This is a genomic window from Streptomyces sp. NPDC026092 (genome assembly GCF_040638605.1).
Classification (GTDB): domain Bacteria; phylum Actinomycetota; class Actinomycetes; order Streptomycetales; family Streptomycetaceae; genus Streptomyces.
In genome coordinates, this window is the sequence record NZ_JBEZYN010000006.1 from 1 (window position 1) to 113,600 (window position 113,600).

102 protein-coding genes and 3 pseudogenes (1 of these 105 running past the window's edge) are annotated in these 113,600 nt (G+C 71.6%); 45 read left to right on the forward strand and 60 right to left on the reverse strand.

Annotated elements, in window-relative coordinates; all coding sequences use genetic code 11:
- Window positions 1–108 (forward strand): annotated as a pseudogene (locus AB0F56_RS11325) (2-oxoacid:ferredoxin oxidoreductase subunit beta); the annotation flags it as partial.
- Between the two features lie 90 nt (window positions 109–198).
- Here the strand turns inward: AB0F56_RS11325 and AB0F56_RS11330 are convergent.
- The 4 genes from AB0F56_RS11330 to AB0F56_RS11345 form a co-directional block, all read right to left on the reverse strand.
- Complete coding sequence (locus AB0F56_RS11330) at window positions 199–2,418, reverse strand: bifunctional serine/threonine-protein kinase/ABC transporter substrate-binding protein (protein WP_362006983.1); 2,220 nt, start codon at window positions 2,416–2,418, stop codon at window positions 199–201.
- Window positions 2,419–2,421: 3 nt separating this feature from the next.
- Entirely contained in the window at window positions 2,422–4,662 is a 2,241-nt protein-coding gene (locus AB0F56_RS11335; RefSeq protein ID WP_362006986.1) for a bifunctional serine/threonine-protein kinase/ABC transporter substrate-binding protein, read from the reverse strand.
- Window positions 4,659–5,489 carry a hypothetical protein gene (locus tag AB0F56_RS11340; RefSeq protein WP_362006989.1) on the reverse strand — a complete coding sequence of 277 codons (831 nt, stop codon included), beginning with the start codon at window positions 5,487–5,489 and terminating at the stop codon, window positions 4,659–4,661. The genes AB0F56_RS11335 and AB0F56_RS11340 overlap by 4 nt, the downstream gene beginning before the upstream one ends.
- An 83-nt stretch (window positions 5,490–5,572) precedes the next feature.
- Window positions 5,573–5,935, reverse strand: a complete 363-nt coding sequence (locus AB0F56_RS11345; RefSeq protein ID WP_362007849.1) for a helix-turn-helix domain-containing protein — start codon at window positions 5,933–5,935, stop codon at window positions 5,573–5,575.
- Between the two features lie 180 nt (window positions 5,936–6,115).
- Here AB0F56_RS11345 and AB0F56_RS11350 point away from each other — a divergent pair, with 180 nt between their 5' ends.
- A complete protein-coding gene (locus AB0F56_RS11350) occupies window positions 6,116–6,976 on the forward strand; it encodes an SDR family oxidoreductase (protein ID WP_362006991.1) in 861 nt (286 codons plus the stop codon).
- Between the two features lie 101 nt (window positions 6,977–7,077).
- Entirely contained in the window at window positions 7,078–8,088 is a 1,011-nt protein-coding gene (rarD, locus tag AB0F56_RS11355) for an EamA family transporter RarD (RefSeq protein WP_362006994.1), read from the forward strand.
- Here the strand turns inward: rarD and AB0F56_RS11360 are convergent.
- Window positions 8,085–9,506, reverse strand: coding sequence for an MFS transporter (locus tag AB0F56_RS11360; RefSeq protein WP_362006996.1), 1,422 nt, complete (start codon window positions 9,504–9,506; stop codon window positions 8,085–8,087). The genes rarD and AB0F56_RS11360 overlap by 4 nt on opposite strands.
- A gap of 97 nt (window positions 9,507–9,603) precedes the next feature.
- On the opposite strand from AB0F56_RS11360, the gene AB0F56_RS11365 reads away from it, so the two are divergent.
- Both AB0F56_RS11365 and AB0F56_RS11370 read left to right on the forward strand, forming a co-directional pair.
- Entirely contained in the window at window positions 9,604–10,089 is a 486-nt protein-coding gene (locus AB0F56_RS11365; protein WP_362006999.1) for a helix-turn-helix domain-containing protein, read from the forward strand.
- Between the two features lie 116 nt (window positions 10,090–10,205).
- On the forward strand, window positions 10,206–10,661 hold the full coding sequence (locus AB0F56_RS11370) for a VOC family protein (protein ID WP_362007002.1): 456 nt from the start codon (window positions 10,206–10,208) through the stop codon (window positions 10,659–10,661).
- Window positions 10,662–10,664: 3 nt separating this feature from the next.
- Here AB0F56_RS11370 and AB0F56_RS11375 read toward each other — a convergent pair whose 3' ends face one another.
- Window positions 10,665–11,171, reverse strand: coding sequence for a DUF1203 domain-containing protein (locus AB0F56_RS11375; protein ID WP_362007003.1), 507 nt, complete (start codon window positions 11,169–11,171; stop codon window positions 10,665–10,667).
- 73 nt (window positions 11,172–11,244) lie between these two features.
- Window positions 11,245–11,733 (reverse strand): carboxymuconolactone decarboxylase family protein, encoded by a 489-nt coding sequence (locus tag AB0F56_RS11380; RefSeq protein WP_362007006.1) that lies wholly within the window; start codon window positions 11,731–11,733, stop codon window positions 11,245–11,247.
- A gap of 181 nt (window positions 11,734–11,914) precedes the next feature.
- On the opposite strand from AB0F56_RS11380, the gene AB0F56_RS11385 reads away from it, so the two are divergent.
- From AB0F56_RS11385 to AB0F56_RS11395, 3 genes are all read left to right on the forward strand, one after another.
- On the forward strand, window positions 11,915–12,526 hold the full coding sequence (locus AB0F56_RS11385; protein ID WP_362007008.1) for a HEAT repeat domain-containing protein: 612 nt from the start codon (window positions 11,915–11,917) through the stop codon (window positions 12,524–12,526).
- A gap of 42 nt (window positions 12,527–12,568) precedes the next feature.
- Window positions 12,569–12,724 carry a HEAT repeat domain-containing protein gene (locus AB0F56_RS11390; RefSeq protein WP_362007851.1) on the forward strand — a complete coding sequence of 52 codons (156 nt, stop codon included), beginning with the start codon at window positions 12,569–12,571 and terminating at the stop codon, window positions 12,722–12,724.
- Window positions 12,725–12,872: 148 nt separating this feature from the next.
- A complete protein-coding gene (locus tag AB0F56_RS11395; protein ID WP_362007010.1) occupies window positions 12,873–14,186 on the forward strand; it encodes a M28 family metallopeptidase in 1,314 nt (437 codons plus the stop codon).
- Between the two features lie 112 nt (window positions 14,187–14,298).
- Here the strand turns inward: AB0F56_RS11395 and AB0F56_RS11400 are convergent, their stop codons facing one another.
- The gene (locus AB0F56_RS11400) at window positions 14,299–15,540 is read right to left on the reverse strand and encodes a DUF2092 domain-containing protein (protein WP_362007013.1); all 1,242 of its coding nucleotides are present in this window, start codon (window positions 15,538–15,540) and stop codon (window positions 14,299–14,301) included.
- Window positions 15,541–15,715: 175 nt separating this feature from the next.
- Entirely contained in the window at window positions 15,716–16,726 is a 1,011-nt protein-coding gene (locus AB0F56_RS11405; protein ID WP_362007015.1) for a polyprenyl synthetase family protein, read from the reverse strand.
- A 73-nt stretch (window positions 16,727–16,799) separates the two neighbouring features.
- On the opposite strand from AB0F56_RS11405, the pseudogene AB0F56_RS11410 reads away from it, so the two are divergent.
- Window positions 16,800–17,066: pseudogene (locus AB0F56_RS11410) on the forward strand (MFS transporter); the annotation flags it as partial.
- Window positions 17,067–17,153: 87 nt separating this feature from the next.
- On the opposite strand, the gene AB0F56_RS11415 reads toward AB0F56_RS11410, so the two are convergent.
- Window positions 17,154–18,362, reverse strand: a complete 1,209-nt coding sequence (locus AB0F56_RS11415; protein ID WP_362007018.1) for a transposase — start codon at window positions 18,360–18,362, stop codon at window positions 17,154–17,156.
- A gap of 167 nt (window positions 18,363–18,529) precedes the next feature.
- Here AB0F56_RS11415 and AB0F56_RS11420 point away from each other — a divergent pair, with 167 nt between their 5' ends.
- Window positions 18,530–20,527, forward strand: a complete 1,998-nt coding sequence (locus AB0F56_RS11420; protein ID WP_362007019.1) for a CocE/NonD family hydrolase — start codon at window positions 18,530–18,532, stop codon at window positions 20,525–20,527.
- A 20-nt stretch (window positions 20,528–20,547) separates the two neighbouring features.
- Here the strand turns inward: AB0F56_RS11420 and AB0F56_RS11425 are convergent, their stop codons facing one another.
- Window positions 20,548–21,837 (reverse strand): hypothetical protein, encoded by a 1,290-nt coding sequence (locus AB0F56_RS11425; RefSeq protein WP_362007022.1) that lies wholly within the window; start codon window positions 21,835–21,837, stop codon window positions 20,548–20,550.
- A gap of 149 nt (window positions 21,838–21,986) precedes the next feature.
- The gene (locus AB0F56_RS11430; RefSeq protein WP_362007024.1) at window positions 21,987–23,285 is read right to left on the reverse strand and encodes an LPXTG cell wall anchor domain-containing protein; all 1,299 of its coding nucleotides are present in this window, start codon (window positions 23,283–23,285) and stop codon (window positions 21,987–21,989) included.
- A 301-nt stretch (window positions 23,286–23,586) separates the two neighbouring features.
- Between AB0F56_RS11430 and fahA the strand changes: the two genes are divergently transcribed.
- A complete protein-coding gene (gene fahA, locus AB0F56_RS11435) occupies window positions 23,587–24,813 on the forward strand; it encodes a fumarylacetoacetase (protein ID WP_362007027.1) in 1,227 nt (408 codons plus the stop codon).
- An 81-nt stretch (window positions 24,814–24,894) separates the two neighbouring features.
- Here the strand turns inward: fahA and nuoN are convergent, their stop codons facing one another.
- The 14 genes from nuoN to AB0F56_RS11505 are packed head-to-tail and all read right to left on the reverse strand — an operon-like array spanning window position 24,895 to window position 40,690.
- A complete protein-coding gene (nuoN, locus tag AB0F56_RS11440; RefSeq protein WP_362007028.1) occupies window positions 24,895–26,568 on the reverse strand; it encodes an NADH-quinone oxidoreductase subunit NuoN in 1,674 nt (557 codons plus the stop codon).
- Window positions 26,565–28,139 carry an NADH-quinone oxidoreductase subunit M gene (locus AB0F56_RS11445; protein ID WP_362007031.1) on the reverse strand — a complete coding sequence of 525 codons (1,575 nt, stop codon included), beginning with the start codon at window positions 28,137–28,139 and terminating at the stop codon, window positions 26,565–26,567. The genes nuoN and AB0F56_RS11445 overlap by 4 nt, the downstream gene beginning before the upstream one ends.
- 5 nt (window positions 28,140–28,144) lie before the next feature.
- Entirely contained in the window at window positions 28,145–30,040 is a 1,896-nt protein-coding gene (gene nuoL, locus AB0F56_RS11450) for an NADH-quinone oxidoreductase subunit L (protein WP_362007033.1), read from the reverse strand.
- A gap of 11 nt (window positions 30,041–30,051) precedes the next feature.
- Complete coding sequence (gene nuoK, locus AB0F56_RS11455) at window positions 30,052–30,351, reverse strand: NADH-quinone oxidoreductase subunit NuoK (RefSeq protein WP_069927518.1); 300 nt, start codon at window positions 30,349–30,351, stop codon at window positions 30,052–30,054.
- A complete protein-coding gene (locus AB0F56_RS11460) occupies window positions 30,348–31,205 on the reverse strand; it encodes an NADH-quinone oxidoreductase subunit J (protein ID WP_362007035.1) in 858 nt (285 codons plus the stop codon). The genes nuoK and AB0F56_RS11460 overlap by 4 nt, the downstream gene beginning before the upstream one ends.
- A complete protein-coding gene (gene nuoI, locus AB0F56_RS11465) occupies window positions 31,202–31,780 on the reverse strand; it encodes an NADH-quinone oxidoreductase subunit NuoI (RefSeq protein WP_362007038.1) in 579 nt (192 codons plus the stop codon). The genes AB0F56_RS11460 and nuoI overlap by 4 nt, the downstream gene beginning before the upstream one ends.
- Window positions 31,773–33,134, reverse strand: coding sequence for an NADH-quinone oxidoreductase subunit NuoH (gene nuoH, locus AB0F56_RS11470; protein ID WP_362007041.1), 1,362 nt, complete (start codon window positions 33,132–33,134; stop codon window positions 31,773–31,775). Before nuoH ends, nuoI begins: the two co-directional genes overlap by 8 nt.
- Window positions 33,131–35,611 (reverse strand): NADH-quinone oxidoreductase subunit G, encoded by a 2,481-nt coding sequence (locus AB0F56_RS11475; protein ID WP_362007043.1) that lies wholly within the window; start codon window positions 35,609–35,611, stop codon window positions 33,131–33,133. The genes nuoH and AB0F56_RS11475 overlap by 4 nt, the downstream gene beginning before the upstream one ends.
- Window positions 35,608–36,957 (reverse strand): NADH-quinone oxidoreductase subunit NuoF, encoded by a 1,350-nt coding sequence (gene nuoF, locus AB0F56_RS11480; protein ID WP_362007046.1) that lies wholly within the window; start codon window positions 36,955–36,957, stop codon window positions 35,608–35,610. The genes AB0F56_RS11475 and nuoF overlap by 4 nt, the downstream gene beginning before the upstream one ends.
- A complete protein-coding gene (gene nuoE / locus AB0F56_RS11485; RefSeq protein ID WP_362007049.1) occupies window positions 36,957–37,700 on the reverse strand; it encodes an NADH-quinone oxidoreductase subunit NuoE in 744 nt (247 codons plus the stop codon). The genes nuoF and nuoE overlap by 1 nt, the downstream gene beginning before the upstream one ends.
- The gene (locus AB0F56_RS11490; RefSeq protein ID WP_362007052.1) at window positions 37,697–39,034 is read right to left on the reverse strand and encodes an NADH-quinone oxidoreductase subunit D; all 1,338 of its coding nucleotides are present in this window, start codon (window positions 39,032–39,034) and stop codon (window positions 37,697–37,699) included. Before AB0F56_RS11490 ends, nuoE begins: the two co-directional genes overlap by 4 nt.
- A complete protein-coding gene (locus AB0F56_RS11495; RefSeq protein ID WP_362007054.1) occupies window positions 39,031–39,762 on the reverse strand; it encodes an NADH-quinone oxidoreductase subunit C in 732 nt (243 codons plus the stop codon). The genes AB0F56_RS11490 and AB0F56_RS11495 overlap by 4 nt, the downstream gene beginning before the upstream one ends.
- Window positions 39,759–40,313, reverse strand: a complete 555-nt coding sequence (locus tag AB0F56_RS11500; RefSeq protein ID WP_010041554.1) for an NADH-quinone oxidoreductase subunit B — start codon at window positions 40,311–40,313, stop codon at window positions 39,759–39,761. Before AB0F56_RS11500 ends, AB0F56_RS11495 begins: the two co-directional genes overlap by 4 nt.
- Window positions 40,314–40,330: 17 nt before the next feature.
- Window positions 40,331–40,690 (reverse strand): NADH-quinone oxidoreductase subunit A, encoded by a 360-nt coding sequence (locus AB0F56_RS11505; RefSeq protein WP_030494815.1) that lies wholly within the window; start codon window positions 40,688–40,690, stop codon window positions 40,331–40,333.
- Window positions 40,691–41,369: 679 nt separating this feature from the next.
- Here AB0F56_RS11505 and AB0F56_RS11510 point away from each other — a divergent pair.
- A complete protein-coding gene (locus AB0F56_RS11510; protein ID WP_362007058.1) occupies window positions 41,370–42,197 on the forward strand; it encodes a C40 family peptidase in 828 nt (275 codons plus the stop codon).
- A gap of 81 nt (window positions 42,198–42,278) precedes the next feature.
- On the opposite strand, the gene AB0F56_RS11515 is transcribed toward AB0F56_RS11510, so the two are convergent.
- Window positions 42,279–43,145, reverse strand: a complete 867-nt coding sequence (locus AB0F56_RS11515; protein WP_362007061.1) for an NAD(P)-binding domain-containing protein — start codon at window positions 43,143–43,145, stop codon at window positions 42,279–42,281.
- 85 nt (window positions 43,146–43,230) lie between these two features.
- On the opposite strand from AB0F56_RS11515, the gene AB0F56_RS11520 reads away from it, so the two are divergent.
- A complete protein-coding gene (locus tag AB0F56_RS11520) occupies window positions 43,231–44,226 on the forward strand; it encodes a helix-turn-helix domain-containing protein (RefSeq protein WP_362007064.1) in 996 nt (331 codons plus the stop codon).
- Here the strand turns inward: AB0F56_RS11520 and AB0F56_RS11525 are convergent.
- The 5 genes from AB0F56_RS11525 to AB0F56_RS11545 form a co-directional block, all read right to left on the reverse strand.
- Window positions 44,192–45,478, reverse strand: coding sequence for a geranylgeranyl reductase family protein (locus AB0F56_RS11525; RefSeq protein WP_362007066.1), 1,287 nt, complete (start codon window positions 45,476–45,478; stop codon window positions 44,192–44,194). The genes AB0F56_RS11520 and AB0F56_RS11525 overlap by 35 nt on opposite strands.
- Window positions 45,479–45,561: 83 nt before the next feature.
- On the reverse strand, window positions 45,562–46,254 hold the full coding sequence (locus tag AB0F56_RS11530; protein WP_362007069.1) for a demethylmenaquinone methyltransferase: 693 nt from the start codon (window positions 46,252–46,254) through the stop codon (window positions 45,562–45,564).
- A gap of 111 nt (window positions 46,255–46,365) precedes the next feature.
- Window positions 46,366–46,965 carry a hypothetical protein gene (locus AB0F56_RS11535; protein WP_362007071.1) on the reverse strand — a complete coding sequence of 200 codons (600 nt, stop codon included), beginning with the start codon at window positions 46,963–46,965 and terminating at the stop codon, window positions 46,366–46,368.
- Window positions 46,966–46,972: 7 nt separating this feature from the next.
- Window positions 46,973–48,172, reverse strand: a complete 1,200-nt coding sequence (gene mqnC, locus AB0F56_RS11540; RefSeq protein WP_362007074.1) for a cyclic dehypoxanthinyl futalosine synthase — start codon at window positions 48,170–48,172, stop codon at window positions 46,973–46,975.
- 107 nt (window positions 48,173–48,279) lie between these two features.
- The gene (locus tag AB0F56_RS11545) at window positions 48,280–50,040 is read right to left on the reverse strand and encodes a serine/threonine-protein kinase (protein ID WP_362007076.1); all 1,761 of its coding nucleotides are present in this window, start codon (window positions 50,038–50,040) and stop codon (window positions 48,280–48,282) included.
- Window positions 50,041–50,303: 263 nt separating this feature from the next.
- Between AB0F56_RS11545 and AB0F56_RS11550 the strand changes: the two genes are divergently transcribed.
- Window positions 50,304–51,365, forward strand: a complete 1,062-nt coding sequence (locus AB0F56_RS11550) for an alpha/beta hydrolase-fold protein (RefSeq protein ID WP_362007079.1) — start codon at window positions 50,304–50,306, stop codon at window positions 51,363–51,365.
- 33 nt (window positions 51,366–51,398) lie between these two features.
- On the opposite strand, the gene AB0F56_RS11555 is transcribed toward AB0F56_RS11550, so the two are convergent.
- Window positions 51,399–52,271: a menaquinone biosynthesis protein gene (locus AB0F56_RS11555; RefSeq protein WP_362007082.1), complete on the reverse strand. Its 873-nt coding sequence runs from the start codon at window positions 52,269–52,271 to the stop codon at window positions 51,399–51,401.
- A 339-nt stretch (window positions 52,272–52,610) separates the two neighbouring features.
- Between AB0F56_RS11555 and AB0F56_RS11560 the strand changes: the two genes are divergently transcribed.
- The 6 genes from AB0F56_RS11560 to AB0F56_RS11585 all read left to right on the forward strand — a co-directional run bounded on the left by AB0F56_RS11560 (window position 52,611) and on the right by AB0F56_RS11585 (window position 61,424).
- The gene (locus tag AB0F56_RS11560; RefSeq protein WP_003967102.1) at window positions 52,611–52,814 is read left to right on the forward strand and encodes a cold-shock protein; all 204 of its coding nucleotides are present in this window, start codon (window positions 52,611–52,613) and stop codon (window positions 52,812–52,814) included.
- Between the two features lie 133 nt (window positions 52,815–52,947).
- Window positions 52,948–53,352 (forward strand): DUF1992 domain-containing protein, encoded by a 405-nt coding sequence (locus AB0F56_RS11565; protein WP_362007085.1) that lies wholly within the window; start codon window positions 52,948–52,950, stop codon window positions 53,350–53,352.
- A gap of 1 nt (window position 53,353) precedes the next feature.
- On the forward strand, window positions 53,354–53,869 hold the full coding sequence (locus AB0F56_RS11570) for a DUF664 domain-containing protein (protein ID WP_362007086.1): 516 nt from the start codon (window positions 53,354–53,356) through the stop codon (window positions 53,867–53,869).
- A 164-nt stretch (window positions 53,870–54,033) separates the two neighbouring features.
- A complete protein-coding gene (locus AB0F56_RS11575; RefSeq protein WP_362007089.1) occupies window positions 54,034–56,280 on the forward strand; it encodes a VCBS repeat-containing protein in 2,247 nt (748 codons plus the stop codon).
- A 288-nt stretch (window positions 56,281–56,568) separates the two neighbouring features.
- The gene (locus tag AB0F56_RS11580; protein ID WP_362007092.1) at window positions 56,569–58,905 is read left to right on the forward strand and encodes a VCBS repeat-containing protein; all 2,337 of its coding nucleotides are present in this window, start codon (window positions 56,569–56,571) and stop codon (window positions 58,903–58,905) included.
- A 272-nt stretch (window positions 58,906–59,177) separates the two neighbouring features.
- A complete protein-coding gene (locus AB0F56_RS11585) occupies window positions 59,178–61,424 on the forward strand; it encodes a VCBS repeat-containing protein (protein ID WP_362007094.1) in 2,247 nt (748 codons plus the stop codon).
- On the opposite strand, the gene AB0F56_RS11590 is transcribed toward AB0F56_RS11585, so the two are convergent.
- Window positions 61,382–61,723 (reverse strand): ATP-binding protein, encoded by a 342-nt coding sequence (locus tag AB0F56_RS11590; protein ID WP_362007097.1) that lies wholly within the window; start codon window positions 61,721–61,723, stop codon window positions 61,382–61,384. The genes AB0F56_RS11585 and AB0F56_RS11590 overlap by 43 nt on opposite strands.
- A 46-nt stretch (window positions 61,724–61,769) precedes the next feature.
- On the opposite strand from AB0F56_RS11590, the pseudogene AB0F56_RS11595 reads away from it, so the two are divergent.
- The 3 genes and pseudogenes from AB0F56_RS11595 to AB0F56_RS11605 all read left to right on the forward strand — a co-directional run.
- A pseudogene (locus AB0F56_RS11595) lies at window positions 61,770–61,862 on the forward strand (DUF397 domain-containing protein); the annotation flags it as partial.
- A 121-nt stretch (window positions 61,863–61,983) separates the two neighbouring features.
- Window positions 61,984–64,278: a VCBS repeat-containing protein gene (locus AB0F56_RS11600; protein WP_362007100.1), complete on the forward strand. Its 2,295-nt coding sequence runs from the start codon at window positions 61,984–61,986 to the stop codon at window positions 64,276–64,278.
- 176 nt (window positions 64,279–64,454) lie between these two features.
- Window positions 64,455–66,443 carry a protein kinase gene (locus AB0F56_RS11605; RefSeq protein WP_362007102.1) on the forward strand — a complete coding sequence of 663 codons (1,989 nt, stop codon included), beginning with the start codon at window positions 64,455–64,457 and terminating at the stop codon, window positions 66,441–66,443.
- On the opposite strand, the gene AB0F56_RS11610 is transcribed toward AB0F56_RS11605, so the two are convergent.
- Together AB0F56_RS11610 and AB0F56_RS11615 are read right to left on the reverse strand one after the other, a co-directional pair.
- Window positions 66,432–66,836 (reverse strand): Zn-ribbon domain-containing OB-fold protein, encoded by a 405-nt coding sequence (locus AB0F56_RS11610; RefSeq protein WP_362007103.1) that lies wholly within the window; start codon window positions 66,834–66,836, stop codon window positions 66,432–66,434. The two genes, AB0F56_RS11605 and AB0F56_RS11610, sit on opposite strands and share 12 nt — an antisense overlap.
- Complete coding sequence (locus AB0F56_RS11615) at window positions 66,836–67,285, reverse strand: DoxX family membrane protein (RefSeq protein ID WP_362007105.1); 450 nt, start codon at window positions 67,283–67,285, stop codon at window positions 66,836–66,838. Before AB0F56_RS11615 ends, AB0F56_RS11610 begins: the two co-directional genes overlap by 1 nt.
- A 206-nt stretch (window positions 67,286–67,491) precedes the next feature.
- Between AB0F56_RS11615 and AB0F56_RS11620 the strand changes: the two genes are divergently transcribed.
- From AB0F56_RS11620 to AB0F56_RS11635, 4 genes are all read left to right on the forward strand, one after another.
- A complete protein-coding gene (locus tag AB0F56_RS11620) occupies window positions 67,492–68,655 on the forward strand; it encodes an NAD(P)/FAD-dependent oxidoreductase (protein ID WP_362007106.1) in 1,164 nt (387 codons plus the stop codon).
- Window positions 68,656–68,914: 259 nt separating this feature from the next.
- Complete coding sequence (locus AB0F56_RS11625; protein ID WP_362007108.1) at window positions 68,915–71,146, forward strand: acetate--CoA ligase family protein; 2,232 nt, start codon at window positions 68,915–68,917, stop codon at window positions 71,144–71,146.
- Window positions 71,147–71,168: 22 nt separating this feature from the next.
- On the forward strand, window positions 71,169–71,954 hold the full coding sequence (locus AB0F56_RS11630) for an enoyl-CoA hydratase-related protein (RefSeq protein WP_362007109.1): 786 nt from the start codon (window positions 71,169–71,171) through the stop codon (window positions 71,952–71,954).
- A gap of 192 nt (window positions 71,955–72,146) precedes the next feature.
- On the forward strand, window positions 72,147–72,725 hold the full coding sequence (locus AB0F56_RS11635; protein ID WP_362007853.1) for a flavin reductase family protein: 579 nt from the start codon (window positions 72,147–72,149) through the stop codon (window positions 72,723–72,725).
- Window positions 72,726–72,729: 4 nt separating this feature from the next.
- On the opposite strand, the gene AB0F56_RS11640 is transcribed toward AB0F56_RS11635, so the two are convergent.
- Window positions 72,730–73,026 carry a hypothetical protein gene (locus AB0F56_RS11640; protein ID WP_362007112.1) on the reverse strand — a complete coding sequence of 99 codons (297 nt, stop codon included), beginning with the start codon at window positions 73,024–73,026 and terminating at the stop codon, window positions 72,730–72,732.
- Window positions 73,027–73,150: 124 nt separating this feature from the next.
- Here AB0F56_RS11640 and AB0F56_RS11645 point away from each other — a divergent pair, with 124 nt between their 5' ends.
- Complete coding sequence (locus tag AB0F56_RS11645) at window positions 73,151–73,702, forward strand: DinB family protein (RefSeq protein WP_362007855.1); 552 nt, start codon at window positions 73,151–73,153, stop codon at window positions 73,700–73,702.
- Here AB0F56_RS11645 and AB0F56_RS11650 read toward each other — a convergent pair.
- The 5 genes from AB0F56_RS11650 to AB0F56_RS11670 form a co-directional block, all read right to left on the reverse strand.
- On the reverse strand, window positions 73,677–74,924 hold the full coding sequence (locus tag AB0F56_RS11650; RefSeq protein WP_362007858.1) for an MFS transporter: 1,248 nt from the start codon (window positions 74,922–74,924) through the stop codon (window positions 73,677–73,679). The two genes, AB0F56_RS11645 and AB0F56_RS11650, sit on opposite strands and share 26 nt — an antisense overlap.
- 156 nt (window positions 74,925–75,080) lie before the next feature.
- Entirely contained in the window at window positions 75,081–75,938 is an 858-nt protein-coding gene (locus AB0F56_RS11655) for a hypothetical protein (RefSeq protein WP_362007114.1), read from the reverse strand.
- Complete coding sequence (locus AB0F56_RS11660; RefSeq protein ID WP_362007116.1) at window positions 75,935–77,155, reverse strand: DUF2306 domain-containing protein; 1,221 nt, start codon at window positions 77,153–77,155, stop codon at window positions 75,935–75,937. Before AB0F56_RS11660 ends, AB0F56_RS11655 begins: the two co-directional genes overlap by 4 nt.
- A 108-nt stretch (window positions 77,156–77,263) precedes the next feature.
- Window positions 77,264–77,779 (reverse strand): helix-turn-helix transcriptional regulator, encoded by a 516-nt coding sequence (locus tag AB0F56_RS11665; RefSeq protein ID WP_362007118.1) that lies wholly within the window; start codon window positions 77,777–77,779, stop codon window positions 77,264–77,266.
- A gap of 61 nt (window positions 77,780–77,840) precedes the next feature.
- A complete protein-coding gene (locus AB0F56_RS11670) occupies window positions 77,841–79,058 on the reverse strand; it encodes an MFS transporter (protein ID WP_362007861.1) in 1,218 nt (405 codons plus the stop codon).
- 90 nt (window positions 79,059–79,148) lie between these two features.
- Here AB0F56_RS11670 and AB0F56_RS11675 point away from each other — a divergent pair, with 90 nt between their 5' ends.
- Window positions 79,149–80,156: a helix-turn-helix domain-containing protein gene (locus AB0F56_RS11675; RefSeq protein WP_362007120.1), complete on the forward strand. Its 1,008-nt coding sequence runs from the start codon at window positions 79,149–79,151 to the stop codon at window positions 80,154–80,156.
- A 28-nt stretch (window positions 80,157–80,184) separates the two neighbouring features.
- On the opposite strand, the gene AB0F56_RS11680 is transcribed toward AB0F56_RS11675, so the two are convergent.
- From AB0F56_RS11680 to AB0F56_RS11690, 3 genes are all read right to left on the reverse strand, one after another.
- Window positions 80,185–81,441, reverse strand: a complete 1,257-nt coding sequence (locus tag AB0F56_RS11680) for an MFS transporter (protein ID WP_362007123.1) — start codon at window positions 81,439–81,441, stop codon at window positions 80,185–80,187.
- Between the two features lie 30 nt (window positions 81,442–81,471).
- Window positions 81,472–82,533 (reverse strand): Zn-dependent alcohol dehydrogenase, encoded by a 1,062-nt coding sequence (locus AB0F56_RS11685; RefSeq protein WP_362007124.1) that lies wholly within the window; start codon window positions 82,531–82,533, stop codon window positions 81,472–81,474.
- A 103-nt stretch (window positions 82,534–82,636) separates the two neighbouring features.
- On the reverse strand, window positions 82,637–83,551 hold the full coding sequence (locus tag AB0F56_RS11690; protein WP_362007126.1) for an SDR family oxidoreductase: 915 nt from the start codon (window positions 83,549–83,551) through the stop codon (window positions 82,637–82,639).
- Window positions 83,552–83,653: 102 nt separating this feature from the next.
- Between AB0F56_RS11690 and AB0F56_RS11695 the strand changes: the two genes are divergently transcribed.
- Complete coding sequence (locus AB0F56_RS11695; protein WP_362007128.1) at window positions 83,654–84,616, forward strand: cyclase family protein; 963 nt, start codon at window positions 83,654–83,656, stop codon at window positions 84,614–84,616.
- A gap of 186 nt (window positions 84,617–84,802) precedes the next feature.
- On the opposite strand, the gene AB0F56_RS11700 is transcribed toward AB0F56_RS11695, so the two are convergent.
- From AB0F56_RS11700 to AB0F56_RS11715, 4 genes are all read right to left on the reverse strand, one after another.
- On the reverse strand, window positions 84,803–85,315 hold the full coding sequence (locus tag AB0F56_RS11700) for an ATP-binding protein (protein ID WP_362007130.1): 513 nt from the start codon (window positions 85,313–85,315) through the stop codon (window positions 84,803–84,805).
- Between the two features lie 410 nt (window positions 85,316–85,725).
- On the reverse strand, window positions 85,726–86,592 hold the full coding sequence (locus AB0F56_RS11705; protein ID WP_362007133.1) for an acyl-CoA dehydrogenase family protein: 867 nt from the start codon (window positions 86,590–86,592) through the stop codon (window positions 85,726–85,728).
- Window positions 86,593–86,600: 8 nt separating this feature from the next.
- Window positions 86,601–87,734 carry an acyl-CoA dehydrogenase gene (locus AB0F56_RS11710; RefSeq protein WP_362007135.1) on the reverse strand — a complete coding sequence of 378 codons (1,134 nt, stop codon included), beginning with the start codon at window positions 87,732–87,734 and terminating at the stop codon, window positions 86,601–86,603.
- Complete coding sequence (locus AB0F56_RS11715) at window positions 87,734–88,936, reverse strand: amidohydrolase family protein (RefSeq protein WP_362007137.1); 1,203 nt, start codon at window positions 88,934–88,936, stop codon at window positions 87,734–87,736. The genes AB0F56_RS11710 and AB0F56_RS11715 overlap by 1 nt, the downstream gene beginning before the upstream one ends.
- A gap of 180 nt (window positions 88,937–89,116) precedes the next feature.
- On the opposite strand from AB0F56_RS11715, the gene AB0F56_RS11720 reads away from it, so the two are divergent.
- On the forward strand, window positions 89,117–90,664 hold the full coding sequence (locus AB0F56_RS11720) for an AMP-binding protein (protein ID WP_362007140.1): 1,548 nt from the start codon (window positions 89,117–89,119) through the stop codon (window positions 90,662–90,664).
- Here AB0F56_RS11720 and AB0F56_RS11725 read toward each other — a convergent pair.
- Window positions 90,651–91,163: an EF-hand domain-containing protein gene (locus tag AB0F56_RS11725; protein WP_362007143.1), complete on the reverse strand. Its 513-nt coding sequence runs from the start codon at window positions 91,161–91,163 to the stop codon at window positions 90,651–90,653. The genes AB0F56_RS11720 and AB0F56_RS11725 overlap by 14 nt on opposite strands.
- A 56-nt stretch (window positions 91,164–91,219) precedes the next feature.
- Window positions 91,220–91,594 (reverse strand): STAS domain-containing protein, encoded by a 375-nt coding sequence (locus AB0F56_RS11730; RefSeq protein ID WP_362007146.1) that lies wholly within the window; start codon window positions 91,592–91,594, stop codon window positions 91,220–91,222.
- A 218-nt stretch (window positions 91,595–91,812) separates the two neighbouring features.
- Here AB0F56_RS11730 and AB0F56_RS11735 point away from each other — a divergent pair, with 218 nt between their 5' ends.
- Both AB0F56_RS11735 and AB0F56_RS11740 read left to right on the forward strand, forming a co-directional pair.
- Entirely contained in the window at window positions 91,813–92,394 is a 582-nt protein-coding gene (locus tag AB0F56_RS11735) for a sigma-70 family RNA polymerase sigma factor (RefSeq protein ID WP_362007147.1), read from the forward strand.
- Entirely contained in the window at window positions 92,391–93,683 is a 1,293-nt protein-coding gene (locus AB0F56_RS11740; protein WP_362007149.1) for a maleylpyruvate isomerase N-terminal domain-containing protein, read from the forward strand. Before AB0F56_RS11735 ends, AB0F56_RS11740 begins: the two co-directional genes overlap by 4 nt.
- 14 nt (window positions 93,684–93,697) lie before the next feature.
- On the opposite strand, the gene purU is transcribed toward AB0F56_RS11740, so the two are convergent.
- Both purU and AB0F56_RS11750 read right to left on the reverse strand, forming a co-directional pair.
- Window positions 93,698–94,549: a formyltetrahydrofolate deformylase gene (gene purU / locus AB0F56_RS11745; RefSeq protein ID WP_362007151.1), complete on the reverse strand. Its 852-nt coding sequence runs from the start codon at window positions 94,547–94,549 to the stop codon at window positions 93,698–93,700.
- Window positions 94,550–94,633: 84 nt separating this feature from the next.
- Window positions 94,634–95,086, reverse strand: coding sequence for a hypothetical protein (locus AB0F56_RS11750; RefSeq protein ID WP_362007863.1), 453 nt, complete (start codon window positions 95,084–95,086; stop codon window positions 94,634–94,636).
- 282 nt (window positions 95,087–95,368) lie between these two features.
- Here AB0F56_RS11750 and AB0F56_RS11755 point away from each other — a divergent pair, with 282 nt between their 5' ends.
- Window positions 95,369–96,667 (forward strand): ABC transporter substrate-binding protein, encoded by a 1,299-nt coding sequence (locus tag AB0F56_RS11755; protein WP_362007153.1) that lies wholly within the window; start codon window positions 95,369–95,371, stop codon window positions 96,665–96,667.
- A gap of 31 nt (window positions 96,668–96,698) precedes the next feature.
- On the opposite strand, the gene AB0F56_RS11760 is transcribed toward AB0F56_RS11755, so the two are convergent.
- Together AB0F56_RS11760 and AB0F56_RS11765 are read right to left on the reverse strand one after the other, a co-directional pair.
- Window positions 96,699–98,198 carry a hypothetical protein gene (locus tag AB0F56_RS11760; protein WP_362007155.1) on the reverse strand — a complete coding sequence of 500 codons (1,500 nt, stop codon included), beginning with the start codon at window positions 98,196–98,198 and terminating at the stop codon, window positions 96,699–96,701.
- 165 nt (window positions 98,199–98,363) lie between these two features.
- Entirely contained in the window at window positions 98,364–99,035 is a 672-nt protein-coding gene (locus tag AB0F56_RS11765) for a DUF4097 family beta strand repeat-containing protein (RefSeq protein WP_362007158.1), read from the reverse strand.
- Between the two features lie 259 nt (window positions 99,036–99,294).
- Here AB0F56_RS11765 and AB0F56_RS11770 point away from each other — a divergent pair, with 259 nt between their 5' ends.
- Window positions 99,295–100,017 carry a helix-turn-helix domain-containing protein gene (locus AB0F56_RS11770; protein ID WP_362007161.1) on the forward strand — a complete coding sequence of 241 codons (723 nt, stop codon included), beginning with the start codon at window positions 99,295–99,297 and terminating at the stop codon, window positions 100,015–100,017.
- A 32-nt stretch (window positions 100,018–100,049) separates the two neighbouring features.
- On the opposite strand, the gene AB0F56_RS11775 is transcribed toward AB0F56_RS11770, so the two are convergent.
- The gene (locus AB0F56_RS11775) at window positions 100,050–101,432 is read right to left on the reverse strand and encodes a transcriptional regulator (protein ID WP_362007164.1); all 1,383 of its coding nucleotides are present in this window, start codon (window positions 101,430–101,432) and stop codon (window positions 100,050–100,052) included.
- A 279-nt stretch (window positions 101,433–101,711) separates the two neighbouring features.
- On the opposite strand from AB0F56_RS11775, the gene AB0F56_RS11780 reads away from it, so the two are divergent.
- From AB0F56_RS11780 to AB0F56_RS11795, 4 genes are all read left to right on the forward strand, one after another.
- Entirely contained in the window at window positions 101,712–102,389 is a 678-nt protein-coding gene (locus AB0F56_RS11780) for a bifunctional DNA primase/polymerase (protein WP_362007167.1), read from the forward strand.
- Between the two features lie 85 nt (window positions 102,390–102,474).
- Window positions 102,475–103,299, forward strand: a complete 825-nt coding sequence (locus tag AB0F56_RS11785; RefSeq protein ID WP_362007170.1) for an ABC transporter ATP-binding protein — start codon at window positions 102,475–102,477, stop codon at window positions 103,297–103,299.
- Window positions 103,296–104,909: a transporter gene (locus AB0F56_RS11790; RefSeq protein WP_362007172.1), complete on the forward strand. Its 1,614-nt coding sequence runs from the start codon at window positions 103,296–103,298 to the stop codon at window positions 104,907–104,909. Before AB0F56_RS11785 ends, AB0F56_RS11790 begins: the two co-directional genes overlap by 4 nt.
- 318 nt (window positions 104,910–105,227) lie before the next feature.
- Window positions 105,228–105,671 (forward strand): subtilase-type protease inhibitor, encoded by a 444-nt coding sequence (locus AB0F56_RS11795; RefSeq protein WP_362007173.1) that lies wholly within the window; start codon window positions 105,228–105,230, stop codon window positions 105,669–105,671.
- Window positions 105,672–105,788: 117 nt separating this feature from the next.
- On the opposite strand, the gene AB0F56_RS11800 is transcribed toward AB0F56_RS11795, so the two are convergent.
- Window positions 105,789–107,012: an FG-GAP-like repeat-containing protein gene (locus AB0F56_RS11800; RefSeq protein WP_362007175.1), complete on the reverse strand. Its 1,224-nt coding sequence runs from the start codon at window positions 107,010–107,012 to the stop codon at window positions 105,789–105,791.
- Window positions 107,013–107,182: 170 nt separating this feature from the next.
- On the opposite strand from AB0F56_RS11800, the gene AB0F56_RS11805 reads away from it, so the two are divergent.
- Window positions 107,183–107,968, forward strand: coding sequence for a hypothetical protein (locus AB0F56_RS11805; protein ID WP_362007178.1), 786 nt, complete (start codon window positions 107,183–107,185; stop codon window positions 107,966–107,968).
- On the opposite strand, the gene AB0F56_RS11810 is transcribed toward AB0F56_RS11805, so the two are convergent.
- Window positions 107,949–108,359, reverse strand: a complete 411-nt coding sequence (locus AB0F56_RS11810) for a hypothetical protein (protein ID WP_362007180.1) — start codon at window positions 108,357–108,359, stop codon at window positions 107,949–107,951. The two genes, AB0F56_RS11805 and AB0F56_RS11810, sit on opposite strands and share 20 nt — an antisense overlap.
- An 82-nt stretch (window positions 108,360–108,441) precedes the next feature.
- Between AB0F56_RS11810 and AB0F56_RS11815 the strand changes: the two genes are divergently transcribed.
- From AB0F56_RS11815 to AB0F56_RS11825, 3 genes are all read left to right on the forward strand, one after another.
- Window positions 108,442–109,260: a helix-turn-helix transcriptional regulator gene (locus tag AB0F56_RS11815; protein WP_362007182.1), complete on the forward strand. Its 819-nt coding sequence runs from the start codon at window positions 108,442–108,444 to the stop codon at window positions 109,258–109,260.
- Entirely contained in the window at window positions 109,257–109,499 is a 243-nt protein-coding gene (locus AB0F56_RS11820; RefSeq protein WP_362007185.1) for a DUF397 domain-containing protein, read from the forward strand. The genes AB0F56_RS11815 and AB0F56_RS11820 overlap by 4 nt, the downstream gene beginning before the upstream one ends.
- Window positions 109,500–109,563: 64 nt before the next feature.
- Window positions 109,564–109,704 carry a hypothetical protein gene (locus tag AB0F56_RS11825; protein WP_362007188.1) on the forward strand — a complete coding sequence of 47 codons (141 nt, stop codon included), beginning with the start codon at window positions 109,564–109,566 and terminating at the stop codon, window positions 109,702–109,704.
- Window positions 109,705–109,850: 146 nt separating this feature from the next.
- Here AB0F56_RS11825 and AB0F56_RS11830 read toward each other — a convergent pair whose 3' ends face one another.
- Together AB0F56_RS11830 and AB0F56_RS11835 are read right to left on the reverse strand one after the other, a co-directional pair.
- A complete protein-coding gene (locus AB0F56_RS11830; RefSeq protein WP_362007190.1) occupies window positions 109,851–109,976 on the reverse strand; it encodes a hypothetical protein in 126 nt (41 codons plus the stop codon).
- 110 nt (window positions 109,977–110,086) lie between these two features.
- Window positions 110,087–111,310 (reverse strand): hypothetical protein, encoded by a 1,224-nt coding sequence (locus AB0F56_RS11835; protein WP_362007193.1) that lies wholly within the window; start codon window positions 111,308–111,310, stop codon window positions 110,087–110,089.
- An 86-nt stretch (window positions 111,311–111,396) separates the two neighbouring features.
- Between AB0F56_RS11835 and AB0F56_RS11840 the strand changes: the two genes are divergently transcribed.
- Window positions 111,397–112,281: an arginase family protein gene (locus tag AB0F56_RS11840; RefSeq protein WP_362007196.1), complete on the forward strand. Its 885-nt coding sequence runs from the start codon at window positions 111,397–111,399 to the stop codon at window positions 112,279–112,281.
- A gap of 74 nt (window positions 112,282–112,355) precedes the next feature.
- A protein-coding gene (locus tag AB0F56_RS11845) for a serine/threonine-protein kinase (protein WP_362007198.1) crosses the window boundary here: on the forward strand, window positions 112,356–113,600 show its 5' portion. 183 nt of this gene lie beyond the right edge of the window; 1,245 of the gene's 1,428 nt are visible here — the first part of the coding sequence; the start codon lies at window positions 112,356–112,358; the stop codon falls past the right edge of the window.

Below are 113,600 nucleotides of genomic sequence, written 5' to 3' on the forward strand. Positions count from 1 at the left end.
TACGACACCCTCATGGCCGACCAACTCGACACCGCCATCGAACAGCACGGCAAGGGCGACCTCGGACAACTCCTCGCCGGAAACGACACCTGGACCGTCGTCGGCTGAATGCGGCAGATCTGAGGGGCGCGACCGGAACATCGGTCGCGCCCCTCGTCCGTCTTCCGTGCGCCCCTCATCCGTCCTCCGCCGCGCCCCTCAGTCGAACTTCCGCCGCTTCTTCTCGCCCTCCGCCGCCGCCTCGAAGGGGCCGAGGTAGCGCGGGGTGCCGCCCTCGATCCGGTAGAGGAACATCTCCTTGATGAACTTGAACGCCGTGACGTTCCGTTCGTCGAAGCCGTACTTCTTCGTGATCCCCTGGTACGGGAACAGCCGCAGCGCCCCGCGCACGGCGCTCCGCGCGATGTCCAGCTTCTGGTCCGACACGAGGTCGCTCATGCTCGCGGCGATGCCCGTCACGACGTCGTACGCCTCGGCGGCGAACGGCTCGATCACCGCTCGCTCCGACAGCCCCCAGCGCTTGCGGTAGGCGGCGGTGAAGGCCTTCGCGGCCGGTACGAGCGCCGGGTCGACGTACGTCGTGCCGAAGTACCACTCCTCGGCCGCCGTGCCCGCGACGGACAGGAACTCGGGGCCGAGCGCGTACTCGACGCCGCCGCACAGGCCGTTGTACCCCTGCGCGCGCAGGGCCTGGGCGCAGAGTCCGGCCCGGCGCGGGGAGACCCCGGCGTAGAGGACCGCGTGCGGGCGGGCGGCGAGGACCTCGCGCACGACGGGGCCGAAGTCCTCGCTGTCGGCGGCGATCCGATGGACCGTCACCGCTTCGGAGACCTGCGTCATCGTGCTCTGCGCGGAGTTGGCCGTCCGCCAGCTGAAGTCGCCCGCCGCGCGATCGTCGACCACGGCCGTCCGCTTGGCCTTCGTCATGATGGCGACGCTGGTGAAGGGGAGTTGCAGCATGTCGTGCGGGGCGCGCATCTCGCGGTAGACCGGGTTGACGGTCTGGATCGTCAGGTCGCCCGGGTCGATGCCGACGCCGACGGTCGCGAAGACGAGCTGGCTCCTGTCGTATGCCTGGGAGCCGGCGACGACGGTCTCCCTGTTCGTGGGGCCGATCACCGCCATGACGGACGCGTCCTTCACGAACTCCTCGGCCACGGCGGCGGCCCGGCGCGGGTCGCCGCCGTCGTCCCGTACCTTCACCGCCAGGTCGAAGGGCCGGTCGGCGCGGGCGTTGAAGGTCTCGGCGGCCAGCCGCACCCCGCGTTCCTGGGCGCGCCCGGACGCCTTGCCGGGGCCGGTCAGGTCGGTCTGGACGCCGATCGTGTAGGCGGGCCTGGGCCCGGACGGCCCGCCCGTGCCCGTACCCCCGTTCGTGCCGCCCGCCCCCGGCTCGCGGTTCACCAGCCAGGCCGTGAGGCCGCCCGCGCCGGCGACGGCGGCCGCGGAGCCGAGGGCGAGGAACCGTCGCCGGGACGGCGTGGTCGGGGTCGGGTCGGCGGAGGGCACGACGACGGTCGGTTCGGCGACGGGCAGGTCGAGGACGCGGGTGGAGCGTTCGGCGATGAGCGCGGGCAGTCCCGGCGGCAGCCAGTCCCCCGCCGGTTCGTCGGCCCGGCCGAGCCGCGCCCGTGTCTCCTCCGCCGTCGGCCGGTCGGCGGGGTCCTTGGCCAGGCAGACGGTCACCAGCGGCAGCAGCGCCTCCGGTACGCCGTCGAGGTCGGGCTCCTCGTGGACCGTGCGGTACACGATCGCGGCCACCGTGCCCGTACCGAAGGGGCGGCGGCCCGTCGTCGCGTACGCGAGCACGCAGCCGAGCGAGAAGACGTCGCTCGCCGGGCCGACCTCGCCCGCGCCGCTGACGCGGGCCTGCTCGGGGGCGAGGAAGCCGGGGGTGCCGATCATCGCGTCGGTGGCGGTCAGGGCGGTCGCCCCGGCCGACCGGGCGATGCCGAAGTCGATGAGGCGCGGCCCGTCGAGGGCGAGGAGGACGTTGCCGGGCTTGACGTCCCGGTGGACGAGCCCGGCCTCGTGCATGTCCGCGAGGGCGTCGGCGAGCCGGGCGCCCAGGGCCCGTACGGTCGCCTCGGGCAGGGCGCCGTGCAGGCCGACGGCCTCGGCGAGCGAAGGGCCCGGGACGAACTCGGTGGCGAGCCAGGGCTCCCGGGCCTCCGGGTCGGCGCCGAGGACCCGGACCACCCAGCGGCCGGTGATCCGCTGGGCGACCAGGGCCTCGCGCCGGAACCGCTCCCGGAATCCTGGGTCGGCGGCGTGCTCGGCCCTGATCAGCTTGAGCGCGGCGAGCGCGCCGCCGGCGGAGCGGGCGAGGTAGACCACGCCCATGCCGCCGGCGCCGAGCCGGCCGAGGAGGCGGTAGCCGGCGATCGCCGAGGGATCGGCGGGTCGGAGGGGCCGCACGCGTCAGGTCCGTCTGTTCTTGGGCGGGCCGGCGGGCGCGAACTCCAGGGGTGCGAAGCGGCCGTTGCGGACGGCGTACATGAAGGTGCCGATGCCCGTGAGGTTCCCGGACTCCGTGTCGAAGGTGTAGCCGCCCATGGCGCCCGTGTACGTGGCCTTGCGCAGCGCGGGCGTGAGGGTGGTGCGGTCGGGGCGCTGCCCGCCCTTGGCGGCCTTCTCCACCTCCTGGATCAGCAGGTTGACGACGTCGAAGGACTCGCCGGCGTAGTAGGCGGGGGGCGCGCCGTACCGGGTGCGGTGGGCGGCGACGAAGGCGGCCGCCTCCTTGCGGGTGGTCGGGTCGGTGACGGGCGCGCCGAGGATCCAGCCCTCGGCGGCGGCTCCGGCCTCGGTGAGGAAGCGGGACTCGAAGACGTGCTGGCCGGTGATCTTCATGCCGGTGAAGCCGAGTTCGTCGAGGGCGCGGGCGGCGAGGACGGCGCTGGGGGTGATGCCGCAGTGGACGTACGCGTCCATGCCCTCGGCGATCATCGAGCCGAGGATCCGCTTGTAGTCGGTGGTGGGGCCGGGGACGACACGGGGGACGGGCACGACCTTCCCGTCGCGGAAGGCGAAGTTGGCGCCGCCGATGTACTGCCAGGCGTAGGTGTCGTCGGTGCGTTCCTGGAGGATGCCCGGGCGGACGCTCGCGGTCTTGTTGAGGACGTAGTAGGCGAGGCAGCTGCCGGCGATGGGGTGCTGGGGGCAGGCGCGCAGCACGGAGAGGCCCTGGCTGCCCGTGAGGGTCAGCAGGTTGAGCCCGGCGGAGACCGTCATGAGGGGCAGCCGTGACTCGTCGTACGCGGGCAGCGCGTTGAGGCCGGTGTAGTCGGAGGTCGGGCCGAGGACGCCGAGGACGTCCGGGTCGCCGGTGAGGACGCGGGCGGCGGCGAGGGCCTTGTTCTTGTCGCCGGCGTCGTCGGAGACCTTGAGTTCGAGGGTGAAGGGCTTGTCCTTGCGGGCGTTGAACAGCTCGACCGCGAGGCGGGCGCCGCGTTCCTGGGCGCGGCCGATGTCCTTGGCGGGGCCGGTCAGGTCGGCTTGTACGCCGACGATCCAGCGCCGCTTCTTCGGCGGCGGGGCGGCGGTCCTGCCGTTCTTGCCGTTGTCGTCGTCGCGCAGCGCTGCGTAGGCGGCGATGCCGCCGCCGGCGGCGAGTGCGGCGGCGCCGCCGGAGGCCAGGAGCAGGAACTTCCGTCTGCCGGCCGCCGGTTGGCTGGGGGCGACCGGTGTTCCGTGTTCGGTGCGGTCGATCTCGGGGAGGGCGAGCATCGCGGCGGAGCGTTCGGCGATGGTCCGGACGACGGGGGCGGGCAGCCAGTCGGCGGCCGCGCCGGGGGTGTCCTCGGTGAGGCGTGCGACGACGTCCTCGGCGGTGGGCCGGTCGGCGGGGTCCTTGGCGAGGCAGGACCGTACGAGGTCCAGGAGAGGCCCCTCCGGTACGCCGGCGAGATCGGGCTCGTCGTGGACGGTGCGGTAGAGGAGGGCGTCGACCGCCCCCGTGCCGAAGGGCGGGCGGCCGGTCGCCGCGTGGGCGAGGAGGCAGCCGAGGGCGAAGACGTCGCTGGGCGGGCCGATCTCGGCGGCGCGGGCCTCGGCCTGTTCGGGGGCGAGGAAGCCGGGGGTGCCGACGACCATGTCGGTGGAGGTCAGCGCGGTCTCGCCGGTCGCCCGGGCGATGCCGAAGTCGATGAGGCGGGGGCCGTCGACGGCGAGGAGGACGTTGCCCGGCTTGACGTCCCGGTGGACGAGCCCGGCCGCGTGGACGGCGGCGAGCGCGCGGGCGACGGCGCCGCCGAGGATCCGTACGCTCCGCTCGGGCAGCGGGCCGTGCGCGGCGACGGCCTCGCCGAGGGAGGGCCCGGGGACGAAGGCGGTCGCCATCCACGGCTCGGGCGCGTCCGGGTCGGCCCCGGTCACGGGGACGGCCCAGGGGCTGACGACCCGGCGCGCGGCCTCGACCTCGCGCCGGAACCGCTCCCGGAAGTCCGCCTGTTCGGCCTGGTCGGCGTGGGTGACCTTCACGGCGGCGAGCTCACCGTGCTCCGTACGCCCGAGGTAGACGATGCCCATGCCACCGGCCCCGAGCCGGCCGAGGAGCCGGTACGCGGCGATGGTGGAGGGGTCGGAGGGGAGGAGCGGCTGGAGGGCGCCGGGCCGCGGCTGCGGGGTGGGGCCGGTCGGGCTGCTGGTGGGGCTGCTCATGACGTGACCTCCAGGGCGTCCTCGGCGCGGCCGACCATGGTGACGAGGGCCTGGATCTGGGCCCGGTCGACGTCCTTGCCGATGTGGCCGGGTGCGCCCTTGACGACGGCGGCGACGGTGATCTGGCCGACGCGGGACTGGTACCAGGAGTACGTCTGCTCGCCCTTCACGGCGTCGTTGACGTACGTCCCGGCCTCGCGGAGCGAGTCCGCGGCCGTGAAGTTGCCGCCGACGCCGAAGGGGCTGCCGAGGGACATCAGGCCGGTGATGCGCTCGCCGTCGCGCAGTTGCTGGGAGGGGCAGCGGAGCGCCTCCTCCAGCGTCTGGGCCATCTCCCAGTCGGCGTCGGTCTCCGTGCGGTGGACGGTGACGGTCGCGGAGACCTGCAGGAGCCCCTTCCCCGTCGACGCGGGGATCTGGCTGTAGGCGGTCACGTTGTGGAGCACGGTCGCCGGCCGGGTGCCGGCCTCCCAGGTGCAGCCGGTGTCGAGGACGGGCCAGTAGGAGTCGCCGCTGAGGTGCGGGGTGCGCTTGACGTAGTCGGAGCCCCAGGACTCGGGGCCGGCGACGATCGCGAGGGCGAGCTTCTTGGCGTCGGCCTCGTTCTTCGGGGCCCGCTTGGGGTCCGCCGTGAACTCGAGGCCGGTCGGTGTGGGCGCGGGTGCGGCCGAGCTCGGCTGCGCGGTCGAGGTTCCGGACGGCGCCGGGGACGCACTCGTACGCGCCTTGCCGTCCTCACCCCCCGCGTCCGAACAGGCGGTCAGGACCAGTCCGCAGGCCAGTGCACCCCCGCAGGCGCGCAGCACTCTTCCGTACGCGTACGTCACGAATCCCCCACACACGCTCACACTTGCCCCCAGTGGTGAGCAGATCGTACGACGTATGGGCACAACTGGCCCTGACTACCGCCTCATTGAGACGATCTCGTGGCCACCGCCGCGCTCCTCGCCACGTCGTAGCGCACGCGCGCCTCCTCGACCGCCGGGAGCCGGGCGTCGGTCCACCGGGCCAGCTCCCTGACGAGCCCGGCGGCCTCCTCGCCGAGCGGGGTGAGGCTGTAGTCGACGCGGGGCGGGATGACGGGCTTGGCGTCGCGGTGGACGAAGCCGTCGCGCTCCAGGGTCTGGAGCGTCTGCGTCAGCATCTTCTCGCTGACGCCACCGACCCGGCGGCGCAGCTCGCTGAAGCGGTACGAACGCTCGCTCAGCGCGATGAAGACGAGGACGCCCCACCGGCTGGTGACGTGCTCCAGGACGAGCCGGGACGGGCACATGGCGCCGTCGACGTCGGCCAGCAGACTCAGCGGCTCGCCTTCATCTCGTGGTCCCACACTTACTCCCATGCCAGTACCTTACTTCAAAGTGGGTACTTTCCGAAGGTTAGTGTCCGACGTACGGTGAGTGCATCGCCCACCCCAGGCGCCCACCCCAAGCCACTGGAGAAGGAACCCACCATGAGCATCGTCGTCACCGGAGCCACCGGACAGCTCGGCCGTCTCGTCGTCGACGAGCTCCTCGCCCGCGTCCCCGCCGAGTCCGTCGTCGCCGTCGTCCGCGACAAGGCGAAGGCCGCCCCCCTCGCCGAGCGCGGCGTGGAGCTGCGGATCGCGGACTACAGCAAGCCCGAGACCCTCGCGGACGCCTTCCAGGCGGGCGACCGGGTGCTGCTGATCTCCGGCAGCGAGGTCGGGCAGCGCGTGCCCCAGCACACCGCCGTCATCGACGCGGCCAAGGCCGCCGGCGTCGCGCAGCTCGCGTACACCGGCGTCCTCGGCGGCCCGGAGGCCGACTTCGACCTGGCCGCCGAGCACCGGGCGACGGAGACGCTGATCCTCGACTCGGGGCTGCCGTACACGTTCCTGCGCAACGGCTGGTACACCGAGAACTACACCGCCAACCTCGCCCCCGTCCTCGCCCACGGCGCCGTCGTCTCCAACGCCGGCGAGGGCCGCGTCGCCTCCGCCACCCGCGCCGACTACGCCGCCGCGGCCGCCGCCGTCCTGGCGGGCCCGGTCGAGGAGCACGTGAACACGGCGTACGAGCTGAGCGGCGACGTCGCCTGGTCGCTGGCCGAGTACGCGGCCGAGGTCGCCCGCCAGACCGGCAAGGAGATCGCGTACAACAACGTCCCGGCCGAGACGCACGAGGAGATCCTGACCGGCGCGGGCGTCCCGGCGTTCCTCGCCGCGATCCTCGTGGACGTCGACAAGGCCATCGCACGCGGCGCGCTCGCCCGGCAGACCGGCGACCTGTCCCGGCTCATCGGCCGCCCGACGACCCCGCTGGCCGAGACGGTCGCGACGGCGCTCGCCTGACCGACGGCGAGAGGTCATGACCGTATCGCGGTACGGACATGACAGCCTGCCCTGTGCGGCGCTACCTTCATCAGGACGGCGCGGCGCGGGCAGGAGGTTCGGTGAAGACGGACAACGAGGGACGAGCGGGTCTCCTCTACGGGATCGGTGCCTACGGAATGTGGGGACTGGTCCCGCTCTTCTGGCCGCTCCTGAAGCCGGCCGGGGCGGTCGAGATCCTCGCCCACCGGATGGTCTGGTCCCTGGCCTTCGTCGTCGTCGCGCTCCTCGTGGTGCGCCGCTGGGGCTGGATACGCGAGCTGGCGCGCAGCCCGCGCAAGTTGGGCCTGATCACGCTCGCGGCCTCGGTGATCACCGTCAACTGGGGCGTCTACATCTGGTCCGTCAACACCGGCCACGTCGTCGAGGCGTCCCTCGGCTACTTCATCAACCCGCTCGTCACCATCGCGCTCGGCGTCCTGCTCCTGAAGGAACGGCTGCGGCCCGCGCAGTGGGTCGCGGTGGGCGTGGCCGCCACGGCCGTCCTGGTCCTCTCGATCGGGTACGGGCAGCCGCCCTGGATCTCGCTGATCCTGGCCTTCTCGTTCGGCGTCTACGGCCTGGTGAAGAAGAAGGTCAACATCGGCGGCCTGGAGTCCCTGGCGGCCGAGACCGCCGTCCAGTTCCTGCCCGCCCTCGCGTACCTGCTCTGGCTCGGCTCGCAGGGCTCGGCCACCTTCGGCGCGGAGGGCACCGGGCACGCGGCGCTGCTCGCGGCGACGGGCATCGTGACCGCCGTCCCGCTGATCTGCTTCGGCGCGGCGGCGATCCGCGTCCCGCTGTCGACGCTGGGGCTGCTGCAGTACCTGGCGCCGATGTTCCAGTTCGTGCTGGGCATCGCGTACTTCCACGAGGCCATGCCGCCGGAGCGCTGGGCGGGCTTCTCGCTGGTCTGGCTCGCCCTGACCATCCTGACCTGGGACGCGCTGCGCACCGCCCGCCGCAGCCGCGCGGAGCTGGCGGCCGCGGAGCGGGCGGCGACGGACGCGGGAGCGGGTACGGGTACGGCGGCTGGGGCAGGTGCGGTGCCCACTGCGGCACCCCAGCCCGCCCAGCCCGCCCAGCCCGCCTAGGAGACGCCGGCCCTCGGGGCCTCCTCCAAGGAGGCGGCCTCCGCCTGCCCTCGCACGCCCGTCGCCGTGATCACGGCCCCGAGGGCCACCATCGCCACCGGTACGGCCAGGGCCGCGCGGAAACCGTCGAGGCCGCCGCCGACGATCCCGTAGACCGCCGTGACCAGCGAGATCCCGACCGCCGAGCCGAACTGCGTGGCCGTCGTGAGCAGCCCGCTCGCGAGCCCCTGCTCCTCCTCCGCGATGCCGTCGGTCGCGGCGATGGTCAGCGGACCGTACGCGAGCGAGAAGGCGAGCCCGGTCAGGAGCAGGGTCGGGAACATCGCCGCGTACGACCAGTCGGGGCCGACCGGCAGGAACAGCGCGTACGAGACGACCGCGAGCACGAACCCGCCGAGGATCACCCGGCCGTTGCCGAACCGCGCGACCAGCCTCGGCGTCAGCGTCGGGGCGAGGATCGCGTCGACGCCCATCACCATCAGCGCGAACGCCGTCTCCAGCGAGGACCAGCCGCGCAGCTCCTGCAGGTACAGCGTGGCGACGAACTGGAAGCCGAAGAAGGACCCCACGAAGAGCAGCGCCCCGAGGTCGGCCCGGACGGTCGAGGCCTTGCGCAGCAGCCCGAGGCGGACGAGCGGGGCGGCGGCCCGCCGCTCGACGGCGACGAACACCCCGGCGAGGGCCACGCCCACGGCGGCCACGAGTGCGGTCAGCGGCCAGCCGGTCAGGCCGTGTTCGAGCCGGACGATCGCGAAGGCGAGCAGCAGCATCGCGCCGGCCGCCGTCAGCGCGCCCGCCAGGTCGAAGCCGCCGGCCACCCGCTCCGGGCGGGGCTCCTTGGGGACCAGGCGCAGCGCGGCGAGCAGGATCGCGGCCGCGAGGAGGACGGGCGCGAAGAAGACCCAGCGCCAGCCGAGCTGGGTGAGCAGCCCGCCGATGACGAGGCCGAGGGAGAAGCCTCCGGCGGCGGTGCCGGCGAAGACGAGGAGCGCCTGGTTGCGCTGCGGACCTTCGGCGTACGAGGTGGTGATGATCGACAGCGCGGCGGGGGTCATGAACGCGGCGGCGACGCCCGTCACGAAGCGGGCCGTGATCAGCATCCAGCCCTCGGTCGCGAAGCCGCCGAGCCCGGAGAAGAGCAGGAAGACGACGAGCCAGCCGAGGAACATCCGGCGGCGGCCGAGCAGGTCTGCGGCGCGTCCGCCGAGGAGGGTGAAGCCGGCGTAGCCGAGGACGTACGCGGACATGACCCAGGCCGCGGTGCCGGTGGACAGGTCGAGATCGGATCTGATGCTCGGTACGGCGACGGCGAGCATGGCGACGTCGATGCCTTCGAGGAAGATCGTCCCGCAGAGGACGAGGAGGAGGGCCCAGGCACGCGCGGGGAGGGATGTGGATGTGGAGGTGGACGTGGACACGGCTGTCTCCAGGCAGGAAGAGGGGAAGGGGCGGTTACTGGACCGAGGGTCGGTTCCCTCTTGTAACCACCCCGATCCTGCGGCAGGATCGAGTGCCATGGAAGAAGGCACTTTGAAGTCACCGAGTCACTGCGAAGTCACCTACGCCGACGGCGAGTCCGGGGACACGGACCCCTTCCAGTGGGACACGCGGGAGGACTGCGAGGTACGGCAGATCCTCGACCGGGTCGCCGACAAGTGGTCCCTGCTCGTCATCGCCCTGCTCGACCGCCGCAAGCTGCGCTTCTCGGAGCTGAAGCGGGAGATCGACGGGGTCAGCCAGCGGATGCTGACCGTGACGCTGCGGCAGTTGGAGCGGGACGGCCTGGTGAAGCGCACGGTCCACCCGGTGGTCCCGCCGCGCGTGGACTACGAACTCACCGCGCTGGGCGGGACGTTGCACACGACGATCCGCTCGCTCGTGACCTGGACGGAGCGGCACCAGAACGAGATCGCGGCGGCCCGGGAGGCGTACGACGCCCGGGAGGCGGACACGGCAGCGGAGGCGACGGCGGGGACGGCGGCCGTGGCGGCCGGCGTCTGAACCTGGCGGCGTTCCCGTACGCGGCGCGTTCCGGTACCCGGCGCGTTCCCGCACCCGGCGCGTTCCCGTACGCGTGCCTGCTCGCCGCCCCCGCCGGTCGCGTCGAGACTGGTCGCATGACTCCACTGCACTGGAAGCTCGTGATCGACGCCGGCGACCCGCACGCCCAGGCCGCCTTCTGGGCCGCCGCCCTCGGCTATACGGACGAGGACCACACGGCCTTCATCGACGGACTCCTCGCCGCCGGCGCCGCCCCGGCCGACCTCACGCTGACGCTCGCGGACGGTCGCCGCGCCTGGCGCGATCTGGCCGCCGTCCGGCACCCGGACGACCCCTACGACGAGAAGTCGGGCGCCGGACGCGGCCGCCGGATCCTGTTCCAGCGGGTCCCGGAGAAGAAGACGGTCAAGAACCGCGTCCACATGGACCTCCACCCCGGCCAGGAGAAGCGCGACGCCGAGGTCGAGCGCCTGGAGACGCTGGGCGCGTCGGTGCAGCGCCGGGTGTCGGAGTACGGGATGACGTGGGTCGTCATGGCGGACCCGGAGGGCAACGAGTTCTGCGTGGAGTGACGTTCACGCGCCCGCGCGGCGGACCTCGAACTGGAAGCAGCCGTACTCCACGGCCCTGATGTGCACGAGCGCGACCCGGGTGTCGTCGAAGGCCTCCGCCAGGGCCTGGTCGAAGCCCTCGGTCGCCTCGGCCGGGATCTCCAGGAGCCGGCCGCCGACGATCCGTCCCTCGGCGTCGTACCGCCGCAGCGTGCGCAGCGCGCCGGGCCGGTCGAAGGGGTACGACTCCGCTCCCGGCACCGGCCCTTCGCACGCCTCGGCGTGGATGAAGACCGGCCCCTGCTCGTCGTACGCGCCCGGCCGGGCCCCGGTCGCGGCGGCCCAGCGGCGCAGGGGCGCGTAGGAGACGAGCGCGACCCGCTCCCCCGCGGCGACGGGCCGGAGGCAGCAGCGCAGGGGGTCGCCGCCGTCGGTGGCGGTGAACGGGACACAGGGCTGCCCGGCGTCGTCCACGTGCCGTAGTTCGGCGAGGGCGGCGGGGGCGATGGGGCGTGCGGTGTAAGTCGTCATGACCCCAGCCTCACGCGCCCGCGCCCCCGCGCGCTGGCGGAATTCGGACGCGGCGTTCGAGAGGTCGGCGGCCTCAGTCCCACTGCTCGTCGGCGAGGGTGGTGACCGGCTGCGGCTTGCCGATGACGGCCAGGGCGATGAAGAAGTTGATCTGACCGATGGCGATGGTGAGGGTGGCCAGCGCCTTCTCGTCGTAGTGCTCGGCGACCTCGGCGTACAGCTCGTCGGAGACGCGCTCCTCGCCGCGCGGGGCGGGCTGGAGGGTGGCCTCCACCAGGGCGAGGGCGGCGCGCTCGGCGTCGGTGAAGTACGGGGCGTCCTGCCAGGAGGAGACGGCGGTGATGCGCTCCTCGGACGCCCCGGCCTTCCGCAGGAAGGCGGTGTTGAGCACGGTCAGGTACGTGTTCCCGACGATCTGCCCGGCGCGCAGGTGCACAAGGCTCATCGTGGCCCGCGGCACGGACCGGTTCCCGGTGGCCCGGAACAGCGCGGCACTGACATCCGCCAACTCGGGCACGAACTGGCCGGGGTTGGGCATCCGGGAGAGGGAGGGGTTCGTCATGGCTGTTCTCCTCATTCTGCGTCGGTCCGCCTTCCGGCGTCTTCACAGCACTGACGGAGGCGCGCCCGGCGATGTGACCGGAACCGGGAAGGAAAATTTCGCGCGGCCGAACCGAGCCCCCATGGCCACCCCCGCACAAAGCGCTTGCGGCGGCCGGCCGACCCGGTGGACCGTGTCCCGCATGGCGACCTTCGTGCACCTCACCCGCGCGGCCAACGCCCCGCGGATCCGCCGCGCCGGGATACGGGCCCTCAGCCACGGTCGTGGCAGCGGGCTCGGGGCATCCGGGCCCGGGGTGTACCTGTTTCCCGTACTGCCGTCGTACACGCTCACCCACCAGTGGCTGCGTGAGCTGGCCCGCCGCCCCGGGCCGCGCGAGGTCGTCGCCGTGCACGTCAGGCTCGCGGACGACGAGCCCGTCACCGTCGGGCGGTACGGGGACCGGGAGCCGTCCGAGGTGACGGTCGCCGAGGCCGTGCGGGCCGTACGCGGGCTCGACGATCCGCGGGGGTGGGAGGTGTTTCTGCCCCGGGGCGTCGGGCGGGGCGAGGTCCGGAGCGTCCGGGCGGTGCGTGGGGTCAACGGGTGGCGGTACTTCCCCGATGCGCACGGCCGGACACCCTGCACCTGCCAGGGGTGCCTGGCGCGCGGGGAGTACGGGGCGCGGCGGCTGCGGGAGCGGCGGCCGCATCCGTTGGACGGGCCGCCTCCGCCGCCGCGCGTCCTGCTCGCGCGCGTCGAGGCGGCCGAGGCCGCGGGGGACGGCGTCGCGCTTGGCGAGGCGCTGCGCTGATTCGCGTACCGGCGGCGCGGCCCCCTGGAGCGACTGGCCCGGCTGGCCCGGCACCCCGATCCCGGCGTACGGGTCGCGCTCGCGGAGGCGGTCGCCTACTGGTCGACTCCTGGAGTCACCGACCTGCTGAGGGAGTTGGCGTCCGACCCGCACCCGGACGTCCGCGAAGCCGCTCGTTCGGTGAGCGAACAATCCTGACCGGTTTCCGCTCTTGACGGAGCGTCACCTTCTCCCCGAACATTCAGCCCACGAACCACCCGCACAGCTCCAGCGCCTCGTGGCACCCACGCCCCGGGGCGTCTCGCACGTTTCCGTCCCATCCCCGTTCGGAATCCGGAGCCCCCACATGAAGTTCTCCGTTCCCAGACGTGCCGCCGCGCTCTCCGCCGTAGCCGCACTCGCTCTCGCCGGCTTCACCGGCGCCTCCGCGACCGCGGCCCCGGCCGCGCCCGCAGCGCCCACCGCCGCGCCCGACATCCCGCTCGCCAACGTCAAGCAGCACCTCACCGACCTCCAGGCGATAGCCAACGCCAACGGCGGCAACCGCGCCCACGGCCGTACCGGCTACAAGGCCTCCATCGACTTCGTGAAGGCGAAGCTGGACGCGGCCGGATTCACCACCACCGTCCAGCAGTTCACCTCCAGCGGCGCCACCGGCTACAACCTGATAGCCGACTGGCCGGGCGGTGACCCGAACCAGGTCCTCATGGCCGGCGCGCACCTCGACTCCGTCTCCTCCGGCGCCGGGATCAACGACAACGGCTCCGGTTCCGCCGCCGTCCTGGAGACCGCGCTCGCCGTCTCCCGCGCCAACCTCCAGCCCACGAAGCACCTGCGGTTCGGCTGGTGGGGCGCCGAGGAGCTCGGCCTGGTCGGGTCGAAGTACTACGTCAACCAGCTTCCGTCCACGGAGCGTTCGAAGTTCTCCGGCTACCTGAACTTCGACATGATCGGCTCGCCCAACCCGGGCTACTTCGTCTACGACGACGACCCCACCATCGAGCAGACCTTCAAGAGCTACTTCGCCGGCATCGGCGTCCCCACCGAGATCGAGACCGAGGGCGACGGCCGCTCCGACCACGCCTCGTTCAAGAACGTCGGCATCCCCGTCGGCGGCCTGTTCACCGGCGCCAGCCGTGTGAAGAGCAGCGCGCAGGTCCAGAAGTGGGGCGGTACGGCCACGGCCTTCGACCGCTGCTACCACTCCTCCTGCGACACGACCTCGAACATCAACGACACGGCCCTCGACCGCAACAGCGACGCCGTCGCCCACGCGATCTGGACCCTGTCGGCCGGTACGACCACGCCCCCCGGCACGGTCTTCGAGAACGCCGCCGACGTGTCCATCCCGGACAACGGCGCCGCGGTGACCTCGACGGTCAACGTCACGGGCATCACCGGCAACGCGCCCGCCGCCCTCAAGGTGGACGTCAACATCGTCCACACCTACCGCGGTGACCTCGTCGTCGACCTCGTCGCCCCGGACGGGTCGGTCTACAACCTGCACAACCAGAGCGGCGGCAGCGCCGACAACATCGTGCAGGCCTACACCGTGAACGCCTCCTCGGAGGTCGCCAACGGCGCCTGGAAGCTCCGCGTCCAGGACCGGGCCGCGCAGGACACCGGGTACATCAACAGCGTCAAGCTGACGTTCCCGTAAGGGAGTACCCGTAAGGCAGTAGCCGTTCCGCACGAAAAACGCCCGGGTGGGTCGGTGACCATCGCCCCCGACCCACCCGGGGTCCCATTCCGTACGTACAGCTCGCTACGGCCTACTTCGCCGCGTTCGCCGCGTCCACGAGCGCCTGCTTCGTCACCGCGCCGACGTAGACCTTGCCGTCGTCCGTCATGAGCGCGTTCACGATCTTCGTCTTGAAGACCGTGCCGGAGCCGAACTTCCCCTTCACCTCGTCCCCGAGCGAGTCGAGGAAGCCCTGGACCTCCTTCGGGGCCTCGTCGGTCTTCGGGGCCTCGGCACCGGTGTCGAAGGTCGCGATCGCCGTCCAGCCCTCGCCGATGACGTTCATGCCCTCGCCGTCGCCGGCCGCACCGGGCACCGCGCCGCCGAAGAGGCCGCCCAGGCCGCCGGGGCCGCCGAACTCCTTCTCCAGGTCCTTCTCGACGTCCTCCGGCGACTTGCCGTGCTCCGCCGGGCCGCCCTCGCCCGTGCCCTCGGTCACCTTCGCGCCCTTGGGGGCCTTGAAGTCGAACGTCGAGGCCGCCGGCCTGCCGAAGTCGACCTTCGTGAAGCCCGCGTCGAGGACCGGCTTGCCGCCCTCGACCGACGCCAGCGTGAACTTCAGCGGCGTACCGGTCTTCGCGTCCACCGCGATCTTGATCGACTCGATCGTCGAGCCGCTCTGCTTGGGCTTGATCACGAGCTGGTAGGCGTCCCGGCCGGCCACCGTGGCCGTCCCGCCGACCGTGATCGACGTGGTGTCGCCCGCCTCCTTCAGGACCTCGTCCGCGAGCTCCTTGGGCGTGCCCGGGAGCCCGTCCTTCTCGCCCTTCTCGCCCTTCTCACCGGCGGGGCGGTCCGAAGCGTCGCCCTTCTCGTGGAAGACCTGGTTCGACTTGCTGTCGTACGCCCAGACGTCGTCGCCGTTGTGGATCAGGCTGTACTCGTCCGAGCCGTCCAGGATCGTCAGCTTCTGCTTGTCCGGGCCGTCCGCGGCCACGCGCAGGGTGTGCGTGCCCGAGACCAGCTTCGTCAGCATCTCGGTCGGGTCCGTGGACGGGGCGTCGCCGGATCCGCCGCGGGCCGCGTCGCCCGCGAAGCTGTCGGCGAGGCCGGCCACCGACGGCAGGCCCAGGTCGGTGCTCACCTTGAACGTGCCGGACAGCGTCTGCGTGTCCGACGCGGCGATCTTCTCGATCAGCTGCTGTGCCGTGATCTCCGGCAGATCGGGGTCGCCGGACGCCGCCAGCGCCGGTACGAGTCCGATCGTCGCCGCGGCCACTCCGGCCACCGCGAACGGGACGACGTAGCGGCTCGCCTTACGGGTCTCTGCCATGGTCTGTCCTAACCTCCGTGGTCGATGACTCCATCTGACCAAACCGGCGGCTCGGAATCGTCAGACTCCGGACTCAACCTCGCGTACTGCTATGGGATGACACACCCCTAGGTCGTGTCCGGAAAGTCTGGCCTGGCTCGCCCTTCGGGCGGACGACCATACTTCCGGACACTCCCTAGCCCGCGCGGTGGACCACCGCGTCGCAGAGCTCCATCAGGGCCGACTTCGCGTACCCCTCCGGGAGCGGCGCCAGCATCGCCCGCGCCTCCTCCGCGAACCGCACGGTGTCCCGGCGGGCCTGCTCCAGGGCCGGGTGGACGCGCAGCCGGCGCAGGACCTCGGCGTGCCGGTCGTCGTCGCTGAGGTCGCCGTCGATCAGCTCGACCAGCTCGACGTCCTCGGGGCGCCCGTGCGCCGCCGCGGCGGTGCGCAGGTGCAGGACCGGAAGGGTCGGGATGCCCTCGCGGAGGTCCGTGCCGGGGGTCTTGCCGGACTCGTGGGAGTCGGAGGCGATGTCGAGGACGTCGTCGGCGAGCTGGAAGGCGACGCCGAGCCGCTCGCCGTACTGGGTGAGGATGTCGACGACGCTCTCGTCCGCGCCGGACATCATCGCGCCGAAGCGGCAGGAGACGGCGACGAGCGAGCCGGTCTTGCCGCCGAGCACGTCGAGGTAGTGGTCGACCGGGTCGCGGTCGCCCTGCGGTCCGGCCGTCTCCAGGATCTGGCCGGTCACCAGACGTTCGAACGCCTCGGACTGGATCCGTACGGCCTCGGGGCCGAGGTCCGCCAGCGTGTGCGAGGCGCGGGCGAAGAGGAAGTCACCCGTCAGGACGGCGATGGAGTTCCCCCATCGGGTGTTCGCGCTGTCGACCCCGCGCCGCACGTCCGCCTCGTCCATGACGTCGTCGTGGTAGAGCGTCGCCAGGTGGGTGAGCTCGACGACGACGGCCGAGGGCACGACTCCCGGCGCGTACGGGTCGCCGAACTGGGCGGCGAGCATCACGAGCAGGGGCCTGAACCGCTTGCCACCTGCCAGGACGAGGTGCTGCGCGGCCTCCGTGATGAACGGGATCTCGCTCTTGGTGGCGTCGAGGAGCCCTGCCTCCACGGCCGCCAACCCGGCCTGGACATCGGCCTCAAGAGCCTGGTCCCGCACGCTAAGACCGAACGGCCCGACGACGGTCACGAGGGGGTCTCCTGTCTGCTGACGCCTGCTCCAACGCCTGCTTCTGCTGCCGGCAACCACACGGATTGTCGATGTGTCGCTGGATTCGCTCAAGTCAGCGTATCCGGTCGCGTTTCGATCACCATGGGCGCCTTCCCGCCACCCCCGGTATGTTCGTGATCAGCTCATACGACCAGGAGTAGCCCTTTTGTCCCGAACGGCGATCGATGAAGAAGCGAACGGCGAGCAGCCGCCACCCGAAGGCGATCATGCCTTCTTCGGGCACCCGAAGGGCCTTCTCACCCTCTCCGGCCTGGAGGTCTGGGAGCGGTTCTCCTTCCTCGGCATGCAGGCGATCCTCGGCACTGGTGCACGGCCCCGGCGCCGCTTCGCCCTCTACTACGTGACTCCACCCACCGCTGAAGCGGCGGGCTTCCTGCGTCGGCGGCTAAGCCTCCGCGCAGAGGACCAGCCCGGCCCTGCTGAGCACATTGAGTGCGCCGACGTGGTCGGCGTTGGCGATCAGCCCACAGCTGACGCACTCGAATCGTGCCTGGGTGACGCGATTCCTCCTCGCGACGTGCCCGCATTCGGAGCACGTGCGGGAGGTGTTACGGGCGTCCACCGCGATCACTCGGCGACCGGCACTCTCGGCCTTATTCGCCAGGATCGCGAGGAACTGGCCCCACCCCACGTCGAGGATGCTTCGGTTCAGCCCGGCCTTCGCGGCCCCACCGTTCGGCAGGAAGGCGCCGGGCTGCTCAGAGTCGGGCTTCGGCAGGGGGCTCCTGGTCATGCCCGCCGTGTTCAGCTCCTCGTACCCGATCACGTCGTGCGCCCGCACGAGTGCGAGGGCAGTCTTGTGATGGTGGTCGAGCCGCTGCCGCCGAATCCTGGCGTGCAGCTTGGCAACTTTTCGGGCAGCGGCCCGGTGCTGACTCGTCCGCCTCTTGGTACGCCGAGGGAAAGTGGAGAGGTGCTGCTGGGCTGTGGCCAGCTCCCCGGCCATCTTGCTAAGGAAGCGCGGGTTCGGCTCGTGGTTGCCGTTCGAGTCGGTGAAGAAGTGCACTGTGCCCACGTCGATACCGACGGTCGATCCGGTGACGGGAAGCGGTTCGGCCTCTACCTGGTCGCAGGTGAGGACGACGTACCAGCGGCGACCTTCCCGTTTGACCGCGATCGTCTTGACCCGGCCGCGCACGGCGCGGTGCTGGTGGACACGGACGTGCCCGATACCCTGCAGCCTGACGCGACTCTGTGCGTCGTGGGGTGTGGAGTCCCAGCGGCACCCGTCCCCGTCCCTGGGGAAGATCACGGTGTCGAATCTGCCGACACCTCTGAACCTGGGGTATCCGGGCGTCTGACCGGCCTTGACTCTGCGGAAGAACGCTTGGAATGCCTTGTCCAAACGGCGCAGGGTCGCCTGCTGCGACGAGAACGACCACCGGCCCTGACGCCCAGGACCGAATGCCCGAATCTCCTTGAGTTGGGCAGACCGGCCTCCGTAGGTGACGCTCGTCTTCGAGCTGTGCCGCCAGGCGTCCCGGCGCTCCTGCAATGCTCCGTTGTAGAGCGAGCAGTGATCACCAAGCATCTCGGCAAGGGCCTGCGCTTGCCGAGCAGTAGGCCGCATCAGGAACTTGTACGCACGCAGCACCGCGACCCACCCCCTCGACGAGTCTGCTGGTCAAAGCCGGTGAACTCACCCTATCGGCCCCCACTGACAACGCAGCTGGCTCCGCCGCGTCACGGCTCCGGTATAAGGATTCGCCCTGGCTGCGCCGCACCATGCACCCCGTCCACTGAGCTCCGCGGAGATCCGTCATGCGCATCCGTACCGAGTTCCCGTACGAGACGACCCGCGAGGACGTCCGGATCCCGCTCCCGGACGGGACGCGGCTCTACGCCCGGATCTGGCGCCCGGTCACCGAGGCGCCCGTCCCCGCCCTCCTGGAGTACCTCCCGTACCGCCTGAGCGACTGGACGGCGCCCCGGGACTGGCAGCGGCACCCCTGGTACGCCGGGCACGGCTACGCCTCCGTACGGGTCGACGTGCGCGGGCACGGGAACAGCGAGGGACTGCCGGGCGACGAGTACGACGCGGTCGAGCTGGCGGACGGCGTGGCGGTGGTGAACTGGCTCGCCGAGCAGCCCTGGTGCACGGGGAAGGTCGGCATGTTCGGGATCTCCTGGGGCGGCTTCAACTCGCTCCAGATCGCCGCGCTCGCGCCGGAGCCGCTGAAGGCCGTGGTGACGGTCTGCTCGACGGACGACCGCTACGACAACGACGTCCACTACATGGGCGGCTCCGTCCTCGCCGTGGACATGCACGCCTGGGCGGCAACCATGCTCGCCTTCGTGTGCCGGCCGCCGGACCCGCTGCACGTGGGCGAGGAGTGGCGGGAGATGTGGCTGCGGCGCCTGGAGGCCGTGGACCCGTTCATCCACACCTGGCTCGCCCACCAGACGCGGGACGCGTACTGGAGGCACGGCAGCGTCTGCGAGGACTACGGCGCGATCCGGGCGGCCGTCCTGGCGGTGGGCGGCTGGCACGACCCGTACCGGGACACGGTGCTGCGGCTCGTGGAGCACCTGCCGCAGGACCGGGTGCGCGGGATCATCGGCCCGTGGTCGCACCAGTACCCGGACAGGGGCTTGCCGCCGGGCCCGGCGATCGGCTTCCTCCAGGAGACCTTGAGGTGGTGGGACCACCACCTCAAGGGCACGGACAACGACGTGATGGCGGAACCACTCCTCCGCTCCTGGATCAGCGACTCACACCCGCCGGCCACGGTGTACGACGAGCTGCCGGGCCGCTGGGTCACGGACCCGGCCTGGCCGTCCCCGAACGTCACCCCGGTCACGTACGCCTTCCAGGGCGACCCGGTGGTGGTGGACTCCCCGCAGCACACGGGCCTGGACGCGGGCCGCTTCTTCCCGTTCGGGAACGAGGGCGACCTGCCGCCGGACCAGCGCGAGGAGGACGCGCACGGGGCCTGCTTCGACTTCGTGGTCCCGGAGGACGGCGAGCCGATCGAGATCCTGGGCCGCCCGAGGGTGAGCCTGACGTTGACGACCCCGGCGCCGACGGGCCAGGTGATCGCCCGCCTGTGCGACGTGGCGCCCGACGGCTCGTCCACGCTGGTCACCCGGGGCGCGCTGAACTTCTCCGCCCGCTACGGCCGGGACCGGTCGGTGGAGGCGCAGGTGGGCGAGCCGGAGGACCTCGTCCTCGACCTGAACGGCATCGGCCACACCTTCCCGCCCGGCCACCGGGTCCGGCTCGCGATCTCCTCCGCGTACTGGCCCTGGATCTGGCCGCAACCGGACGCGGCGGGCTTCACCCTCGCCCCGACCGCCTCGAACCTGACGCTCCCGATCCGCCGGCCCACGACCGACGCGGTCGAATGGCAGGAACCGGAACAGTCCGAACCGCTCGGCGTGAGCTTCCCGGCCACCCTGGAGGAACCCCGCCCGGAGCGCCTGGTCGTCCGGGACGTGGCCAAGGGCGAATGGCGCCTGGAGGTCGACCCCCGCTACGGCGGCACCCGGGTCTACCCGGACGGCCTCGAATTCACCGAGGACGCCCTGGAGACCTACACGATCACCGAGAACGACCCCTTGTCGGCCCGCACCCACTCGACCTGGACGATCCGCCTCCACCGCCCGGAACTGGCCTGGGACGTGACGATCGACTCCCGCTCGGAGATCACCTGCGACGCGGACGCGTTCATGACGACGAACGAGGTCATCTGCAAGGAGGCCGGCGAGGTCCTCTTCCACCGGACCTGGGAGAAACGCATTCCGCGCACGGCGGGCTGAGCGGAGGCTAAGCCCCGCGCTCAGGCGTCGGCGCCGGTCCTGCGGCGGCGGACGACGAACATCGCGCCGGCCCCGAGGACGACGGCCACGCCGCCCGCGAGAGCGATCTGCGGAACGGCCGAGGGGGAGCCGGTCTCGGCGAGCGGGCCGCCGCTGCCGGTCCTCACCGGAGCGGTGGACGCGCCACCCTGCGGGGTACCGGGATTGCCGGTCCCACCACCCGCCCCGCTGCCGGCCTCGGTGCCTGGGCCGGGGGTCGTGCCCTGGGGCTCCACGTGGACGGTGAGGAGCTCGGTGTCCGTGACGACACAGTCGTCCGCCGACTTGAACTTGCCGATCGCGCTCACGTACACGGGGCCGGCCTCCGCCCGGGCGTCCACGGTCAGGCGCATCTTGATGGTGGCGGGAACACCCTTCTTCGGCGTTCCCGCGGCCGGGTTCACGTTCTTGGACTTCTCCCACCGTCCGGTCGCCTCGTTGAACCAGCGAACCGTCAGATATTCGTCGTTGGGATTGTCGAATGCGCCGACCTTGTACCAGGCGGTGGACGAGAAGAGGTGGAAACTGTCGAAGGACGTCGGCATGTTGCTGGTCAGCCGGAGCGTGAGGTCGACGGTGTTCCCCGCTTTCACTTCCGCGGGCCCGCTCAGCTTCGCCGTGACGTCGTTGTCGCGCACCCCGTGGCATTGACCGTACTTCTGGGCCAAGGCGGTGTGGTAGGCGTAGCTGGCATCTTGGGACGCCTTCAGAGCGTCGCTCTCGGCCTTCCTTGCCTCCTTCTCCAGGCGGACGACTTCGACTCGCTCGTCGTCGCGCGCACTCACAGCCGTGACCAGTGCCGTGTCCGCCGCCGTCTTCGCGGTGGCTGCGTCCTCAGCGGCCTTCTGGGCGTCCGCGACGGCCTTCTCCGCGGCCGCGCGCTCCTGGGGCGTCGCCTCGGCGGGCAGAGCCGCCAGGTCGGCCTGTGCGGTGGTGAGCTTCCCGTCCGCGGCGTTCTTCCCCGCGGCGGCCGTCTCCGCCGCGGTCTTCGCCGCGACGGCCGCCCTGGCGAGATCGCTGTCACCCTTCATGACCGCCTCACGCCTGGCCGTGGCCCTGCCGGCGGCGTCCCTCGCCTCGTAGTACGCCTCGTTTGCCGCCTTGGTGGCCGCCAACAGCTCCTCCAGCGTCGGCTTTCCGGGCGTCGACGAGGAGGGGGACGGAGACGGAGAATGCGTACCGGCGGCGAGCACCGGATGTGCGGACAGCAGGGACAGCGACATCGTCACGGCGAGCGCCGCACAGGCTGCCAGAGTTCTGCTGGTCTTCATCGGGTGCACCTTGTTCCGTCGGTCCAGGCGTGGCATATGACGTCCGTTCGACTCACGGACCGTGTGAATGGTTGCCCCCGAAACGGAAGGGCCCGCGTTCCTCTCGGAACGCGGGCCCTTCACTTACCGCATATCGCCTACCGCTCGGATCAGGCGTTCGCGCCGGCCTTGCGGCGGCGGACGATGAACATCGCGCCGGCGCCGAGGGCGACGGCCGCGCCGCCCGCGAGGGCGATCTGCGGCATGGCGTCGTTCGAACCGGTCTTGGCGAGCTGGCCGGTCGTCACCGCGGTGGTGGAGGTGCCGCCCTGGGTGGTGGTGTTCTTGCCGCCCGGGGTGCCCTTGGCGTCCTCGACCTTGCCCGGGTTGCTGCCCTTGGCCAGGATGTCGAACTCGTACTCGGTCAGGTCCGGCGTACCGCCGCAGGTCCCGTCCTCGTTCCAGAAGTCACCCGCCGCGAAGGTCAGGCCCTGACCGGCCGGGGTGTTCGCGTCCACCTTCAGGCGGAGCTTGATCTCGGCGGAAGCCTTCGGCTTCAGGGTGCCGACGGACAGCTCCTCGGCGACGGGAACGTCGTTCCACGAGCCCCTGCCCTTGACGACCTCGTACCACTCCAGGTCCAGGTACTTGTCGAGCGGCTTCAGGCCCTTCTCGTCGAAGGCGTGAATCGCGACGAAGGCGTACGCGTCGTCCAGCGTGCGGTCGCTGCCGTTCGTCAGGCGCAGCTTGAAGTCGACGGTGGTGCCGGCGACGACCTTCGAGGGCAGACCGGTCACCACGGAGGTGAACTTGTCCTCGGGGAAGCAGTCCTCGTGCGGCGGCTCCTCGCCCTCTTCCTCCTCGGCCTTCTTCAGGGCCTCCTTGGCGGCGTCCAGCGCCTTGAGGGCCTCCTTCGTGGCATTCCTGGTCGTGGTGATCTTGGTCGAGGCCGCGACGTCCGCGTCGACGAGCTTCGTGTCGGCTTCCACGACCTTCGCGTCGGCGGCGGTCTTCGCCGTGGCGGCCTCGGCGGCGGCGGTCTTCGCGTCGGTGACCGCCTGCTCCGCAGCGGCCTTCTCCTCGGCGGTGGCCTCGGGCGAGAGCGCGGCGAGAGCAGCCTCGGCCTCCGCGACCTTGGTGTCCGCGGCGGTCTTCTTGGTGGCAGCCTCCGCGGCGGCCGTCTTCGCGGCGGTGAGGGCGACCTGAAGCTCGTGCTCGGGCTTCTCAAGGTCCTTCTTGGCCTTCATCGCGTCGGCCTCGGCCAGGACAGCCGCGTCGTACGCCTTCTGCGCGGCCGCGACGTCCTTCTTCAGCTGCTCGATGTCCGGCGCCTGGTCCTGCTTGTCGTTCTGCGTCTGCGCGGGCGCGGACGGCTTCGTGTCGGCGAAGGCCGGGGCGGCCGACAGGAAGACGACGGGGGTCGTCACAGCGGCGGCCACGGCCGTCGCGAGGATGCGGCGAATCTTCAAGATGGGCCCTTTGGTCAAAGCGCGGTCGGGTGAAGACAGAGCAAAGTGGGAGTCGCTCCTGCGGGAACCTCACGCGGCGCGACAGTGCCGTGATCGTATGACCCGGACAAGGCCCTGGAAAGTGAGAATTGAACGCGCTCAGTCATGTCTCTCACGCACAGCTCGCCCACAGGACGCATAAAGCGCGCATACATGGACAGTTGTGCACGGAGGCCGCACTTTCTCTGTGATCCATGTCATCCGCGCCCGGCCGCCCGGCCATTAACGTGTCCCCCACACCCTGGAAAGCGAGGCAGCACCGATGCCCGAGCAGTCCCCGCTCGACCTGGCCGAGGGCGATCCCTTCGGTCCGCACAACCTTCCGTACGGCGTCTTCTCCCCCGCCGACGAGCCCGACCGGCGGAGGGTCGGCGTCCGCATCGGCGGTCATGTGCTCGACGCGGGAGCCGCCGCGCAGGCGCTCGGTTCGCCGTACGCGACGCTGCTCGCCCAGCCCAGCCTCAACCCGCTGCTCGCCGCCGGCCGCACCGCCTGGCGCGACGTGCGCAGGGCCCTGACGGGCTGGGTGACCGTGCCCGCCCACCGGCCGGTCATAGAGCCGCTCCTGCACCCGCTCGACACCGTCACGCTGCACCTGCCGTTCGAGGTCGCGGACTACGTCGACTTCTACGCCAGCGAGCACCACGCCACCAACGTGGGCCGGATCTTCCGCCCCGACGGCGACGCGCTCACCCCCAACTGGAAGCACCTGCCCATCGGCTACCACGGCCGCGCGGGCACGGTCGTGGTGTCCGGCACCGACGTCGTACGCCCCGCAGGGCAGCGCAAGGCCCCCACCGACCCCGCGCCGGTCTTCGGGCCCTCGGTGAAGCTGGACATCGAGGCGGAGGTCGGCTTCGTCGTCGGGACCCCCTCGACCCTCGGCACCCCCGTCCCGCTGGCCGACTTCCGCGAGCACGTCTTCGGCCTGACGCTCCTCAACGACTGGTCGGCCCGCGACATCCAGGCCTGGGAGTACGTGCCGCTCGGCCCGTTCCTCGGCAAGTCCTTCACCACCTCCGTCTCCGCCTGGGTGACCCCCCTGGAGGCCCTGGACGCGGCCCGTACGGAGCCGCCGGCCCGCGACTTCGACCTGCTCCCCTACCTGGACGACTCCGCCGAGGAGGAGCACGGGGGCTTCGATCTGCGGATCACCGTCGAGATCAACGGCCAGGTCGTCTCCGAGCCGCCCTTCGCGACCATGTACTGGACCGCCGCCCAGCAGCTGGCCCACATGACGGTCAACGGCGCCTCGCTGCGCACCGGTGACCTGTACGGCTCCGGTACGGTCTCCGGCCCCGAGGTCCACCAGCGCGGCTCGCTCCTCGAACTGACCTGGAACGGCCGCGACGCGCTCGAACTCCCCACCGGCAAGCGGACGTTCCTGGAGGACGGCGACGAGGTCACCCTCACCGCCTGGGCCCCCGGCCCGGACGGGACACAGGTCGCGCTCGGCGAGGTCACCGGGCGGATCGTTCCGGCGTCCTGACCCCCGCCACGCAGCCGTAGATACGCGAAAGGGCCCGGCCCTCCGCCTGAGCGGAGACCGGGCCCTTTCGCAACCCAACACCTACCGGACGAACACGCTCGCCTGGCCCGCCAGGTCCAGGAAGTACTGCGGCGCGACGCCGAGCACCAGCGTGACCGCCACACCCACCGTGATCGTGGCCGCCGTGAAGACCGACGGCACGGCGACCGTGGGGCCGTCCGCCTTCGGCTCGCTGAAGAACATCAGCACGATCACCCGGATGTAGAAGAACGCCGCGATCGCCGACGAGACGACACCGACGACGACCAGCGCGCCCGCGCCGCCCTCCGCCGCCGCCGAGAAGACCGCGAACTTGCCCGAGAAGCCCGACGTCAGCGGAATGCCGGCGAAGGCGAGCAGGAACACCGCGAAGACCGCCGCGACGAGCGGCGAACGGCGGCCCAGACCGGCCCACTTGGACAGGTGCGTCGCCTCGCCGCCCGCGTCCCGCACCAGCGTGACGACCGCGAACGCGCCGATCGTCACGAAGGAGTACGCGCCCAGGTAGAACAGCACCGAGGAGATGCCGGTGGGCGTGGCCGCGATGACACCGGCGAGCAGGAAGCCCGCGTGCGCGATCGAGGAGTACGCGAGGAGCCGCTTGATGTCGGTCTGGGTGATCGCGACGATCGCGCCGCCCAGCATGGTGACGATGGCGACGCCCCACATGACCGGCCGCCAGTCCCAGGTGAGGCCCGGCAGCACCACGTACAGCAGGCGCAGGAGCGCGCCGAACGCGGCGACCTTCGTCGCGGCCGCCATGAAGCCGGTGACGGGGGTCGGCGCGCCCTGGTAGACGTCCGGGGTCCACATGTGGAACGGCACGGCGCCGACCTTGAAGAGCAGGCCCATGAGGACCAGCGCGAAGCCGATGAGCAGCAGCACGTCGTTGCCCATGGTCTGGGCGAGGGCCGGGTCGACCGAGGCGACCGAGCCGTCGACGACGTTCGCGATGGTGGCGTACGAGACGGAGCCCGCGTAGCCGTAGAGCAGGGCGATGCCGAAGAGCAGGAACGCCGAGGAGAAGGCGCCGAGCAGGAAGTACTTGACCGCGGCCTCCTGCGACATCAGCCGCTTGCGGCGGGCGACGGCGCAGAGCAGGTAGAGCGGCAGCGAGAAGACCTCGAGCGCGATGAAGAGCGTCAGAAGGTCGTTGGCGGCCGGGAAGACCAGCATGCCGGCGACGGCGAACAGCGCCAGCGGGAACACCTCGGTGGTGGTGAACCCGGCCTTGACCGCCGCCTTCTCCTGGTCGCTGCCGGGTACGGCGGCGGCCTCGGCGGCGAAGGAGTCGACCTTGTGGCCGTGGTCGGCCGGGTCGAGCCTGCGCTCGGCGAAGGTGAAGACGGCGACGAGCGAGGCCAGCAGGATCGTGCCCTGGAGGAAGAGCGCCGGGCCGTCGACGGCGATGGCGCCCATGGCCGCGATGTGCGCCTTGGTGGAGCCGTACCCGCCGGCGGCGAGGCCGACGATCGCCGCGAAGGCGGCGACCAGGGCGAGCACGGTCAGGAACACCTGGGCGTGGTAGCGGCCCTTGCGGGGCACGAAGGCCTCGGCGAGGACGCTGAGGACCGCGGCGCCGACCACGATGAGTACGGGCGAGAGCTGGACGTACTCGATGTGGGGTGCCGGGATCTTGGTCAACGGCTCGGCGGCCGTCGTCCACAGGCTGTGGACGGCGGGCGCGGCCCCGGACGCGACGGCGGATGCACTCACTTGGCCGCCTCCACTTCAGGCTGGGGGTCCTTTTGCTGGACGTCGGACATGGTGTGCGAGACGGCGGGGTTCACGATGTCCGTCAGCGGCTTCGGGAACACCCCGAGGAGGATCAGCAGGGCGATCAGCGGGGCGACCACGACCAGCTCGCGCACCCGCAGGTCCGGCATCGTCCGGACCTCCTCCGTCTTCACCGGGCCCGTCATCGTCCGCTGGTAGAGGACGAGGGTGTAGAGCGCGGCGAGGACGATGCCGGTGGTGGCGATGATGCCGGCCACCGGGTAGCGGGCGAACGTGCCGACCAGGACCAGGAATTCACTGACGAAGGGCGCGAGCCCCGGCAGCGAGAGGGTGGCCAGACCGCCGATCAGGAAGGTGCCGGCGAGCACCGGGGCGACCTTCTGCACACCGCCGTAGTCCGCGATGAGCCGCGAGCCGCGCCGGGTGATCAGGAAGCCGGCCACCAGCATCAGGGCGGCCGTCGAGATGCCGTGGTTGACCATGTACAGCGTCGCGCCGCTCTGGCCCTGGGTGGTCATCGCGAAGATGCCCATGATGATGAAGCCGAAGTGCGAGATCGAGGCGTACGCGACCAGCCGCTTGATGTCCCGCTGGCCGACCGCGAGCAGCGCGCCGTAGACGATGCTGATCAGGGCGAGCGCGATGATCACCGGGGTCGCCCACTTCGAGGCCTCCGGGAAGAGCTGGAGGCAGAAGCGGAGCATCGCGAACGTGCCGACCTTGTCGACGACCGCGGTGATGAGCACGGCGACCGGAGCGGTCGCCTCCCCCATCGCGTTCGGCAGCCAGGTGTGCAGCGGCCAGAGCGGCGCCTTCACCGCGAAGGCGAAGAAGAAGCCGAGGAACAGCAGCCGTTCGGTGTTGGTCGCCATCTCCAGCTGGCCGGAGGCCCGCGCCTCGGCGATCTCGGTCAGCGAGAAGTTCCCCGCGACCACGTAGAGCCCGATGACGGCGGCCAGCATGATGAGCCCGCCGACCAGGTTGTACAGCAGGAACTTGACGGCCGCGTACGAGCGTTGGGCCGCCGCGTTCTCGTCGGAGCCCGCGTGGGCCCGGTCGCCGAAGCCGCCGATGAGGAAGTACATCGGGATGAGCATGGCTTCGAACAGGATGTAGAAGAGGAAGACGTCGGTGGCCTCGAAGGAGAGGATCACCATCGCCTCGACCATCAGGATCAGGGCGAAGAAGCCCTGCGTCGGCCGCCAGCGCGAGGACTTCGTCTCCAGGGGGTCGGCGTCGTGCCAGCCGGCCAGGATGACGAAGGGGATCAGCAGCGCGGTGAGCGCGATCAGCGCCACCCCGATGCCGTCCACGCCCAGTTCGTAGCGGACGCCGAAGTCCTTGATCCAGGAGTGGGACTCGACGAGCTGGTAGCGGTCGCCGCCGGGCTCGAAGCGGATCATGACGATCGCCGCGAGCACCAGCGTGACCAGGGAGACCAGCAGGGCCAGCCACTTGGCCGCGGTACGGCGGGCGGCGGGCACGGCGGCGGTGAGGATCGCACCGACCGCCGGCACCGCTGCCGTCACCGTAAGGAGCGGGAAAGACATGGCAGTTACACCGCCCTCATCAGCAGGGTCGCGGCGATCAGCACCGCCGTACCTCCGAACATGGAGACCGCATAGGTGCGGGCGTAGCCGTTCTGCAGCTTGCGCAGCCGGCCGGACAGACCGCCGACCGAGGCGGCGGTGCCGTTGACGACCCCGTCGACCAGGGTGTGGTCGACGTAGACGAGCGAGCGGGTGAGGTGCGTGCCGCCCGTCACGAAGACGGCGTGGTTGAAGTCGTCCTGGAGCAGGTCGCGGCGGGCGGCCCGGGTGAGCAGCGAGCCGCGCGGGGCGGTGACCGGGACGGGCCTGCGTCCGTACTGGAGGTAGGCGAGCCCGACGCCGAGCACCATGACGGCGACGGTGGCCGTGGTGATGGCCCCGGCGCTGATCGGCGGGTGACCGTGCTCGAACTCGGTCACCGGCTTCAGCCAGTTGATGAACCGGTCGCCGAGGGAGAAGAAGCCACCCGCGGCCACCGAGCCGACGGCCAGCAGGATCATCGGGACGGTCATGGACCGCGGCGACTCGTGCGGGTGCGGCAGCTCGCCCTTCTCGTCGGGCTGCCAGCGCTTCTCGCCGAAGAAGGTCATCAGCATCACGCGGGTCATGTAGAACGCGGTGATGGCCGCGCCCAGCAGGGTGACCGCGCCGAGGATCCAGCCCTCGGTGCCGCCCTTGGCGAAGGCCGCCTCGATGATCTTGTCCTTGGAGAAGAAGCCGGACAGACCGGGGAAGCCGATGATCGCCAGATAGCCGAGGCCGAAGGTGATGAAGGTGACCGGCATGTACGTCCGCAGGCCGCCGTAACGCCGCATGTCGACCTCGTCGTTCATGCCGTGCATGACCGAACCGGCGCCGAGGAAGAGCCCGGCCTTGAAGAAGCCGTGCGTGACCAGGTGCATGATCGCGAAGACGTAGCCGATCGGGCCGAGGCCCGCCGCCAGGATCATGTAGCCGATCTGCGACATCGTCGAGCCGGCCAGGGCCTTCTTGATGTCGTCCTTCGCGCAACCGACGATCGCACCGAAGAGGAGCGTGACCGCGCCGACCACGACGACCACGAGCTGGGCGTCCGGGGCGGCGTTGAAGATGTCGGCGGAGCGGACGATCAGATAGACACCGGCGGTGACCATGGTGGCCGCGTGGATGAGGGCCGAGACCGGGGTCGGGCCCTCCATGGCGTCCCCGAGCCAGGACTGCAGCGGCACCTGGGCCGACTTGCCGCAGGCGGCGAGCAGCAGCATCAGGCCGATCGCCGTCAGCGTGCCCTCGCTCGTCTCACCGGTCGCCTCCAGGACCGGCCCGAAGGCGAAGGTCCCGAAGGTGGTGAACATGATCATGATGGCGATCGAAAGGCCCATGTCGCCGACCCGGTTGACCAGGAAGGCCTTCTTCGCGGCGGTGGCCGCGCTGGGCTTGTGCTGCCAGAAGCCGATCAGGAGGTACGAGGCGAGGCCGACGCCCTCCCAGCCGAAGTAGAGCAGCAGGTAGTTGTCGGCGAGGACCAGCAGGAGCATCGCCGCGAGGAACAGGTTCAGATAGCCGAAGAAGCGGCGCTTGCGCTCGTCGTGCTCCATGTACCCGATCGAGTACACGTGGATCAGCGAGCCGACGCCGGTGATCAGCAGCACGAACGTCATCGACAGCTGGTCGAGCTGGAAGGCGATGTCCGCCTGGAAGCCCTCGACCGGGATCCAGGTCCACAGGTTCTGGTACAGGGCCCGGTCGTCGGCGCTCTTGCCGAGCATGTCGGCGAAGAGGACGGCGCCGATGACGAAGGAGGTCGCCGCGAGCGCCGTGCCGAGCAGCGGCCCGACCTTGTCCAGGCGGCGCCCGCCGCACAGCAGGACGGCCGCTCCGAGCAGGGGCGCCGCGATGAGCAGAGCGATCAGGTTGTCCACAATTCAGCCCCTTACAGCTTCATCAGGCTGGCGTCGTCGACCGAGGCCGAGTGGCGGGAACGGAACAGCGACACGATGATCGCGAGCCCGACCACGACCTCCGCGGCGGCGACGACCATCGTGAAGAAGGCGATGATCTGGCCGTCGAGGTTGCCGTGCATCCGGGAGAAGGCGACGAACGCGAGGTTGCAGGCGTTGAGCATCAGCTCGACGCACATGAAGACCACGATCGCGTTCCGCCGGATCAGCACACCGGCCGCGCCGATGGTGAACAACAGGGCGGCGAGGTACAGGTAGTTCACGGGGTTCATCGGGAGGCCTCCTCATCGGCCCGGTCGCGCTCGGCCCGGTCGAGCTCGTCCCGCGTGCGCCCGAGCCGCTCCTCCGAGCGCTGCTCCAGCGCCTTCAGGTCGGCCAGCGCCTCGCCGGACACGTCGCGGACCTGGCCGCGCTTGCGCAGCGTCTGCATCACGGTCAGCTCGGACGGGGTGCCGTCGGGCAGGAGACCGGCGATGTCCACCGCGTTGTGCCGGGCGTAGACACCCGGCGCGGGCAGCGGCGGCACGTGCTTGCCTTCCCGTACGCGCTGCTCCGACAGCTCCCGCTGGGTGCGGGCCCGTTCGGTGCGCTCGCGGTGGGTGAGGACCATGGCGCCGACGGCCGCGGTGATGAGCAGCGCGCCGGTGATCTCGAAGGCGAAGACGTACTTGGTGAAGATCAGGGCCGCGAGACCCTCCACGTTCCCGCCGTACGCGCCGTTGGCCGCGCCCAGGCCGTTGAACTCGGTCAGGGAGGCCTGGCCGATGCCGGCGATCAGCAGGATGCCGAAGCCGAGCCCGCAGGCGGCGGCCCACCAGCGCTGGCCCTTGATGGTCTCCTTCAGCGAGTCCGCGGCGGTGACGCCGACGAGCATGACGATGAAGAGGAAGAGCATCATGATCGCGCCGGTGTAGACGACGATCTGGACGATGCCGAGGAAGTACGCGCCGTTGGCGAGGTAGAAGACCGCCAGGATGATCATCGTGCCGGCCAGCGACAGCGCGCTGTGCATGGCCTTCTTCATCAGGACGGTGGCGAGGGCGCCGATCACGGCGACGGTGCCGAGGACCCAGAACTGGAAGGCCTCGCCGCCGGACGTCTCGTACGCCGCGAGGGTGGCGTTCACGCGTCCACCTCTTCCGGCTCGCCCTTCTCCCCCTTGGACGTGGCGACCTGCTGGACCGTGCCCGGGGCGGCCTCGGTGACCAGGCCCCGGTAGTAGTCCTGCTCGTCCATGCCCGGGAAGATCGAGTGCGGCGAGTCGACCATGCCCTCCTCAAGGCCCGCGAGGAGCTGCTCCTTGGTGTAGATCAGGTTCTCGCGGGAGGAGTCGGCCAGTTCGAACTCGTTCGTCATCGTCAGCGCCCGCGTGGGGCAGGCCTCGATGCACAGTCCGCACAGGATGCAGCGGGCGTAGTTGATCTGGTAGACGCGGCCGTAGCGCTCGCCCGGGGAGTAGCGCTCCTCCTCGGTGTTGTCCGCGCCCTCCACGTAGATGGCGTCCGCGGGGCAGGCCCAGGCGCACAGCTCGCAGCCCACGCACTTCTCAAGTCCGTCCGGATGACGGTTGAGCTGGTGCCGGCCGTGGAAGCGCGGCGCCGTCGTCTTGCGCTCCTCCGGGTACTGCTCGGTGAGCCGCTTCTTGAACATGGCCTTGAAGGTCACGCCGAAGCCGGCCACCGGATTCTGGAAATCAGACACCGTCCGTCTCCTTTCCCTCACTCGCAGTAGCAGTATCCGGGGCACCACTGACAACCAGGTCGCGGTCCTGGCGCGACCTGCGCCGCGGCACGGGCGGCAGGGACTGTCCGGGCTTCGGCGGTACGGGGAACCCGCCGGCCATCGGGTCGAACGGCGGCTCGTCCTCGGCCCCCACCTCGCCGCCGCCCGCCCGCCGGTCGCGGAACATGTCGGCGACGAAGGAGAGCAGCAGGACGGCGATCACGGCTCCGGCGACGTAGAGCACGATCGTCTGGAACGCGAAGTTCTCGTTGCGCAGGGCCCGCACGGTGGCGACCAGCATCAGCCAGAGCACCGAGACCGGGATGAGGACCTTCCAGCCGAGCTTCATCAGCTGGTCGTAGCGGACGCGGGGCAGCGTGCCGCGCAGCCAGATGAAGAAGAAGAGCAGCAGCTGCACCTTGAGGATGAACCAGAGCATCGGCCACCAGCCGTGGTTCGCGCCCTCCCAGAAGGTGGAGATCGGGTACGGGGCGCGCCAGCCGCCGAGGAAGAGCGTCACGGAGACGGCGGAGACCGTCACCATGTTCACGTACTCGGCGAGCATGAACATCGCGAACTTGATGGAGGAGTACTCGGTGTTGAAGCCGCCGACGAGGTCGCCCTCGGACTCCGGCATGTCGAAGGGGGCGCGGTTGGTCTCGCCGACCATCGTGACGATGTAGATGATGAACGAGACCGGCAGCAGGATGACGAACCAGCGGTCCGCCTGCGCCTCGACGATCGCCGAGGTCGACATCGACCCGGAGTAGAGGAAGACGGAGGCGAACGCGGCGCCCATGGCGATCTCGTAGGAGATCATCTGGGCGCAGGAGCGCAGGCCGCCGAGGAGCGGGTACGTGGAGCCGGAGGACCAGCCGGCGAGCACGATGCCGTAGATGCCGACGGAGGCGATCGCGAGGACGTACAGCATCGCGATCGGCAGGTCGGTGAGCTGCATCGTGGTGCGGTGGCCGAAGATCGAGACCTCGTTGCCGGCCGGGCCGAACGGGATCACGGCGATCGCCATGAACGCGGGGGCGGCGGCGATGATCGGCGCGAGGATGTAGACGACCTTGTCGGCGCGCTTGACGACGACGTCCTCCTTCAGCATCAGCTTGATGCCGTCCGCGAGGGACTGGAGGAAACCCCAGGGGCCGTGCCGGTTGGGCCCGATGCGCAGCTGCATCCAGGCGACGACCTTGCGCTCCCACACGATGGAGAAGAGCACGGTGACCATGAGGAAGGCGAAGCAGAAGACCGCCTTGATCGCGACGAGCCACCAGGGGTCCGTCCCGAACATGGAGAGGTCTTCCGCGGCGAGCAGCGTGGTCATGCCTGCACCTCCGTCGTCGCTGCGCCGATGCGGACCAGGTCGCCCGGGTGGGCGCCCGTGTCGGAGAGGACGCCGCCCGCCTCGGAGTTGAGCGGGAGCCAGACCACGCGGTCGGGCATCTCGGTCACCTGGAGCGGGAAGTGCGTGGAGCCCGCCGGTCCGGTGACCGCGAGGAGGTCGCCGTCCTTGACGCCGGTCTCCTCCGCGGTCGTGGCCGAGAGCCGGGCGACCGCCGCGTGGCGGGTGCCCGCGAGCGCGGTGTCGCCCTCCTGGAGGCGGCCGAGGTCGAGCAGGAGCCGGTGTCCGGCGAGGACCGCCTCGCCCTCGCCCGGGCGGGGCGCGGGCTGTGCGGGCTCGGTGGGCTCGGAGGCCCGCCGGCCGTCCCAGCCGCCGAGCCGGTCCAGCTCACGGCGGACCGAGCGCAGGTCGGGCAGGGCCAGGTGGGCGTCGAGGGCGTCGGCGAGCATGTGGAGCACGCGCACGTCGGCCGGCGGCAGCGTCCGGGTCATCTGCTCGGGCTTGAGCGCGGCCTCGAAGAGCCGTGCCCTGCCCTCCCAGTTGAGGAAGGTGCCGGGCTTCTCGGCGACCGCGGCGACCGGCAGGACCACGTCGGCCCGCTCGGTGACCTCGCTCGGCCGCAGCTCCAGGGAGACCACGAACGCCGCGTCGAGCGCCTCACGCGCGCGTGCCGGGTCCGGCAGGTCGCGGAGTTCGACGGCGCCGACGAGCAGCGCGCCCAGTTCGCCGGTGGCCGCGGCCTCGACGATCTGACCGGTGTCGCGGCCGTAGCCGTGCGGCAGGTCGCGTACGCCCCAGGCGGCCGCGACCTCCTCACGCGCGCGGGGGTCGGTCGCGGGGCGGCCGCCGGGCAGCAGCGTGGGGATCGCGCCGGCTTCGAGAGCGCCGCGCTCGCCGGCCCTGCGCGGGATCCACACCAGCTTCGCACCGGTCGCCGTCGCCGTCCGTACGGCGGCGGTGAGCCCGCCCGGTACGGCGGCGAGCCGCTCGCCGACCACGAGGACCGCGCCGTCCTGGCGGAGCGCCTCCGCCGCGCGCGTACCGGCCTCGTCGAGGCCGACCCGCGAGGTGAGCGCGTCCAGCCACTCGGTCTCGGTGCCGGGCGCGGCGGGAAGCAGCGTGCCGCCCGCCTTCTCCAGGCCCCGGGTCGCGAACGCGGCCACCGCGTAGGTCTTCTGGCCGTGCTTGCGCCAGGCCTTGCGCAGCCGCAGGAAGACGCCGGGCGCCTCCTCCTCGGACTCGAAGCCGACGAGCAGCACCGCCGGGGCGGCTTCGAGCGAGGTGTACGTGACCCCTGTGCCGTCCAGGTCCCGGCCACGTCCCGCGACCTGCGAGGCCAGGAAGTCGGCCTCCTCGCTGGAGTGGACCCGGGCCCGGAAGTCGACGTCGTTGGTGTCGAGGGCGACCCGGGCGAACTTGGCGTACGCGTAGGAGTCCTCGACGGTCAGCCGGCCGCCGGCCAGGACGCCGGTACGGCCCCGGACGAGTCCGCGCGCCGCCGCCTCGAGGGCCTCCGGCCAGGAGGCGGGTTCGAGAGCGCCCGTCTCCGCGTTCCGTACCAGCGGAGTGGTCAGCCGGTCACGCTGCTGGGCGTACCGGAACGCGAAGCGCCCCTTGTCGCACACCCACTCCTCGTTGACCTCCGGGTCGTCCGCCGCGAGCCGCCGCATGACCTTGCCGCGCCGGTGGTCCGTGCGCGTGGCGCAGCCGCCCGCGCAGTGCTCGCAGACGCTCGGCGAGGAGACGAGGTCGAAGGGGCGGGAGCGGAACCGGTACGCGGCCGAGGTCAGCGCGCCGACCGGGCAGATCTGGATGGTGTTCCCGGAGAAGTACGACTCGAACGGGTCGCCCTCGCCCGTGCCGACCTGCTGGAGCGCGCCGCGCTCGATCAGCTCGATCATCGGGTCGCCCGCGACCTGGTTGGAGAACCGGGTGCAGCGCGCGCAGAGCACGCACCGCTCGCGGTCGAGCAGCACCTGCGTGGAGATCGGTACCGGCTTCTCGTAGGTCCGCTTGTGGCCCTCGAAGCGGGACTCGGACTGTCCGTGGGACATCGCCTGGTTCTGCAGCGGGCACTCGCCGCCCTTGTCGCAGACCGGGCAGTCCAGCGGGTGGTTGATGAGCAGCAGCTCCATCACACCGTGCTGGGCCTTCTCGGCGACCGGGGAGGTCAGCTGGGACTTCACCACCATGCCGTCCGTGCAGGTGATGGTGCAGGAGGCCATCGGCTTGCGCTGGCCCTCGACCTCGACGATGCACTGCCGGCAGGCGCCGGCCGGGTCGAGGAGCGGGTGGTCGCAGAACCGCGGGATCTCGATGCCGAGCTGCTCGGCGGCGCGGATGACCAGGGTCCCCTTGGGGACGGAGATCTCGGCGCCGTCGATGGTCAGCGTGACGAGGTCCTCGGGCGGTACGGGAGCCGAACCGCCTCCGGCGGGGCCGGCCGTGGTGACCGTCATGCCGTCACCTCCTTGTGGTTGTCCGCCCAGGCGGTCGACTTGGCCGGGTCGAAGGGGCAGCCCCGGCCGGTGATGTGCTGCTCGTACTCCTCGCGGAAGTACTTCAGCGAGGAGAAGATCGGGGAGGCGGCGCCGTCACCGAGCGCGCAGAACGACTTGCCGTTGATGTTGTCGGCGATGTCGTTCAGCTTGTCGAGGTCGGACATCACGCCCTTGCCGGCCTCGATGTCGCGGAGCAACTGCACGAGCCAGTACGTGCCTTCACGGCACGGCGTGCACTTGCCACAGGACTCGTGGGCGTAGAACTCGGTCCAGCGGGTCACCGCGCGGACCACGCACGTGGTCTCGTCGAAGCACTGGAGCGCCTTGGTGCCGAGCATCGAGCCGGCCGCGCCCACGCCCTCGTAGTCGAGCGGGACGTCGAGGTGCTCGTCGGTGAACATCGGGGTGGAGGAGCCGCCCGGGGTCCAGAACTTCAGCCGGTGGCCCGCCCGCATCCCGCCGCTCATGTCGAGGAGCTGGCGCAGCGTGATCCCGAGCGGGGCCTCGTACTGGCCCGGCGTGGTGACGTGCCCGCTGAGCGAGTAGAGCGTGAAGCCCGGGGACTTCTCGCTGCCCATCGACTTGAACCAGTCCTTGCCCCGGTTCATGATCGCGGGAACGGACGCGATGGACTCGACGTTGTTCACCACAGTGGGGCACGCGTACAGACCGGCGACCGCGGGGAAGGGGGGACGCAGCCGGGGCTGGCCGCGCCGTCCTTCGAGCGAGTCGAGCAGGGCGGTCTCCTCGCCGCAGATGTACGCGCCGGCGCCCGCGTGCACGGTGAGTTCGAGGTTCAGGCCGCTGCCGAGGACGTCCTGGCCGAGGTAGCCGGCCTCGTACGCCTCGCGCACCGCCTCGTGCAGGCGGCGCAGGACGGGCACGACCTCGCCGCGCAGATAGATGAACGCGTGCTCGGAGCGGATCGCGTAGCAGGCGATGATCATTCCCTCGATGAGGGAGTGCGGGTTGGCGAAGAGGAGCGGGATGTCCTTGCAGGTGCCCGGCTCGGACTCGTCTGCGTTGACGACGAGGTAGTGCGGCTTGCCGTCGCCCTGCGGGATGAACTGCCACTTCATCCCGGTGGGGAAGCCGGCGCCGCCGCGGCCGCGCAGACCGGAGTCCTTGACGTACGCGATGACCTCGTCGGGCGTCATCGCGAGGGCCTTGCGCAGGCCCTCGTACCCCTCGTGCCTCTTGTACGTCTCCAGGGTCCAGGAGTCGGGCTGGTCCCAGAACGCCGAAAGGACCGGCGCGAGAAGCTTCTCGGGGCTGCTGTTGTTGATCTCGGCTGCCAAGGTCATCACTCCCCCTCCCCACTGGCCGATTCGCCGCGCGGGTGGACGATCTTGTGGTGCGGGGCTTCGCCCTTGGCAAGCCGCAGCCCGACGAGCGAGGCCGGGCCGGCCCCTCCGGTGGCCTCGACGGCCCCCTCGCGCTCGTCGGGGAAGCCGGCCAGGATGCGGGCGGTCTCCTTGTACGTGCACAGGGGCGCGCCGCGCGTCGGTTCGACGGGGCGTCCGGCCCTCAGGTCGTCGACGATCCTCTTCGCGGAGTCGGGTGTCTGGTTGTCGAAGAACTCCCAGTTGACCATCATCACGGGCGCGAAGTCGCAGGCCGCGTTGCACTCGATGTGCTCCAGCGTGACCTTGCCGTCCTCGGTCGTCTCGTTGTTGCCGACGCCGAGGTGCTCCTTGAGCTCCTCGAAGATGGCGTCGCCGCCCATGACCGCGCAGAGCGTGTTGGTGCAGACCCCGACCTGGTAGTCGCCGGAGGGCTTGCGCCGGTACATCGTGTAGAAGGTGGCGACCGCGGTGACCTCGGCGGTGGTCAGGCCGAGGATCTCGGCGCAGAACTTCATGCCGGTGCGGGTGACATGGCCCTCCTCCGCCTGCACGAGGTGCAGCAGCGGCAGGAGCGCGGAGCGGGACCCCGGGTAGCGGGCGATGATCTCCTTGGCGTCCGCCTCCAGCCGGGCGCGTACCTCGGCCGGGTAGTCGGGGGCGGGGAGCTGGGGCATCCCGAGACTGGTCTGTCCGTCCGTCATCGGTCGACGCCTCCCATCACGGGGTCGATGGACGCGACGGCGACGATGACGTCGGCGACCTGGCCGCCTTCGCACATGGCCGCCATGGCCTGCAGGTTGGTGAAGGACGGGTCGCGGAAGTGGACCCGGTAGGGGCGGGTGCCGCCGTCGGAGACGACGTGCACGCCCAGTTCGCCCTTGGGCGACTCGACGGCCGCGTAGGCCTGTCCGGCCGGGACCCGGAAGCCCTCGGTGACCAGCTTGAAGTGGTGGATCAGGGCCTCCATGGAGGTGCCCATGATCTTCTTGATGTGGTCGAGGGAGTTGCCGAGTCCGTCCGGGCCGAGCGCGAGCTGCGCGGGCCAGGCGATCTTCTTGTCGCCGACCATGACCGGGTCCGGCTCCTGACCGGCGGGCCGGAGACGGTCCAGGCACTGCTCGACGATCCTGAGCGACTGCCGCATCTCCTCCAGGCGGACGAGGAAGCGTCCGTAGGAGTCGCAGGTGTCGGCGGTCGGGACGTCGAACTCGTAGGTCTCGTAGCCGCAGTACGGGTCGGTCTTGCGCAGGTCGTGCGGGAGGCCCGCGGAGCGCAGGATCGGTCCGGTGGCGCCGAGCGCCATGCAGCCGGTGAGGTCGAGGTAGCCGACGTCCTGCATGCGGGCCTTGAAGATGGGGTTGCCGGTGGCGAGCTTGTCGTACTCCGGCAGGTTCTTCTTCATGGTCTTCACGAACTCGCGCACGGCGTCGACGGCGCCGGGCGGGAGGTCCTGGGCGAGGCCACCGGGGCGGATGAACGCGTGGTTCATGCGCAGTCCGGTGATCAGCTCGTACAGGTCCAGGATCATCTCGCGGTCCCGGAAGCCGTAGATCATGATCGTGGTGGCGCCCAGCTCCATGCCGCCGGTGGCGATGCACACCAGGTGGGAGGAGAGCCGGTTGAGCTCCATGAGGAGCACGCGGATGACGCTGGCGCGGTCCGGGATCTGGTCGGTGATGCCGAGCAGCTTCTCGACGCCCAGGCAGTACGCCGTCTCGTTGTAGAACGAGGTGAGGTAGTCCATGCGCGTGACGAAGGTGGTGCCCTGCGTCCAGTTCCGGAACTCGAGGTTCTTCTCGATGCCGGTGTGGAGGTAGCCGATGCCGCAGCGGGCCTCGGTGACGGTCTCGCCGTCGATCTCCAGGATCAGCCGGAGCACACCGTGCGTGGACGGGTGCTGGGGGCCCATGTTGACGATGATGCGCTCGTCGTCCGCCTTGGCGGCGGACTCGACGACCTCTTCCCAGTCGCCGCCGGTGACGGTGTAGACGGTGCCTTCGGTCGTCTCGCGGGGGGATGCAGAGGGGGTGTTCACGAGTACGACCTCCGCTGGTCAGGAGCCGGGATCTGGGCGCCCTTGTACTCGACGGCGATGCCGCCGAGGGGGTAGTCCTTGCGCTGCGGGAAGCCCTGCCAGTCGTCCGGCATCATGATCCGGGTGAGGGCGGGGTGGCCGTCGAAGACGATGCCGAAGAAGTCGTACGTCTCGCGCTCGTGCCAGTCGTTCGTCGGGTAGACCGCGACGAGCGACGGGATGTGCGGGTCGGCGTCCGGGGCGGACACCTCCAGGCGGATCAGCCGGCCGTGGGTGAGCGAGCGCAGGTGGTAGACGGCGTGCAGCTCGCGGCCCTTGTCACCGAGGTAGTGGACGCCGGAGACGCCCGTACAGAGCTCGAAGCGCAGGGCCGGGTCGTCGCGCAGCGTGCGGGCGACGCGGACGAGGTGCTCGCGGGCGATGTGGAAGGTCAGCTCGTCGCGGTCGACGACCGTCTTCTCGATCGCGTTCTCCGGCAGGAGCCCCTGCTCGTCGAGCGCGCCCTCCAGTTCGTCGGCGACCTCGTCGAACCAGCCGCCGTAGGGGCGGGTGGCCGCGCCGGGCAGGCGTACGGAGCGGACGAGGCCGCCGTAGCCGGAGGTGTCGCCGCCGTTGTTGGCGCCGAACATCCCGCGCTGGACGCGGACCTCCTCACCGTGCTCCCCGCGCTGGCCCGGAAGGTTCTGCCCGGAGAGCTCCTTCTCGGGGTTGGGAGTCTCGTCGCTCAACGGAGGAGCCCCTTCATCTCGATGGTCGGCAGCGCCTTGAGCGCCGCTTCCTCCGCCTCGCGGGCCGCCTCCTCGGCGTTCACGCCGAGCTTGGAGGTCTGGATCTTCTGGTGGAGCTTGAGGATCGCGTCCATCAGCATCTCCGGGCGCGGCGGGCAACCCGGCAAATAGATGTCAACCGGCACAATGTGGTCAACGCCCTGCACAATCGCGTAATTGTTGAACATTCCGCCCGAAGACGCGCAAACCCCCATGGAGATGACCCACTTGGGGTTGGGCATCTGGTCGTAGACCTGCCGCAGGACCGGCGCCATCTTCTGGCTGACCCGGCCCGCGACGATCATCAGATCGGCCTGGCGCGGCGAGCCGCGGAAGACCTCCATGCCGAAGCGCGCCAGGTCGTAGCGGCCGGCGCCGGTCGTCATCATCTCGATGGCGCAGCACGCGAGGCCGAAGGTGGCGGGGAAGACGGATGACTTGCGCACCCAGCCCGCGGCCTGTTCGACCGTCGTCAGCAGAAAGCCGCTCGGCAGCTTCTCTTCGAGTCCCATAGGTGCCCCTCAGCCCCTCAGTCCCATTCCAGGCCGCCGCGCCGCCACACATAGGCGTAGGCGACGAAGACGGTGAGCACGAAGAGCAGCATCTCCACGAGCCCGAAAAGCCCCAGGGCGTCGAAGGTGACGGCCCAGGGGTAGAGGAAGACGATCTCGATGTCGAAGACGATGAAGAGCATCGCCGTCAGGTAGTACTTGATGGGGAAGCGGCCGCCTCCGGCCGGAGTGGGCGTCGGTTCGATACCGCACTCGTACGCCTCAAGTTTTGCCCTGTTGTACCGCTTTGGGCCGATTAGCGTGGCCATGACCACGGAGAAGATCGCAAACCCCGCACCCAGGGCACCGAGCACGAGGATGGGCGCGTACGCATTCACGCTCCTCGCTCCTTCCAGTCGTCCTTGACCGTTGGACCGCACTACCGGGCCGCGAAGATCGCCCCCATGTGAGGCAGTTCACAAGCCTGGCTGCCCCGCATCTTATGCCCGCCCCTCTGTGATCTGCGACACGGGGTACGCCAAGGACTTTGTGATCTCCACCACCTGACGAAGGATCATGAAGTCGGATGAGCGGTGATCTTGGCACTCGAAGCACCCAGGTGATCACCAGATGTGACATCCGGACCGGAAACCCCTGGTCGGGGACGTGCCGCACTACCAAGAGGTGGCATCTACAGGCAAATTGGCGATGGACTCCGGCCGGGTGATAAAGGAGCGGCCCGTCGCCCGGTCGAGGGGTCGGCGGGAGCGAAGTGGACGTGTGCACCGATTCACGAGCCGACCGCCCGCCTCGTGGACCCGGGATGTGACCTGCACCACACTGAAAAGCCCCGGAGAAATCGGGGCTTGGCCAACGGTGTGAAGAGGTGGTAAGCGGCGGTCAATTCGGACGTTTCGCGGAAAACCCGTGATCAAGGGCCGGATGACGCATGCCCGTATTGTCCGTTACGGCGTCAATAAGGCCGCCAGATAAGCGGATTAGGTGGTTCCGAACGTAACTGTGGCGCAACCCACGTTTCTTGAAGGGAACCGTGAAGCCCTGATAGCGGTTGTACTCATGTCCCAGACCGCTCACATACCCAGCCACCGGAAGCCCCGCCGCAGCGCCTCGAAGCTCGCGCTCCGTGCCGGAGTTGCCGGTGGCGTCCTCAGCACCATCGCGGTGGCCGGTGCTGCCGGGCCGGCGAATGCCGAGCCGGTGACCGAGACCATCGAGATGCCCACGCTCGGATCCCTCGACACCGACCTGGCGAGCGCCGTCTCCGCCTCGGCCGAGGCGTCCCAGCAGGAGGCCCTGGACCTCAGCCTGCAGACGCAGGAGAGGATCGCCCTCGAGAAGGCCGCCAAGGACGCGAAGAAGGCCAAGGCCGACGCCGACCGCAAGGCCGCCGCCGAGAAGGCGGAGAAGGCCCGTGCGGAGGAGCGCGAGCGCGCCTCCCGCACCCAGACGCGCACCCAGCTCTCCGACTCGGGCTCCTCGGCGTCCTCGGACAGCGGCTCCTCGTCCAGCAGCAACACCCAGGCGCCCACCGGCTCCGCCGCCGCGATCGTGGCCTTCGCCCGCGCCCAGGTCGGCGACGCCTACGTCCGTGGCGGCACCGGCCCCAACTCGTGGGACTGCTCGGGCCTCGTCCAGGCCGCGTACCGCCAGGCCGGCATCGACCTGCCCCGGATCTCCGGCGACCAGTCGTCCATGGGCACGTCCGTCTCGCTGAGCAACCTCCAGCCGGGCGACATCCTGTACTGGGGCTCCCGCAGCGGCTCGTACCACGTGGCCATCTACGTGGGCGGCGGCAAGTACGTCGGCGCGCAGAACCCGTCGACCGGTGTCGTCGAGCGCTCCCTCGACTGGGACACCCCGTCGGGCGCGGTCCGCATCCTCTGATCAGCCCCTGATCGTCCACGCGTCGAAAAGCCGTCACTCCTCGGGGGAGTGACGGCTTTCGCGTGCACGTGACGTTTCGCCCTACCTGCCCCGGAACACCTCGATGATCCGGGCGTAGCTGTCCCCGCCGTGCCCCGCGTCGACCGCGCGCCGCATCAGCTCCAGATGCAGCTCGGGCAGCCGGTTGTCGACGCCGCGCGCCTCCGCCGCGTGCAGCAGGTGCCCGATCGCCGCCACCTGGACGTCGATCGTGGCGTCGGCCCCCGGGTACTCCCCCGCGTCGATCTGCTCGGCGTACCCCGTCATGAACCAGGAGACGGTCTTCAGCCAGCGGTTGGCGAGCGCGGTGAAGTCCTTGGCCGCGACCCCGTCCGCGCCGGCGAGGGCCGTGGCGTGCAGCCAGCCGCCGAAGACCGACCACATGAGCCCGAGCAGCCCGGCGTCGTACAGCGAGGCGAGCCCCGCGTCCTGGCCGAGGTCGACCGGGTCGCCGAGCACCTCCAGGGTCGCCCGGTGCTCGGCGAGCAGGGCGGGCGAGCCCGCGTACAGGATCATGTTGGCGCTGTCGCCGACCCCCGGCGGGGTCGTCATGATGCCGCCGTCCAGGTAGCCGATGCCGTGCTCCGCCGCCCATTCCGCCTCCCCCCGGGCCTGCTCCGGGGAGCCGCTCGTGAGGTTGACCAGGGCCCGGCCGCGGAGCGATCCGGCCACGGGGGCGAGGAGTTCGCGGACGGCCGCGTAGTCGAGGACGCAGACCACGACGAGATCGCTCGCCTCGGCCGCCTCGGCGACGGTGGCGGCGCGGGTGGCGCCCCGGGCGACGAGGGCGTCGGCCTTGCCCTCCGTACGGTTCCAGACGGTGGTGGGGTGGCCCGCGGTGAGGAAGGCGTCGGCGAGGGCGAAGCCCATCTGCCCGAGGCCGACGACGGTGACGTTCGGCTTGTTCATGACGTCCACGCTCGCAGCGGCGGAATCCGGCCGACAGTGGCAGGACCGACGATGCCCGCAAAATTCCTGCCGTAGGGTCGGCGCCATGACCACAGGGGCCGTCGCCATCGCCGTCGTACCGGACCAGCGGGTCGGCACCTCGCTCTGGGAGCTGTACGAACTCTCCATCGCCGCCACGGTCTTCGGCGTCCCCCACCCCGACCTCGCCGACCCCTGGTACACGCTGCGGCTGTGCGGGGAGGCGGGCGGCGCGGGCGTCTTCTCCGTCCGTACGGACCACGGCCTCGACGGGCTCGTCGGCGCGGACACGGTCATCGTGCCGTCCGTGCCCGAAGCCGTCGTGGACGACGGCGAGGACGTGCCGGCCGACCTCGTCGAGGCGCTGCGCGCGGCCGCCGCGTCCGGGGCGCGGATGGTCTCCCTGTGCACCGGCGCGTTCGCGCTCGCCGCCGCCGGGCTGCTCGACGGCCGCCGTGCCACCGCCCATTGGCAGCACACCGCGCAGCTCGCCGCCCGGTACCCCGAGGTGATCGTGGACGACTCGGTCCTCTACACCGACGAGGGAACGGTCCTGACGAGCGCCGGGGCCACCGCCGCGCTCGACCTCTGCCTGCACCTCGCCCGCAAGGACCTCGGCGCGACCGTCGCCGGCCAGCTCGCCCGGCGGCTGGTCGTCCCGGCCCACCGCACCGGCGGCCAGGCCCAGTTCATCGAGGCCCCGGTGCCGCCCGCCGACGGCGACAGCCTGGGACCCGTACTGCAGTGGGCGACCGAGCACCTGGCCGAGCCGCTGACCGTGGAGGGGCTCGCGCTGCGCGCCCGGATGTCACCGCGCACCTTCCACCGCCGGGTGCGGGAGGCGTACGGGACCACGCCGCTGCAGTGGCTGCTCCAGCAGCGGGTCGCGCGCGCCCAGACGCTCCTGGAGTCGACCGATCTGCCGGTGGAGCAGATCGGCGACCACAGCGGGCTCGGTACGGCGGCGAACCTGCGCCACCACTTCACCCGTACCGTCGGGGTCTCCCCGTCGGACTACCGGCGGGCGTTCAGGCCTTCGGGGCCACCTTCGAGAGACCGTTGATGATGCGGTCCATCGCGTCGCCGCCGGTCGGGTCGGTCAGGTTCGCGAGCATCTTCAGCGTGAACTTCATCAGGACCGGGTGGGACAGACCGCGCTGGGTCGCGATCTTCATGATCTTCGGGTTGCCGATGATCTTCACGAAGGCGCGGCCGAGCGTGTAGTACCCGCCGTAGGTGTCCTTGAGGATCTTCGGGTAGTTGTGCAGGGCCAGTTCGCGCTGGGCCGGGGTCGCGCGGGCGTGCGCCTGGACGATGACGTCGGCCGCGATCTGGCCGGACTCCATGGCGTACGCGATGCCCTCGCCGTTGAACGGGTTGACCAGGCCGCCCGCGTCACCGACGAGCAGCAGGCCCTTGGTGTAGTGCGGCTGGCGGTTGAAGGCCATCGGCAGCGCGGCCCCGCGGATCGGGGTCGTCATGTTCTCCGGGGTGTAGCCCCAGTCCTCCGGCATCGAGGCGCACCAGGCCTTGAGGACCTCGCGCCAGTCCAGCTCACGGAAGGCGGAGGAGGAGTTGAGGATGCCGAGGCCGACGTTGGACGTGCCGTCGCCCATGCCGAAGATCCAGCCGTAGCCGGGAAGCAGCCGGTCCTGCGGGCCGCGCCGGTCCCACAGCTCCAGCCAGGACTCCAGGTAGTCGTCGTCGTGGCGGGGACTGGTGAAGTACGTCCGTACCGCCACGCCCATCGGCCGGTCCTCGCGCCGGTGCAGGCCCATCGCGAGCGAGAGCCGGGTCGAGTTGCCGTCGGCGGCGACGACGAGCGGCGCGTGGAAGGTGACCTCGCGCTTCTCCTCGCCGAGCTTGGCGGTGACGCCGGTGATGCGGCCGGTGCGGTCGTCGATGATCGGCGCGCCGACGTTGCAGCGCTCGTACAGCCGCGCGCCGGCCTTCTGCGCCTGGCGCGCGAGCTGCTCGTCGAAGTCGTCGCGCTTGCGGACGAGTCCGTAGTCCGGGTACGAGGCGAGGTCGGGCCAGTCGAGCTGGAGCCGGACGCCGCCGCCGATGATGCGCAGGCCCTTGTTACGCAGCCAGCCGGCCTCCTCGGAGATGTCGATCCCCATGGAGACGAGCTGCTTGGTGGCACGGGGCGTGAGCCCGTCGCCGCAGACCTTCTCGCGGGGGAACGCGGTCTTCTCCAGGAGCAGGACGTCGAGTCCGGCCTTGGCGAGGTAGTACGCGGTCGTCGAACCGGCCGGGCCCGCCCCGACGACGATCACATCAGCGCTGTGCTCGGAGAGGGGCTGCTCGGTCACGGCGGGGTCTCCCGAAGGTCGAGGTGGAGGCAGTCGGTTGCAGTCTATTGGGGGCGGTTCAGGGCATCCGGGCCCGGACACCCCTACGGCTTGAAGCCCCGGTGGAGGGCGACGATGCCGCCCGAGAGGTTGCGCCAGGCGACCTTCGACCAGCCCGCCTTCCGGAGCAGGCCGGCGAGGGTCGGCTGGTCGGGCCAGGACCGGATGGACTCGGCGAGGTAGACGTACGCGTCCGGGTTGGAGGAGATCGCGCGGGCCACCGGCGGGAGGGCGCGCATCAGGTATTCCTCGTACACCGTGCGGAACGGCGCCCAGGTGGCGTGCGAGAACTCGCAGATCACGACCCGGCCGCCGGGCTTCGTCACGCGGTACAGCTCGCGCAGCGCGGCCTCGGTGTCCTGGATGTTGCGCAGCCCGAAGGAGATGGTGACGGCGTCGAACACGTCGTCGCGGAAGGGGAGGTTCATGCCGTCGCCGGCGGTGAACGGCATCCACGGGTGCTTCTTCTTGCCGACCTGGAGCATGCCGAGCGAGAAGTCGCAGGGGACGACGTACGCGCCCGCGCGGGCGAAGGGCTGCGAGGAGGTCGCGGTGCCGGCCGCGAGGTCCAGGACGCGCTGCGCGGGGCGGGCGTCGACCGCCTTGGCGACCTCCTTGCGCCAGCGCCGGTCCTGGCCGAGCGAGAGCACGTCGTTGGTGAGGTCGTAGTTCGCCGCGACGTCGTCGAACATCGAGGCGACTTCGTGCGGCTGCTTGTCCAGGGATGCGCGGGTCACTGGCGTTCGGCCTCGCAGACTCGGGTACGGCTTCGTTTGGGACGGACCGGCCCATTCTCGCAGGCGCCCCGCCCGATCCACGGGCGGGCCCGGCCCGTGCGCCGCTCGTCGTTACCGGCGGCGGTGGACCAGGCGGCCCTCGATGACCGTGGCCACGCAGGTCGAGGCTCCTCGGCGGACGAGGGTGGCCGGGTCGGGGACGTCGAAGACGGCGAAGCGGGCCGGGGCGCCCGGGGCCAGGCGCGGGAGGAGGACGAGCGGGACCGGCGAGAAGGACGGCGGGCCCGGGAGGACCTCGGGGCGCCGGCCGACGGCGAGGCCGGCCCGGCGGACCGCGTCCACGGCGGCCCGGCCGCGCAGTTCACCCGCGACGGCGACCGTGCCGTGCGCCAGCATCCGCTGCACGCCGCGCCGCGCGGAGGCGCCCCGGCGCGCGGGGTCGGCGCTGAAGATCGCCCGTGCCCGCTCCCCCGTGATCGGCTCGGTGCCGAACTCCTCGGCCTCCCGCGGGTCCGGGTGGTAGGTGCCTTCGAGCAGCTCGGGGGCGTACGGGTTCAGCAGCCCGGGCGTGAGGATGCCCGGCCAGTGCCGTACCCGTGCCTCGGGCCGGACGGCGACGAGGTCCTCGTACGGGCCGACGGCGGCGAGGCGCGCGCCGTCGACCAGGACGGCGATCTCGGGCGACGCCTCGGCGACGTGGATCGTCAGCACGGGCACATCAGTTGGCGTCCAGGAGCTTCAGCTCCGGGTGGGCCGTACCGCCCGCGATCGCGGTGGAGGAGATGTGCGAGGCGACCCGCTCGTCGACCGGGTCGTTGGCCGGGTCGTCGTGGACGACGAGGTGCTCGTACGTCGTGGAGCGCTGCGCCGGCACGCGGTCCGCCGTACGGATCATGTCGATCATCTCGCGCAGGTTGGAGCGGTGCTTGGCGCCCGCCGAGGAGACGACGTTCTCCTCCAGCATGATCGAGCCGAGGTCGTCCGCGCCGTAGTGCAGCGTCAGCTGGCCGATCTCCTTGCCCGTGGTCAGCCACGAGCCCTGGATGTGCGCGACGTTGTCGAGGAAGAGACGGGCGATCGCGATCATCCGCAGGTACTCGAAGAGCGTGGCCTGCGTCTGGCCGCGCAGCTTGTTGTTCTGCGGCTGGTACGTGTACGGGATGAAGGCCCGGAAGCCACCCGTCCGGTCCTGCGTGTCACGGATCATCCGCAGGTGCTCGATCCGCTCGGCGTTCGTCTCGCCCGTGCCCATCAGCATCGTGGACGTCGACTCGACACCGAGCTTGTGCGCGATCTCCATGATCTCCAGCCACCGCTCGCCGCTCTCCTTGAGCGGGGCGATCGCCTTGCGCGGCCGCTCCGGGAGCAGCTCGGCGCCGGCGCCCGCGAAGGAGTCGAGACCGGCGGCGTGGATCCGGGTGATCGCCTCCTCGACGGAGACGCCGGAGATCCGGGCCATGTGCTCGACCTCGGACGCGCCGAGGGAGTGGATGACCAGCTGCGGGAAGTCCTTCTTGATGGCCGCGAAGTGCTTCTCGTAGTACTCGACGCCGAAGTCCGGGTGGTGCCCGCCCTGGAACATGATCTGCGTGCCGCCGAGCTCCACTGTCTCCGCGCAGCGGCGCAGGATGTCGTCGAGGTCGCGGGTCCAGCCCTTGGCGGTGTCCTTGGGCGGCGCGTAGAAGGCGCAGAACTTGCACGCCGTCACGCAGACGTTCGTGTAGTTGATGTTCCGCTCGATGATGTACGTCGCGATGTGCTCGGTCCCCGCGTACCGGCGGCGGCGCACCGCGTCGGCCGCCGCGCCCAGCGCGTGCAGCGGCGCGGAGCGGTAGAGGTCGAGCGCCTCCTCGGGGGTGATCCGGCCGCCCTCGGCGGCGCGGTCGAGCACGGACTGGAGGTCGGCCTTCTCGGTCACCGGGTGCGTCCCTTTCGGAGGGGTTCTAGGGCCTGTCCGACCCTGATCCGCCGGACAGGCCCTAGGGCTGCTTCTTGGCGGGCCGAACCAGCCTACGCCAGCACTTCTCAGGACTTCCGCAGGGTGCCGGTCGGTCGGCCTGCGGCCTCCTCGTCGGAGCGGTAGGCCAGGGTCCCGTCGGCGCCGAGGGTGAGCGTGAAGGAGGACGTGCCGGTGGTGCAGAGGCCCTCGGTGCCGGGGCGGTCGGGGTCGGTGCGGTCGGCGATCTTGAGTTCGGCGGCCGTGGCGGAGCTGAGTCTGCCGATGCCGTGGCAGCTGACGGTGGTGCCCAGGAGGCTGATGGTGTGGCTGGTACGGACGATGTCCTCGCCGGTACGCCCCTTGGTCACGACGGCGGTGAAGTCGCCGTGCGGGGAGCCGTTGCGCTCGGTGGTGGGCCCGGTCCAGGTACCGAGGAAGGCGGCCGGGACGGAGGCCACGGGGGACGCGTCGGTGGGGGTGGGGCTGGGACTGGGGGTGCGGCTCTCCGTGGGGTTCGTCGGGGCCTTGGTCGTCGGTTCCGTCGCCGCCGGGGGCTTCGAGCTGGTCCCGGTCCCGCCGTTCCTGCCCGCGTCGTCGCCCCTGGTGCCGCCGGGCAGCAGGTCGTAGAGGAACCCGGCCCCGAGCGTCACGGCCGCGAGTGCGCCCGCGACGGCGAGAGCGAGCGTGCAGCTCACCCGCCGCCCCGCCACGGCGAAGGTCGCCCGCCGCTCGCCGGGGGCGGTGGGTACGGCGTCGGCCGGGTGGCCTGTGGCAGGCGTGGCCGGTGTGGCGGGTGTGACCGGCGGGGGGCCGTAGACGCCGTGGTGCGGCGGCGGGGTGGTCGGAGGGCCGAAGACGCCCGACGGCGGGCCGGTCAGGCCCCCGTCCACGGAGGGGGCGGTGAACGGCACCGGGCCCGACGGGTGCTCGGGGGCGGGCGCTTCGTCGAGGGCCGCGTCGATGTCCAGGAGGCGTACGGCGGTTCGGCTGATCTCCTCCAGGAGGCGGGGCGGCAGCCAGCCGGACGCCACCAGGGCCGCCGCCCCGGCCGGGGCGAGCGCGGCGGCGAGGGCGGTCGGGGTCGGGCGGTCCTCCGGGGTCTTCGCGAGACACGCCGTCACCAGGTCGCGCAGCTCCCCCGAGAGCGCGCCCAGTTCGGGCTCCTCGTGGACCACCTTGTAGAGCAGGGCCGCCGAGGTGTCGCCGGGGAAGGGCGGGGCGCCGTTCGCCGCGAACGCCAGGACGGCGCCGAGCGAGAAGACGTCGGACGCACCGGTCGCGCCGTGGCCCAGGATCTGCTCGGGCGCCATGTAGCCGGGCGAGCCGATGGAGACCCCGCTCGCGGTGAGCGAGGCCGTGCCGTCGGTGGCCCGCGCGATGCCGAAGTCGATGAGGCGGGGGCCCTCCAGGGTGGCGAGCACGTTGGACGGCTTCACGTCCCGGTGGACGAGGCCGAGCCCGTGCACGCCCGCGAGCGCCTCGGCGAGGCCGGCGCCCAGGGCCCGTACCGAGTGCTCGGGCAGCGGCCCGGCCGTCTCCACGGCGCGGGTGAGCGTCGGCCCGGCGACGTACCCGGTCGCGACCCACGGGACGGGCGCGTCGGGGTCCGCGTCCAGGACGGGCGCCGTCCACCGGCCGCCGACCCGGCGTGCGGCCGCCACCTCGCGCCGGAACCGCTCCCGGAACTGCTCGTCCAGGGCGAAGTGCGGGTGCACGATCTTGACGGCGACGGTCCTGCCGCCCTCCGTACGGGCCAGATAGACGCGCCCCATCCCGCCGGCACCGAGCCGGCCGAGGATCCGGTACGCGCCGATGGTCCTGGGCTCCCCCGCGTCGAGCGGCTGCATGTCTCCCCCTAGATGGCCGTACCTCTGATGGCCGTACCCCGATGCGGAGCCCGAACCGCGGGCCGAGCCGTTGGCCGAAGCGTGAGCCGAGCCGCGGGCCGAGCCGTTGGCCGAGCCATGGGTTGAACCATGGGCCGAGCCGTGGGCCGGATCACCACGATTCGGAACGGTACCCAGCCAACCGATCGCCCACCACGCCCCTCCTCCCTTCCGTAGCCCGTTCCGTAATCGACCTTCGCGTCCGAAACATCCGGAGTCGCCCTATGAACCGCCTCCCCAGGTTCCTCGCCACCGCCCTCGCTCTCGGCACCGCGGCCGCCCTGGTGACCGGCTGCTCCGACGAGGGCGCGCCACTCACGTTCGACACCCCCACGGGTGACACGAACACGAGCCAACAGGCGAAGGACCCAGGCCGGGGCGCGGGCAAGGACGGCGCGGGCAAGGGCACCGGCGGCGGGCCCGAAACGGTTCTCCCCACCGGCCCCAAGGCGAGTTTCACGACGGCCAACACCCTGGACGACGGCACCAAGATCGGCGTCACCACGCTCTCCGGCGCGAAGTCCGGTTTCACGGGCAAGGTGTGGGTGTGGGCGCCGAAGCAGTATTTCGACCCGAAGTACGCGAAGAGCGGCTTCCCGGTCCTCGTGGCGCTGCCGGGCGGAAACGGCTACCCGATGAATTACTGGATGGGCACGGACCTCAAACTCCAGTCGAGCATCAGCTCGTGGTCGCAGGAGGGAAAGAGCCTTCCGTTCATTGTGGTGATGCCTGTGCTCAACCCGGACGACAAGTACTACTACGACGGAAGCGATATTCCGGGGCAGCCGAAAATGGGCACCTGGCTCACGGAGGACGTCCCCGATTTCGTCCGGGCGAATTTCCGTACGTTCGCGTCCCGTGACGGCTGGGCATTCATGGGCTCGTCCTCGGGCGGCTTCGCCGGACTCAAGGCCGTGCTGCAGCGCCCGGACCGGTTCAAGGCCGTGATCGCCTCCGGCCCCGACACGGTGCCCGACTCGCCGCTGTGGGCGGGGCACGAGGCGGCGCGGCAGGCGAACAACCCGGAGAAGCTGGCCAAGGCGCTCGGCACGAAGCCGGACACCGAGAAGAACCGGGTCTACCTCGCCTTCCAGATCGGAACGAAGGAGTCCGGCCTGGGCAGCCTGAAGAAGTTCGTGAAGGACTACACGAAGGGCCCGGTGAAGACCCGGCTCCAGGTCATCCAGGACGGCACGCACAACGCGAAGACGTACGTCCGGGGCATGGGGGACGGCTCGATCGCCTGGATCAGCGAGCAGATGCAGGGCCCGGTCCCGTCCCCCTGACGCGCACGCAGCCGCTTGAGTCCCGGTGGGCGCTCAGTCTCGATGGGCGCCGAGCAGCTCCACGCGTACGTCCGCCGGGAAGCCGGTCGTCGGACCGGTCCTGCGGGCGAACTCACGTACCCCCGCCAGCTGCTCCGGGCCGAACCGGAAGTCCAGGGTCCGGAAGTACCGCTCGAGCAGCTCGGCGTCGAAGGACTCCCAGCGCGCCGCCTGCTCCGCGACCTTGGTGACCTCGACGAGCGACAGGTCCCGCGAGGCGAGGAACGCCTCGTGGACCTCGCGCACGGTCTCCGGCTCGCGGACCAGGAAGTCCTTGCGCGCCGCCCAGACCGCGAAGACGAACGGCAGGCCCGTCCAGTCCTTCCACATCAGCCCCAGGTCGTGGACCTGGAGCCCGAGGCGCGGGGCGTCGTGCAGGGAGGCCCGCAGGGCCGCGTCGCCGATGAGCACGGCCGCGTCGGCCTCCTGCATCATCAGCCCGAGGTCGGGCGGGCACGTGTAGTAGTCGGGCTGGACGCCGTACTGCTCGGCGAGCAGCAGCTGGGCGAGCCGTACAGAGGTACGGGAGGTGGAGCCGAGGGCCACCCGCGCCCCGTCTAGCCGCTCCAGCGGCCCCTGGGAGACGATCACGCAGGACATCACGGGCCCGTCGCAGCCCACGGCGATGTCGGGCAGGGCGACGAGCTCGTCGGCGTGGCGGAGGTACTCGACGAGGGTGATGGGCCCGATGTCGAGGTCGCCGCGCACGAGCCGCTCGCTGAGCTTCTCCGGGGTGTCCTTGGTCAGCTCCAGGTCGAGGAGCGTTCCCGTGCGGGCCAGGCCCCAGTAGAGGGGCAGACAGTTCAGGAACTGGATGTGTCCGACGCGGGGCCGGCTGCGCTGGTGGTCGTCGGTTGCATTGTCCACATCGCGAGGCTAGACCCGTCCCGTACGGTGGACATCGCCGGGGCGCGCGTGGCGCCGAAGGTCGGCGCGCGTGGCCCTGAACGTCAGCGCGCGTGGGCCCTGAACGTCGGCACGTCAGGGCTCCGAACGTCAGCACGTCAGAAGGTCGTCAAACGTGTGGGTGACGTGATCTTTCCCTCTAGTGCGTCGCAGACCCTGCGTGCTACGCTCATCGCAAGTTGCAGTTTGGTTTCCCTTGCAGTACAGAGCCTGCGGAGCATGTGACCCGCAGGCTTTTGTAGTTTTCAGACTTGTTTGCAGGTTCTGGAGCAGGGCAACCCTTTGGCCCAAGGAGGGCTTATGGCTACCGGAACCGTCAAGTGGTTCAACGCTGAAAAGGGCTTCGGCTTCATCGCCCAGGACGGCGGCGGCCCGGATGTCTTCGTCCACTACTCCGCGATCAACGCGTCCGGGTTCCGCTCCCTCGAGGAGAACCAGGTCGTGAACTTCGACGTCACGCAGGGTCCGAAGGGCCCGCAGGCGGAGAACGTCACCCCGGCCTAAGTTGCCCGGGTCGGCGATCGCGCACGGCTAGAGAAGTACCCAAGGAGCCCCGCTCCGTGCCTTCGGGCACGAGCGGGGCTCCTGCCTTTGGTCCGGACCGCCTTTTACTCCGTGCGGCTTTTAGTCTGGTCGTATGACCGAACGGAAACCGCCCGGAGTCAGCTTCGAGTCGTTCGTGGACAAGCAGATCCGCGAGGCCGCCGAGCGCGGCGAGTTCCGGAAGCTGGCCGGCTTCGGCAGACCCCTGGCCGACGACACCGCGCCGTACGACGAGCTGTGGTGGATCAAGCAGAAGATGCACCGCGAGGGCGCGTCGGTCCTCCCACCGGCGCTGGCGCTCCGCAAGGATGCCGAGGACGCGCGGGAGGCGATCGACGAGGCCGTCTCGGAGACGCAGGTGCGGCGGATCCTCGGCGAGATCAACACCAGGATCGCGGAGGCCCTCCACCGCCCGCCCCCGGGCCCGCCGCTGAACCTGAAGCCGTTCGACGTGGAGACGGTGGTGGCGGAATGGCGAGCCGGACGAGGAGCTGGGTGACATGAGAAGCGCCGACCTGCTCGTGGACGCGTTCGGTCGCGTCCAGGAGGCCGTGCACGGGGCCGTCGAGGGGCTGTCGGAGGAGGAGTTGGCGGCCAGGGTCGACGAGGACGCGAACTCGATCGCCTGGCTGGTCTGGCACCTCACCCGGATCCAGGACGACCACATCGCGGGCGTGTTCGAGACCGAGCAGGTCTGGACGGCCGACGGCTGGAAGACCCGCTTCGGGCTCCCCTTCTCCGCCCGCGCCACCGGCTACGGCCACTCCAGCACCCAGGTCGCCGCCGTCCGCGCCCCGGCGGACCTCCTGCTCGGCTACTACGACGCCGTGCACACCCGAAGCCTGGACCACCTCGCCACCCTGACCGACACGGACCTCGACCGCGTCGTGGACGACGCCTGGGACCCACCGGTCACCCTCGGCGTCCGCCTGGTGAGCGTGATCGCGGAGGACAACCAGCACGCGGGGCAGGCGGCGTACGTACGGGGGTTGGTGGAGCGGGGGGCGGGGGTGTGACGTGACGCCTGCCCCGTTCCGGGCGCGAGCCGATCACCGTGCACTCCGACTCTGAGCGCGCCCGAAGACTCTGAGGGTGCCTACAACCTTTCCTCCTCCTCATCAGTCCCACCCGTCACGCGGCCCACCGCGCCTGGTCGGACTCCGAGGAGAATCACACCTTGATGCACGCACGCCCCTCCGCCCGTCGCCGGCTGGTCGCGGCCGTCACCACCGTTCTGGCCGTGACCGTCGGCGCGACCGCCTTCACCGGTCCGGCGACCGCCACCCCTGCCACCGAAGGCACGACGGTGGGCAGGACGGACGCGCAGGACGTCATCGCGTTCCCGCGCGGCGACAAGATCTTCGGGGCCACCTCCTCGGGCTTCCTGACCTCCAACTTCCCCAAGGAGGGCACGCTCGTCGAGCGACGCTGGGTACCGGTGGACGGATCCGCTCCGCAGAGCCTGTCGTCGAGCGACCCCCTCCAGGGCACCGGATCGGGAAACCTCGTGGGCACGCGGGTGGGCTCCGACGCGAAACTCCTGGACATCTCCACCGGCCGGGAAGTCACGCGCGTGTTCCTCGGCCCGCGCGAGACGCTCGCCCAGTACGTCGGTGCGGCCGGCGAGGCCCTCTTCACCACCTCGCAGAACGCGACCGGGGGCAGAGACCTCCACATGCACCGGTCCGCCGGACAGACCCTGGTGACGGGCCTCCCCGCCGGGGCGGCGGGCATGTCCGTCAGGGCCGGCACCCCCGACCACGGCCTGCTGACCTACTCCACCGGCACGGGGGCGGAGGCCAAGCGGTTCCTGGGCCTCGTCGACGTGTCCACCGGCGTGGTGACGGAGACCTACGCCCTCCCCTCGGCGGCCGCGAACGGGGACATCGCCGTCTCCGCGACGCACGTGGCCTGGGTAGAGACCACCCCCACGGACCGGGCGGTGGTGGTCGTCCTCGCCCGCTCCACTGGCCTGGACCAGCGCTTCCCCCTCGACGACGGGTGGGCGGGCAACATCGAGGTGGGCCTGGTCGGCGACTGGGTGACGTACGGAGAGCGGGGCGCGCTCGCGAACGGCGCCCCTGGCCCCACCAACGCGCTGACCGCCCGGAGCCTCGGCGACGGGAAGACCACCGTCAAGCTCCTCGACCACCTGACGTCGGCCGCCGCCGCGCCCGACGGCACGCAGGCCGTGCGCGGCGGAACGATCGCCCAGGGCGAAGGCGTCTACCGGATCGCGCCCGGCTCCGACGGCGTCCCGACCGCGACCCTCGTGGCGAGCACCGGCGAACCGACCAGGCTCGCGCTCCTCAGCCACAACGTCCCGAGCACGATCGACCTCGACGCCAACGGCGGCCGGGTTCCGCTCGCTTGGAACCTCTCCCGGGGCCACGCCGAGGTGCAGGTCACGCTGCGCCACACCCGGACCGGGAAGGCGAGCGTCGCGTACCTCTACGACGAGCCGGACTCGCCGTCGTACGGGTTCGACTGGGACGGCGCCCTCGACTGGCGCAGCGCCTACAACGGCGACTACACCTGGCAGCTCAGTGCCAAGCCGCTCAACGGCATCGGCCCGGACCTGACCGCTTCCGGCACCTTCAAGGTCGTCCGGAAGCCCGCACCGCACGACTACGACGACAACGGCTCGCCGGACGTCCTCCTGCGGGACGCGTCGGGCCGGCTGATCCGCGTCGACAGCTACTACGCCCCGGGCGTCAACATCACCGGCCAGCTGCTGGAGGCGGAGAAGAAGGTCATCGGCTCGGGCTGGAACATCTACGACCAGATCGAGGCCGCGGGCAACGTCGCCGGTGCCCCCGCCGGGGACCTCGTCGCCCGCGACAAGGCCGGAGTCCTCTGGCTCTACCTCGGCAAGGGCGATGGCACCTTCGCCACCCGTACGAGGGTCGGCTCCGGCTGGCAGATCTACGACAAGATCACCGCCGGCTCCGACCTGAACAACGACGGGAAGGCCGACCTTCTCGCCACCGACACCGCCGGCGGGCTCTACCTCTACAAGGGCACCGGTGACTGGCGCGCGCCGTACTCCGCCCGGGTGAAGGTCGGCCAAGGCTGGAGCATCTACAACCAGATCACGGCCGTCGGCAACTTCGCCGGCGCCCCGGCCGGGGATCTTGTCGCCCGCGACAGGAACGGCGTCCTCTGGAGCTACCTCGGCAAGGGCGACGGCACCTTCACCGCTCGCACGAAGATCGGCGGCGGCTGGAACACGTACAGCCACCTCGTCGGCGTCGGCGACGCGAACCGCGACGGCCGCAACGACCTGTACGCGTACACCCCGGGCGACCTCTACAGCATCGGCACCGGATACCTCTACAAGGGCACCGGCAGCTGGAGCGCCCCCTTCCGGGGGCGGGAAGTGACCGCCGTGGACGGCGCATTGACGCAGAGCCCCACTGTCTCCTGACCCACACCCACCGATGCGGCCGGGCATGGCGTGACGCCTGGCCGCCCACTCAAGGAACGCGTCTTGTCCCTCACGCGTACGGCGCCGACGGCGCGTTCCTGTACAAGGGCACCGGCGACTGGCGGGCACCCTTCACCGGGCGCGCGTACGCGAACGTGGCCGACGCCGCCCCGCGGTACAACCACCTGGCGTGACCCCGGCCGAACAGACGTACAACCCTCCCCCGCGATCAAGAGTCTCACCGGGTGTGGCGCATGGTGCGCCCGGTGACTCTGGGGGACTTCCGTCGTGATCCACAATCGAGTGCCGCGCCGCCGGCTCGCCGCTGCCGTGACCGTCGTCCTCGCCCTCACCGCCGGTACGGCCATGGTGGCGGCGCCCGCGACCGCCGCGGCTCCGGCCGTGGCCCCGACGGGTGTCGCCCCGGCGGGTGTTGCCCCGACGGGTGTCGCCCCGGCGGGTGTCGCCCCGGCGGGTGTTGCCGCACCCGCCGATGCCACGGACGGTGTCCTCGCCATCCCTCGGACGTACGAGATCCTCGGAGCCGGTCCGACCGGGTTCCTCTCCTCCGAGCGCAGGGCCGACGGCACGGTCGTCCACCACTGGACGAGCACCACGACCGGCGTCACCACGGAGCTGCCGCGGCAGAGCACCGACGGGTACCGCGCCGGGGGGTCCGACACGGTCGTGGCGAAGGAGCCCCTCAAGACCCGCTACCTGCTGCACGACATGTCGTCGCCGGGCGACGCTCCCGTGGTCGTCGAGCAGCCGGACAGCCGCCTCCTGTGGCGGGGTGTGGTCGGCAGGACCCTGGTCTTCTCCTCCTTCGACGAGGCCTCCCGTACGGGCGTGCTCCGCCTCGTCGGCGAGGGCAACCAGGAGGGCCACGACCGGCGGGTGACGGGTCTTCCGGAGAACGCCCGGGTGCTCAGGGTGGAGGCCGCGTCGGCCTCCACCCTGCTCGTCCGCTACACGACGAACGACGCCGGGACCGTCGTGCAGCACCTCGCCGTCGTGGACGTCGCGACCGCCGCGGTCGTCGACGATCGGGTGACGGGCAACGCCGTGCACTCCGTGGACTTCGCCGCGTCCGGTCCTCGATGGGCCTGGATCGAGAGCCCGACCACCATGACCGCCAAGCTGATGTACGCCGATCGCGGTGGGAACGGCAGTGCCCCGGCCACAGAGGCCGTCGACCTGGGCGCGGGCGGGCGAACCCATCTCGGCGTTCTCGGCGCCGACTGGCTGACGTACGCCCTGCCGGGCGGTGACATCACCGTCGAACCGAGCCCGCACCACGCCCTGACCGCGTTCCACGTCACCGACGGGACCAAGGTCGAGCTGCTCGACCACGCCACCTCCTCCGTCTCCGCTCCGGACGGCAGCCTGCTCGTGCGCGGCGGCACGGTCGCCCGGGGCGAGGGGGTCTACCGGGTGGCGCTCGGGGCGGACGGGAAGCCCGCCGCCACGCTCGTCGCGAGCACCGGTCGGCCCACCGCGCTCGCGGTGGTCGGCAAGGACGTTCCGGCGGTCGTCGACCTCGACCAGAACCTCGGCCGCGCGACGCTCGGCTGGACGCTGTCCCGGACCAACGCCAAGGGGTCCGTGACCCTGCGCCATGTCGGCACGGGCCGGACCGCGCGGCTCGACTTCGACGGCGGGACGAACCTCGGCGACCTCCCCGTCACCATGGACTGGGACGGGATGGTCGAAACCGAGGACGACCGCGGCGCGTTCGCACCCAGCGGCGACTACACCTGGGAGCTCACCGCCACCCCGCGCAACGGCGTCGGCCCGGACCTCAAGGAGACCGGCACGTTCAAGGTCACCCGCAAGGCGGGCGCGCACGACTACACCGACAACAGCACCCCGGACCTGCTGTCCCGCGACGCCTCGGGCGTGCTGTGGCGCGACGACACCGCCAAGGTGGCGTCCTCGTCGGAGATGTACTCGACCGAGCGGGTACGGCTCGGCGGCGGCTGGCAGATCTACAACCAGCTGGAGGCCGTCGGCAACATCGCCGGAGCCGGCGCGGCCGACCTGGTCGCCCGCGACGCGGCCGGTGTCCTCTGGCTGTACCAGGGCAAGGGCGACGGCGCCTTCACCCCCCGTACGAAGATCGGCGGGGGCTGGAACACGTACACCCACCTCACCGGCGGCAGCGACCTCGACGGGGACGGGAAGTCCGACCTGCTCGGCATCGACACCACCGGCGCCCTGTGGTTCTACAAGGGCACGGGGAACGCGGGCGCGCCCTTCGGCGGCCGCACCAAGGTCGGCGGCGGCTGGGACATCTACAACCAGATCACCGCCACCGGCGACGTCGCCGGTTCGGCCCGGGGCGACCTCGTGGCCCGCGACAAGGCCGGCGTCCTCTGGCTGTACCAGGGCTCCGGCCCCGGCGCGTTCTCCACGCGGGTGCGGCTCGGCGCGGGCTGGAACACGTTCACCCAGCTCGTCGGCGTCGGCGACGCCGACCGCGACGGCCGCGCCGACCTCTACGCCGTCGGCGCGGGCGGCTCGTTCCTCTACCCGGGCACGGGCAGCGCGAGCACCCCGTTCGGTCCGCGCGTCGCCAACTCGGTGAACGTGAACGCCCACCGGTTCAACCACACGGTGTTCTAGCAACACCTTGTTCCAGGAACCCGGTCGTCCGGCAGGACGGTGTTCCAGCAGGACGACGAACGGCTCGGGCCGGCCACGCGAAGACCGACGAATCCTCGCGCGGTCGGCCCGACCGACCAACCCCCACCGGAATCTCCACTGCCGGTGCGCGGTCGGCCCGACCGACCCCCACTGGAATCTCCACTTCCGGTACAACCCTTCACCCACCTCACGGGTCCCACCCGCAACGGCGGATCACCGCCGCACCTGTACTTTCTGGGGGAGGGACCCCTTTGATCCACGTTCGTACGCCCCGTCGACGTCTCGCCGCCGCCGTCACGGCCGTACTCGCCGTCACGGCAGCGGGTCTGGCCACTCCGGCCATGGCGACGACACCCCTGCCCGACGCCGGCACGACGGCGACCGCTACTGCGGCGGAGGACGGCGTCATCTCGTTCCCGAGCGGAGCGGCCTCCGTCGTCACCTCCGGCCGGCACGGCTTCCTGAGCTCCGAAACCGGCGCCACGGGCACGGTGCACCGATGGACGCGGTACGCGGACGGCGTCACGACGGTGCTGCCCGAGGGCTCCTACACCGGCAGTGTCCAAACAGACTTCGTCGTCAAGACGGAGGGACGTACCTACAAGCTGTACGACATGGCGACGGGCGCCGACCCGATCCAGATCGACGCCAGTGGCCCCCGGGAGTCCTACCAGCTCGGCAGGGTGGCGGGGTCCACCCTCGTCATGACGGCCGCCAACGCGACCGGCGGCAAAGACATCCACCTGGTCGGCAGGGCGGACGACACCATCATCGACCGCAAGGTTCCCGGGCTGCCCGCGAACACCGTGATCCACCGTCTCGACCAGGCGTCCGCCGACACGGTGATCGTCCTGTACTCGGGAACCGTGGCGGGGGTGCACAAGAACCGAGTGGCCATGGTGGACATCGCCACCGGCACGATCGTCGAGGACCGCGACGTGCTCACGGTCGACTGGCTCTCCGACACCACCTCGTCGGCAACCCACCTTGCCTGGGTCGAGAAGCCGACCACGAACGCCCTCACCCTCGCGGTGGCCCGGCGGGGGGCCGCCGAGTCCGAGCGCATCCCCCTCGGCTACGGACAACGCCTCCGGATCGAGCTGCTGGGCGACTGGGTGACGTACGGGCAGCCGGGGGGCCTCACCGCCAACTTCAGCGATCCTCTCTTCGCGCTGACCGCTCGTTCCCTGGAAACCGGGGAAACCGTCCGCCTCCTGGACCACCTGACGTCCTCCACCACCACGCCCGACGGGGGGCAGCTCGTGCGGGGCGGCACGGTCGCCCAGGGCGAGGGTTTCTACCGGATCGCCCCCGGCCAGGACGGAGGCCCCCCGGTCGCCGAGCTCGTGGCAAGCACCGGTGAGCAGACGGTCCTCACGCTGAAGGACGAGGCCGACCTCCCAAGTGGCGTGATCGACTTCGATCGCACCCGCGCCCTGCAGCCGACCTGGACCTTCAGCCACCACAATGCCTACGTGAGCCTGACGGTGGAGCACATCGCCTCCGGGCAGAAGGGGAGCGCCTCCAACCAGCCGCGCGCGAACGACGAGCCCTTCGTGCTCGCCTGGAACGGGTGGCTCACCAACCAAACCGCTGCCTACAACGGTGAGTACACCTGGCGGATGCGGGCGCAACCCGCCAACGGCATCGGGCCTGCGATCGAGCGATCCGGCACGTTCACGCTGGTCCGCACCCCGAAGCCGCACGACTTCAACGACAACGGCTCCCCCGACCTGCTCGTACGCGAGGGCACGGGACGCCTGCTCACCTACGAAGGCGGGCAGATCCTGAACGATGGAGCCATGCTCCGCGATCCGGAACCGGCGACAATCGGTACCGGGTGGAACACATACGACCGGGTCACGGCACCGGGGAACATCGCCGGCTCCGTCCACGCCGACGTCCTCGGCCGGGACCGGACAGGCACTCTGTGGCTCCACACGGGCAACGGCAAGGGTCTGGCGCCCCGCACGAAGATCGGCGGCGGCTGGGAGACGTACGACAAGATCACCGGCGGCAGCGACCTGACCGGCGACGGCCGCCCCGACCTGGTCGCCGCCGACAAGACCGGTGCCCTGTGGTTCTACAAGGCCACGGGGGACGCGAGCGCGCCCTTCGCGCCGCGCAAGAAGGTCGGCGGAGGCTGGGGGATCTACAACCAACTCACCGCCGTGGGCAACATCGCCGGCGCTCCGGCGGGTGACCTCGTCGCCCGCGACAAGGACGGCGTCCTCTGGCTCTACCTCGGCAAGGGGGACGGAACCTTCGCAGCCCGTACGAAGATCGGCGGAGGCTGGAACCAGTACACCCACGTCGCCGGAATCGGCGACACGAACAACGACGGCCGACCGGACCTGGTCGCCTACAACGCTACGAGCGGCGACTACGCCAGGAGCCTGTACATCTACCAGAGCACGGGAGAATGGCGTGCACCGTTCAAGCCTCGTGACTCGAACTACAACCCGGGACTGGGCGAGGGTTCCCTCACCCTGTTCTGACGTGACGTCGGTGACGTCGGCACGGTCGCCCAGACCGTCTTGCCGACGCAGCGGTCCTTGACGCCCCAGGCACTGGTGAGGGCGGATACGAGCAACAGCCCGTATCCGCCCTCGTCGGGTCTACGGACCGGCGAGGGCCGCCGCTCGCCCCGGGCGTCGGACAGCTCGATCCGTACGTGGTCGTCATCCCGCGCCATCCGCACCTCGAAGTCCCGACCGGGCACCCGGCCATGGCGGACGGCGTTGGTGGCGAGCTCGGCGACGACCAGTTCGGCCGCGTCGTCGTGGAGCTGCTGCACGGCGAGTAACCGCGCGAGACGTGCGCCCCGGCGCGTGGCCGAGAGCCACGTCCGCGACTCCAAGAACCCCCACGGCCCCCAGCTCGCCGTCGCCCCCGGTGCCTGGGCGGCGTTCGTCGGGTTCGCGTACCGGGGCTAGCGGGCGGCGGCACCTCCCCGTCACCGGGATGTCGTTTCCCGTACAACCGAACGGCATCCTCGGCGGTCGAACCGGGCGTGGGCGCAGTCTGCGCCCGGTACCTCTGGGGGAGGAACACATCTTGACCCACGCACGTCGTACGAACCGTCGGCGGCTCGGCGCGGCGATCACCGCCGTGCTGGCCGTCACCGTCGGCATGCCGGCCGTTCCGGCCGTCGCATCACCGGCCGCCGGTCCGGCGGCGACCGCGGCGGCCGCACGGGAACAGGCCGTCGTGCCGTTCCCGGCCGGCTCCGAGATCGCCGGTGCGGGGACCACCGGCTTTCTGAGCAAGAAGGCCGACGGGTACCGCTGGACGCGTTACGCGGACGGCAGGTCGACCCTCGTGTCGAAGGGCGCCACGCTCGGCGCCGTCTCGGACGTGGTCGCGACCCGTACCGGTGATGTCGTCAAGCTCCAGGACATGTCCACGAGCGCGACGCCCGTCGAGATCGACCTGAAGGGGCTGGGGGGCACCTACAGCGAGTTCGGCGCGGTCGGTTCGACGCTGCTTGCGACGACCGTGAACGAGAAGGGCGTCAAGGAGGTCCACCTCCTCGGCTCCGCCGACGGCACGGTCTCCAACCGCACGGTCACCGGTCTGCCCGCCGAGGCCGACGGGTTCACGCTGTCGTCCGCGCTGCCGGGCAGCGCGCTGCTGACGTACACCATCGGCCCGGAGGTGGGCTGGAAGAAGGTCTTCGTCGCCGTGGTGGATCTCGCCACGGGCGCCGTCACCGACACCTACGAGAAGACCAGGCCGATCCCCTGGGAGGCGTCCGCCGCCCTCTCGCCCACCCACCTGGCGTGGGTGGAGCACAACATGGACGCGACGCAGCCCCGAGAAGTGGTCGTCACCGACCGGAAGACCGGCGAGGAGAAGCGTTACCTCGTGGGCCCGGCGGACGGCCTCAAGGTCGGCCTGGTCGGAGGCTGGGTGACGTACGGCGAGGATGCCACCGACCCGTACGACCGCCGGATCCCGTTCACCGCGCGGCCCGTGGCGTCCGGAGCCGAGAAAGTGCTGCTGGACCACGTCACGAGCGTCACGACCGCGCCCGACGGCAGCCTGCTGGTGCGCGGCGGCTCGGTGGCGGACGGCGAGGGCCTCTACCGCGTCACCGCGGGCAGCGGCGGCGCCCCCACCACGGAGCTGGTGGCGAGCACCGGCGAGGAGACCGGGCTCACGCTGCTCGGTGAGAGCATCCCCGACGTCATCGACCTCGACCAGAACCGTGGCATCGTCCCGCTGGAAATGAAGCTGAACCGGCGCAACGTCCACCTCTACTTCGAACTTGCCCGGCCTGGATCCCTCGGCCAGATGATGTTCGAGTGGAGGTCGTGGACGACCGTCAAGGACGGCTTCACCGGCCCTGGAACCGTCGGCCTCACCTGGGACGGAAGCCGTGACGACGGGTACGGGGAGGCCACCTCCCGGGGCGCCGCGTACAACGGCGACTACGAATGGGTCATGCGCGCCACCCCGGCCGACGGCGTCGGCCCCGTGGTGGAGGTGACCGGCAAGCTCACGGTGGTCCGTAAGCCCGCCCCGCACGACTTCACCAACAACGGTTCGCCCGACCTGGCAGCCGTCGACGCCGACGGCGATCTGGTCATGTACGACAGCGACTACCGTGACGGGAGCACATGGCCCGTCGGCTGGCCCGGGTACCCGACAGAAGGCGGTACCGGCTGGAACATCTACGACCGGGTCGTCGCCCCCGGCAACCTGGGCGGCTCGCCGGACGCCGACCTCGTGGCCCGGGACAGGAGTGGCGGGCTCTGGCTCTACCCGAAGAACGACAAGAGATACCCCAACTTCCTGCCTCGCGTGAAGATCGGCACCGGCTGGGGCATCTACGACAAGATCGTCGGCGGCAGCGAGCTGACCGGTGACGGCAAGCCCGATCTGCTGGCCACCGACAAGGCGGGCGACCTGTGGCTCTACCCGGGCACCGGCAACGTCAGCGCACCGCTCGGGCCCCGCAAGAAGGTCGGCGGCGGCTGGGGGATCTACAACCAGATCGCCGCCGTGGGGAACATCGCCGGCGCTCCGGCGGGCGACCTCGTCGCCCGTGACGCGGCCGGTGTCCTCTGGCTCTACCTCGGCAAGGGCGACGGCACGTTCGCGTCGCGCGCGAGGATCGGCGGCGGCTGGAACGCGTACAAGCAGGTCGTCGGGGTCGGCGACGCCACGCGGGACGGGCGTCCCGACCTGATCGCGTACGTCCCCGGGGTGGACGACAAGAACCCGATGACGACGGACCCGAAGGGGCAGCTGTACGTCTACGAGAGCACAGGTGACTGGCGCGCTCCCTTCCGCCCGCGTTCCGCGTCCTGGGACCCCGTCGACTGGGGGAACGCCACCGTCTTCTGACCGGCACCCCCGCTCCGACGCCCCACCCCGGTGCCCGGCGCTCCTCGCGAGTCCGGGCATCGGGCGTTCCCCGGGAAGTTCGCTCCGAAAGCGCCCGCCCCACGCCAACTATCCGTACGATTCTGTGACTTGAAGAGTGGTGCGGAGCGCAGGATAGCCTCGCTATCCTGTTGATCATGCAGGGGGATGCAGACTTCAACGCGCGCTTGGACGGCAGCGGCGCCATACCGCTCGAACCGGGGGACCCCCGGCAGATCGGCGCCTTCAAGCTACTCGGCGTACTCGGCTCCGGAGGCATGGGGCGGGTCTATCTCGGCGCCGTGCCCGGGAAGTTCGCGGCGGTCAAGCGCGTCCTGCCCGTGCTCGCCGAGGACGCCGACTTCCTCAACCACTTCGGGCACGAGCTCGACAACCTGGCCCGGCTGCCCGGCGGGGCCAGTGTGCGGCTGCTCGCGAGCGACCGGACGGCGAAGCCGCCGTGGTTCGCGACCGAGTACATCCCCGGCGTCACCCTCAACGAAGCCCTCAGGCTGAACGGCGGGCCGCTGCCCACCGAGGCTCTGTGGCGGCTGCTGCGGGAGGCCGCGGCCGGGCTGCGGGCGGTGCACGCCGCCGACATGGTGCACCGGGACCTCAAGCCGTCCAACGTGATGCTCACCTCCGACGGTCTCTCGCTCATCGACTTCGGCGTCGCGCGCGCGGCGGACCAGAGCCGCCTCACCAGGACCGGCATGGTCATCGGAACGCCCGCGTACATGGCCCCCGAACAGGCGGTCGCCGACCCCCAGTTGACCGGTCAGGCGGACGTCTTCGCCCTCGGCAGCCTGCTGCTGTACGCGGCGACCGGCCGCCCTCCCTTCGGCGACGGCTCCGGGCCCGGCATGCTCTACCGCGTCGTCCACGCGGACCCCGACTTCGGGCGGCTCGCGGAGACCGCCCCCGCCCTGGCCCACCTCGTCCGCTCCTGCCTCGCCAAGGACCCCGCCGCCCGGCCGACCGCCGCCGAGGTCGTCGAGCTGACGGAGGACTACGCCGACGACACCCCCTGGCCGGCCGCCGTCATGGCGCCCGTCGAGGCACGGGACGCGTTCGCCGCGACCGCGCCCACGGCCGAGGAGCTCGCCGAACTCGCGGACCCCACAGCCGGCGAGGAGGCCGGGGGCGCCGATTCCGTCCAGGACATCGGGACCGTGGCGCTCGTGCAGCGCGACTCGAAGGAGCCGTCGACCGCGGGCGCCGACGCGGCGGCCGTCACCGGCCCCAGCGCCGCCGGCCGGCGGCCGGAGCGACGCAATCGGTTCGTCATGCTCGCCGTCCCCGTCTTCGTGGCCACCAGCACCACCCTGGTCGTCGCCCTCGGCCCGTACCAGATCGGCCGGCAGGGCGGCGGGCCCGATTCCTCGGCGGCGGGGCCGTCCGCCACCTCCTCGCAACCGGCGCCCGGCAACTCCGCGCCGACGAACGTGAACCCGTCCTCCTCCACGTCGCCCTCCGCGTCGGGGTCGTCCGCGCCGGGGTCGCCCTCGGGGCAGCCGTCGGGGCCGGGCGGTTCCGGTGCCGCCGCCGGTGGTGCGGCGGCCGGCGGTGGGGCCGGCGGCGCGGCGGCGGGTGGCACCGGCACCGTACCGGGCGACGGCGGAGGGGGCGCCGCATCGGGCGGCGGCTCCAACCCCTCGGGCGGCGGGGGCTCCGACCCGTCCGCCCCGAAGACCACGCGCCCCGCGCCCCCGCCCTCCGGCGGCGGCTCGACGCCCTCGGGGACGTACTCCCTGGAGAACGTCTCGAGCGGCGAGTGCGTGGTCGAGTACAACCCGGGGTACGGCATCTTCGCCAACACCCACGAGTGCGGTTCCGTGCCCAACAACAGTGGCACCGCCTCGTACGCCTGGACCTACTCGGCGGGGGCGAACGGCACCTTCCGGCTGGTCAACAAGAAGACCGGGCGCTGCCTCCAGGCGGGCGGGAACCCCGGCGGCGTCGGCGTCGAGACCTGCAACGGCACCAGCAAGCAGTCGTGGAAGATCCACACCACGACGTCCTCCGGCCGGACGATCATGAACGTGAGCAACGGGGAGTGCATGATCGTCGGACCGCCGTTCCTGACCACGTACGCCTGCGATTCGGGCGACCGGGCTCAGCTCTGGCGGAACATCTCAGCGCTCTGAGGACGCGCGGAAGACGGGGACTCGGGTCTCACCCTCCGTACGGAACGTGACCTCCAGGGCCATCCCGATCCGGAGTCCCCCCTCCGCCACCCCCACCACCTCGGTCATCATCCGCGGGCCCTCGGCGAGGTCGACCACCGCCGCCACGTACGGGACGCGTGCGCCGAAGGGGGGCAGGTCGTTGCGGTGGACGACCGACCAGGTGTAGAGCGTCGCCCGGCCGCTCGCGGGCTCCCAGCTCACGTCCTCGCTCCAGCAGTGCGGGCAGAACTCGCGCGGGTAGTGGTGCGCCCGGGCGCAGCCGGCGCAGCGCCTGAGCAGCAGGCGGCCTTCGCCCGCGGCCTCCCAGTAGGGGCGGGTGAAGGCGTCGATGTCGGGGTCGGCGGCCGTCATCAGAAGAGTCCGATCGCGTGGTCGAGGGACCAGGTCTGCCAGGACAGGGCGAAGAGCGCGACGAGCGAGATCAGCGCCATCATCGCGTTCTGCCCCTGCTCGGCCCAGTCGTGGATCATGAGGACGAGGTAGAGGAGGTTGAGGAGCAGGCCGCCGACCAGGGCGATCGGGGTGAGGAAGCCGAAGATCAGGCCGAGGGCCAGGGCGAGTTCGGCGTAGACGACGACGTACGCCATCAGCTTGGGGCGCGGGGCGACGATCGACTCGAAGCCGCGCTTCACGAACGGCCAGCGGTGCTTCCCGGCGACGTCGGCCGCCCAGGCTATGCCGGTGCCGCGCTCGAACCAGCCCTTCTTGTCCTTGTGGCGCCAGCTCTCCAGCCACCACAGGCCGAGGCCGATGCGGAGGACGGCGAGCCATTCGGCGCCGGTGAGCCAGACGGTCTGCATCGGCGATACCTGCCCCTCCCGAGATCCGACCGATTCCGTTGAATCTGACGGTACGTCAGTTGTGGACGCCAGTTCAGCGGATGGGACTCCGGCCGCGCAAGACCCCCGCACGCCTTCATGGATTCCACCCAGGCGTGACCGTTTCGCAACCGAACCCCCTCTTGACCGAGACCCAACAAGTGAGCAGCTCGTTACGCTGAGCACTCATGGCCAACACCCCCCAATCCAGACCCGATCACCCGGTATACGTCATCGGGGGCGGGCCCGGCGGGCTCGCCGTCGCCGCCTCGCTGCGCGCGCAGGGCGTCCGGGCCGTCGTCCTGGAGAAGTCCGACGCGGTCGGCGCCTCCTGGCGCTCGCACTACGACCGGCTGCGGCTGCACACGACCCGCCGGCTCTCCGCGCTCCCGGGCCTCCCGATGCCCCGCTCCTTCGGACGCTGGGTCGCCCGCGCGGACGTCGTGCGGTACCTGGAGAAGTACGCCGACGTGCACGAGCTGGAGATCGTGACCGGCGTCGAGGTCGACCGCGTCGAGCGGGCCGGCGAGGACTGGCTCCTGCACGCGACCGGCGGGCGCCGGCTGACCGGGCGGGCCGTGGTCGTCGCCACCGGCTACAACCACACCCCGCGCCTGCCCGAGTGGCCGGGCCTGGACTCGTACGGCGGCGAGCTCGCCCACGCGAGCGCGTACCGCAACCCCGCCCCGTACGCCGGCCGTGACGTCCTCGTCGTCGGCGCCGGGAACACGGGCGCCGAGATCGCGGCCGACCTCGTCGAGGGCGGGGCGGCGCGGGTACGGCTCGCGGTGCGCACGGTCCCGCACATCGTGCGCCGCTCGACGGCAGGCTGGCCCGCCCAGCGCACCGGCATCCTGGTGCGACGCCTTCCGGTACGCCTGGTGGACAAGGCGGGCGAGCTGATGGCGCGCGTCGCCGTACCGGACCTCTCCGACCACGGACTGCCCCGCCCCGACACCGGGCTGTACTCGCGGGTGCGCGAGGGGGCGATCCCGGTGCAGGACGTGGGCCTGATCGACGCGGTGCGGCAGGGCAAGGTGGAGATCGTGAGCGCGGTCGCCTCCTTCGACGGCGACAAGGTCGTCCTCGCGGACGGCTCGGCGATCACCCCGGACGCGGTGATCGCGGCGACGGGCTACCGCCGCGCCCTGGAGCCGCTCGTCGGCCACCTCGGCGTCCTGGACGAGCGGGGCCGCCCGACGGCGCACGGGGCGCGGACGCCGCGCGAGGCGCCGGGGCTCTACTTCACCGGGTTCACGAACCCGATCAGCGGGATGCTCCGCGAGATGGCGATCGACGCGGAGCGGATCGCGCGGGCGATCGGGAAGGCGTCCGCCCGGTCCGCCGGGTAGTCGGCGCGGGCGATCGGGGTGGCACCCGCGCCCGCCCGCACCCTCCCGCGTCCACCCTCGCCCGCCCGCACCCTCCCGCGCCCGCCCGTCGGCGGCGCGTCCGCACGGTGGGCGACGCCGGCGATCAGGAAGGCGCGCAAGGCGACAAGCGCTTCCTCTCCCGAGATCCTCACGTCCCGACCATTCCTGACTTGCCGTCAGTTCTGTAATCTGACTGAGCGTCAGGTAATCGTGATGGGCGGAAGGGTGGAGCGGAACGATGCTCGGATCGACTCACGGCACCTTCACCACCGATCTCCGCGCCCGCGTGGTCGCCTGCGGCGAGCACCCCGGGCCGAGCGGTCACGTCGTGCACGGCGTGACCGCCGTCCAGGGCGACGTGGACGTCAGCGGGCGGCCGTTGCACGCGGCCGTGCCGGACCTCGACCGGTTCTTCCGGCCCGGGTCCGTCGCCGTCGTCGGGGCCTCCGACGCCGAGGGGCGGCCCAACACCGGGATCACGCGGCAGCTGATCGCCTGGGCCGAGCGGGTCGGCGCCCGGCTCGTACCGGTGCACCCGACCCGTACGACCGTGTTCGGGATCGACTGCGTACCGTCCGTCGGCGAGCTCGCCGAACCCGTCGACCTCGCCGTCCTGCTGGTCGCCGACCCGCTCCCCGTGATCGAGGAGCTCGCCGAGGCCAAGGTGAGGTTCGCGGTCGCCTTCGCCTCCGGGTTCGCCGAGACCGGCGACGCGGGGGCCGCCGCGCAGGAACGTCTCACCGACGCCGTACGGCGCTCCGGCATCCGCCTCCTCGGCCCGAACACCAACCTCAACGCCTTCGAGCGGTTCAGGGGCGACCTCGACGGGCCCGCGATCGCACTCATCACGCAGTCGGGCCACCAGGGACGGCCCGTCCACACTCTCCAGGAGCTGGGGATACGGCTCTCCCACTGGGCGCCGACCGGCAACGAGGCCGATCTGGAGACCGCCGACTTCATCTCGTACTTCGCGACCCGGCCGGAGGTGGGGGCCATCGCCTGTTACGTCGAGGGGCTCAAGGACGGCCGCTCCTTCCTCCTCGCCGCCGACCGCGCGGCCCGCGAGGGCGTGCCCGTGGTCGCCGTGAAGGTCGGGCGGACCGAGACCGGCGCGCGGATGGCCGCGTCGCACACCGGCAAGCTCACCGGTGCGGACCAGGTCGTGGACGCGGCGATGCGCCAGTACGGCGTGATCCGGGTCGACGGGCTCGACCAACTCCAGGACACCTCCGCCCTGTTGGCCCGCGCGCGCAAGCCGGTCGCGGACGGCGTCGTCGTGTACTCGATCTCCGGCGGCACCGGCGCGCACTTCTCCGACCTGGCCACGGCGGCCGGACTCCACCTGCCCACCCTCCCCGAGGCCAAGCAGGACGAGCTGCACCAGTGGATACCGGAGTACCTGAACGTCGCGAACCCCGTCGACAACGGCGGCCACCCGGTCGGCGACTGGCGCGGCCGGAAGATCATCGACGCGATCCTCGCCGACCCGTCCGTCGGCGTCCTGATCTGCCCCATCACCGGCCCCTTCCCGCCCATGAGCGACAAGCTCGCGCAGGACCTCGTGGAGGCGGCCGAGACCACCGACAAGCTGGTGTGCGTGGTGTGGGGGTCGCCGGTCGGAACGGAGGCGGCCTACCGGGAGACCCTGCTCGGCTCCTCGCGCGTCGCCACCTTCCGTACGTTCGCCAACTGCATCGGGGCCGTCAAGGCCTACCTCGACCACCACCGCTTCACCACCGCCTACCGCTCCCCCTTCGACGAGGCCCCGCGCACCCCGTCCCCGTCCTTCCGCAAGGCGCAGGCCCTGATGCGGCCGGGCCGGCAGCTCAGCGAGCACGCGGCGAAGCAGCTGCTCCGGGCGTACGGGATCCGGGTGCCGCGCGAGCAGCTGGTGACGAGCGCGGCGGCGGCGGTCCGGGCGGCCGGGCTCGTCGGCTACCCGGTGGTGATGAAGGCCTCGGGCGCGCAGCTCGCCCACAAGACCGAACTCGGCCTGGTGAAGGTCGGCTTGACCTCGGCGAGCCAGGTCCGGGACGCGTACCGGGAGCTCACCGACATCGCGCGCTACGAAGGGGTGGACCTCGACGGGATCCTGGTCTGCCAGTTGGTGGGGCGCGGGGTCGAGATGGTGGTGGGCGTGACCCGCGACCCGCTCTTCGGCCCGACGGTCACGGTGGGGCTCGGGGGCGTCCTGGTGGAGGTCCTGAACGACGCGGCCGTGCGCGTGCCGCCGTTCGGCGAGGACCAGGCCAGGGACATGCTCGGGGAGCTGCGCGGGCAGGCTCTGCTGAAGGGCGTACGGGGAGCTCCGCCGGCGGACGTGGACGCGCTGGTCGAGGTCGTGCTGCGGGTGCAGCGGATGGCCCTCGAGCTGGACGGCGACCTCGCCGAACTGGACATCAACCCGCTGATGGTGCTGCCCCGGGGCCAGGGCGCGGTGGCGCTCGACGCGCTCGCGGTGTGCCGCTGAGGAGACCCTTGAGGAGACCTTCATGACCGACGTCCTGCACACCGTCGAGAACGGCGTCTCGTGGATCACGCTCAACCGGCCCGAGGCGATGAACGCGGTCACCTGGGACCAGCGGGAGCGGATCATCGCGCTGCTCGGGGAGGCCTCGGCCGACCCGGACGTACGGGCGGTGGTCCTGACGGCCACGGGCCGGGGCTTCTGCGCGGGCGCGGACCTGCGGGGCACGCCCGCGTCCGGGGACCGTGTCCCGGGGGACGTGGCGCGGACGATCCGGCTGGGGGCGCAACGGTTCATCGCGGCGGTCATGGACTGCGAGAAGCCGGTGATCGCGGCGGTCAACGGGACGGCGGCCGGGATCGGGGCGCACCTGGCGTTCGCGTGCGACCTGGTGCTCGCGGCGGAACCGGCCAGGTTCATCGAGGTGTTCGTACGCCGTGGCCTCGTACCGGACGGCGGCGGGGCGTACCTGCTGCCCCGGCTGATCGGGCCGCAGCGGGCGAAGGAGCTGATGTTCTTCGGCGACGCGGTGACGGCGCCCGAGGCCAGGGAACTGGGCCTGGTGAACCGGGTGGTGCCGGCCGAGGAGCTGGAGAAGACCGCGCGGGAATGGGCCGAACGCCTGGCCCAGGGCCCGACGCGGGCGCTCGCGCTCACGAAGCAGCTGGTGAACGCCTCCCTGGACTCCGACCGCACCGCCGCCTTCGCGGCGGAGGCGGCGGCGCAGGAGATCAACATGACGACCCGGGACGCGAACGAGGGCGTGGCGAGCTTCGTGGAGCGGAGGACGGCTCGGTACGAGGGGCGTTGAGCCGTCCCCGAGTCAGGGCCCGGAGGTCGTCGGCAACGCGGCACGTGGCGGCCGGATCACGGGCGCCTCGACCGGTTCACCCGATCAACACGGCCCTGTACCCGCCATGCGGTGGACGGGGCCCCCTCGGCACACGGGTTCCTATCTGACGGATCGTCAGCTTCAATGGGGGACATGATGGGACACGCTGGGATGGCGGCCACCGCCGTCCGATACCTCAGGTCGGCCGGATCGCCGACGGCCGTCGAAGCGCTCCCGCGGCCCCGGCTGCGGGCGGTCGGGGAGGACGAGCGGCTGCTCGTGGACCCCGCCGAGTTCCGGCGCGTCCTCGGGCACTTCGCGAGCGGGGTCACCGTCGTGACGGCCCTCGATCCCGACGGCCCGACCGGCTTCGCCTGCCAGTCCTTCGCGTCGCTCTCCCTCGACCCGCCCCTGGTGGCCTTCATGGTCGCCCGTACGTCGACGACCTGGCCCCGGCTCGCCCGGGCGGGGGTCTTCTGCGTGAACGTCCTGGGCGCGGACCAGCGGGAGCTGTGCCTGGGCTTCGCGAAGAGCGGCGCGGACAAGTTCGCGGGGGTGCCCTACGACGCCGCCCCGGCGACGGGCTCCCCCCGCCTGGCCGGCGCCCCGGCCTGGATCGACTGCACGATCGCCACCGTCCACACGGGCGGCGACCACCTGATCGTGGTGGGCCGGGTGGAGGCCCTGGGCGCGGGCGAGGGCGAGCCGTTGCTGTTCCACCGGGGGCGGTTCGGGCGGTTCAGCGGCTAGAACCTCAGGCCGCGGGCCGGCGGCGGGAGCGGAGCAGGAGCACGCCCTTCACGGCGTAGCCGACGCCGATGACCGCGGCGCCGACGAGGGTGAGCCAGAACCAGCGGTCCCCCACCAGCAGGGCCAGCATCACGCCGGCGAAGAGCACCATGCCGCCGACGGTGTCCAGCAGATCGAGCCGTGCCCCGGTGCGCGCCGCGGCGTCGGCTCCGCGCAGCCGGCGGACGACGGTGACGAGGCCGAGGGCCTGGAAGACGGCCAGGCCGAGGGCGATCCATACAGCCCAGTCGGGTATGTCCATGGCGCGAACCATATCTTCCGCCCTGGCCCGGGCCGAGCATCGGCAAGACGAACTCCTGGTGGCTGCGCGGCGATCGGAGCCCTGGCTAGGGTCGGCGTCCATGACCGAGAACACGACCGAAGCCATGACCGAGCCCACGACCGAGACCTGGCCCGAACCCCCGCTCGCCGGCAGTGAGGCGGCTGCCGTCCTCGGTGCGCTCGAACGCCAGCGGGCCACGCTGGCCTGGAAGTGCTCCGGCCTGGACTCCGCCGGCCTGCGCGCCACCGTCGGCGCGTCCGCCGTCACGCTGGGCGGCCTGCTCAAGCACCTGGCGCACATCGAGGACAGTCACTTCGCCCGGCTGTGGCTCGGCACGCCCGTCGGCGCGCCCTGGGACGCCGTCGACTGGGAGACCACGCCCGACTGGGACTACCGTTCCGCCGCCGACGACTCCCCCGGGCAGCTGCTCACCCTCTGGCGGGAGTCGGTCGCCCGTTCCCGTGCCGTCGTCGACGAGGCGCTCAGCACGGGCGGCCTCGACCAGCTCGGCGCCTTCACCACCCGGAGCGGCGAACGCCCCAACCTCCGCCGCATCCTCCTGGACCTCGTCGAGGAGTACGCCCGCCACGCCGGTCACGCCGACCTCATCCGCGAATCCGTCGACGGGCTCACGGGCGAGGACCCGCCTCGGTGACCAAAGTGGGCCGGCGGCGGATGACCAGGGCCATCAGGGCCGCTGCCGCGCAGAGGGCGCCCGAGGCGTACCAGACGACGTCGTAGGAGCCGAAGACGTCACGGGCCACGCCGCCCGCGAAGGCGACGGCCGCGGCGCCGACCTGGTGGGAGGCGAGGACCCAGCCGAAGACGATCGCGCTGTCCTCGCCGTAGTGCTCGCGGCACAGGGCGATCGTCGGCGGGACGGTGGCCACCCAGTCAAGGCCGTAGAAGACGATGAAGAAGAGCATCGGCGGGTGGACCGTCGGCGCGAGCAGCATCGGCAGGAAGAGCAGGGACACGCCCCGCAGCGCGTAGTACACCGCCAGCAGGCGGCGCGCTTCGAAGCGGTCCGTGAACCAGCCCGAGGCGATCGTGCCGACGACGTCGAAGACCCCGATCACGGCGAGCAGCCCGGCCGCCGCGGTGATCGGCATGCCGTGGTCGTGGGCGGCCGGTACGAAGTGGGTCTTCACCAGGCCGTTCGTCGAGGCCCCGCAGATCGCGAACGTACCGGCGAGGAGCCAGAACGGGCCCGTACGGGCCGCCTTGAGGAGGACGGTCACGGCCCGCCGCGCCGCGCCCGTGACCGGGGCGGGCTTCGGGACGTACTCCCCGCCGTACGGGGCGAGGCCCACGTCCGCGGGGTGGTCACGGAGCAGCAGCCAGACGAAGGGGACGACCGCGAGGGCGGAGAGCGCGACGGTCACGGCCGCCGGGCGCCAGCCCTCGTTCTCGACCAGCCAGGAGAGCAGCGGCAGGAAGACCAGCTGGCCCGACGCGCCGGCCGCCGTCAGGATCCCGGTCACCAGACCGCGCCGCGCCACGAACCACCGGTTCGTCACCGTCGCCGCGAACGCGAGCGCCATGGAGCCGCTGCCGAGACCGACCAGGATGCCCCAGTACAGGACGAGTTGCCACGGTTCCGTCATCCACACCGTGAGCACCGAGCCGAGCGCGATCACGCTCAGCGCGACCGCGACGACCTTGCGGATGCCGAAGCGGTCCATCAGCGCGGCGGCGAACGGTGCCGTCAGGCCGTAGAGCGCGAGGTTCACCGACACCGCGAAGCCGATCGTGCCGCGCGACCAGTCGAACTCGCCGTGCAGCGGCTCGATCAGCAGCCCCGGCAGCGAGGCGAAGGCCGCCGCCCCGATGATCGTGACGAAGGTGACGACCGCGACGAACCACGCGCGGTGGATGCGGGGTGTGCGGGAGGACTTGGAGGTGGGGGTGGGGGCGGGGGCGGGGGTGAGCGGCGCGTTGGTGTTGGTTGTCTGGGGCACGTCACACAGCTTCCTGGGACGCACCCCTCCCCACCATTGGCCCGAATGACAGCTTTCGCAAGGATCGGGACATCAGGCCGCCCGTTCGGCCGTTGCCCGTCCCCACAGCATCCTGCCCGTCACCCCGGTCACCAGCAGGCCCGCGAGCAGCACCACCAGTGAGAGCCCCGGGCCCGACGACCACCGCACGTCCGGCGCGTGGACGGCGAGGACCGCGCCCGCCGCGAGCGCCACGGAGGGGACGGCGAGCAGGGCCGGGCGGAGGCGGGCCAGGTCGTCCTCGGCCAGCGCGCCGAGCACGCCGACTCCGAGCGAGAGCGCCCACACCCCCAGGCCCTGCGCGTCGGCGCGGTTCACCGGCCACGGCACGAAGGCGGACCAGAAGCCCGGAAGGACCAGCAGGCCCGCGCCGATGCCCGACCACCCCGAGCCGAGGACCGCGAGCGCCGGCTTCGACCAGCCGGGGAGCGGGGCCGCGCGCTCCGGTGGCCCGGACCGCGGGCGCCGGTACTGGAGTACGAGACACAGCACCGCCCAGGCGGCGAGCGCCCCGAGCGTCGCGACCCAGCCGAGGCTGAAGAGGACGAGGAAGAGCGAGCCGCCCCGCGCCACCCACAGCGCCTCGCCGTTGACCACGCTCACCACGAACAGGCCCACGAGCACGACCGCCAGGGGCAGGACGAGCGTCCGCGCCTCCTCCCAGACGCGCGCCCGGCCGACCGTGAACAGCGCGGGCGCCACGCCCACCATCGCCGCCCCGACGAGCCCGGGGCTGAGCGCCTCGGGAGAGGTCCAGGCACCGGCCGCGTACCCGACCATGCTCGCGACGGCGAGAAGCGCGCCCGCCATGAGGCTCACGACGGCCACGACGTTCGCCAACAGCACGATGCCCGGGGCCAGTTCGCGCCCCGCACTCCCCGCTCGGGTCATGCCTTCACCGCACCCTCCGCCGCCTCCGCCGTACCCGCCGCCTCCGCCGCCTCCGCCGTCCCCGCCGTCCCCGCGTCCTCCCCCGCCCGCGGCCGCTTCCGCCGCGCGAGCACCTCGCGGCCGTGCATCACCCGCAGGCTCACCATCCAGGTCGCCGCGAACGCCATGACCCCGCAGCCGATGGCCACGCCCGCGACGAGGGACGTCCACGCGTCGAGGTGGACGAGCCGTTCCAGTACGAGGGTCGCGCCCGCCGAGAACACCGGGGCCAGGCAGAGCGCGGCGAGGTGCAGCCGCCACTCCTCGCGCGGCCACGCGGCGCCCCGCCGCCCCGCGCGCACGTGCCGGGCGGCCATGACCGCGTACGTCACGGCGTACGGGACCAGGTACCCGAGGAGCAGCCGAGGCCCCTCCGGCCCCGGGCCGTCCAGGAGGGCGAAGGTGATCCAGGCGAGCCCCGCCGCGCCCGCCACGTGCGCGGCGACGAGGACGGGCGTCGGGCACCAGGTGCCCTCGACGCCGGGGACGGTGGTCCGCCGGTCGAGGGCGCGCGAGGCGAGCAGCGCCCCGAACACGACCACGGAGCCCAGGTGCATGACCGCGATCCGGTTGATCTCGGCCATGGAGAGACCGGGGAACAGCCAGGGCAGGCCGCCCCATTCGAGCCGGAGCAGGGGCGCGGTCATCAGGTAGCCGTAGCAGAGCAGCATCCACCGCTGGTGCAGGTCCGGGAAGCGGGCGAGGGCCGCGAGGACGCCGAGGGTCACGCTGCCCACGGTGCCGACGAGGATCGTGGCGAGGACGACCCAGAACGCGGCGCCGCTGAACGCGTCCTCAGGTGCCGTACGGGCCAGATAGAGCGCGGCGCCCGCCATCGAGGCGTACACGGTGACCGCGAACACGGTCCCGGCGACCCGGTGCAGCCGGCGCCTGCGGCGGACGGCCGAGAGGTACTGGACCGGGCCGAGCAGCATGAGCAGGCCGCCCAGGACCGAGTGGACGATCAGCGGGACGAGGCTGCGGCCGTACGGTCCGATCCGGTCCTTCACGACCTCGGCGACGTACTCCGGCGACACCATCCGGCCCATGATCCACTCGCCGAAGGCGGGCGCCCCGGGCGAGGCGTACGGCCACAACTGGGTCATGGCGACCGGCGCGTACGCCACACAGCTCACGGTCACCGCGACGACGGCGACCCTCCCCCACCGCACATCCATCAGCCGCTCCCTCGCGCCTTCGCGGATAGTCCTTTCTGGACTATGGAGGAAGGTAGAGGCGGGTGTTACCGGCGGTCAACGGTCTGCACAGAGGTCAGGACACGAAGGTCACGACTCGCGCTCTTCCACCCACTGCCAGAAATCGACCATCATCCGCTCGTACCGGATGCCGAACTCCAGCGCCTCCCGCTGCCCGCGCGTCAGCAGCTCCCCCACGCTCGCCGCGAGCCCCTCGTACTCGTCCAGGGTCCGCCGGTGCTCCTCGACCTGGACCGGGGCGTGCACGCGCGGGCTCGCCCCGAACCAGAGCTTGAGGATGCCCCGTTCGCGCGCCTCGACCGGGACGAACGCGGGGTCGGCGAGCCAGCCGGCCAGGGCCTCCGCACCCGCCTCCGTGAGCCGCATCAGGCGCCGGTTCCGCCCGCCCGGCTGCCGCGCCTCGGAGAGCAGACCGGCCTCCACGAGGCGGTCGCACTGGGCGTAGACCTGCGCGTGCGGCATCGACCAGAAGGGCGCCACCGTGCGCGCCGCCTCCACCTTCACGTCGTACGGGCTGGCCTCGCCGAGCTTGTCGATGATGCCGAGCACGAGGTACGAGGGCGTGGTCAACCGGACTTCAGACATGCGGGGACCGTACCGGCAGTCGCGGGGGCCACGCCCTGGCTACGCCCGGGGCAGCGTCCGGCTACGCCCGGGGCAGCGTCCTGATCGGCCGGACCACCAGCAGGGCCACGACCACCAGGACCGCGATCACCGCCCCCGCCAGCAGAACCTGCTCCGTGCCGACCGCCTCCGCGACCGGGCCCGCGAGCGCCCGGCCCGCGGCCATCATCAGGAGCGAGCCCGCCACTTCGTACGCGTGCATCCGGTTCAGCGCGTCCTGCGGAACGTGCGTCTGGACCGAGGTCGACCACATCACCAGCCAGAACGCGAAGGCCGCGCCGCCCAGGACCTGCCCGAGCGCGAGTACGGCGACGGGCGCGCCGAAGCCGAGCAGGGCGAGGTTGACCGGCAGGCCGAGCAGGGCGACCGCGCCCGCAGCGAGCGGGCGGCGGGGCCGCAGCCGCAGGGCGAGCAGCCCGCCGGCCGCGTTGCCCGCGCCCGCGACGGCCATCAGCCAGCCGTACGTGGCCGAGCCGTGGTCGCCGGTCACCAGGGTCGCGGTCAGCGGCACCATCGGCCCGGCGACCGTGAACCCGTACACCGTCCAGATCGCGATCACGCCCCACAGCCACCTCCGGGCCGTGAACTCCCGCCAGCCGACGGCCATCTCGGCCCGCAGCGAGCCGCGCCGGACCGAGTCGGCGGGCAGGGCGGGGAGCCGCATCAGGGTGAGACAGACCGCGCTGACGGCGAAGGTCGCGCCGTTGAGACCGAAGGCGGCGCCCGCGCCGCCGGTGAGCGCGACGAGGACGCCCGCGACGGCCGGGCCCGCCATGGTCATCAGCGACTCGACGACCCGCAGCACGGCGTTGGCGCGCTGCACGTCGGGGGCGATGCGCGGGATCGTGGACGCGACTCCGGGCTGGAAGAGCGCGGCGCCGATGCCGCTGAGGGCGCTCAGCGCGTACACCGCCCAGAGGGGCGGGCTGCCGAGGGCGAAGGCGACGGCGAGGACTGCCGCGCCGGGCAGCCGCATCAGGTCGGCGAGGACCATCATCCGGCGGGCTGTGAACCGGTCGGCAAGGACCCCGCCGACGATGACGAACAGCGCGAAGGGCCCGATCCAGGCGCCGAGGGCGTAGCCGACGGAGGAGCCGGGGTACCCGGCGCCGAGCAGTCCGGCGGCGAGGGCGACGGGCACCATGCCCTCGCCGAAGACGGCGGCGGCGCGGGCCACGAAGAAGAGCCGGAAGTCGCGATTCCATAGGGCGGGGGCCTCGACAGGAACGGTGCCGGGAATGGCACCCCGACCGCCGGACTTGTACTCGTCGAAGTGGTCGCGGCTGTCGGTCTGCTTGTCCGTCGTCACGGCTCCGACTTCTAGCAGCAAATGGTCTGGACCACCAAGGGATTTTCTGTGCCGCACCGTATCGCCGTCCTGGCCCTGCCCGGCCTCCTCCCCTTCGAGCTGGGGATTCCCCACCGGATCTTCGGCCGCGCCAAGGACGCCGGGGGCCGGCCGCTGTACGAGATCGTCACCTGTGCGCCGGTCGCGGGCCCGGTCCCGACGGACGCGGACTTCGCGATCCAGGTGGAGCACGGCCCGGAGGCGCTCGCCACCGCGGACACGGTCGTCGTGCCCGCCTCGTACGAACTGGGCCCGGTGTACGACGAGGGCCGGCTGACCGACGAGCTCGCGGCCGCGCTCGCGCACATCCGGCCCGGGACCCGGCTCGTCTCCATCTGCACGGGCGGGTACGTCCTCGCCGCCGCCGGATACCTCGACGGGCGGCCCGCCACCACGCACTGGGCCTCGGCCGCGCACTTCCAGCGGCTCTTCCCGAAGGTGCGGGTCGACGCGGACGTCCTCTTCGTCGACGACGGGGACGTGCTGACCTCGGCGGGCGTCGCGGCCGGGATCGACCTGTGCCTGCACATCGTGCGCCGGGACCACGGGAGCGCCGTCGCCAACGAGGTCGCCCGCAGGACCGTCGTACCGCCGCACCGGGACGGCGGGCAGGCCCAGTACATCGAGCGGCCGCTCCCCGAGGCCGGGGCGTCGACGACGACCTCGGCGCGGGCCTGGGCGCTCGCGCATCTGCACGAGCCGATCGTGCTGCGGGACCTGGCGGTGCGGGAGTCGATGAGCGTACGGACGTTCACGCGCCGCTTCCGCGAGGAGGTCGGCATCAGCCCCGGTCAGTGGCTGACCCAGCAGCGCGTCGAACGGGCCCGCCACCTCCTGGAGTCCACGGACCTGCCGGTCGACCAGGTCGCCCGCGACGCCGGCTTCGGTACACCGCAGTCGCTGCGGTCCCACCTCCAGTCGGCGATCGGCGTCACACCGACGACGTACCGGCGGACATTCCGGACGGGTGCGGCGGCGAGCCCGGCCTGATCGACGAGACACCCCCTCCGGACACGACCTAGGCACCGGCGGTACGCGCGGAGTCGGCACCGGAGCGGTCCGGGCATGCCGCGTCGTGGGCGCCTTCATCCGCCGCACGCGCGTCCAGGCGGGCCCTGCGCCACTCGCCCGCCGCGCCGATGGCGGTCAGGAGCAGGGTCAGGGCGACGCCGCAGAGGATCGCCGTGGAGGGGGCGACGACCTTCAGGAGGCCGCCGGCGAGGGTGCCGCTCGCGGCGTAACCGGCGCCGACGGCCGCGTACATCACCGAGTAGCCGGCGGCCAGGGCGTTCGGCGGCAGGATCTGGCGGAGGGCCAGGTTGCGGGAGAGCATCGCCGGGGCCTGGAGCAGGCCGGCGAGGACGAGCGCGGTCGCGATGGCGCCCGCCCAGGGCAGGACGGCGACGAGCGCGACTCCCGTGGAGACGCCCAGGATGAGGAGCGCGCTCTGTACCGGCAGCGAGCCGGGCCAGCCGCTGCGGAGCCCGTACACGAACGCGCCGACCGCCGAGCCGATCGAGAACCCGGCCAGCAGGGGCCCCGCCCAGCCGATCCCGATCGCCCGCTGTTCGAGGAGCGCGGGGAGGATCAGTTCGGCGAGGGCGAGCAGGGTCAGGCCGGCCGCGCCGGTGACGTAGACGGGCCAGGCGCGGGTGAGGACGCGGCGCATCGGCTCGCCGGGGCCGCCCTTCGACTCGACGTGCCAGCCGGCGGGCAGCGCCCAGAGCCCGGCGACGGCGGCGGCCATCAACCCGCCCTGGAGCAGCAGCGGTACGCCCGGGCCGACGCCGAGGGCGAGGCCGGTCGCGAGGGCGGGGGCGGCGGCCCAGATGCCGAAGGTGAGGACGGACTCCATGGAGAGGGCCTGGGTGACGGCCTTCTCCGGGACCATGCCGGTGAGCAGGGCGCGCAGCCCGCCGGGGGCGGCGCCGGGGCCTGCGCCCGCGAGGAAGGCGAGGGCGCCGAGGACGGCGGGGTGCGCGGTCCCGGCGAGCCCGAGGCCGAGGCCGGTGAAGGCGAGGGCGCCGACCGCGAGGCCGACGGCGAGGTGCGGCCGGGCCCGTTCGGCGTCGAGGCGGATGCCGAGGACGGGCGCGGCGACGATCTCGCCGAGGACGTACGCGGCGGCCAGTACGGCTCCGAGGGTGTAGCCGCCGGGCCGCTCGCGGACCAGGAACACGAGCGCGAGCGGCGCCATCGCGACCGGCAGCCGGGCCGCGACGGCGACGGCCGACCAGACGAGGACGGGGCGGGTGACGATGTCGCGGTAGGCCATGACCCTGACCGTAGTGAAGACCTCGCCGCCTTAGAAGGTCAGCACCCCCCGGGCGACCTTGCCCTGCTCGGCGTCCTCCGCGGCCCGCGCGAACTCCTCCACGGGGTACGTGGCGGTGACGAGTTCGTCGAGGAGGAGGCGGCCCTCGCGGTAGAGGTCGGCGTAGAGCGCGATGTCCTTCTGCGGGCGGGAGGAGCCGTAGCGGCAGCCGAGGATGGACTTGTCGAGGAACATCGCGGCGGGCGGGAAGCTCGCCTCGGCGGTGGGCGCGGTCATGCCGAGGAGGATCGCCTGGCCGTGCCGGTCGAGCAGGTCGATCGCCTGCCGGACGAGGCCGACGTGGCCGACGCACTCGAAGACGTGGTCGGCGCCGGTGGGGAGGATGTCCCGTACGCCGTCTCCGTCGGCCGAGGTCAGGAAGTGGGTGGCGCCGAAGCGGCGGGCGGTCTCCTCCTTGGCGGGGTTGGTGTCGACGGCCACGATCGTGAGCGCGCCGGCTATCCGGGCGCCCTGGAGGACGTTGAGCCCGATGCCGCCGGTGCCGATGACGACGACGGTCTCGCCGCGGTCGACCTTGGCGCGGTTGAGGACGGCGCCGACGCCGGTGAGGACGCCGCAGCCCATGAGGGCGGCGGAGGTGAGCGGGATGTCCTTGGGGATCTTCACGGCCTGGACGGCCTTGACGACGGTCCGTTCGGCGAAGGAGGAGTTGGAGGCGAACTGGTAGAGCGGCTGGCCGGTGCCGCTGCGGGAGAAGGGCTGCTTGGGCATCCCGATGGCCTTGCGGCACATGGTGGGCCGGCCGCGGTCGCAGTCGGCGCAGGCGCCGCAGTTGGCGAGCGTGGAGAGCGCGACGTGGTCGCCTTCGGCGACATGGGTGACGCCGGGGCCGACGGCCTCGACGACTCCGGCGCCTTCGTGTCCGAGGACGACGGGGGCGGGGAAGGGGATGGTGCCGTCGATGACGGCGAGATCGCTGTGGCAGAGGCCGGCGGCGGCGACGCGCACGAGCACGTCCCCGGGACCGGGCTCCCGAACCTCCAGGTCGTGCACGACCTGAACCTGCTTACCGTCGTAGACGACACCTCTCATGACCGTGCTCCTCCCATGTGCGTGGGGAGGGGGACCTCCCCTCTCCCGCTTCGCCCGTTGCGGGCATGCGTTCCGCCGGGGCGGCACCCACCCCGCCCCACCGCTACCCGTTGGGCCTGGCCCCCTCCGCTGCCGCCCTCGCCATCTCCTCCAGGCGGGCCAGCATCGGCATCGGGTCCACGCCCACCGTCCCCGGGAGGAAGTCCGCGATGCGTTCCGGGGTCCAGGCGCCGGACTCCGCGTAGCCGGCGCGCAGTTCCCGCGGCTGGGCCCAGACCGCGATCTTCGGGCCCGCGATCGTGTAGACCTGGCCCGTGATCCGTTCCTCGCGGGCCCGGTCCGAGAGCAGGTAGACGACCAGTGCCGCCACGTCCTCCGGTTCGCCGATCTCCTTCAGCTCCATCGGGACGTTCGCCGACATCCGCGTCCGCGCCACCGGCGCCACCGCGTTCGCCGTGACCCCGTACTTGTGCAGGCCGAGCGCAGCGCTCCGCACCAGCGAGATGATGCCGCCCTTCGCCGCCGAGTAGTTCGCCTGCGCGACGGACCCCTGGTGGTTGCCGCTCGTGAAGCCGATCAGCGTTCCGGCGCCCTGCTTGCGCATCACCGCCGACGCCGCCCGGAAGACCGTGAACGTCCCTTTCAGGTGCGTCGCGACGACCGGGTCCCACTCCTCCTCGGACATGTTGAAGAGCATCCGCTCGCGCAGGATCCCCGCCACGCACACGACCCCGTCGATCCGCCCGTACTCCGCGAGCGCGACATCGACGATCCGCTGTCCGCCCGCCATCGTCGAGATGTCGTCGGCGACCGCGACCGCCGAGCCCCCCGCCGCCTCGATCTCCTTCACCACCCCCAACGCGACCTCCGACGTGGGCTCTCCGCCCTCGATGGAGACCCCGTAGTCGTTGACGACGACCTTCGCGCCCTCCGCCGCGCACGCGAGGGCCACCGCGCGGCCGATCCCGCGCCCCGCGCCCGTCACCGCCACGACCTTGCCTGCCAAGAAGTTCCCCACGCCCGGCCCCTTCCCGCACTTTCTGACGGTCCGTTAGATTCGTTCGTCAGCTGGATTCTACGACCCGTCAGATACCGGAGAACAAGACCCGCGGAGGCCCCGATGTCAGATCCCGCGTCCCAACCTTCAGTACCTCCGTCCCAACTTCCCGTCGCATTCCATGACATCGCCAAGCGCGTCAACAACTGGGGCCGCTGGGGCCAGGACGACGAGATCGGGACGCTCAACCTCATCACCGACGACGTCGTACGGGACGCCGTCGCCACCGTCCGCTCCGGTCACCGCGTCCCCCTCGCCCTCGACCTCAAGCAGGACGGCGTGCAGACCGGCATGATCCCCGGCCGGGTCAACCCGCTCCACGTCATGGTCCAGATCAACCAGGAGCTCTTCGGCCCCGGCACCGTCGCCACCAGCGACGATGCCGTGACCTTCGGCCTTCAGGCCGCCACCCACTGGGACGCCCTCACCCACGTCTCGCACTCCGGCAAGATCTACAACGGCCGCCCCGCCGCCACCATCACCCCGCACGGCCGCTCCGAGTACAGCGGCATCCACACTGCCCGCCACATCGTCAGCCGCGGTGTCCTCCTCGATGTCGCCGCCGCCAAGGGCCTCGACCGGCTGCCCGGCGACCACGCGGTCACCCCCGAAGACCTCGACGAGGCCGCCGAATTCGGCCGGGTCTCCGTCCGGGCCGGCGACATCGTCCTCGTACGGACCGGGCAGATCCAGCAGTACCTCGCCGGGGACAAGCACGGTTACGCGTTCCCGTCCCCCGGCCTCTCCGTCCGTACGCCCGAGTGGTTCCACGCCCACGACGTCGCCGCCGTCGCCAACGACACGCTGACCTTCGAGATCTTCCCGCCGGAGATCGAGAACCTCTGGCTGCCCGTGCACGCCCTCGACCTGGTCGAGATGGGGATGCTCCAGGGGCAGAACTGGAATCTGGAAAGTCTGTCCACAGCCTGTGCACAGCGCGAGCAGTACGCGTTCCTGCTCTCCGCGATGCCCGAGCCCTTCGTGGGCGGTACGGGCACACCGGTCGCACCGGTCGCCGTGCTGTGAGCTGGTGAGCCTGTGCTGGTGAGCCTGCGAGCTACGGGTGGCGGCGCACTCGCGCGCGCCCCGAGCACGGCACGACCCGCCGCCACCCGGCTACGACCCGCACTCGTCGAGGGCCGCACCGGCCCGCCCTCGTCGTCCCCTCGCAACGAATCGCTCACCCCAGAGTGAACAAACCGCCACGAACCGTCAACAGTGCACCGAGGCGGCAGCCGGTCCCGCCGAGCCGGCCACCGAACCCGCCGCCGACGCCACCGAACCCACCGACGAGCCGCCCGCCGGCGTCGGAGGCTTCATCGGCACGCCCCGGTCCACCTCGCACCAGATGCTCTTGCCGGCGCCCTCGCGCTGCCAACCCCACCGGTCGGCCAGGCCGTCCACCAGCTCCAGGCCGCGCCCGTTGGTGTCCTCGCCGTGCGCGTGCCGGGGCTGCGGCGGCCGGTCGCTCGAGTCGGCGACCTCCACCCGTACCGTCCCGGCCTCCGGACAGCCCGCGCCGAACAGCATCCGCAGCACGGCCGGACAGCCGGTGTGCACCACGGCGTTGGTCACGAGTTCGGAGATGAGCAGCACCAGCGTCTCGGCCAGCGGCTCGTCATCCTCTATGCCCGACCCGGCGAGCCTCGAGCGCGCCCATCGCCGGGCTCGCCCCACCTCCGCCGGGTCCGGCCCGACCTCCAACTGAACCTGAAGCACCTGCACCGCTCACACCATCCGAACCGGCGGACACATCGCCTCGCGCCTCACAGCCATCAGCCTCCGCGACGTACTCACGGAACGTGATTCCCTTGTGAGACAGCATGGTTGACGTACAGTCACCGCAACAAGCGCTTCGGGCATATTCCAGCGCGAAGGAGTACGCGTGGTCCATACTGTGCGACGCACGCTGCGGGGAGTCGAACAGGAGGTCGTCCAGCGCCTCCACGGGGTACGAGCGGTGGGCATCGCCCGATTCGGGGTCACCTCTTCGGCGACACCGGGACGATCCGGGCTCACAACCACTCGCATCCCACGGAGAGTACCGGAGCGGAACCCCGACTCCGGGCCGTGACGGCCCGCCCGAAGGACACAACCCGATATCGACGCTCCGTGAGCGCCCGCGCACCGGGCGGCTACAGCGCGGCCGCCTCCGCCTCCTCGGCCGCCGCCTTCGAAAGGCCCCGCTCGGCCCGCACCCAGGCCCGCTTGAGGTGCAGATGCACGTCCGCCTCCCAGGTGAACCCCATGCCGCCGTGCACCTGCAGGCAGTCCCGCGCGCACGCCACCGCCGCCTCGTCCGCGAGCAGCTTCGCCCCGGCGATCTCGACGGGGTCGCCCGTCACCGCGGCCCCGTACACCGCCGCCCGCGCCACCTCCGTCCGTACGAGCATCTCCGCACAGAGGTGTTTGACGGCCTGGAACGACCCGATCGGCCGCCCGAACTGCTCCCGCGTACGCGCGTACGAGACCGCCATCTCGGTGGTACGCCCCGCACCACCGAGCTGCTCGGCGGCGGTGAGCAGCACTCCCGTCGCGGACAACCGTCCCTCCGCCCCGTTGCGGGGCAACCGATGCACCGGCGTCAGCGGATCCACCGACCGCACGGGCACGGCTCCCTGTACGTCCCCGACGACCACGTCCGCCTCGTCCAGCCACTCCACCAACCCCCCGTCGACCGCGGCGACCACCACCTCCCCCTCCGCGGCACCCTCCACCTCCCCCGCGGCCATGTGCGTCGCGATCAACGGCCCCGGCAACAACACCCGCCCCGCCTCCTCGAAGACGAGCACCGCCTCCGGAAGGCCGAGCCCCACACCCCCCGCCCCCTCCGGCAGCCTCAGCGCGAAGAACCCCGCCGCGCCCAGCTCCCGCCACAGCCGCCGGTCGAGGGCCTGGGAATCGACGGCGGCCCGCAGCGCCTCCCGCCCGAACCGGCCCTCCAGCAGCTTCCGTACCCCTGCCCGCAGCGCCCGCTGGTCGTCCGTCAGCCGAAAGTCCACGGCCGCACTCACCGCCCCTTCGGCAGGCCGAGGATCCGCTCGGCGACGATGTTCCGCTGGATCTGACTGGTACCGGCCGCGATCGTGTACGAGAGCGAGGACAGCCGGTCGAGGTTCCACTCCCGCCCCAGGTCGAGCGCGTCCGGGCCGAGGACCTCCGCCGCCGCGTCGTACAGCTCCTGACGGGCGTGCGAGTACCGCAGCTTGAAGACCGAGCCCCCGATGCCGGGCACACCCCCCACCGCCTGCGCCTCGCTGACGTTCCACTGGGTCAGCCGCCACAGCGCCCGGAACTCGGCGCTCAGCCGTCCGAGGCGTCGCCGCACCACCGGGTCGTCCCAGCTGCCGTTCTTCCGTGCCGCGCCCGCGAGTTCGGTCAGGACACGCCGGCAGGCGACGACCTCGCCGACGAAGGCCGTGCCGCGCTCGAAGGACAGGGTCACCATGGTCACGCGCCAGCCGTCGTTCTCCTCCCCGACCCGGTTGGCGACCGGCACCCGGACCTCGTCGAGGAACATCTCCGCGAACTCCGTCGACCCGGCGAGCGTCCGCAGCGGGCGGACCGTGATCCCGGGCGCGTCCATCGGCATCGCGAGCCAGGTGATGCCCCCGTGCTTCGGCCCCGACGCGTCCGTGCGGACGAGCAGCTCGCACCAGTCGGCGACCTCCGCGTGCGAGGTCCAGATCTTCGAGCCGGAGACGACGTACGCGTCCCCGTCCCGTACCGCCCGGGTCCGCAGCCCCGCCAGGTCCGATCCGGCGTCCGGCTCGCTGAAGCCCTGGCACCACACCTCGTCCCCGCGCAGCACCGGCGGCAGCCAGCGCTCCCGCTGCTCGGCCGTCCCCTCGGCGGCGATCGTCGGCCCGGCGTGCAGCAGCCCGACGAAGTTCGCGCCCACGTACGGGGCGCCCGCGCGCTCGGTCTCCTCCAGGAAGATCAGCCGCTGGGTCGGTGAGGCGTCCCAGTGCACGTCCGCGTACCCCGCGTCGTGCAACCGGCGCTGCCAGCCGCAGTCGTACACCCGCCGGCCCGGCCAGTCCAGCGGGTCGGGCTTGGGCGGCAGCGTCGGCAGGACGGCCGCGAGCCACTCCCGCAGCCGCGCCCGGAACTCCTCCTCGCCCGGACCGTCGTCAAGGTCCATCAGACGGTTCCCCGGTCGACGTCGAGGTCGAGCATGCGGATGGCGTTGCCGCGCATCAGCTTGTAGATCGTCTCGTCGTCGAGTCCCTGGACGTGGTCGAGGGCGACCTCCTTGGTGTGCGGGAAGGTCGAGTCGACGTGCGGGTAGTCGGTCTCGAAGGTGGCGTTGTCCCTGCCCACCACGTCCAGCGAGGCGATGCCGTGCTTGTCGCGGAAGAAGCAGCAGAACATCTGCCGGTAGTAGTACGTCGACGGCGGCTCGGGGATCAGGTCCCGCACGCCGCCCCAGGCCCGGTGCTCCTCCCACACGTCGTCGGCGCGCTCCAGGGCGTACGGGATCCAGCCCATCTGGCCCTCGCTGTACGCCAGCTTCAGCCTCGGGAACTTCACGAGCACCCCGCTGAACAGGAAGTCCATCATCGAGGCCATCGCGTTGTTGAAGCTGAGCGAGGCCTGGACGGCGGGCGGGGCGTCGGGGGACGCGGCGGGCATCTGGCTGCTGGAGCCGATGTGCATGTTGACGACCGTGCCGGTCTCCTGGCAGACCGCGAAGAAGGGGTCCCAGTAGCCGGAGTGGATGGAGGGGAGCCCCAGATAGGTGGGGATCTCCGAGAAGGTCACGGCCTTCACTCCCCGCGCCGCGTTCCGGCGGATCTCGTCGACGGCCAGGTCGATGTCCCAGAGCGGGATGATGCAGAGCGGGATGAGCCGGCCGCCGCTGTCGCCGCACCACTCCTCGACCATCCAGTCGTTGTAGGCGCGGACGCAGGCGAGGGCGACCTCCTTGTCCTTGGCCTCGGCGAAGGTCTGGCCGCAGAAGCGGGGGAAGGTCGGGAAGCAGAGGCTCGCCTCGACATGGTTGAGGTCCATGTCCTTGAGCCGCGCGACCGGGTCCCAGCAGCCGCGCCGCATCTCCTCGCGGGTGATGCCCTCCAGGGTCATGTCGTCCCGGTCGAAGCCGACGGCGGCGATGTTGCGCTTGTACGGGAACTTGAGGTCCTCGTAGATCCACCAGTCGGTCGGTGGGCCGTCCGGGTCCATCGTGATCTGGTACTTCCCGCCGACGTACGCCAGCTCGCCGATCCCGGCGGTCAGCGGCTGGGGTCCCCGGTCGCGGTACTTGGCCGGCAGCCAGGTCTTGAAGAGGTGGGCCGGTTCGATCACGTGGTCGTCGACGCTGATGATCCGTGGAAGTTCCGCCATGAGAGTCTCCCGTTGCCGCTGGCGTTCCCGATTTCTGATGACCCGTCAGATAGCGATCGGGCTCAGGTTAGCCCCAGCCCCCTGGACCGACAAGCAGCGGACCTCTACGCTCTCGAGTCAATCTGACTACCCGTCAGTTGCGAGCGCAGATGGACGCCGATGGACGCGGAGGGGACCGTCATGACCGACACCGCACACACCCTGGGCACCTCCCGCACCCTCTGGGAGCTGGTCGAGCGCCGCGCCGCCCTCACCCCCGGCAGGCCCGTCCTGCTCCAGGAGGACAGGACCCTCACCTTCGGCGAACTCCGCGACCGCGCCGAGCGGTGCGCCGCCGGGCTGTACGGGATGGGGGTGCGGCCCGGCACGGTCGTGGCCTGGCAGCTGCCGACCCGGATCGAGACCGCGGTCCTCTCCTTCGCGCTCGCCCGCATCGGCGCGGTGCAGTCCCCGGTCATCCCGTTCTACCGGGACCGCGAGGTGGGCTTCGCGCTGCGCGAGTCGAAGGCCGAGTTCTTCGCCGTACCGGGCGTGTGGCGCGGCTTCGACCACACGGAGATGGCGCACCGGCTCGGCGCGCGCGGGATCTTCGAGGCGTACGCCCCGGAGTCACTACCGGACGGGGACCCGGCGGTGCTCCCCCCACCCCCCTCCAACGGCACGGACGTCCGATGGATCTACTGGACGTCGGGCACGACCTCCGACCCCAAGGGCGTCCTGCACACCGACCGCTCCCTCGTCGCGGGCGGCTCGTGCCTCGCGCACGCGCTGCACCTGACCGAGGACGACATCGGCTCGATGGCCTTCCCGTACGCCCACATCGCCGGGCCCGACTACACGGTGATGCTCCTGCTGTACGGATTCCCCGCCGTGATGTTCGAACAGTTCGCGCTGCCCGACGCGCTGGCGGAGTACCGCCGGCACGGGGTGACCGTGGCCGGCGGGTCGACGGCCTTCTACTCGATGTTCCTCGCCGAGCAGCGCAAGCTGCCGCCCGGCGAGAAGCTGATACCGAGTCTGCGGCTGCTCGCGGGCGGCGGGGCGCCGAAGCCGCCGGAGGTCTACCACGCGGTGGTCCGCGAGATGGGCTGCCAGCTCACGCACGGGTACGGCATGACCGAGGTCCCGATGATCACGATGGGGTCGCCGGACGACACGGTGGAGAACCTGGCGACGACGGAGGGGCGACCGCCGAAGGGCATGGAGATCCGCATCGCGGACGACGGCTCCGGGAACGGCTCCGGAGAGGTCCGGCTGAAGGGCGAGGCCGTCTGCCAGGGCTATCTGGACCCGTCGCAGACCGCGGCAGCCTTCGACGAGGACGGCTTCCTGATCACCGGCGACGTCGGCCACGTCACCGCGAGCGGGCATCTGGTCCTGACCGGACGGATCAAGGACATCATCATCCGCAAGGGCGAGAACATCTCGGCCAAGGAGATCGAGGACCTCCTGCACGAGCACCAGGGCGTCGGCGACGCGGCCGTCATCGGCCTCCCCGACCCCGACCGCGGCGAACGCGTCTGCGCGGTGATCGAGCAGCCACCGGGCGCGGCCCCGCTGACGCTCGCGGCGGTCACGGAGTTCCTGCGCGCGCAGGGCCTCTCGGTACACAAGCTGCCGGAACAGCTGGAGGTCGTGGAGGCCCTGCCCCGCAACGAGACGCTGCGAAAGGTCCTGAAGTACAAGCTCAGGGAGCGCTTCGGCTCCGGGACGCCTACTCCGTCATGAAGTAGTGCGCGAAGGCACCGACCGCCGCCTGCTCGTCGACGGACCCGGAGGCGACGGTCGGGAGCGTACGGGCGCTCAGCGCGGCCGCAACCGGCGGGATGCCGAGCGCGAGCAGCGCCCGCTCCACATCGGCGGGGGTCATGGCGATGGCGAGAACGGCGTGCAGGAACGGCCGGGCGATCTCGGCGAACCGCTCGGGGTGGTCGTGCAGCCGCTTCACGGCGCCGCCGAGGAACTCCTCGCGGCTGACCTTCTGGTCTCCGTCGACGTCCGCGATCCCCGCCATGCCCTGCCAGAACGCCTCGGCACCGTCACACAGCGCCTGGCCCCGGTCGGACCGGAAGGAGACGTCGAACTCCGTGAGGAGGCGCTTCGCCGCCGTGCTGAAGTCCTCGCGCGAGATCGTCCCGTCGCCGTCCTGGTCGAAGGCGGCGAATCGACGGGCGATCCGGTGCTCGAAGAGCTGTCCGGGATCCTGCTCGGTTTCCATGGGCTCCATGCCACGGAGGGTACGACGATCCGGGCCGTCGTGCCGAGAGCGGCGGGGGTCCCGGGTCACGCCGAGAGGGGTTGGGCCTCGTCGTCGACGGCTGCTGTCGCGTCGCCGTAGACGTCGAAGAGGCGGCGGACGCCGAGGGCGGCGAGGACGCGGTTGACGTGGGAGGCGTCCTCCGAGCCGCGGGCGGGGAGGACCACCCGGAGGCGGCCTCGGCAGGAGCGCATCAGGCGGCGGGAGGCGATCAGTACGCCGACCCCGCTGGAGTCGCAGAAAAGCACCCCTGAGAGGTCGAGCACGACGTCGTGCCGGCCGCCCGCGACGGCGTCGTGGACCCGTCTCCTGACCAGGGGCGAGGTCAGCAGATCCAGCTCCCCCTGGATCCGCAGCACGGTCCAGGGGCCCAGCTCTTCAACGTCGACGTGGAGGTTCACGCGTCGCGCCCTTCGGGAGGAAGCGGTGGTTTCAAGCGGAGGCGGTCGTTCCCATCCCCTCCCGCTGCCCGGGGATCGCAGCTCGAAACCACCGGGATCGGGAACGACGTGTTCCTTACCATCCGGTACGCCCCTGGGGGCGTACTTGTCACAAAGGGGCGTGCACTGCCGGACGGCCCATTACTTTGGAGGGTGAACTCGGGTCGGGAGGTCGACGCATGGCGAAGGACACACCACCGCGCTGGGACCGCAGGATGCAGCAGCGGCTGGCGCGCGGTGAGGCCGCCGCGCTCGGCGAGCTCTACGACCGGTTCGCCTCCCTGGTCCACAGCCTCGCCCACCGGGTCCTCGACGACGACGGCGCGGCCGACCAGGTCACCCGCGAGGTCTTCGGCTACATCTGGGAGAACCCCGACGCCTACGACCCCAAGCAGGGCAACATGCGTTCCTGGGTCGCCAAGCTGACCCAGCGTCAGGCCGTGCACCGGCTGCGGCAGACCGAGGCGACGGCGTACGCCGAGACCGGCGAGGGTTCCGCGGAGGAGCTGGAGCAGAAGGTGCGCCAGGCCTCGGTCGCCGCCCGCGCCGACTACATCGTGACCTCCATGCCGGCGCCGCTGCGCGCCGCGCTGGAACTGGCCTACTTCCAGCGCCGCGACTACCGCCAGACCGCCGCCGACCTCGGCGTCACCGAGGACGAGGCGCGGCGCCGGCTGCGGCTCGGCCTTCAGCTGCTGTCGACGGCGAACACCCGCCCGCTGGAGGGCTCCTCGCCTCCCGGGTACGGACGCTCACTGTGAACGGCCCCGACGACACGCCCGACGAGGTGGCGCGCGCTCCCCGGATACCTGGACCGCGCGCGGCCGCGGACGACCATGCCGACCTGACGGCGGAGCCGGCGGCGCGTCCGGCGGGAGGACTGACTTCGAGCCCCGTAGAGACGCACGACGAGCCTGTCCTCGCCGCCGCTCCTCCCCCGCCGCCCCCGCCGCCCCCGCACGGTGTCCTGAAATCGCTCCTCGGCGCCTGGGCCCTCTCCGCCTGCTCGCCCGAGGAGACCCAGGCCGTCGAGGATCACCTGACCGAGTGCGCCCCGTGCGCGGACGAGGCGCTGCGGCTGCGGGACGCGGTCGGGCTGCTGCACTCCGAGCGCGACCTGGACCTCGACCCGCTGCTTCGGTCCCGGGTCCTGGAGAACTGTCTGGGCCGCCGCCCGGCCCGTATCCCGGTGCCGGCCTGGGCGACTCCGTACGACGCGGAGACGGCCCGGCTCGACGCGCTGCTGCGGGACATCGGCGAGTCGGAGTGGCACGCGCCGGTCCGGCTGAAGTGGTTCGAGGGCGAGCGCCCGGTCACCCGCAAGACGACGGTCGCCGGGGTGATCGGACATCTGCTGACGGTGGACGGACTGGTGTCGACCGCGCTCGGCCTGGACGACCCGCTGGGCCCGAAGACCACGGCGGTGACGCCTTCGGAGCGGACGGACGAGTACTGGCGGGGCTCGTACCACCCGCCGACGCGCGAGGTGCGCGAGCCGTGGCGGGAGCAGAGCCACACCCTGATCCGCACGGTCTCGTTCGCCGGGCGGGGCGTCGCCGACCTGACGGTGACGTACGGGGACTTCGCGCTGCCCATGCGGGACTCGCTCCTGGAACGGGCCTTCGAGTGCTGGGTGCACGCGGACGACATCGCGAACGCGGTGGCGTACCCGTACGAGCCGCCGAGCGGCACGCACCTGCACGGCATGATCGACCTGGCGGCCCGGCTGCTTCCGGCGGCCCTGGCCGACCGGCGCCGCGCGGGCCTGGCGTCCCCGTCGCGTCACCTGGTCGCGGCGGGCGCACCCGGCCGCTCCCTCCACCTGGAGGTCGAGGGCTCGGGCGGCGGCCACTGGTACATCGCCCTGGACTCCCCGGCGGCCGTCGGCTCCCCGGACCACGCGGTGGCCCAGGTGGCGATGGACGGCGTCGAGTTCTGCCAGCTGGTGGCGGGCCACATCCCGCCGGAGGAGGCCGCGGCCGGCCAGGACGGCGACCGCGAGGCCATCCGCGACGTCCTCTTCGCGGCGGCCTCGCTCAGCAGGCTGTAGAGGTTCGAGGACCCTTACGCGAAGACCACCGTGCGGCGGCCGTTGAGCAGGATGCGGCGCTCCGCGTGCCACTTCACCGCGCGGGCCAGCGCCTGGCACTCCACGTCGCGGCCGACGGCGACCAGCTGGTCCGGGGTGACCTCGTGGCCGACGCGCTCGACCTCCTGCTCGATGATCGGGCCCTCGTCGAGGTCGGCCGTCACGTAGTGGGCCGTCGCGCCGATCAGCTTCACGCCGCGCGCGTGCGCCTGGTGGTAGGGCTTGGCGCCCTTGAAGCTCGGCAGGAAGGAGTGGTGGATGTTGATGATCCGGCCCGACAGCTGCTTGCACAGGTCGTCGGAGAGCACCTGCATGTAGCGGGCGAGCACGACCAGCTCGACGTTCTCCTCGCGGACGAGGGCGAGCAGTTCGGCCTCCGCCTCCGGCTTGTTGTCCTTCGTGACCGGAATGTGCCGGAACGGGATGCCGTACGAGCTCACCAGCTCGGAGAAGTCCGTGTGGTTGGAGACGACCGCGACGATCTCGACCGGCAGCGCCCCGATCCGCGAGCGGAACAGGAGGTCGTTCAGGCAGTGGCCGAACTTCGACACCATCAGCACGACGCGCATCCGCTCGTCGGCCCGGTTGATGTGCCAGTCCATCGTGAACGAGTCGCCCACCGCCGCGAAGCTCGCCCGGAGCTTCTCCACGGTCACCGGCTCCTCCGCCGAGAAGTGGACGCGCATGAAGAACAGGCCCGTGTCGCGGTCCTTGAACTGCTGGCTGTCCTCGATGTTGCAGCCCGTGATGAAGAGGTAGCTCGACACGGCGTGCACGATGCCCTGTTTGTCGGGGCAGGAGAGCGTGAGGACGTACTGGTCGGTCATCCCCGTAGGGTGCCACACCGCGCACGGCGGGCACGGCCCGAGTCCGTCAGGCGGACCCGGCCATGAAACGGCGGACGGGCGCGGTCACGCCCCGACCGACCCCGTCATGATGCGGAGGACCTCGAGCGAGCGCGGGGGCGTGTCCGGGTCCTCGCCGTCCGACTGCGCCATCCGTATGTGTGCCTCGCGGGCGGCCCGTACGGCCTCCGGCCAGCCGTGGTGCTCCATGTACGCGGAGAACGGCGCGTCGGGCCCCACCTGGTGCATGATCCGCAGCACCCGCAGCACGGCGACGTCCACCAGGGCGGCCTCGCCGGAGTCGCGGAAGATCGTTCCGACGTACTTCTCGGCGGACCAGTTGTCCAGCCACGTGTCCTCGACCAGGCGGTAGACGGCGTCGGTGACGTCGCCGTACCCCTCCTGGCCGGTCAGCCAGGTGGTCTCGTGGAACGTGGGGTCGGAGAGCATGTGCAGCGCGGAGCGCACGTTGCTGCGCCAGCGCCACCACGGCAAGTCGTTGAGCGGCATGCCGCCCATGGTGGAGGAGCGACGGCCGCGACGGGAAGAGTTCACCGAACCTGAGACTGGACTGGACACCGTTCGATCGTACGTTCCCCATCAAGATCGCCCGACCAGCACCCTTCCGGCGCCCCTCCGGCATCCTTCCGGCAACCCTCCCGGTAACCCTCCGGAACTCCCTCGGCAGCCTCCCCGCGCAGTCCCCACCAGGGCGTCACCCCCGGTAATTCACCCTCACGTCACCCCTCGTTGAACTCTGCACACTTCTGCGTTACCCGTGAGGCGGAATTGTGCGTGCCCATGACCGGTAGGCGCATGACCTCACTCCTCGCATACGTCACGGCGACAGCGGCCGGTGCGTCCTTGCTCACCGGCTGTGGCGTGATCCCTGGGACCACGGGGGGATCCAGGGAGCCCGTCACCGTCATGACGTGGGCACCCGACGGGACTCGCGCCACCAACCAGCCCGGCATGCCCGCGATGGCCCAGGCCTACGCGCGCTGGGTGAACGCCTCCGGCGGGATCGACGGCCACGAGCTCAAGATTCTCACCTGCAACGAGCAGAACACCTCGGCCGGCGCCGCCGCCTGCGCCCGCCGGGCGGTCAGCGAGAAGGTCGTCGCCGTCGTCGGCTCGTACAGCCAGAACGGCCGCGCCTTCATGGCGCCCCTGGAGGCCGCCGAGATCCCGTACATCGGCGGATACGGCGTCTCCGAGGACGAGTTCACCAGCCCGCTCTCCTACCCGGTGAACGGCGGCCTCGCCTCGCTCATGGCCGGTCACGGCATGCAGCTCGCCGAGGACTGCCGCAAGGTCTCCCTCGTCAGGCCCGACACCCTCGCCGGCGACAAGCTGCCCGATCTTCTCAACTCCGGGCTGCGCAAGAGCAGTCACGACGGCGCCACCGACATCCCGGCCGTCGAGGACGCCGCCGAGTACACCGCGCAGGCCAAGCGGGCCCGCGCCAAGGCCGGCGGCGAGGACGGCTGCGTCGCCGCCGTCCTCGGCGAGCGCACCCAGACCTTCTTCGACTCCTTCCGGCGCCTCCCCGCGCAGGAGCGGGACGACAGCCGGAACGGTCAGGACGGCGAGGACGGCAAGGGCGCGGAGAGCGTACGGATCTCCTCCGTGCTCGGCAGCGTCAGCCAGCCCGTCGTCGACCGTACGGGCGGTGCGCACAGCCCCTTCGAGGGCGCGTACGTCACCGGCTGGTACCCGGAGGCGAACGACGAGCGCTGGGGGCCGATGCGCAAGGTCATCAAGGACCACGCGTTCGTCGACAACCGGGTCGACCCGACCGACGCGGGCGTCCAGACGACCTGGATCGCGTACACCGTCCTGAAGAAGGTGATCGAGTCGCTCGACACCGACTCGATCTCGGCGGCCGCCGTCGCGCACGCCCTCGACCGCGGGGTGGAGATCGACACCGGCGGCCTCACCCCGAAGCTGCGCTGGCGGTACGAGGACATGCTCGGCGCCCCCCGCTTCCCGCGGATCGTCAACCACGAGGTGACGTTCCAGGTGGTCCGCAAGGGGCAGCTCGTGGCGCAGAAGCCCGGCTTCGTCGACGTCGGCGACACCGTCCTCGGCGCTCCGTAACGGTTCGGAGCGCCGAGCCGGGCGCCCCTCCCTACAGCTGGGTGGGGGTCCGCTTGGACAGACCGTACTTCTCGGCGGTCGGGTTCCACAGCGCCGCCGCCTTGCGCTTGGCGATCGTGGCGTCGGAGCTCTTCTTGCCGGCCTCGACGGTGTGCGAGGTGCCCTTGGCCTTGCCGCCCTTGCAGAGCTTCTTGTTGCCCTTGACCTGGTCCGCCCAGGCGGCGTAGTGGTCGTCGGCGGACGCCGACGCCTGCCAGGCCTTGGTGAGCTCGGTGTTCAGGTCGGCGTTGCTGGGGAGCTTGTCGATGGTCAGGCCCTGCAGCCGGGTCACCAGGGCGCGCCGCTGTCCGGCGGCGTCGCGCAGGTCGACGGCGGCCTGGTCGAGGTTCTTGCACTGCTTGATGGCCTCGACCGAGCGGATCACCGCGTCACGGCTGTTGTTGCTGTCCGCGAGGAGCTTGTCGAGGGCCTGCGCCTGCGGCTCGGCGGGGTCGGCGGCCTTGTCGCCGGGCGCGGTCGAGGGGGCGCCGGAGCTGGCTGCCACGTTCTGGCCGGGGCCCTTGTCCTTCTCGTCGTCCCCGCCGCTGAGCAGCGCGCCGGCGCCGAGGCCGACGACCGCGCAGCCGACGACGACGGCGGCGATCAGCGCGAGGGGCGACCTGCGGCGCGGCTCGGGCTCGTCGTCGTAGTCGTCCTGGTACGCGCCCTGGAAGCCGGGCGGCACGGGCGGCTGCTGCTGGAACTGCTGCTGCGGGGCCTGCGGGGCGGGCGGGCTGTACGGCGCCTGCTGGAACTGCCGCTGCGGCGGCTGGTGCGGCTGCGGCATGTGCTGCGTGGAGTCGCTGCGGAAGAGGTTGTCGAACTCGGCGGGCGGCTGCCGCTCACCGGGCGTCTGCGCCGGTACGGGGGCGATGTACTGGGTCGCGTCCGACGCCCCGGCGGGCTGCTGCGGCCGGCCGAGGGGGCCGGTGCCGAGGAACTGCGTGTCCGAACCGGCGCCCTGGGCGGGGCCCTGGGCGGCGACCGGCGGGATGTGCTGGGTCGCCTGCATGTCGGCGTGGGAGGGCGCGGCCGGAGGGTAGCCGTAGCCGGGCTGGACCGGCGGCTGGGCGGGCGCGGGGTAGCCGTAGCCACCGGGCGGCGGGGTGTCGGCGGGTATCTGTCCGTGCGCCCCGGGCATCGCACCTGGCATGGCGCCGGGCATCGGGCCCGGGCCCGCGGCGGGCGGCGCGCCCTGCGACGGGATCGGTGCGATGTACTGCGTCGCCTGCATGTCCGAGGCCCCGCCCGGCACGGCCTCCGGCGGGAGCGGCATGGCCGGGGGCAGCGGCTGCGCGGACGGCTGGTGCTGCGGGGGCTGCTGCCCCTGCGGCGCCCCGCCGGGGCCCCAGGCGCCGCCCCACGGCGTGCCGCCGGCCGGGCCTACGCCCTGGCCGGTCTCCACGCCGCCCTCCGCGGGCAGCACGACACCTTCGTGCGTGGGCCGTACCGCCGGATACTGCGGCTCCGGCCCCTGTCCGCTCTGCGTCACCGGGACTCCTACTGATGGACCTACGGAATCGTCGGCTCACGCTACCGGGTGCGTCCAGGGCCGTGCACACACGTGTGAGACCGGTAACAGACCCACAACGGGCCCGTACCGGTCTCACCGTCAACTCCCTTGCCTCAAGCCCCTGATCGCCCCCGTTCGTACGGTTCAGAGGCTGCGGGCGGTGATGTCGCCCTGGATGGTGGTCGCCTTGATGTTCAGCTCGGCGGCGGCACCGGCGGAGTTGGTGAGGGAGTTGTGAACGCGGCCCAGGGTGGTGCCGGCGTCGAGGGTGGCGGAGACCCCGCGCGCCGTGTCGACCGACAGGTCGCCTGACTGGGTGGAGAGGACGACCGCGCCCCGCGTGGCCTCGGCGATCCGGATGTCGCCCTTCAGGGTGCTGATGTCGGCCGGGCCGCTCAGGCGGCCGACGGTGACGTCACCGCCGAGCGCGGTGAGGCGGACGCTCGCGGCCTCGTCGATCTTGACCGTGCCGTGCGCGCCGTCGAAGGCGACGTCCCCGAGCCGTCCGACGCCCCGGAACTCGGCGGCGGCCGCCTTGCCCTCGACGCGGGAGCCGGCGGGCACCTGGACGGTGACCTCGACGGAGCCGACGTTGCCGAGGAGCCCGTTCTTCGCGGGCGGTGTCGTGATCCGCAGGACGCCGTCGCCATAGCTGACGGTGGTCTGCTCGGCCGTCTTCACGTCGCGGCTCTTCGAGGCGTTCGCGGGCCGGACCTCGACCGTGGCGTCGGCCCGGTCGGCGGCGATGACCTGGACGCGGCCGGCGGCGATGTCGAGAACGGCGGCGATCGGGGCGGTGGTGGCGAACTTCTGCATGGTTTTCTCCTGGTTTCTGTTTCCGTGCTCCGTGTTTCTGACAAGAGAAACGCTACGTTGTGTTCACTGATCTCGCAACAAGTTCGTTGCACTCAAACTGCATCGATGCAGGTAGAGCCCCATATTTCATTGCAACGACTCAGGCGATAACGCAACGCAAAACCCCTCGCCCGTTGCATTGGGCGAGGGGTGAACGCTATGCTGACCGCGCGGAGCAGGACCGCAGGAACACCGAAGGACGATCGACAGGGAGATCGCGATGCCGGGAGGCAGACTCACCCAGCAGGAACGCCAGCAGATCGCGCTGGGCCTCGCCGACGGCCTCGCGTACGCGGAGATCGCCAGGCGCCTGGACCGTCCGACCTCGACAATCACCCGCGAGGTGATGCGCAACGGCGGCCCCACCGCCTACCGCGCCGACCTGGCCCACCGCGCCACCGAGCACCGCGCCCACCGGCGCAGGCCCGCCACCCCCAAGGGCGCGGAGGCGCCCCCGCAGCCCTACGGCCGCGACGCCGAGGCGGTGCGCGCGTACGAGGAGCAGTTCACCACCCTCCTCATGCGCCAGGGCCTGCCCAAGATGACGTCCGCGGTGCTGACCTGCCTCTTCACCACCGACTCGGGCAGCCTCACGGCGGCCGAACTCGTCCAGCGCCTCCAGGTCAGCCCGGCGTCCATCTCCAAGGCCGTCACGTTCCTGGAGAGCCAGGGTCTGGTGCGCCGGGAGCGCGACGAGCGCCGCCGCGAGCGCTACTTCGCCGACGCCGACGTCTGGTACCAGTCGATGATGGCCTCCGCCCGGTCGAACATAGAGTTCGCCGAGACCGCGCGGGAGGGCGTCCGCGTCCTCGGCCCCGACACCCCGGCCGCCGCCCGCCTGGAGAACATCGCCCGCTTCGTCGACTTCGTCGCCGAGAGCATCACCCGCGCCGCCGAACAGGCCCGCGACGTCCTCCACACCAAGACCGACCCGACGCCGTAGCCGGCCCGGCCCCGTTCAGCCGGGGCCGGCCGTCACGCCGCGTGCAACGCGAGCCGCGCCCCGAACTCCCGCACCACCGGCTCCCCCGCGAACGGGTCCAGACGGTCCTTCAGGTCGTCCAGATACTCCGCGCCCCGCGAGGACCGCAGCGTCGCGAGGAGTTCGAGGGCGCGCGTGCCCGTGTGGCAGGCCTGCTCCACCTCGCGCCGCTGCACCTGCGCCGAGGCCAGCAGCACCAGGCCGATCGCCCGCCGCCTGGCCCGCGTCTCCGGGTGCCCCTCCAGGGACTCCTCCGCCGCCCGCGCCGCCGCCTCCGCCTGCCCCAGGTCCCGGTGGCAGTGGGCCAGTTCGTCGGCGAGGTACGCGTGGTCGAAGTGCGCGATCCACGACGGGTCGTCGCCCGACTCCGGCTCCGCCCGCTCAAGTGCCCGTACGGCGCGCCCCGCGACCGCCTCGAAGGAGTGGGCGTCCCCGAGCAGCGCGTGCCCCCGGGCCTCCGCCGCGAAGAACATCGCCTCCGCCCGCGGCGTCACCCGCCCCCGCGCACCCTCCTGCGCCGCCCGCGCCAACTGCGCGATCTCCCGCGGGTTGCCGAGCTCGGCGGCCAGGTGGCTCATCGACGCGGCGAGCACATAGCCGCCGTACGCCCGGTCGCCCGCGGCCTGCGCGAGCCGCAGCGCCTGGATGTAGTACCGCTGGGCGAGCCCCGGCTGCCCGGTGTCCACCGCCATGTACCCGGCCAGCTCGGTGAGCCGCGCGACCGCCGCGAACAGCTGCCGGCCGACCGCCTCCCGGTACGAACCCGAAAGCAGCCCCGCCACCACGCTGTTCAGGTAGTGCACGACCACCGGCCGCACATGCCCGCTGCCGAACCGCCGGTCCAGGTCGACCAGGGCCGCCGTCATCGCCCGGACCGCCTCCACGTCCGAGACCCCGACCCGCGCCCCCGCCGACCGCGCCACGTGCGCGTCCGCGCCCGTGATCAGCCAGTCCCGGCTCGGCTCCACGAGCGCGGAGGCCGCGACCGTGGAACCGGAGAGGAAGTCCCGGCGGCCCACGTCGCTCCGCCACAACTCGCAGACCTGCTCGATCGCTCCGAGCACCGTCGGCGCGAACTGCAGCCCCACACCGGCCGCCAGGTTCTTGCCGTTCGCCATCCCGATCTCGTCGATCGTGACCGTCCGGCCGAGCTTGCGGCCCAGCGCCTCCGCGATGATCCCCGGCGCACGCCCGCGCGGCTGCTGTCCGCGCAGCCAGCGCGCCACCGACGTCTTGTCGTACCGCAGATCGAGACCGCGCTCGGACCCGACCATGTTCACCCTGCGGGCGAGGCCCGCGTTGGAACACGCTGCCTCCTGAATGAGCGCCTGCAGCCGTTCGTTCGGCTGGCGGGCGACGAGTGGCCTGGCTGACATGACTACCCCCTGAGGCCGTGAGTGATCGATGAGAACTGATCACTGCCCGGCGGATATCCGGTCAATGCCGATGTGAACACGCGAAACCGGACGCATCGGCCACGGACCCCGGTGCGGGGCACGGCCGACACCCCCCACCTCTGGCTACCCCACCCCCGCTCCCCGGCCCCACGCGCGCCCCCGTCCGTGCACCCATGCGCCCCGTCGTGCAGGATCGATGCTCCACACCGCGCGGCACGCCGCCCGTAACCCCAGGTGACGGCGGGAGTTGAGTTCACCGTGGAAGAGACCATCGGAGTCACGGAAGCCGCACAGATCCCCAAGCAGCGAGGCGAGCAGCTGCTGGACAGCGCCGTGCGGTATGCGGAAGAGCGGCACTGGGACGTGTTCCCGGGGACCTGGCTGGAAGCGGTCGAGGGCAGGGAGCGGTGCTCCTGCGGCGCGGAGGCGTGCGTCACGCCCGGCGCCCACCCGGCAAGGCCCGACTGGTCGACCCAGGCGACCGGCAGCGCGGTCGGGGCGCGGCGCATGTGGTCGAAGCAGCCCAAGGCGTCGATCCTGCTGCCGACCGGCCGTACCTTCGACGCGATCGAGGTGCCGGAGTCGGCGGGCTTCCTGGCGCTCGCGCGGATGGAGCGCATGGAGCTCACGCTCGGCCCGGTGACCTGTACGCCGGACCGCCGGATGTTCTTCTTCGTCCTGCCGGGCGCCGCGACCAAGGTCCCCGATCTCGTACGGAAGTTGGGCTGGGCCCCGGCCTCGATCGACCTGACCACGCGCGGCGAGGGCTTCTACGTGGCGGCGCCGCCCACCCGGGTCGGCGGGCACGGCGCGGTGCAGTGGGCGCGGCGGCCCACCCCGGCGAATCGCTGGCTGCCGGACGCCGAGGAGCTCATCAGCCCGCTCGCGTACGCCTGCGGACGGGAAGCGGCGGCCGCACGGGCCAGGCGCCCCTGAGAGGTGGCCCCTTAGGGTGTGCTCGTACGACGTACGGGGACGACCGAGGGGTTGACGGACCATGCCTGACCAGGCATCTGACGGAATGTACGAAGAGGCGGGCACCGCCCCCGGGGGACCGGGAGCGGTGCCCGCCGTTCGCGTCGAGGGGCTGTGGAAGCGCTTCGGGCAGCAGATCGCCGTGAACGGCATCGACTTGGTGCTGCCCGCGGGCCGGTTCATCGGTCTCGTCGGGCCCAACGGCGCCGGCAAGACGACCACCCTCTCCATGATCACCGGTCTGCTGCGGCCGGACGCGGGGCGCGTCCTCGTCGCCGGGCACGACGTGTGGCGCGACCCGGAGTCGGTCGCCGAGGTCAAGGCCCGGATCGGGGTCCTGCCGGAGGGGCTGCGGCTCTTCGAGCGGCTCTCGGGCCGTGAACTCCTCGCGTACACCGGGCGGCTGCGGGGGCTGCCCGGCGCGGAGGTCGACAAGCGGGCCGCGCAGCTGCTCGACGTCCTGGACCTGGCGGGCGCGCAGAACAAGCTGGTCGTGGACTACTCGACCGGTATGCGCAAGAAGATCGGCCTGGCCGCGGCGCTCCTGCACAACCCGGAAGTCCTCTTCCTGGACGAGCCGTTCGAGGGCGTCGACCCGGTGTCCGCGCAGACGATCCGGGGCGTCCTGGAGCGGTACACCGGCTCGGGCGCGACCGTCGTCTTCTCCAGCCACGTCATGGAGCTGGTGGAGTCGCTGTGCGACTGGGTCGCGGTGATGGCCGCGGGCCAGATCCGTGCGCAGGGCCCGCTGGCGGACGTACGGGGCGACGCGCCGTCGCTGCAGGCCGCGTTCCTTGAGCTGGTGGGCGCGAACGGGCGCGAGTCGGCCGGGGACTCCCTGGACTGGCTCGGCGGGGGTACGGCCCGATGACCACGGCGCCCACCCCCGACTCCCTCACGTCGGTCTTCGTCCGGCTCAAACTGGCGCTGCTGCGCAACGGGCTGCGGCAGTCGGCCGCGCGCACGGCCGTCTATGTGACGTCGATCGTCCTCACCGTCCTCTTCGGCGCGCTGCTGCTGCTCGGCTTCGTCCTGCTGCGGGGGTACGCGGACGCCGACTCGATCGCGATCCTGATGACGGGCGTGATCGCGCTGTCGTGGGCGTTCATGCCGCTCTTCGTGTCCGGCGGCGACGAGACGCTCGACCCGTCGCGGCTCGTGATGCTTCCGCTGCACCCGCGCCCGCTGGTGCGCTCACTGCTCGTGGCCTCGCTGGTGGGCATGGGCCCCGCGTTCACCCTGCTCGCCGGCCTGGGCGCGGCCCTCGCGCTCGCGCGGGGCGCGGCGGGTGTCGTGGCGGCGGTCGTCGCCGTGCCGCTGGTGGTGCTGGTGTGCGTGGCGCTCTCGCGGGCCGTCGCGGCCGCCAACGTACGGCTGCTGACCTCGCGCAAGGGCCGGGACCTCGCGGTACTGAGCGGTCTGGTGATCGCGGTCGGCATCCAGGTGGTCAACTTCGGTGCCCAGCGGCTCAGCCGGGCCGGGGGTCTGTCGACGCTCGAACCGGCGACGGCGGTCGTGAGCTGGTTGCCGCCCGCCTCCGCGGTCTCGGCCGTGGACTCGGCGAGCGAGGGCGACTACGGGGTGGCGGCGGCGCAGTTGCTGCTCACGGCCGTCGCCCTCGGGGCGCTGCTGTACTGGTGGCAGCGGAGCCTGGTGCGGCTGATGACCGAGCCGGACGGCTCGACGATCGGCGCGGCCCCGGACTCGGCCGGCAGCGGCCGGGAGTCCACGGGACGGCTGGCGCGGATGCTGCCGGGCGGGCGTACGGGAACGGTGATGGAGCGCAGCCTGCGCTACATCTGGCGCGACCCGAAGACCAAGATGGCCTGGATCACCTCGCTCGCGATGGGCGCGATCGTGCCCATGTTCAACGCGCTCCAGGGCGCGGGCTCGGTCTACTGGGCCTGCTTCGCCTCGGGGATGCTCGGCATGCTGATGTACAACCAGTTCGGGCAGGACACCTCGGCGTTCTGGATGGTCGCCCAGACGATCTCCACCCCGGCGGACGCGTACGCCGAACTGCGGGCGCGGGCCCTGACGCTGCTCCTGATCACCCTGCCGTTCACGGTCCTGGTGACCACGGGCACGGCGGTCGTCTCCGGCGCCTGGTCGTCGCTGCCGGACGCGCTGGGCGTGGCCTTCGCGCTGCTCGGCGCGATGCTGGGGGTCGGGGCGCTGGCCTCGGCGCTCTTCCCGTACTCAATCCCGCAGGACAGCGCGTACAAGAACGTGGCGCCGGGGCAGGGTGGACTTGCCTGGATCTCGATCTTCGGCGGCATGTTCGCGGCGGCGGTGCTGTGCGCCCCGGTGATCGGGGCGGCGATCTACCTCAACGTCGAGGACGAGACGTCCCTGCTGTGGATCCTGCTGCCGCTCGGCACGCTGTACGGCGCGCTGCTGCTGTGGGGCGGCCTGAAGCTGGCGGCGCCCCGGACGGCGCGGCGGCTGCCGGAGATCCTGGCGGCGGTCAGCAAGGGGTGAGCCGGGGGCTCGGGCCCGTGGGCCCTGGCTCGTGCCGGAAGCCCTTGCTCGTGCAGATGCACGAGCAAGGGCTTCCGGCCGAACCGGCACCTTCGGATGCCGTGCAGAATCGAACCAATTCTTTATCTTCGCAGGCCAGTTGGTCGTTCGACCTTGGACCACCCGCGCTCGGAGCGCTCTCAGCGGGGTGCGCACCCGTCCCCAACAGGCCGAACGTTCGGTCGTGACCGGAAAGCGGCGAAGGATGTGCGATCACCCTCCGCATCGGCAAGACTCCGGGGCGCAATCAGGCAGCACCCGCCCCGAAAGGACAATTCCATGCGTCCCCTGCTCCGTGACACCGCCTTCACCACCGCCCTGGCCACAGGCCTCGCGCTGATCGGCGTCGCCGCGACGCCGGCCTCCGCGCAGGCCGAGCCGACGCGTCTGTACCCGCCGTCGGCGCTGGTGCTCTCCGTGGCGAAGGGCGAGGACGTGACGTCGGCGACGGTCGAGCGCGCGGTGACCCTGGGCTGCACCCCCACGGCCACGGGCACGCACCCGGCGCCCGCGTCCGCCTGCGAGGAGCTGAACGCCGTGGACGGCGACTTCGGCCGGCTGACCCGCGCGAACGCCGCCGCCCCCTGTACGCGCATCTGGGACCCGGTCACGGTCACGGGCGAGGGCATCTGGAAGGGCAAGCGCGTGACGTGGTCGGCGACGTACGGCAACCGGTGCGAGATGAACGTCGGCATGTGGAAGAGCTCGGTCTTCGCGTTCTGACGTTCTGAGCGGTCTGACGTTCCGGGCGCCCTGACGTTCCGGGCGTTCTGACGCGCGAGCGAAAGAAGGGAGGGCCTTCGTCCGCGATGCGGAACGAAGGCCCTCCCTCCCGTTCTGTCAGAAGACGCCGTTGAGGTGCCACCAGTCCCAGGCCTGCGGCTGGCCCGGCTGCAGGGAGCCGGTGCCGGTGCCGGGGTAGAGCACCAGGCAGCCGGCGCCCCGGCAGCCGTCGCCGACGAAGCTGCCCGTGGTCGTGGCGGCGAGATCGACGGTGCCGTCGCCCCCGTAGTCGCCCACGGCGAGGATGGTGTGCATGCCGTTCCAGCCGCCGGAGCCGATCATCACGCGGGACCCGAAGGAGCCGGCCCGGCCCGGGTAGAGCCAGAGCTTGCCGGTGGACGCCTCGCGCGCGACCAGGTCGGCCCGGCCGTCCTTGTTCATGTCACCGGCCGCGACGAGGGCGTTCATGCCGTTCCAGCCGCCGTTGCCGAGCAGCTTGCGCGCGCCGAGGCCACCGGAGGTGGTGCCCGGGTAGAGCCAGAGCTTCCCGGTGGACTTCTCCACGGCGACGACGTCGCCGCGACCGTCCCCGGAGAGGTCGCCGAAGGCGACGATGCGGCTCATCGCGTTCCAGCCGCCGCTGCCGAGCAGTTTGCGCGTGCCCAGGGTCCCGGAGCCCGTACCGGGGTACAGCCACAGCTTGCCGGTCGACGCCTCGCGCGCGATCACGTCCTCGCGGCCGTCACCGCTGAAGTCGCCGTGCCGGGTGAGCGCGTTCATCGCGTTCCACCCGCCCGAACCGACCATCCTGCCGGACATGTCACCCGGCAGGAACCACAGGCGCCCCACCTGGTCCCGGACGAGCACGTCCGCCCGCCGGTCACCGTTCATGTCACCGAAGCCGGCCGCCGTGGGCGCCACGGCGGAGTGCCACCCGGGGTACGGGGCCCCGTCGCACTCCCGCACCGTGGGGACGAGCTTCACGGAGCTGACGGTCTTCGGCTGCGCGTAGCCCCATTCGGTACCGGCGGGATCGGGATCCCAGATGTCGGTGCCGTTGGTGCCGTCGTAGTTCGGGCCGCTGTACAGGCAGGCGTACAGGGACGTGTGGTTCACGACGGAGTAGAACTTGTTGTCCCAGGACCCGAGCGTCGCCTTGTCGACGTTCGTCTTGAACATCGTGCCCGCGCCGTTGTCGGCCTGCCAGGCGCAGAAGTAGCCCTTCGGGCAGTCCTTGATGGCGGCCTGCGCGGGCGTCGCGCCCGCACCGAACAGCCCGAGCGAGGTGAGCCCCAGCGCGGTGACCGCGGTGGCCAGACGTCTTCCCCAAGATGTACGCATTTGTTGCTTTCCCTCCCTGATGCGGCACGGAGTGCTCCTCGACGCGCCGCGAGGGGGACCGTACATCAGGCCACCGTCACCGCATGCGGGAGCCCCGGCTCCACGGGCTGCTCCTCGCCGGCGGGCCGGAACCGTGTCGTCCACGGCCCCGCTCGGGCACAGTCCCCCGCATGTCGGGGGACGTGCGCGAGGCGGGTGAGCACAGGGACCGGGTCCTGGTCCGACGCTGGAGGGAACCGCACGAGGAGGCCGTCCTGCGGGACACCCCGATCGCGGTCCTCCAGCAGGTCAGGTTCTGGGGCGGCATCGCGATCGCCGTCGCGATCAAGTGGCCCGTGATCATGACCGGTGACGACGTCGACGGAAATCTCCTGGCGGCCTGGGCGCGGGACAGCGGCCTACGACTCCTCCTCGTGCCGTTCCTGCTGCTCGTGACGGCACCGCTGGTGGTCGCCGCGCACTTCCTGATCCTCCGGCCCCCGGCCGGGGGCGCGCTCGGTGGACGGCTGCGAGGCCCCCTCACGGCGGCGGGCGCCTTCCTCGGGCATCTCCTGATGACGGCCGGAGGCGTGACGGGCGCCCTCTGGGTGAGCACCAAGGACTTCGAGAAGCAGCCGATCCTCTCGGGTCTCGCGATTCTCGTCTGTCTGTACGTGGGACTGCGCCGCATCGGCTTCCTCTACTTCGCCGTTCCCGCGATCTCGCGGCACATGTTCCGCACGATCGAGATCCACCCGGCGTTTCCGGCCCTGATCACGGTGGCCCTCGCCTGGGAACTCACCCTCCAGGACCTCCTGTTCCCGCTGGCGGAGTTCCCTGGCGTGCCCTTCCTGCTCCCGCTCGGCGGCGCCGTCGCCACGACCGCCGTCGCGGGCGTCGAGCTGTGGCGGCTGCGCGCGGCCCACGGCATGCGCTTCCGCCGGTTGACCCGCCCGGTCACTCCACCGCGCGACTGACCATCAGACGCAGGAGCCCCGGCTCCACGAACGGGTCCTCCTCGGTCGGCCGGGACCGCCAGTCCAGCGGCCAGGTCACCCCGTCGAGCGCCGGAACCCCGACGAACGCCGCACTCCGCCCACTCCGACTCAGCGCCCGCGCGGGGGCCGGCCAGGCGTGGGCGACGGCGGTCTGCGGGGGCAGCAGAAAGTACAGGTTCCGCTCACCGGTGGCCTCCCGCACGATCGGCCCGGCGCGGAAGTCGGTGAACTCCATGAGCCGGTACGCGACGTCCTCCCCGAGGAACCCCCCGATCCGAACGGCATCGAAGTGCACGCCCGCGTGCCGAAGGGCGTGACCGGTGGCGGGGACCCAAGGGGGCACCCTGTCAAGTGACTTGCGCGAATTCATGACACCAGCTTTGCGGGGTCGTTCTACTGTGACCAGGGCCACAGGCGCTTTGTGCCGGGCTGTGCGTTCGGGGAGGTCAGGCGTGAACAAAGGAAACAAGGGGAGCCCTGGGGCCGCGAAGGCCTTCGGGAGGCTGTTGCGCTTCCATCGGGAGCGCGCGAAGGTCTCGCAGGAGGCGCTGGGCAAGGCGACCGGATACTCCAAGTCCCAAGTGGCCATGATCGAGCGCGGGGAGCGCCGGGCGAGGGGCGACTTCGTCGTGATCGCGGACAGCCTGCTCGGTGCACAAGGTGCACTGATCGAGGTCGCGGACGAGATGACCGAGAGCGGGGTGGCTGCCTGGTTCGAGGACTACTTGGGAGAAGAGGCCAAGGCAGCGGGCATTCACAAGTACGAGACCCACCTCGTCCCGGGCCTTCTCCAGACCAAGGACTACGCACGGGCGGTCTTCGAGAGCGCCGTACCGGCGCTGGAGGACGAGGAGATCGAGGCGGGCATCTCGGCTCGCCTCGCACGGCAGGAGCTCTTCTACCGCAAACCCGCACCGCTGGTGACCTTCGTCCTGGAGAGGTCCGCGCTCACCAAACCACTCGGCGGGCCGGAAGTCCTCCGCAGCAACCTGCTGCACATCCGCGAATGCGCCGATCTGCGGAACGTGACGATCCAGGTAATGCCGGAGAACCGACGGACCCACGCCGGACTCAACGGGTCCTTCACGCTCCTGGAGACAGAGGAGCGTCGCAGACAACTCGTCTATGTCGAAGGGCAGGGCGGCAGGTACTTTCTCAGCGAGCAGCCGGATGTGGGAGACGTCTTCGCCCGCTACAGCACTCTGCGGGCGCAGGCCCTTACTCCCGAGGACTCGGCACAACTGATCGAACAGGTGGCACGAGAGCTATGAGCACCGACCTCAACTGGTTCAAGAGCAGCTACAGCGGCGACCAGGGCGGCGATTGCGTCGAGGTCGCGGTCGGCTGGACGAAGTCCTCGTACAGCAGCGAGCAGGGCGGCAACTACGTCGAGGTCGCCACCTCCCCCCACACCGTCCACGTCCGGGACTCCAAGGACACGACCGTCCCCGCCCTCACGCTCTCCCCCGCCGCCTGGACGCGCTTCCTTTCGGGCAGCGCCTGGCTGTAACTTGCCTGCCCTCGACGTGAGTTGGGTCCTATCTTGGGCCGACACTTCGATTCGAGGGGGCACCATGTCCGCATTGCGCAAGTCGTTCGCGGTTCTGGCCATGACCGCGGTGATCTCGTTGGGCTTCGCCGGCACCAGTCACGCGGACATCAGCTGCGACTGGGTGTGGGACGGCGCGGGCGCCTGGTACTGCCAGCCCGCGTAGCCACGGTTGTCGGCGAGGTGTTCGTACTGAACACCTCGCCGACGCGCACGCGGTCAGGGGTTGTTCAGGGCGAAGTCCTGGCGGGTGTGACTGCCGGCGCCGGCCTCAACGAACGACTCCGACCAGGGCTTTCGCGCCGACCGCTCCTACCGGAAGTTCTTTCGAACGTCGCGTAGGAACTGCTTGATGGCATCTCGCAGATTGATGTAGTCGAGGGCGAGTCCCACACCGCGTGCAGTCCACTTCGCTGCCGTCACCAGCACCTCTTCCACGGCATCCTTCTTTCTCCGACCCGTACTTCCCCTTCAGACTCCGCTACGGCCAAGAGGGTTGCGCGGTTGCCGCACGGCAAGGTGGCATCGCACGCCCGGTCGCAACAGGCCTAGTCCTGCCAGTAGAAAAGCAGCGCACCGACCGTCAGGGGCCCGCGGCCGCCGAAGTAGTAGACGCAGAGGTCCGTGACGCGGATCGTGCCGGTCTCGGCGTCGATCCAGCGGAAGCCCGCCCGTTCGAGTGCGTGGCGGGCGGTGGCGTAGGCGGCGGAGTCCTCCTCGTAGCCCTCCTCCTCGTCCGTGGCGAAGGGGCCCAGCGTGCTGATCAGGAAGCGCCTGCCGCCGGCCTCGATGACGTGGTACGTCCCGTCCCCCTGCTGGTTGTCCTCGCCGCAGGAGACCGGAGGCTTCGGCGCGAGGCCCGCCGTCGTGAGCGCGGCCGTCGCGCGGCGGAGCTGGTCGTCGACGTCGGGGCGGGCGGGCGGGTCGGTGCAGAGGACCTCGATCCGCCACCGCGGGTCGCTCGTGGTCTCGCAGCCGGGGGCGTACTCGTGGACGATCGCGGCGCGGAGCTCCTCGTCCAGGTCCTCGACCTCGACGCGGGGGCGGCCCAGGTTGTCGTACACCGCTCTGGTCTCGGCCGTGTCCTCGGTGAGGCCGTGGAGCGCGTACGCCGCCCACAGCTTCGCCTCGGTCGTCGGCGCCTCGCCGATGTAGGCGCGCAGGCGGTCCGGGTCGTCCGCGCACCACTGGGCGCGGTGGGCGACCCGCCGGTCCGGGTCCGCGAGGGCGTCGGTCACGTCCTCGTCGGCGCGGTAGCGCATCCGGAGGCGGAAGAGGCGGTCCTCGGGCCGGTCCGTGCCCAGGTCCGCGAGGATCGTGGCCGTACCGTGCCGGTCGACCAGCCCGTCCAGACCGGCCTCACCCGCGGCACGGGTGCCCTGGGACGGCGACGCGGCGAGGGTCGCCAGGTCGTGCGCGGCCGAGCGGTCGCCGAGCAGGCCGCGCGCCTTGAGGAACGCCTCGGCCATGCCGTACGAGGTGTCGCTCCCGCGGTCCTCGTGCCGCAGCCAGGGCAGCAGTTCCTCCCGGTCCGCGAGGAGGGCGAGGAGTTCCCGGCGCAGCTCGTCGTGCGGGTCTCGGATGCGGGCGGTCAGCTCGGGGACGTACTGCTCCGGGACCCGGCCGGTCAGCGCGCTCACGCAGGGGCTCCGGCGCCACCACGGGTGGCTGGGATCGGCCACGTACCGGGCGAGCGTCGGGGCGTCGACCTCGAGGAGGCCTGCCGTGTCGGCGTGTCCGGCCTGCGGTATCAGCGTCTCGATGGTTCGCATGCGGGGAGGCTACTGCTCCCGCACCGCCCTGAGCAGGGCGATTTCGTGGCGATGCCCGAGTCGGCGCGCGGGGACACCATGGAGGTATGCCACTGGTCAGACGGCGTGAGCCGGTCGTCATCGAGGCCCCGTCCGTACTCGGGCTGCGGCCGTCCGGGGTTCAGGACCTTCCCGGGGTGCTCCTTGGTGGGTTGCCTCGGGCGGGCAGGGTCGAGGCACCGCCGTACGACCCCGTGCCGGACGTCGCGACCGGGGTGCTCAATCCGGGCGGGATCGCGCGGTACTCCGGGCTGCTTGCCGATGCCGTCGGTGAGGTTCTGGATTCGGGGCGGCTCCCGGTCGTCCTGGGTGGGGACTGCAGCATCCTGCTGGGCAATCTGCTGGCCCTGCGGCGGCGGGGGCGGTACGGGCTGCTGTTCCTGGACGGGCACACCGACTTCTACCAGCCGGAGGCCGAGCCGGCCGGTGAGGCCGCCTCGATGGAGCTGGCCCTCGCGACCGGCCGGGGACCCCGCGTACTGACCGACCTGGAGGGGCGCGGGCCGCTCGTCCGGGACGAGGACGTCGTCGCCTTCGGGTTCCGCGACGCCGACGCGTCCGCCGCCGACGGGATGCAGCCGCTGCCGGCGGGGCTGTACGCCCTGGACCTGGACGACGTCCGCGCGGTCGGCGCCGCGGATGCCGCGCGGGGCGCGGTCGAGCGGCTCACCGGGGGTGCGGTGGACGGGTACTGGGTCCACCTCGACGTGGACGTCCTCGACGACGCGATCATGCCGGCCGTGGACTACCGCCAGCCGGGCGGGCTGAGCTGGGCCGAGCTGGAGGACGTCCTGGGTGTGGCGCTGTCCGACGACCGGGCCGTGGGGTTCGACGTCACCATCTTCAACCCGCGCCTCGACCCGGACGGCTCGATCGGGGCCCGGCTGACGGAGTGTCTGCCAGCGAGCCTGCGGCGTGCCGACGCTCGGTGAGGTGAGCCACCGCGGGTCGTCACGATGACTCAACTGCCCTCTCACTGATCCGAGTTGCTCGTACGATCAGCCCCATGGGGGACACACTCGCTCCGGGTACGACACTGGCCGGGGGCCGGTACCGCATCGACGAGCTACTGGACAGCGGCGGGATGGCGCACGTCTACCGGGCCTACGACGTCAGGCTCGAACGGCAGGTCGCCATCAAGACCATGCAGCCGAAGATCGCTCTGGAGCTGGAATCCGTACGGCGGTTCCAGCGCGAGTCCCAAGCGATGGCGGCGCTCGGCCACCCGCACGTGGTGACCGTGCACGACACCGGCGAGGAGGTGCGGACGGAGGGGGAACCGATGCCCTACTTCGTCATGGAGCTGGTGAAGGGCAACTCCTTGGCGGCCGAACTGCGCGCGCGAGGCAAGCTGCCCGCGTCGCAGGCGGTACCTCTGGCGGACCAGATCCTTTCCGCGCTGGAGGCCAGCCACGCACTCGATCTCGTCCACCGCGACATCAAGCCGGCCAACGTGCTGCTGGCCCCGGGCGGCATCGCGAAGGTGGCGGACTTCGGGATCGTCCGTGCGCTCGACCAGACCGCTACCGCTCTGACGCGCCCCTCTTTCATGCTCGGGACCCCGGAGTACATGGCCCCGGAGCAGATCCGGGGCGAACCGGACCTCGACAGTCGGTGCGACCTGTACGCGGTCGGCATCCTGCTCTTCGAGATACTGACGGGCAGCAGGCCCTTCAACGGCCCGGGCAGGGACTCGATCGCCCGTCAGCACCAGTACGCGCCGCCACCGACCCTGGAGTCCCGCGGGATCACCGGGCAGCCGGGCCTGGAGATGGTCCTCGCCCGCGCGCTCGCCAAGGAGCCCGATGACCGGTACCCCGACGCGAAGGCGATGCGCAGGGCGCTGCGAGCCGCGGTGACGGCACCCGCACCGCCGCCCCTGCCCCCGCGTCCGGGTCCAGCGCCGGGTCCGGGGCCGACATGGGGTCTGGGTCCGGCGGGTCCGGGTCCGACCTTGGGTCTGGCTCCGACGGGGCCGGCTCCGACCCTGATTGCCCCCGGCACGGGGGCTCCCGGCTCCACCAGGACCTCCCGCCGTCCCGGCGGCGGTGTGGCCGACAGGCAGCCCGCGCAGCCGTTGCCGCGCCACAAGCTCGTCGTCCACGGCGTCCGGCTGGCCCTCTGCGCCCTCCTGCTGGTCGTGGCGCTCTGGTACGCGGGGGAGGTCAGCGGATTCACCAATGTCGGGAACTGGAGCGAAGCCCGCTGGACGGCCTTCGCCGGGACGGCCGCGAGTGCCGTCGGGCTGCTG

Coding starts and splice junctions, on each gene's coding strand:
- AB0F56_RS11350 (WP_362006991.1), top strand. CDS start 6,116: ATGAGCATCGTCGTCACCGGAGCCACCGGACAGCTCGGCCGTCTCGTC.
- AB0F56_RS11735 (WP_362007147.1), top strand. CDS start 91,813: ATGGCGAAGGACACACCACCGCGCTGGGACCGCAGGATGCAGCAGCGG.
- AB0F56_RS11475 (WP_362007043.1), bottom strand. CDS start 35,611: ATGACGGTCACCACGGCCGGCCCCGCCGGAGGCGGTTCGGCTCCCGTA.
- AB0F56_RS11725 (WP_362007143.1), bottom strand. CDS start 91,163: ATGGAGCCCATGGAAACCGAGCAGGATCCCGGACAGCTCTTCGAGCAC.
- AB0F56_RS11395 (WP_362007010.1), top strand. CDS start 12,873: ATGAAGTTCTCCGTTCCCAGACGTGCCGCCGCGCTCTCCGCCGTAGCC.
- AB0F56_RS11605 (WP_362007102.1), top strand. CDS start 64,455: ATGCAGGGGGATGCAGACTTCAACGCGCGCTTGGACGGCAGCGGCGCC.
- AB0F56_RS11560 (WP_003967102.1), top strand. CDS start 52,611: ATGGCTACCGGAACCGTCAAGTGGTTCAACGCTGAAAAGGGCTTCGGC.
- AB0F56_RS11785 (WP_362007170.1), top strand. CDS start 102,475: ATGTACGAAGAGGCGGGCACCGCCCCCGGGGGACCGGGAGCGGTGCCC.
- AB0F56_RS11335 (WP_362006986.1), bottom strand. CDS start 4,662: ATGAGCAGCCCCACCAGCAGCCCGACCGGCCCCACCCCGCAGCCGCGG.
- fahA (WP_362007027.1), top strand. CDS start 23,587: ATGCCCGAGCAGTCCCCGCTCGACCTGGCCGAGGGCGATCCCTTCGGT.
- nuoE (WP_362007049.1), bottom strand. CDS start 37,700: ATGACGGACGGACAGACCAGTCTCGGGATGCCCCAGCTCCCCGCCCCC.
- AB0F56_RS11695 (WP_362007128.1), top strand. CDS start 83,654: ATGTCAGATCCCGCGTCCCAACCTTCAGTACCTCCGTCCCAACTTCCC.
- purU (WP_362007151.1), bottom strand. CDS start 94,549: ATGACCGACCAGTACGTCCTCACGCTCTCCTGCCCCGACAAACAGGGC.
- AB0F56_RS11425 (WP_362007022.1), bottom strand. CDS start 21,837: ATGAAGACCAGCAGAACTCTGGCAGCCTGTGCGGCGCTCGCCGTGACG.
- AB0F56_RS11575 (WP_362007089.1), top strand. CDS start 54,034: ATGCACGCACGCCCCTCCGCCCGTCGCCGGCTGGTCGCGGCCGTCACC.
- AB0F56_RS11800 (WP_362007175.1), bottom strand. CDS start 107,012: ATGCGTACATCTTGGGGAAGACGTCTGGCCACCGCGGTCACCGCGCTG.
- AB0F56_RS11805 (WP_362007178.1), top strand. CDS start 107,183: ATGTCGGGGGACGTGCGCGAGGCGGGTGAGCACAGGGACCGGGTCCTG.
- AB0F56_RS11720 (WP_362007140.1), top strand. CDS start 89,117: ATGACCGACACCGCACACACCCTGGGCACCTCCCGCACCCTCTGGGAG.
- AB0F56_RS11570 (WP_362007086.1), top strand. CDS start 53,354: ATGAGAAGCGCCGACCTGCTCGTGGACGCGTTCGGTCGCGTCCAGGAG.
- AB0F56_RS11620 (WP_362007106.1), top strand. CDS start 67,492: ATGGCCAACACCCCCCAATCCAGACCCGATCACCCGGTATACGTCATC.
- AB0F56_RS11775 (WP_362007164.1), bottom strand. CDS start 101,432: ATGTCAGCCAGGCCACTCGTCGCCCGCCAGCCGAACGAACGGCTGCAG.
- AB0F56_RS11380 (WP_362007006.1), bottom strand. CDS start 11,733: ATGACGAACCCCTCCCTCTCCCGGATGCCCAACCCCGGCCAGTTCGTG.
- AB0F56_RS11765 (WP_362007158.1), bottom strand. CDS start 99,035: ATGCAGAAGTTCGCCACCACCGCCCCGATCGCCGCCGTTCTCGACATC.
- AB0F56_RS11445 (WP_362007031.1), bottom strand. CDS start 28,139: ATGTCTTTCCCGCTCCTTACGGTGACGGCAGCGGTGCCGGCGGTCGGT.
- AB0F56_RS11420 (WP_362007019.1), top strand. CDS start 18,530: ATGCGCATCCGTACCGAGTTCCCGTACGAGACGACCCGCGAGGACGTC.
- nuoH (WP_362007041.1), bottom strand. CDS start 33,134: ATGACCACGCTGCTCGCCGCGGAAGACCTCTCCATGTTCGGGACGGAC.
- AB0F56_RS11655 (WP_362007114.1), bottom strand. CDS start 75,938: ATGACCCGAGCGGGGAGTGCGGGGCGCGAACTGGCCCCGGGCATCGTG.
- nuoK (WP_069927518.1), bottom strand. CDS start 30,351: ATGAACCCCGTGAACTACCTGTACCTCGCCGCCCTGTTGTTCACCATC.
- AB0F56_RS11615 (WP_362007105.1), bottom strand. CDS start 67,285: ATGCAGACCGTCTGGCTCACCGGCGCCGAATGGCTCGCCGTCCTCCGC.
- AB0F56_RS11510 (WP_362007058.1), top strand. CDS start 41,370: ATGTCCCAGACCGCTCACATACCCAGCCACCGGAAGCCCCGCCGCAGC.
- AB0F56_RS11665 (WP_362007118.1), bottom strand. CDS start 77,779: ATGTCTGAAGTCCGGTTGACCACGCCCTCGTACCTCGTGCTCGGCATC.
- AB0F56_RS11370 (WP_362007002.1), top strand. CDS start 10,206: ATGACTCCACTGCACTGGAAGCTCGTGATCGACGCCGGCGACCCGCAC.
- AB0F56_RS11645 (WP_362007855.1), top strand. CDS start 73,151: ATGACCGAGCCCACGACCGAGACCTGGCCCGAACCCCCGCTCGCCGGC.
- AB0F56_RS11790 (WP_362007172.1), top strand. CDS start 103,296: ATGACCACGGCGCCCACCCCCGACTCCCTCACGTCGGTCTTCGTCCGG.
- AB0F56_RS11500 (WP_010041554.1), bottom strand. CDS start 40,313: ATGGGACTCGAAGAGAAGCTGCCGAGCGGCTTTCTGCTGACGACGGTC.
- AB0F56_RS11820 (WP_362007185.1), top strand. CDS start 109,257: ATGAGCACCGACCTCAACTGGTTCAAGAGCAGCTACAGCGGCGACCAG.
- AB0F56_RS11835 (WP_362007193.1), bottom strand. CDS start 111,310: ATGCGAACCATCGAGACGCTGATACCGCAGGCCGGACACGCCGACACG.
- AB0F56_RS11680 (WP_362007123.1), bottom strand. CDS start 81,441: ATGGCCTACCGCGACATCGTCACCCGCCCCGTCCTCGTCTGGTCGGCC.
- AB0F56_RS11825 (WP_362007188.1), top strand. CDS start 109,564: ATGTCCGCATTGCGCAAGTCGTTCGCGGTTCTGGCCATGACCGCGGTG.
- AB0F56_RS11385 (WP_362007008.1), top strand. CDS start 11,915: ATGGCGACCTTCGTGCACCTCACCCGCGCGGCCAACGCCCCGCGGATC.
- AB0F56_RS11715 (WP_362007137.1), bottom strand. CDS start 88,936: ATGGCGGAACTTCCACGGATCATCAGCGTCGACGACCACGTGATCGAA.
- AB0F56_RS11375 (WP_362007003.1), bottom strand. CDS start 11,171: ATGACGACTTACACCGCACGCCCCATCGCCCCCGCCGCCCTCGCCGAA.
- AB0F56_RS11675 (WP_362007120.1), top strand. CDS start 79,149: ATGGTCTGGACCACCAAGGGATTTTCTGTGCCGCACCGTATCGCCGTC.
- AB0F56_RS11610 (WP_362007103.1), bottom strand. CDS start 66,836: ATGACGGCCGCCGACCCCGACATCGACGCCTTCACCCGCCCCTACTGG.
- nuoF (WP_362007046.1), bottom strand. CDS start 36,957: ATGACCTTGGCAGCCGAGATCAACAACAGCAGCCCCGAGAAGCTTCTC.
- AB0F56_RS11795 (WP_362007173.1), top strand. CDS start 105,228: ATGCGTCCCCTGCTCCGTGACACCGCCTTCACCACCGCCCTGGCCACA.
- AB0F56_RS11640 (WP_362007112.1), bottom strand. CDS start 73,026: ATGGACATACCCGACTGGGCTGTATGGATCGCCCTCGGCCTGGCCGTC.
- AB0F56_RS11685 (WP_362007124.1), bottom strand. CDS start 82,533: ATGAGAGGTGTCGTCTACGACGGTAAGCAGGTTCAGGTCGTGCACGAC.
- AB0F56_RS11630 (WP_362007109.1), top strand. CDS start 71,169: ATGACCGACGTCCTGCACACCGTCGAGAACGGCGTCTCGTGGATCACG.
- AB0F56_RS11400 (WP_362007013.1), bottom strand. CDS start 15,540: ATGGCAGAGACCCGTAAGGCGAGCCGCTACGTCGTCCCGTTCGCGGTG.
- AB0F56_RS11770 (WP_362007161.1), top strand. CDS start 99,295: ATGCCGGGAGGCAGACTCACCCAGCAGGAACGCCAGCAGATCGCGCTG.
- AB0F56_RS11625 (WP_362007108.1), top strand. CDS start 68,915: ATGCTCGGATCGACTCACGGCACCTTCACCACCGATCTCCGCGCCCGC.
- AB0F56_RS11365 (WP_362006999.1), top strand. CDS start 9,604: ATGGAAGAAGGCACTTTGAAGTCACCGAGTCACTGCGAAGTCACCTAC.
- AB0F56_RS11710 (WP_362007135.1), bottom strand. CDS start 87,734: ATGGACCTTGACGACGGTCCGGGCGAGGAGGAGTTCCGGGCGCGGCTG.
- AB0F56_RS11755 (WP_362007153.1), top strand. CDS start 95,369: ATGACCGGTAGGCGCATGACCTCACTCCTCGCATACGTCACGGCGACA.
- AB0F56_RS11660 (WP_362007116.1), bottom strand. CDS start 77,155: ATGGATGTGCGGTGGGGGAGGGTCGCCGTCGTCGCGGTGACCGTGAGC.
- AB0F56_RS11345 (WP_362007849.1), bottom strand. CDS start 5,935: ATGTGCCCGTCCCGGCTCGTCCTGGAGCACGTCACCAGCCGGTGGGGC.
- AB0F56_RS11810 (WP_362007180.1), bottom strand. CDS start 108,359: ATGAATTCGCGCAAGTCACTTGACAGGGTGCCCCCTTGGGTCCCCGCC.
- AB0F56_RS11840 (WP_362007196.1), top strand. CDS start 111,397: ATGCCACTGGTCAGACGGCGTGAGCCGGTCGTCATCGAGGCCCCGTCC.
- AB0F56_RS11550 (WP_362007079.1), top strand. CDS start 50,304: ATGAACCGCCTCCCCAGGTTCCTCGCCACCGCCCTCGCTCTCGGCACC.
- AB0F56_RS11515 (WP_362007061.1), bottom strand. CDS start 43,145: ATGAACAAGCCGAACGTCACCGTCGTCGGCCTCGGGCAGATGGGCTTC.
- AB0F56_RS11635 (WP_362007853.1), top strand. CDS start 72,147: ATGGCGGCCACCGCCGTCCGATACCTCAGGTCGGCCGGATCGCCGACG.
- AB0F56_RS11520 (WP_362007064.1), top strand. CDS start 43,231: ATGACCACAGGGGCCGTCGCCATCGCCGTCGTACCGGACCAGCGGGTC.
- AB0F56_RS11750 (WP_362007863.1), bottom strand. CDS start 95,086: ATGGGCGGCATGCCGCTCAACGACTTGCCGTGGTGGCGCTGGCGCAGC.
- AB0F56_RS11565 (WP_362007085.1), top strand. CDS start 52,948: ATGACCGAACGGAAACCGCCCGGAGTCAGCTTCGAGTCGTTCGTGGAC.
- AB0F56_RS11545 (WP_362007076.1), bottom strand. CDS start 50,040: ATGCAGCCGCTCGACGCGGGGGAGCCCAGGACCATCGGCGCGTACCGG.